Origin of the sequence: Pseudomonas sp. WS 5027, assembly GCF_012985695.1 — a bacterium.
Lineage (GTDB): Bacteria > Pseudomonadota > Gammaproteobacteria > Pseudomonadales > Pseudomonadaceae > Aquipseudomonas > Aquipseudomonas hygromyciniae.
Window position 1 is genome coordinate 54,254 of sequence record NZ_JAAQWU010000013.1, and the last position, 111,661, is coordinate 165,914.

The following is a 111,661-nucleotide window of genomic DNA, read 5'->3' on the forward strand; positions in this document are numbered from 1 at the left end:
CACCTTGGGCGGCCATAACTCCGTAGAGTTCGCGGACAATCTGCACACTCACTCTTTGCGCTTTCCACTGTTTGCATTGAACCAGAAACAACTCACTTTGCCGATTCAGGACTAGATCAATGCCACCATCCGGGCCCTTTTTTGTCTGCTTGACTGAATAGCCTTGGCGGCGAAATGCCTCACCAGTCATCCGCTCAAACTCGTGCCATGTCAGGCTACGAATCGCTGCACCTGGATCAGAAGCAAATGAGATTCGGTTGAATTTCTTGGCATTCGTCCTCCGATTTATCGTACCAAGCAGTCCGCCAAGGATGAAAATCGGAGGAAGGACAAACTGCCCGAGGTAGCCAATCGTTCTTAAAATCTGCCCGCCAGCAGCGTGCCCAAGATCGGCCAGATCATGCGGAACATTAGGTTTAGTCATCCATGGAGCTTCTGAGCCCCCGTAATAGCGAAGCGCAACAAACACGGAAACTGCTGCGAAAACATTAGCCCAGAGTGGCATTTTCATTGAAACGGCGATTAAATCGCCAAACGTTGAGCCCCGTCTACGACGTGCCATGGTGAATATCCTTAATTAACATACCCGCCGTTAACGGTAATTAATCCCTTGGCTCTGCCAATGGATCTGTTATTTTTTGGCTGCCATTCCACTGAAGAAGCTCAGGGATAACTGTCTTTCCGCTCACGCCTACTTCCCGCACAAATGCTTCGACCTCGGCGGTTCTTTGTTTCTGCATTTCATAAATCTTATTGATCATTCCTCGGGCCTTGTTGCCGTGCACGCGACTAAAAATTGCCTGGGCCTCGCGAATTTCAACATGGTCATCTAGGCCCAATACCAACATATCGGTCTCCACCATTTCTGGCCCCCAGCTCATCACAACTTGAACCTGCTGCGCCCCCGTGACACGGAAACCCAGTGCCTCGTAGTAAGGCACCTTGTCCAGGTTGCAGGTCAGGTTAATCGACTGATAGCGAGCTTTGACATTATCGAGCATGGCCCGAAGAATGCCTTGCCGACGGTGATCCTTTTGCACGGCGGCGTAGTTGATCCCGCAGTTGGTCGATTTTTTCCCACCGATGACGATGGCAAAACCAATTACTTTGGAATTAGTGTCTTTCGCGAGAACCACGCTCACTGGCAGGCCATGGCATTTTGTCAGCGCATCGTTGACGTACTCACGGACTTCGACCTCGATCAGTGCCAAGCACAGACTACTGGTCGGCCCATTTGGCTTGACGTGCTTGAAGATCAGATCGACGTAGTTGGCTCGCGCAAGCTTCAGGATCTGCGGCGCATCGGCCTTGGTTAACTCGGTGGTTATGGTGAACATTCTACCGTCCTTGAAATAGGTTCAGCCCAAGTCAACTCGGGCATCTTTGGGAATTTGGTATGACGTGTTGCACTCATCGCAATCGTAAGTTCCCCCACGCGGGTCATTCACAAAACCCATCTGAGTCGCACTGCAATGTGGGCAATCAACGCTTGTCACATAGGCCACAATTACGATCTCTTTTTCTGTATTCATTCTTGCTGCTCCGCTCAGTCTTCCGGTGTGCTGGTGTACAGCGCATCGCTATAGGCGTCGGCTCGGGCGTAGTCTTCGGCCGCTTCTCTGTTATCGCTGTGGAATGGCTGGAATACCACCCACGAGATACATGACCAGCGCGGGTCGCTGAGGAGTCGCTCAATGTCAGCGATCTGCGCACGAACATAATTCAGATCGGACCCCACGCCCTCGGCTAACTGACTTGCCTCTGGCTGATCAGCCCATACGCGCATGCGCTCCAGCATTGCTTCGCATTCTTCACGGGCAATGGAGCGGGTCTCACCCTCACCTGGCCAGTCGAAGGCTACACCGCCATGCTCCTGGAAGAGGCTAAAAGTGTTGCGTGCAGCGAGGGTGGTCACCGTCTCGCCTGCCAAGAAAACCTGCAGCTTTGGTGCCTTATCGGCTTTCCAGCCGAGCTGAGCCAGCGCCATTGCCGTAGCTTCTTCTTTGTCCGAAGCAGCTAGGTTTAGCCGAAAGTCAAAGCCCTCAAACACTGACCAGTAAATTGGTTTTAGCTCTTCATTACAGATCTCGCTCACCATAAGTCACTCTTTCGAAGCACAAGGTTTGGCCACTGCCGATTCTCGGGATTAAGGTAGCGGTGATCGGCGCCAGCTCATCGGGGCCATGTTGACTCACCCTTCCCTCGCGAATTTATTCGCGGCTCTGTTCGGCATTGTAAAGGCTAACGCACACCAGTTCATCCTTTTGCCGTAATATTGTACCTTGTGCATTCGACCGGTTATCCACAAATGCAGTGGATAACTCTGTGGGCAGAAACATACGATGCACTCTGGCTGCCCCAGTAGAGATGTGATCAAATTTTGAACAACGATCGGACACCCTTGGGAGCCACGCCGTGGACGACAAATCTGCACCCAGCGACAGCAGCACACTGCATCTGGCTATGAAAGTGGCTCGTATCTACTATCAGAATCATATAAAGGATGACGCCCCAAAATCCTACTTAGAGAGTCGCGGCCTCTCACCAACCGCCCTTTACAAATTTCAGATTGGGTATGCTCCAAAGGCTTTTCGTGGCCTTGTCGATCACTACAGCTCACCCACAGTTCTCTTCGCTGGAAAAGAGGCTGGCGTGGTCACCAACATGCAAGACACTAAGCGACTTCGGGATTTCTTCATTGATCGTCTGATGTTCCCTATCAGAACTCACGAGGGTGACCTGGTAGGTTTTGCTGGACGGTTGCTAGAACCAAAGGAAGGGTCGCCGAAGTACATCAACACCCCCGAGACAGAGCTGTTCCATAAAGGCGCTATCCTTTATGGCATGTTCGAAAACGGGGCCGCCATCAAGAATGCGATGGAAGCCATCATGGTTGAAGGCTACACCGACGTTATCACCATGGCCGACAACAACATCCCTCTTGGCGTTGCGCCAATGGGCACCGCCCTCACACCGATGCAATACTCTCTCATCATGAATACCGGCGTGCGCAAGCTCACAATGTGCCTGGACGGCGATAGTGCTGGCATGAGGGCAGCCGAGCGCAGTATCGAAACGATCATGGAGCAATATCATCCGGGGCTCGCGGTCTACATCGCCACCCTCCCCGATGGCCATGACCCCGACTCGATGATCAAGGCTCACGGCGCTGATGGCTTCCTTGCGGAAATGGACAAGGCGCTTCCACTAGATGTCTACATCCATAAAATTTGCTCTGTCGGTCACCGCGCCGAACCGAGCCTGGATGACAGAGCTGAGTACCTCACGAGATTGGGGCCATACGTTGAGCAGTCCAGCGGTACGCTCTATAACGTGCTCCTGGTAAAGGCCATCGACTACACCAAGTTGCAACGCGATCAGGTAGTAGAACTGCTCCCTGCCCGTGCAGAGCAGGACAGCCAAATTACTTGGGACAAGAACACCGCCCTCGCCGCTCGGTGGCTGGTGCATGATCAGCACCAGCAAAAGCAGATCGCTGCCAAGCTGTCGGGTATCAAGTTGCAGTCTCTGGGGCTCGATGAGCTTTCGACGCTGGCGAAACAGTACGAGGATGGGGCACAGCCTACTGGCCGTCTCCACCAGTACGCTCAGGCTCACGGTGGGCTATCTACGACGGAGATCAGTGAGTTGCGGGTGAACTGGCAAAGCTGGATGAAACGAGCAACGCTCGATGAGGGCCTGAAGAATATCGCTGAAAACCCCTTCAGCGAGTCGGCCAAGCAAACGATTCGTATGGCTCTGCGCTGATCAACTATTCGCCCAGCGCTTGGCTCACCGCATTGTCCACGTTAGCAGCAAGCGCGCAGGCGGCACGTTCCAACTTCCGCTGCAAGTCGGCATAGCCTGGCGCATCAACCTCTATTGAAAGCATGGCGTGGCTCACTCGGCGGTAGTGATTGAGCGCGGCCAACTTCAAACCGTCGAGAGTGATGGTTACTGGAGCCCTCAACTCAGTAGGCGCCTCGGTCACCAAGTTGGTACGTTTGGCCTCCGTATCAACGCTCATGGGTCGGGCTGGCATACTTAGGGGGTTCGATAAACTCTTTAGCTCAGGCACTAAATCGTGGGCATCCATATTGAATACTCGCGCAAGCTTCAGTGCTCCGCCTAGCCTGGGTATAGATCTTCCAGCCTCGTATCTAACAATTTGAGGGAGACTTATCCCACTCTTGGAGGCTAATTCTTTTTGAGTGAGTCCCGCCTCAGATCTGGCCCATAGGAGACGCTCGGAGAATGGCTTTGTATCAGACATTGATATCGTTCTCATAAAGCCAATGATCGAACGATTTAATTAGCATGGGTAACTCCGTCCTAGCTTAGCCCGCACGGCGGCGGGCTTGAGATTGCAGCGAAATTTCCTTTTTACTTTCGCCGCTAGTTTAACTGGTAACACCATTAAAAACGTCCATCGGTGCCTCAGGCCAATTCTTGCGTATTGAGGCAAAATCCCCCGCATTCCAGCAGCGCAGAAACTGAAGACCATTTTCAGTTTCGAGAGCAAACGAAATAGCTGCCCTGGCAGCTTGAGCGCCACCATCTTTGCTTTGCATGCGAACCTCGTCACTGAACGGGTTCTCAAGCACTCCTGGTGCTACACCGAGTGCACCGGCTAGCTTTCCAAGAATGGTTTTTCTGGGGCGGGCAGTTCCGGCCTCATAGCGAGAAATCTGTGATGGCGATACACCAACTACATCTCCCAGCTCCTGCTGAGTAAGGTTTCTTTCCCCCCTCAGATAGATCAGGTTGGTTGCAAATGCATTCACCATACTTTTCCCTTCAATCCAACGCGGCGCTACCTGAGGCTCTTACAGTTTGGTAGCAATAATCGTGTAGATCGTACCATCCTGCATCTTCAACGCTACAGGCTTACCGATTGGCAGCGTCTGAACACTACGCGAGGTGTGGCCGCTAAAGTCACCTGTAGTCAGCGAGCAAGCATCATTCCCACTTGCAGGGCATCGGCCACCGCCTCGGTCACTGCACCTTCCCACTCGAAATATTTCATCGCGGCGCTTTCCTTTAACAGTTTGTTCGGTATGCGTAGCCCTACCATCACTCGGGTGTCGGCCACTTGTCCCGGCATCCAGGACGCTTGCACCGCTGCCAGTCGGGCACATCCATCGCCGGCTCAGGATCACACATGACCGCAACCAGACCGCACGCGGCGATGCCATCGTCTCGCAGGACATGGGCACGCTTTGGCGTGCGAGTATCCGGGTTCGACAACCAGCTCGCGTCGCGTAAAGCGGCGAGCACGGTCGGCACTTCGGCCTGATCGGTCATTAGCGATTTCCTTGAACTCAGTGTGTTGCTATGGGAGTGGGGAGCAAGGCACAGACTTCGCGATAGCTTTTGATCGCTGCCCAAGCTGTCAGCGCGAACAACGGCGCAAAGCACAAACCAAGGTCAGGCCCTCACCGTAGATGGCCAGGGGTATTACGGCCATCACCAGAGACACCAGGGTAACGGCCGTGAAGAAGGTGTACACGACCAAACATTGCAGTGATTTCATAGACGTTTTCCGTGTTAGTTGGAGTCCGGCACAAAGCCGTCGCCGTTGCAGGTTTTGCAAGGTGGTTCATTGCGCCACGGTGCGCGACCGTCGCAATTTGGGCAGCTATGAAACGGCGAGCCATCAACCCATGCTCGCAGCACCAGTGCGAGCTTAAGCTGGTCGCTTACTTCCGCCTTCACGCATGCTTCTACCATTGCTCGGTAAACCTCGATTTCGGTGATAGGTACTGTCGTCTGCACTGCTAGAGATGGATTACTCAGTCCTAATTTTTCTGAAAAAACCTCAAGATTCCTCAATCCTAATTTTGCTGAAAAAACCTCAAGCTGAGCAAATGAAGTGAAACCTCGTGAAACGGCCATAGCCTTCTGGCAAACCATAAGCGGGTACTCGGTACCGAAAACCTGTAGCGACTTCTTTTTCAGGCGTTTGGCGTCGCGCTTGAGCATGGCCATGTTGCGAATTGCTTGCATGCTTAAAAGGCGTGTAAGGTCCTTGTGGTCGATTTCTTCGTCGGCTTCCACTGCAACTATTGTTCTGCCGCAGCAAGGACACTGGTCTCCATTACAGACGGCGGCGGCAATCACCGAACTGTCCGCGAACGCTAAACAACGATATTGGCGCACTCCGTTGGCGATGAAAAATTCACCATGGCAATGGTGGTTCATACGATTTTCCTACTGCTTGGGACCAGTTTTAGGACGCTGCCTTGCAACGTGGTAGAACGCGGTTTTGCTATGGTGCTTTCGCGAAAACTCAAGGCGCTCATCAGGGGCAAGTTCATCTACCCATTCCACCCACTGATCCACGGTCATTGAGTCGATTTTTTGGCTTACATCCCTCATTTTTACGCTCAGGCGTTCAGCCGCAGATTTGATCGCAACCTCTTCCTGCTTGAGTGCCCAATGCCGCTTCAAAGCAAGACCAACTTTGAAAAAAGCACTATCAATCGCTGCCTGGAATTCCTGGTTATCACTGACTGCTGGCTCCAACGCCTGCTCAATCTCCAGCAGTTCGGCAGTAGTGAACTCAATTAGGTTGGCCATCACTTTTCCCTAAACTGCCTACTTGGCGAACTTCGCGACTGTCTGTCACCGGGATACCGCCTCTTGTGTCCCTCGCAGCGGGCACCGGGTCGTCAGGCGAGAGCATCACGTACAGCATGAATGCAGAAACAACAACGAGGATCACTAGAAGCGCGACGTTACGAACCAACGTCGAAACAACGAGCAGTTCGTTTAGGTGTTCTTTTGTCATTTGGGTCAGTTTCCCTTAACTCAGTATGGGCAGTCATTAGCCGTGCGAAGAATCTTCGGCGTCCAATGCAGCCTCTTCGTCAGCCTCATCGAGGCGTGCGGCCAGATCCTGAGCAAACGCGGTCAGACGCTCCCCTTCAGCAGCCATCAACAACAGCGCTTCACGGATATCCGTCTGGGCCATCATGTCGCCAGAGGTGTAGCCTTCGTTTTCGAGTGATTCGCGCACGTCGGCGTAGGCATCGCGTTGCTTTCGTGTGGTAACAGGCATTCCATGGCTCCTATGGATTCATTACTCGTTCTACTGCCTCGGCCCAGCATGGCTGGGCTTGGGTGTAGCGGGGTCTTTTCCCTTAACTGAACGCTTGCCAGAACTCGTCCAATACAACGAGCTTTCGCCCTGGTTTCTTGCCTTTGAAAAAACGGCCACGGGGAAGGCGATCACCACGGTTCAGCTTTTGCCTCTACTCTTCGAAAGCCGCAGTCTTGCGACGATTTGCTTCGAAGCGTTCCATATCGGGCAGCGTCTGTGTAACCGTGACAAACTGTGTGCCGTACTTCGGCGTGACATCCGGCAGGATGCTATTGCCTTTGCCGGTACCGGCGTTTTCGGCCAAAACCACTTGGATTTCATCGCCGGTCGATCTGGTGACTTTCATCGCGTTTTCCGGTAAGTGGCGGTCATGCCGCCAGTTCAACAAAGGGGATGCCTTTATTGGTCCATGCAATCAGAGAGCGATCTGCTCTCCCAGCACGACAGTCCCTTGCAGCAAGACTTCCATAATGGGTCTGGAAGACGTTTCCTGATCCCAGTAACGTAGGACGTGAGGTAGAGCCGACCTGTAGGTCATGTCGCCTCCTATCTTGTCCAAGATCACTGTGTCCACGTCAAACGCTACCGGACACCCTGAAATGTCAATTGCACACGTCAGCTTGTCGCCCATTCGATCTGCCCAATGCTCGTCCCGGTATAGGCGAAGCGAATCTATGTCTCTGCAAGCGAAGTAGGATTTCAACCTGGATGGGCAGTCCGGTCGTTTTTCCGTGCGAATCCGTTCGTAAAGCGCTTCCCAGAACGTCGCGCCAAAATCGAACTTGACGATTGACGGGACGCTTCTTCCGAGGAATTTGAGCTTTGTGGCTTGTGCCCTCGTAATCGTGTTGGGGACCTTGAGATCGCTGGCCCGCTCCTGCTGCTTGTGGATGAAATCAATCATCAGATGGAACGTGATATTGCTCTGGCTGCACACTTCAATTGCAGCATCAGCCAAAGCCTTTGCTGGATGGCTGCGGCCGGTACGGTAGCCGTAATTGATGTGGGTCGTGTCAACCAAGCTCCCCAACTCGTAATGGCTGGCCCTCATGATCTTGTAAGCGGTCACCCTGCCTCCTTCGGTATTGCTATTGGGGTGCGGAATCTCAGTTCCAGTACTAGGACATGGAGGCGCGAAAAGCGCCCCTCTCCTACGTCCTCGGCCCCGGCTTTTGAGGGCTGGGGCTTGAAGGTGCAACTGAGCGTTTCCGTGATTAACGTGTGATTGCCCCATTCATTTCATCGGAGCGGTCGCCACGGTCTTAAAGCGCCTAGTCGCCGCTGGGCTCGATCAAAGCCGCGCTTGCGTCAAGTGCTAGCATTGCCAGCGTATGGAAGCGCTCAAAGAACAAGGGTGCAAGAGTGCCATAATCGGGGCGACCTTCAAGCGGAAACCCGATAGCCTCGTCCAGATGATCGGTCAGGGCCTGGGTAGCATCGTGCACGGCTTGATAGTCATCTTCATGGCAATCAAGACCACGACGCACCATATCTAGATCATCCACGCCACGTACAGCAGCCACGTAGAACGTGCACAGCTCGATATGCCGCTGCGCTTTCTCGTGGCCATCCATGCGGCCTGAGGCGTTACTCATCAGATAACGGTGGATGGCGAAATTCAGATGCAGACGACATGCCTGCTTAAACATTTTTGCTGCGGTCATCAGCCGCTCCCTTAGCGGATCTCAATGAAGAGATGTTACCTTTTACGGTAAATCTATCAAGACTTATTTTTACCCATTAAGGTAAGTTTTTTCTGTGATCCTCGACAAAGGGAAGCTCAGCCTAGAATTGGCGTTTGACCTGGGCGAAGGGATGGGCGCTCGGCGGGGGGGAGTTACGCATAAATCTGTCAGGCTGGCACCTGACTCATGCTCGATCTGGTGAGGGTCAAACCGGTCCTACTGATAAACGTATCAGTGGCTTAATCTGATGCCACTGATAGTTCAAGGCAATCATGGGCCATGTGTGGGGTATCGCCATGGTGCGCTATGGGTGCACACGAATTCCGGTGGCATAGTAACCCGCTCGATCTGGATCATTGGCAACGCAGTACAGAAAAATTATGTCTTCCTGCATCCGAATCTGAGGTGGCCAAAAAATGAAATAACCCGCAATGGCGGATCTTTGTCGTGGCACAGTGATGTTTACCGTGGGTCTACAACTTTCCTAATCACAAGGTGGCTCTCGTGTATCGGACCACACTTAAATCGCTCGTACTGCACCAGCTTGCGACGGCGGACATCGCTGATCTGCCGGTTCATATTTGGGAACTCAACCGCCATGTAGGCAGCTGGGAAAATGTCTGGGTCATAGGGAATCGCTTCGAGAACATCAATTCCGTTCTCAACGAAAATGCGCTTTCCAAGCTTGGTGAGTGCCAATGCCTTGATTCGACGAATGTGCGGGGAAGCTACCCTGTAGCCTTCGTGGACAATGAGGTCACGCAGATAGTGGTTGGATGCTCTGATCGCAATTTTCACCCTCACAGACTCGCGGTGAGGCCATTCTTGCCAAGGGGCATAGACATTGAAGATGCGAGATTGGAGGCAACTGATGGGGTCAATTACCGCGACATTCACCCCATCCACTTCAACAACGGCAAGGTATTTGAAGATCTCTTTTTTAGAGACCCCTCCTACTCCACCCATATCCAGAATATCAACGACAACCTCTTTTCCGTCGACCCAATCAATGCACGCAATCGCGATGTTTACTGGAACATCGTCCATCGTTGCCTTGCGAAATGGGTATCCCAGGACCTTAGAGCAGTAGTCGATTGAGTCAGCGTTCCCGATGAAATCCAAGTCATCACTGGTCACAAAAGCGACATCTTCGCCTGTCATTTCATCAATGAGGTATTGCCGAGCCCAAAGCGTAAGCGACTGGCCCCCGACGATGATCAGGCCATAATCTCGAACGGCAGATTGCAGAGATGGGCGATAAACGCGCTGGATAAGGTCGAGAAGGAATGTAAAAAGTTCGGAACGCTCAAGTACACTAAAGGGCACGTCTTGAACGGCGACTTCCGGCATCAGCAGCCCATTGCGGCAAAGCGTTGAGGACGTGCGATAGAAGCAGAATTACCGCGCCAAGCAGATTTGACACGCGCCGCAGCCCGCTCAAGGTTGTAAGAGTTAGATGCATAGACAGCATCAACTACTCGATCACGTGCGCTGCTTTTCAGGCTCATGATTTCCGAATAGTTGAGATCTTGTGGGCGCTTCTGGCCGCTGATCATGACAAATACACCATGCAAATGGGGTAGGAATGGGTTCTACGTCCAAAGACTAGCACACCATCAGCACCAATCACATCCGCCAGTTTGAGAGCGTGACATTGGCCGACGAAATGCACCTGTCGAGATGCAAAGCTAGCCAAATTCACTAGATCTAGCAAGTAAGCACCGCTTTATAGCGCTTTTCACCGCCTTGTGGTGGCCGTTAATCGACAGGGGCGTACGCTAAATTCCGGTGCCTTGGCGAGAGATGCTCTGGAAATTCCGCGCACTTTTCTAGGACGATCGGCACAGAGATGTCCAAGGTAGCCGAGTGATGATCTTGGCCCGTCGCCCCACACGGGTCCGCTTGTAGTCATCATCCATGAAGCCGACTAATGAACATCCCTGCCCTTTGTACCTGGATATGAAAATGGATCGTACGAACCATTTAGCTCGGTCGCAAAAACCGCTCGATTCTGCCTGCAGCTTTCTGCTCTATCCACGCCCGTCGGGCGACTGAAGCAGAGCTTCCCTTGATCGCGCTGCGGGGCTAACATTCAGCACTGTACATATAGACAGTATCTGAAATGCCCATACAATTGATCGGCCCACTTTCCCCCAGCACAAACCCTGTGCGCTTGCCGGTATGCGGGCAGGCCAGCTGTGGATTCCCTTCACCAGCGGCGGACTACTCCGTGCCGGATCTCTCGCTCGATGACCTGGTAGGGATAACCGCGACCTCGTCCATCTTCCTTATGCGTGCGTGGGGCGACTCAATGCGCGGATGCGGGATTTACGACACCGACGTGCTCGTCGTCGATAAGGGAAAAACTGCTCGACCTGGTGACATCATCGTTGCCGTTATCGATGCCGAGTTTGTGGTCAAACGACTGGCTGTAGACACACATGGCCAACCCCAGTTGCTGGCAGAAAACCCGGACTACCAGCCAATCAAATTTGGCGATGCCGAGACCTTTGAGGTCTGGGCAGTTTGCGTGTGGGTTCTGCATAACCTGCGTGGCATCTGAACCATGATCGGACTCGTGGACATCAATGCCTTCTACTGCTCCGCTGAAACCCTGTTCAAACCGTGGTTGCGGGATCGCCCGATTGTTGTCGCGTCGTCTAACGACGGGGCGGTCGTTTCAAGGAACGATCAGGCCAAGGAACTCGGGGTGGTCATGTCGCAACCTGTATTTGAGCTGCGGGAGATGATTGAGCGTAAAGGACTGATCGTCTTTTCTTCCAATTACGAACTTTACCAAAGTCTTAGCAACCGTTTCATGGCGATACTCACCGAACTTGCCCCGGTGGCACACGGGTACTCAATCGATGAGGCCTTCTGCATCCTGGATGGGGTGCCCGACCCTGAGGCCTGGGCGCGACACGCACAGAGTGAAATCCTACGCCGCATTGGTCTGCCTGTGGGTATTGGCATTGGTCCGACGGCAACCCTCAGCAAGCTCGCCAGCTGGGCAGCGAAAAAGTTCAAAGCTCGGACTGGCTGTGTGCTCGACCTGAGCGACCCGGCTCGACAAGAAAAACTTCTACGCTACGCAAAAGCCTCCGATGTATGGGGCATTGGGCCTCGCCTCAGCGAACGATTGAGCAGCGAACTTGGCGTACAGACTGCCTGGCAGCTCGCCTCAGCCGACCCCAAGGCTCTCCGGCGCCAGTACAACGTGAACGTTGAGCGCACAGCGCGTGAGCTACTGGGCATACGCTGCGTGGCGTTTGATGTCGATGCCGCGAAACGTCAGACCATCATCTGCTCACGATCCTTCGGCACGCGCATTACCAGCCTACCCATACTCAAGGAGGCAGTGGCTGGTTTTGTGACCAATGCTGCGCAGAAACTGCGGTCACAAGGGAGCTTTGCAAACTGCATCCAAGTGTTTGCCCGCACCAGCCCGTTCGCCTCTGGCTTGCAGTATGGAGCCTCAAGAATCATTTCCCTGCCCTTTCCAACCCATGACACGCGGGACCTTCTGCAGGTGGCGCTGGCGGGCTTGGTGGATCTCTATCGTGATGGGCCTGAGTACGCCAAAGCAGGCATAGTGCTTTCGCAGTTTGAGCAACGTGTGGGGATGACAAACGACTTGTTCGCGCCACCGCCCAGAAAAAACAGTGATGCGCTCATGGCTGTAGTGGATCTGATCAACGCGAAGCAGGGGCGCGGTACAGTGCGACTGGGACGTGACACCAACGTTGGGCAGTGGAAGATGCGCCGTGACCATCTCTCGCCCGCGTACACCACGTCCTGGCACGCTCTGCCCAATGTCCGCTGCTGATGACAGCGCGTGTTTTGTTGCCACCGCTACCGCTACGCTTGTGCAATAGGCCTATGGCTTGGTTTGTTCGTCGCAGAGAGTGCATCCTCAGGGTATATTGGCTAGTCAGGGGAATCGTCAGACAGCGGAACATCTCAGTCAGATGCTGACGTAAAATTTCAAATCCATTTGCAGATTGGGAACTCAATAGCGTATGGCTACAGTGAAAAAAATCGTCGAAGTTACCGACGGCAAGGGGCGCAAGAAGGGCCTCCAGCTTTCATTGTTCGAACTTATTGACAACTCCGAGTCCGAGTACAGCAACACCATCGAGCTTTACGATGCACTGCCAAAATACGTCTGGGATCAGTCAGACTCAGACCTGCGCGAGAACAGTGTTATCACCCGAAACTTTAAATCACGGGGCGTGGTGTATACGGTCAAAATCAAACCCGCCGTTATCGAGCGGAAGAACAAGGCCGGCGATATGGTCAGCGTGATGCTCTATCCAGGCTCACGCGAGGAAATTGTCGAGGAAGCACTCAGGAAGATTGCAATTAACGGCAACTCCTTTGAATCTGAAGCGGATAAGAACGTTGGCGTTTTTTTCACCGTGAGCCAGCTTTGTAAGGAGTTGGCTCGGACAAACCACACCTACAGCAATCAGGAAGTGGTTGAGGCGCTGGATGTCATGAGTTCATCCCTGCTTGAGTGCTCACTGGGCACCAAGGGCAAAGGACGTGACATGTACCGTGGGAACTTCCTTACCTCGCTCGCCCTTACCAGTCGAGACCAGTACCTAGAAGACGGTTCAACAAAGTGTTTCGCCACCTTCCACCCCCTGGTGACTCACGGAATCCGCACCCAAAAATTCAGGCTCTACGACTACAGTATTTCGATGGGGCTTAAATCTGACCTGGCCCGGTACATGTTCAAACGCATGTCCCACTATTGGACGCAGGCATCCCTCGACCACCCATACAACCTTAAGCTCGTGAGTTTCCTTACCGGCAGCCCCCGTGGCCTTTCACCGAGGATGAAAGACAACATGCGTGCTATGCGCTCGGCACTCAAAGCGCTGGTAGATGAAAAGGTTCTTCTCCCGGACTGGGATGAGGAAGTCATCAAGGATGCCAACGATAGGCGCATTACTCTGGACGTGGCGTTTGCCATGCTTCCGCACGAAAACTTCGTCAAGCACATGATGAGAGCAAATCGTAAACACAACGAGGTAGTGAGCCAAGTAGAGCTTGCCGACGCAAGATCAGCACTCAAAGGCGCTCCCAAGACAATACACAATGATGCTGACGAAACTGGCAGCGGTGGCTCTGAAGACGTATTCAGTTAGGCTCTAACTAGAATCGGTATGCAGGTTACGCCGCACTCGACAGGCGCGCCTCGTGTTGGTTTCCGAAATAAATACGAAATTCCGGAAATAGCTGCAACTACAAATGCAGAAAAAGCCCCAACAGGCGTGCCGGAGGTGTTCAGCGGCGTTTTTCCCGGATCATTTCTTGTAGAGGCGAACCCACTCGATGATCTCATCGAGCTGACGGTTATCCAGATGGGCGCAGTTCGCGTAGATCGCGGCAGCGACGTGCCCCTGGTTCGTTTCTGACGACGAACCGATGCCCGCCCTACCGTGCATGCCTTGCTGGCCATCATCGGCCAACACGCGCTCATTGGAGCTTGTTACAAACTGATTAGCCTGAATTGCCATGGTCTGCTTTCCTGCTGCAGATGATCGCCGAAAGTGGCCTGCTTCTACGTCCTCGGCCCCGGTTTTGAACGCCAGGGCTTGAGGGTGCTGCTGAGCATTTTCCTATCCGCGACCAATCTTGCAGTGAACAGGTATTACTTGGCGCAAAATCCGGTGGCCATCTTCGCCAATCAATGGCTCCTGTCCTTGCTCGATGGGTATATACACACCATGCCAAGGCGAGTCGATTTCAGCGGCACCCACTTCGTAGGCGACCCCATTGATGCAAATTTCGGCGCCGGTATCGGCGGTAAGCATTTCCAACTGAATTGGATGCTGCTTAATGGCCTGCTGAATCCCTACGGCGCCGATCACCATGCCGACGCACACACCCAAGGCAGCCGCCGCAATGGTGCTCCAGCGAATCGCCAGGGTTGCTGGCTGAGTTGATGTCATCACGTGATTTTCCATTTTCCTACACTGGCCGCTGGTCGTCGACCAGCTCGAAATAATTGTGTTGAACAGCGCGCACTACACCCTCGATTACCGTGCCGTCGCTAAGCTTGACCCGTACGCGGGAAAGACCAGGTGCTTTAAGTAGAGCAACTCCAACTTCTGCAGGCGTAAGGAGAAATGAATAGAAGGTATTCATGCGCTGCATCACCACTGAATATTTCTTCGGTTCTGTTGTTCGACCCAGCTCACCTGGCTTACCGTAGATTAGAGTCAACTCCACTGAACCTGCGTTCGTGCTCACAATGATCACCTCACGTTGCATGGACACGAAACCCGCGCCTCTCCTACGGACTCAGCCCCACGATGGCGGGGCTTTACGTGTACCTGGTGCGATTACCGTGATCAGTTTATGTCGATTAGAAGCCCTTCTGCCTCGGCCGCTGGCGATCAGTCAGAACAGTTTCGGAACTGCATACAAGAATGCCGCTGCTGACATGAAAAGGCCGGCAACCCTGAGCAAGGTGTTGATCTGCGCCGTCCGACTCATCTGCCTGAATTTCTGGCCATGGGTCACGTCCTTGGTCGAGTAGTACCAGGCGGAGGTCAACGGCGGATAGAGCGCGAGAGCGATGACGATGGCTTTAGCCAAGCTTGATTTGACTGCGAATCCAACAACGATGGCGACGCAAAGCATCACTATCCAGAAGTAGCCGTGCCGTACCAGTTTGCGAAAGCCTTCCAGATCATCATCTTGCTTGCTATCTGTTTTACTGGGCGGCTGGTAGAGATTAGCTAACAGCAATTTGGCTGTAAGGACAGCTTCCTCTGGCGTCAGCACCTCAGAGAAAGCCTCTACCAGCAGGGGCTCATCAATTCCGCCCTGGGCGGCATTGAAGCGGACGCCGTATGCTCCTGCGCTCAAAATCGTGTTCCGACATACCTCCAGCGCCTGGCCTGGCGTAGCAAGAAGCTCGGCGAGTGGCTCCTCGCCGACAACCACAACGCCGGCTCTTTTCATGTCCGCCACGACGTTAGCGGCAGCGATTTTCCCATTGATCTTCAAATAAGCCTCCGGACTCACTCATCATCAAACAGACAGTATTCAAGGTGGGCCAGACTCCCCCAAGCGCAGTACTTCATTCAAAATATCGTCGGCAAAATAGTTTACGAACCAGGCGATACTCTCAAACTGCGATGTCCCTCAACTTTGCGTTGGGTTGCTGACAGCCACTTTTTCGGCTGCATCACGCGCTTTACGTGTGTAGCGCAACTTAAATGCGGTGATAGCAGCAGCGAGTGCTACAAGGCCCACCACAGCACCCATGAAAGCTTCACCTCTCACAGCACAGTCAATGGCTCCGTAGGCGCCCAGTGCGGTCAACCCGATGTACACCGTTTCGAGGCAGGGCTTGCCATCGCGACCACGGACTTTGGCAATAACGAAAATCGCAGCTCCGCTCCCCCAAAGGATGACGTTAAACACATCACTGCTATTCATCTTGATATTCCTTGAACTGGGGCATTAATCAGCATCACATGTCAGGATCGTACTTCAAGTGGATCGTAAACAGCGTACCCAATTCGCTTGCATCCCATTGAATGGGCTGGCCGTCTAGACCTTCGCACTCATCGATTACCCCTCCGTTGCCGTAATCCGCGCCGGGGTGCATGTTGGTATAGCGCGGCGGCAGTGCGTAGTTATTGGCCTCCAGTCGCGACCGGGCCTGCTCCCAACTCTCACCCGGCCGCGCACCGGCCGACACTTGGGCATCGGTCAGCGGTGGCAGCTTTGCAAAGTCTGGTACCAGCATGTCAAAGCACATGGCAAAGTCCTTTCTTATGGCTCCGTTCCACCGATCCAACCTGGCTCTGTCGCAGCGGCCAGCCACTCGCGCAGCGAGCCAGAATCCTTGCCGGGTTCGTCTTCTTCAACCCAGCGCTTATCAAGCAGCTCTTCGCTGCTCAGCTCGGGCTCATAGTCTTCCGGGTCCCACATGTCATCACCGACAACTTCACGCATCAGCTCCAACGCCTGCTCCGCAGACGTGGCAGCGAACCAATCGCAATCGCCTACTTGATAGCAGCGCAGGGGTTCGGACGAAACACCCGCTGCGCGTGCGACGCCACCGATGCCGAAAGCATCGTTAATCTTTTGCTGCTTTTCGTTGAAATTGCTCACGGATCACTCCTTGAGTACTTAGGGCACCGAAGCGGTGTCCTCTACGGCCTCGGCCCAGCGTATTTGCTGGGCTTGGGCGTACCTGGGCGTTTTCCCGCTTACTTCGACGGTTTGTGTAGTGGGTCAGCGCCGATGTAAATATCCTCAGGGGCCTCGGGCCATTCGCTACGAAGTACGTCGAAATCACCTTGGTTCCAGAGTCGCAAAAACTGCATGCCTTCGTCGTCGTCCAGTGCGAACTGAATCGCGGCTACAGCGGCGTCCGAATTCAACTCATCTGCATCGACGAGCACATAAGGCTTACCCAACAACGAGAGGACATTAGCTACTGCCTCAGTAGGAGTACCGCCAAAAGCGTTCACAGCGTCTTCTTGACCCAGATCGAACACGAACGCATAGAAATCCGCGCCTTGCCCTGGTTGCTTTCCAGTAGGGCTTACGGAAATGCGCTCAACTGCAAGCACCTGATGCAACTCAAGTGGCAGGACGTAAGCATTTTGCTGTGAGTTCATCTGGTTATCCCTCGTTTGCGCGGACGCGAAATTGGCGTCCTTCTATTGCCTCGGCCCAGCATGGCTGGGCTTGAGTCTTCCGGCGTCATTTTCTATACGTGGCGAAGCCGCTTCCAATGCTTCAAGTTGCTGTGGATGTTGTGTACCAAAGGGAACATGACGACGCAGGCGATGAGTGCAAATAACTCCCTTGCCGGCATCCCAAAAAACCACCCTGCGATGGCTAGACCGAGCAGAACTACTGCCAGCACTATCCCACCTGAAGCCCAACACAAATACTCTTTCGCCAAGCTGTTCATCCTTTCGTGCTTACTTCGGCTGCTCGGCCTGGGCAGTCGGATGTGAATCCTGATTTCGTTCGGGCGGATTATCCAACCTGATCGAGTGTTTTAACTTACGCAGGGAGCGCTTCAGCACCTGCGCTGGCACGAATCGCAGTCCTCGCCTTTTCAACTCAGCTGCGCGAGCGACGTTCAGCATCCCTTCTTCCAACCTTCTTTTCATTGTTGAAATCCTTCCCATTGATTGAGCGCGAAAAGACGCGGCCTTCTACGCACCTAGCCCCACGTTTTAACGGCGGGGCTTGGGTGCACCTGGTGCGAATGCCTACTTAATGTTCTTAAACCCAGGGTGCTCAAGATCAACAGTTATACTGCTCTCCCATTGCATCTTCCCATCGTACTTCTTTGCCCATATCCTACGTTGCGCTGGCGTCTTGGAGGCGCATGCGCGTTCATGCCTCTTTCGCCACCCTTTGCATAAACCTTCCATGTCACGTTTGGAAATGGTCACTAAGCGGTACTGAGCACCACAGAAGTGGCATCGGGAATTGCCAGTGCAGCTCATCGCTGTTTTCCTCAAACAGATTGCTGGTCGGCACGTACGCCGTTCAGAGTGATCGCTAAGGCTTCACCGGCCTCAGTAAGCAGATATTCGCCAAACAGTGTCTGAAACATCAGGCCACGCTTCACAAGGGCGTTACAGGTACTTACACGGGCAGCAACAACCAGAGGCCCATGCACGCCGCGATCATTGCTGCCACTGCCGCTGGCCACAACTTTAAGTACGTCTTCCATTGACCCGCTGATCTTCGCAGTCATGCTCGTTTTCCCTCAACTTTGCGCAACAGATTTAGGGGCTTTCCAGATCAGCTTATCGCCGGTCAATCGCGCAGCGGCTTGACGTGCGCCGCGCTCGGTACGGTAGCACCGAGGTAACTCGTCAAAGTCACGGCCCCCCATTGAATGGAAATTGCAGTCCAGGCAAAACAGAACAGGAAGGCCGTATTCGTCTCGGCTGATCCAAAGTTCTTTGCCTCTGGAGTCCTTCGTTTCGATAACTACGGTTTCCATTTGCCTGCTGGGGGACTCGTGACCGGTCGCAGCAACCGGTTCCCGCCTTGGCTCACTGTAGTCATGGCCGCACTCAACCTTGGCCTTCCTCGATGCCAAAGCCCGCTGGTGGACATGGAAAATCACGTCCAACAAAGAGTCCTCGACGGCGCAACGATGGGCGGGCTCGGCGGCGGCCTCCATCTGGCTTTTGAGGATACGCAACTGATCGTAGGTTAGGTTCAACTGGTAGCGTGGCTCTTTCGATTTCGTAGCCATGACTGAATTTCCTCGATCTTGTCAGGACATACCTGGAGCAGAGTGTTCTTCAATAAACTCAGCAGTAATGCTGTCGTCATCACCCTCGCCCTGCGAATAGTCGATGAGCTGTACAAGGGCATCCGAAATATCAGTGTGTCCATATTCGGCCTCGAAGGCATCGACCCAAGCACGTTGTGCAGCGCTCGCTTTCGCTTGGGCCTTAGCTGCGGCCTTGGCTAGTCGAACCAGTCCCTTACTCGCCATCACAGTTTTCCTTGACTCATCAGGTTTACGCTGCCTGCGTGAGTTTCCCGTGCCCCGTTGGGCTCATGAGGCTGATTGCTCATCTCGTTTTCCAACCCTTGGCCGAGCAACTGGGCTCGCTCAGATTCTTCGTGCTGTGTGCCGCCGAAATTATGGCGGTTGTATGCGTCTACACAGTCCTGCTCGACCTTGTATTGCGACTCGATCCAAGGGAAGCTGATTCGCAGGAAATGGGCCTGCTCGCCATCGTTGAGTTCAGTCCAAGGGTATGCGTTACCATCCTGCCCCAGAACTGAAACCTCACCATCAAAATAGCGCTCGATAGCGCGGAGTCGCTGCTGTCCATCCAACAAAATTTGGTCAATGGTTTCATTGAAGGTGTTGCTGTTGACCATGAATGTGCCGAGCCCTACGCCCATCCAGATGCTTTCCAGAAAGCGCGAGCACTGCTCATCAGACCACTTAGCCTGCCGCTGCCAGCTCGGGAGCTTGTATCCCATCACGCGCCGCCCGTTGTAGCCTTGCTTATCCAGCGCTGCGTTACTGTGCTCTCGCTGAATAATCATCATGGCGAGAGTCGTCTGCATAGATTGGCCTACCATAACCCTGGCAGGATGACGCCGCAGAGGCTTGCTTTCAGTGTCCATGGGTTCCTACTCCAATTCACTTTTTCGCGGTGGTGAGCGAAGCGCACGCAAAACCGCCTGTTCCAGCGCCTCTTTACCGGCGTTGTCGTACTGCCGGGAGTAGGAGGCGTAGAGCTTGCGCAAAGGCAGCAACATAGCCTCAACCTCGTTGACCTTCTTGGCGTCCGCTTCCAGCTTGATACGGCGCTGATCGGCTTCAAACGCTTCATCACGGGCCCGCCAGTCGATACAGGCGAACTGATCCTTCCAGCGCTCTACGAAAGTCACCACACCCAAACCACGCGCTTGGCTGTCGGTAAACTGCGCACCGCGATACACTCCGCCGATGACTTTGCCTTTCAGCGATTTACTGGCAAACACAAAACTGTCAGCAAGCCGACCGTCTACGACGCGAAAAATCTCCGCACCTGGCTTGTCACCTTTCAAGGCGCGACGACCGGCGTAGACAAAATCGAACGGCAAAAACGCTGGTACTGCCGTTTGAGTGGTCATTGCGAATTCCCTTAACAGTTTGCAAATGGTCCGAGGCTCTGCAAGCAGGCCCCATGACCATAAACACCGCCGCCCACAGGGCTGGTGTACAACTTGCCATCAGCGCGCTTGTACTCGCGGTGCTCCTGAGCGACAAATGCTTCGCTCATAGACTTGCTGCACATCTCACAAGGGCCCAGTTGATCGCCTCCACGGCGAGCGGGCCGGAGCTTGTTGATGATTTTGCCGGTGGCAGTACCCATTAGCGCTTTCCTATCTGTGGTTCAGCCTTCGATAGGATCAATACTAGTTCCGTTAAATGGAACTGTCAAAGTCTTTTTAACGCCTTCTCGCATTAATATTTCCCCCCACGAATCGACTCGATACACAGGGCCGTCCTTCGCGATCACAGTGCCGAACTCCACGTTCAGCGCATGCACGTAGTCATCGATCTTGCCCTTACTGAGACCGGTCAACGCCGCAACGCTGGTTGCCGTTGGGCGCTCTAGCCTGTCGATAGCTGCGAGCGTTACCAACAACCGTCCTGCGTGGCCTTTGGGGTACTGAGGAACGCCGTTTTCATTCACTTCAAACGCTGACATACAGACTCCGCTAGTACCAATAAACGGAACTATAAGGCCACTTCAAAAGCCCGTCGAATGATTTCTTGATTTACGGCCAAGTACGGCTGTGGTCTTGGCGGGTAACCGACACCTCGTGTCCAAGGTTTGATGCGCCCTATCCGCAGAGCTGTCCTCTGCGATGGGGTGATGTTCAAGGTTTGGTGCGCCGGACTTTCTTCTTGAAGGGTTAATGTTCCGATTTTTAACGTTCAGATCTCAGGATTGAGCGCACCAAACCTCGTTTTACTGGCAGAACGTTTTCGGTCGGGCGCACTAAACCTTCAACCTGTATTGCTATCCTCAGATCGGGAGCACCAAACCTTGGACTTGGACCTCATCGATCCGCCGCGCTGATTAAAAGTCCGGCGCACCAAACCTTGAACCAAGCCGCAGCGAGCAGTCGAGGATGGTGGAAAGGTACGGCGCACCAAACCTTCAACAACACACATCATGCGAAAAATTGGGCGCACCAAACCTTTAATAGCTCGCCAGATACGGCGCTTCAAACCTTAGACCTTTCGAGCTTTGCGACTTAAAGCCTTGTTTTATAACGCTCCTGTGGATAACGCTGTGAATATCCCATCGGATGTACAAGGTTTGATGCGCCCAATCTGGCGCGGGTTCAAGGATCAGTGCGCCGCATCCAATTTCAGTGACTGCCGATCAAAGTCTTTCTAGTAGATTTACTGAGGAAGTCCAAGGTTTAGCGCGCCCTATCGATGTAGCGCATGAGGCAGGGGTGGTAAGTCACTGAAAATGTGCAAGGTTTGCTGCGCCCTACTTATAAAAATTGGTTTTTTCGAGCGATTTTGTTGATAAGTCAGTGGATAAGAATTGGTTCAGCGACGGTGTACAAGGTTCGATGCGCCGTAAGTACAAGGTTAAGAGCGCTATATGTCCAAGGTCTGGAGGGACTCTTTATTTTGCTGACGCCGCGATCTGTAAAGCCTGGAGACAAACGAGCGTGCACCTAACCGTTCTTAATCGCTCTTAGCCCTTTAACCAAAAAAAAGCCTTTTCGCTACGCAACCTTAAAAGAACCTGGGCAGTGGATAACCCAGAAAAAGGGTAACGAATACGAAATGAACGAGGTGTGCGACTGACGACATTGCGGTCAATCACACACGATTACATGCCGGGGCCCTTCATACCTGGTGCAGGCTTTTTGCTCTCGCCAAGGTCGATAAGCGTAGCGCGTTTCTCCGATTGCAAGCTGCGTGAGATCCCAGAATTCCACGCCTCATTCATCCTGGCTCCAACCCGCTCGAATTGCGGGTTGTCCTCAATGTACTCGACCATTTCCTTTCTAGCGTCACTCACGCCGTCGGCAATCTCCTGAAGCGCATTCTCGATGACGCGCTCGGTAAACCCGCAAGCTACGCGACCAAACTGGAGCAACCTCTTGTGTTTTGGGAAGGCTTTGCTGCCCTCCATTTCCAGCGCCATCAAGTCTCTGGGTTGGTAGGCTGTCGTTGTCACAATGTCGTACGCGGGCGACAGCCTGACCACTGCATCATCGCCAGCATGGTCGTATAGGACGCTAAAATTCTTGAGGTGGGCGTCTCCGTTCTTCACCGCCGCCGACAAAGCCACATTGCAGAAAAACTGCATCAAGGACTCTTGTAGCAATGACGGATCGACCATCTGCCTGATCTGACGCACGCACCCTTCATAGGTGCCGTCGTACTTTCGATTGCTGCTCCAACCATTGAGCACCGTAAGATCTTCCATGCCGAGGTAGCCTTGCTCGCTGACATCGAAGCGTTCAACGATCAGGAACTTGCCCCCGCTGCTCAATTGAACATTCGGCACCGCCAGCCCAGCCAACTCGGCAGCTCGCATGCAGAAGAATTCGTTGGCTGCCAGTTCGGGGTAGTCCTCGGCGCGCCACGCCTTGACGATATGAGTTGCCCCTCGGTGTGAAACGCGATCAAACTCCCCTGCCGCCTCGTCGCGAACCAGAACTTTGGGTTGAACGCCTGACACGCCAGAATACTGGGCATACTGCGCCAGCAAGTCCTCAAAAAAACCATGGGCACCATCGTGAATCAGCAGTTCATCTATCGACATGCCTGGTAGGACTTCAGATGCCTGTCCGCCTACGACAACCCGTCCGAGTTGGTGGGGGCCGACAATCTTCAAAAGGTCAAGGTCATCAAAGCCCTTGATCGCCTTCGAGAACATCTGATGCAATCGACTCTTCAATATGCCCTCTGGCAAGTGCATGTCGAAGATCGGGTGGAGCCCGGATTCCCACAGATAATCGTCACGGCGCACAGGCATAGTGAGCGACACAGCCTCTGTGCCGCCGGTCTTAGGGTGATACCTAAAGGTCGTTGCGTCCTTTGCCGAGTCCGCCCGCGCCAGCTCACCAACGGACTTACCACCAACCGCTACATTCAACGCATCATTGGCCATGGAACTCCCTCTCCTTCAAATCATCTAGCGTGGGTCGTTTGCGCAGCGGGGCGCTGGTCAGGGTCTGGCCAAGCAAATTTAGAATCGCCTCAACCTTCCGGATGCCGATCTCGGCAACCGTGTTGTTCTCGATGCTGGAGATGGTCGAGCGGCTCATGCCCAGCTTGCTTGCAAGCTCAGCCTGGCTCAGGCCCTTCTCTTTGCGAAGCTTTTTGATTGTCTTGCCGATTGCTTCCATTTTGCACCATATACAATGCATTAAGGGTTGAATATTAGCATATGTCGTGTATACAGTGCATCTATCAGAGGCAAATCGTCTTAAAAATTACTTTTCAGGAGCGTCGAATGGGACGGTGCAGCAAGATACTGGGGCGACTCGACTTCAATGAGCCTGCGCCGATTGGCGCTGAGCAGCGGAGCCGGATCGAGCAATGCGCTGTGACGCCCACGCCGAACAAAAAGACCTGGCGTGACGTGCACAGAAACAGCCAGCTCATTGGTCATGTTCGAACCGGTTTCGGGGGCCAGCAGTACCGCGCCGTCGGCGCGAACGATTGGCAACATGCCGTCAGCTACTGGCATTCGTCCGACCCGGCCCATGGTCACGCGATATTGCAGCTGATCGATGCGTGAGCATTTACGATATTAAGTCCGCACCCCCCTACGCTCGACGATAAACCTTGTTCGACTGACGGGAACTTAGGGGCGAAGAACGTCCCGAACGGAATTAGGCTTCGGCCTTCGCTTTCGCGCAAACAAACAAGGATTCCCTATATGAGTCTAACCGACTACAAATCTGCAACATGCAGCATCTCTTACGGCTCACAGCTCACAGGGAATGAAGCCGAGAAGATCGTCGGCCAGCCAGTCACTCACGTTCAAGCCTCCGAGTATGGGCTCAAACTGACCTTTGCCGATGGCTCGATACTGGATGTAAGCGGGACCACCTATGGCGACGGCCCGCTGGGGGTTGAGTTCACTAAAACACAAAGCTGACGCGTCACAGGGGTTTCGCTCAAAGCCCCTTATGGCTGTAGTGCTGTCGCGCTGGGAGCGCCACCAGATTTGAACATCGCGCCAACCCGCTCAAGCAAGTCAGTCAGTGCCTTGAGCAGGTGTTGAACAACCCCTTCAAGACGCTCGTACAGCGATCTATCGTTCACGTTTAAGGCCTTCAGGATCGACTCGTTCTCCGTCATGAAAACCTTGATAGGCTCGATGCCTTTTCGCGACACAGCGTGTCCATCAAGCCCCTTGCCCACACCCTTTCCCATAACAACTTCCGCGAGGTCGCTGAGCTTGTCGAGGTGCTTCGCAAGCTCGACGATTTGCCCCTCATGCTGAGGATCGGCTCGAAAGGCGGTGATCAAATCAGCTTTGGCGGCGTCATCAACGCTTCCGTCGGCGAGCGGTGCGAGGCCTGCCTCTTTCAGCGAGGCGATCTGATTACCAGCCGAACGGAGTGCATCCGTCAGATCCAGTTCGGCGCGTTGCTGGCTGTAGTCGGCTACCTTGGCGTTTACGCGATTGCCGCCGAAAGACAGTAGGTTCTTGAGCCCTCCCAATCCGCTTGCGCCAAGCAGGCCTCCCCCGCTGCCACCACCGATCTTCAGTCTTGACGGTGCTGACGACAGCGGGCTGCGCTGTGAGGAATTCAGCGATTGCCCTGTGCTCAGCTGAGCTGCATCGATCTTGGTAACAGCCCACACGTTACGGGGCGTAGTGATGGCTTCGGTGCCTATGACATTGCCGTGTCTGTCGAGGATGTTGGTATCGACGGTCACGTCTTTGCTTCCCTTGAAGGCAAGGTGAACAGGCTCGCCTATTTGAGTGCCGCTGGAGATCATCGCTCGCTCCAGATCCACGCCCCAAACTGTCTTGGGCCCCTTCGGCGTGTCGAGCGTCACGAAGTAGCTCATTTTGGCTTTGGGATCATGGTTGTATTTGGCCCGCCCGTGGTCTGCCAAAATGCCCTGGTACTGACGGTGCGATGCGCTTTGCTCTTGCACGCCGCGCATAAACTCATGAACCAGTTCGCGATCCTGGTGGTAGGCCTTCTGAAACTCTTCGATCACGTGATTCAGGGATGGCCCTGTCGCTGCGTCCAATCCGGTTTTGTATGCCTTCTCAAGCAAGGCAGCACGACTGACCTGAGATTCGGTTGTATGGGGCATGGCATCCTCCAAGCTGATTGATTGCACGTGCGCTTCCGCCGTGCTGGTAATGCGCGTTGCTATTCGCCTCTCTCCAGACCTGTATTTCAGTTGATCCTGAAAACACCCAGCGGTACTGGTACGCCTACACAGGGTTAAATTAATCACGTACAGTATTACGATACATTTTTTTGGTGCAGAGCGCTGCCATGAGTCAGTCCAAATATCCCACCGACACTTTTAGACGGTTTTCAATGGTTCTCGAAGCGAGAGCAGGTGAAATGGGCGCCAAGGCCTTTTCTCTGGGCGACGGAATCGTGACCGCCGACGTGGCGGTTGATGAGGCGGGCCCACTGACTTGGGCACTGGCCATTCACGCAGACTCACTTGCTCGGCTGGGAGGAATCTCTCCCCCTGGCGCCAACATGCTGCCGTTCACAATGGTTGAGGATGAAAGCGCTCCCTACGGCAACTTGTGCGTTATGCAGAGCGGTTCAATTCCGGCAAGTATCGGTTTCAACTTTCTCGATGCCGCTCTAGAGCACTGCATCTGCATCGGCATGAAGCACCTTGGGTATACACCTGAGGAATGGGCAGATCTACCAAACAACCAGCAAGTAATCCCGATTGAGCCTTACTTCGAAAACCTCAAAACCCAATGGGTTACTGAGGAGTTGGAGTCTAGTGAACGAGTGCAGCTCGTTATTAATCTGCCGAATTTGTACACCAAAGAACTGCTTCAGCAAAACATGCTTGATGAAAGGATGGAAACAGCTGAACAACCAGATAAACCACAACTAAGCCGTGCTGTAAATTTCGGCTCAATGCGATAAGGATTTGAACTCACTTATGGATCGAAAACACGAAAGCCTGTCTGATGAAGATCTGGATGCTCAACTGACCGCTTACAACGACAACATGGAAGGCGTGATGACTGGCAAGCAGACTGGTAAGACCGTCAACGGCGAATTCCGGGCTAACGTCAATGACGTGATTGCCCAAGCCTTTCAACGAATCGCAACGATTTCTGAGCGTGACGACACCGTTGATGCCGCCGTTAAAGCCGCCGCCCATGGTGTTAAGGTTCTCGCTCCAATCCTGCAAGCCACCAGCAAGCACGGGGCCACTCCCGAGCAAGCGAACGAATTGATGGGCAAGGTACTGATGCGTACCAATGCAGGCACGAACAAGGTTCTGGAAGCCTACGGCCTGCGTGAAGGTGAAGCACCAGCCTGGCTGTCAGCCACCGTTTCAGGCCAAGTGATCAAGCTAATCACCAATAGCCTGAACGAAGGCAATTTGTCCATCCTGGATAAGCCTGACGACAGCTTTATCCAACCGCTGATTGACTACGCCAAAGCAGCGACCAAGCTCGGCGCCGTCGCCTATGCATCATCGACTCCAGAGCTGGAAATCGCCAACGCGCTAATGATGGCGACCTGCAACGTCATGGCCGAGTACCAGTGCTTCAACTACTTCCATGAAGATCCGACGAAGATCTCTCAAGAAATCAGCACCTACTTCAACGAGCGCGTCGTTCGTGGCACCCTCGACGAGCTGACCGATCGATTCGCGCTGAAGCCTTTCGAACGCACCTACATGGCCAACAGCCTCCTCACCAGTGCTGGTGAGATGATGGCGCAATCGTGGAAAAGTGGGGTGCCCGATACGATTGCAAACCTGCGGAGCATGCCCAAGGAAGCGCGCCAAGCAGCTACTGCTAACGGATATCCACTCAGCGCAATCATTGAGCGCTTCGAGTCGGTGTATCAGGGTATCGAGCTTTCGTGCGAAAGCGCTATCCGTACGCTGAATCCTGGCCGCGAGCAGTCCAAAGCCGACATGGAACACAACAAAGGGCCGCGAGTTGGTTAATAAATCCCTACGCGCTTGCCTCATAGCCAGCGTAGCGGCTTTATGGGTTAGCAGCTCTTTTGCTGCCGACCGCATTCGCCCGCTGACTACACAATGCATTGAGCGGGCGTCTGCACAATACGGCATCCACACGGATGTCCTTTTCGCAATCCTATTGGTCGAAGGCGGAACTGTCGGGAAAGACAGCAAGGCCAACGACAATGGCACCTATGACATAGGGCCATTTCAAATCAATTCTATGCACCGCAAAGAACTCGCTTCGATTGGAGTTGATGAGCAACGTCTGCGTAACGATGGGTGTGTTAATGCCATGGTCGCGGCACGCCACTTGAAACGCACCATCACCCCCGAAATGCTTAAAAGTGTACGCACGCAGGAAGACTATTTGAGTGTTCTTGCGAATTATCACTCGGCCACTCCGAAGTACAACAAAATTTATGCGGATAAATTATTGAAAGCGTTCAGCAGGCTTTATTCGAGTGACCAGCAATGAATAATTATCAGGGGAATAATCCAGCCAGCGGCATGATTGAGTTTGGCGTGTTTGCCGTAATTACTATTGGGCTTACATTCGGGCTGTGGTGGGCCCTACGCCCATTCATAATGTGGTTTAGCTTTTATACGTCGTTTTTTGTTTTCAAGTACGTGTATGCGCATCTCTCATTTTTAATGACTGATGCCGAATACGCGTCCCTTATCAGATCCCTCCAGAGCATCCCAACCATCAAGCCATCCAGCTATGGCATTGAGGCGCTCTATAAATTATTCAAATTGCACGGTTATGTTCTGCGATGGCCGGTCGCGGTGATGATGGTCTACCTGGGGTGGGTTACTCGCAAAGGCGTAAAACGTTTCAAGTACCGTCGCCAGATCAATAACGTATACGACTTGATTGAGATTCAGGCTGAGCACTTCCCTGCCAGCGCCATCATCAAGGGCAAAAACCTGCTCGACATGCACCTCTATGACGGCCCGTGGCGCACATACGCGATTCCAATCGACTTTGCTCTGGATGAGCAGCTGCTGTGGACGCACGCAAAAGGCAAGACAGGCGTGTTAGACCCAAAAGCTAGCGTCGATGAAGAGAAGATGATTCCTATCCCGCCCTTCAGCAAAGATGAAAAGCTCCAAGAATTTAAGTACAAACGTTCGAAGCTCCCCCACTACCGCTACACCGCACTCAACTTGCCACGTGCCAACAAAACGTTTTCCGAGCAGTTGGGCCCGCTCTGGACTGGTTCTAAATCACTGCCTCCAATGGAGCGAGGCCTCTACGCGGCTTTCTGCGCGCAAGCGGCTGGTGATGCAGGTGAAGCTATGAAGCTGATCAACCAAATGGCTTTTTCCTTCGTTGAAGCTCAATACGACAGCGCGTGGAATCCGACGACGCCGCACCATTGCGACATCACTGGCGCCGACGACCTCATTGCCAAGTACGAGAGCCGCGCTGACATCAAGGCAGTCGCTGCAATGCATGCTCACCGCTACAACGTGATTTATGGCGTCCTCGATCTGGCACGTTCGAATGGTCGTTTGTTCCATTCCAACTTTCTGTGGTTGCGTCCTGTTAACCGAACCCTTTTCATCCTGCTGTGCTCGCACGGTGGTCAGTGCCCTTACTGGGAGGTTGCAGGCCTCTGGGCTCACTATCAGGTGGAACACCTGATGAAGAAGAAGCTTCTCAAGCCTGCGGTGGCCAGCGCCGTATACGCATTCATGGACACCATGGCTAAAGAGCACTGGATCGAGCCAGGTGACTACAGCGAAGACGCTCAGCGGCGAATGGTAGAAGACGCCAACAAAACCATCAGAGAGGCTTCTGACGCCTCTAACGGGCCTGTCAGCCAGAACGGCTTCGTTGCGCCCCAGCAGCAGCAACGCAGTCAAGGCGGACAAGCACGGAAGTCACGTGAGGACGATGAGCCATGAGTGTCAAAAGCTCAATAATTCAAAAAAGCCAAGAGATTAATCTCGAACGGATCATTGTTGACCATCGTTCTTTTTATTCGAAAATCTGGGACTCGTTTCAACAGCCGAACATACCGTTTATTTATGCGTGCGTGGTAGCACCAATACTGCTTGTGTTTCCCGCATGGTTTTTCATATTTGCCATTGTATATTTCATTTTGCAGTTGGCCGTAAACATTAAGCCGGATGTGCTACCAATACACTTGCCTCTGGGTGCAGGTAAGCCCGATAAACACGATCCTAAGCCAGGCGTAAATCGCGGTTGGTATACCTCGCGTGGTAGTTTTTATATCGGATTTTGCCGCGTTACAATGCTTGAGATTTGGGCAAACTTTAAATCCTTAACTCAGCACTTCATTTTGTTCGGCACTACAGGTGCGGGAAAAACTGAAAGCATCGTTTCTTACATAGTCAATTATCTGAGCGTCGGTTCTGGCGTAGCGTTCCAGGACGCAAAAGCAGCACCTAAAGCAATGTTTCAAGTTGCAACGTTCTGCCGGATATTTGGCCGAGACTTTGACTTCCGTGTAACCAACTACATTAAGAGTCAAAACCCAGAAGATATTGACCCTGCATCAAGAAGTTCGAACGATGCCGGTATCTTCGCAAGAGGCACACCCGACTCAAACACGCAGCTTCTGGTTTCTTTGATGCCGCCAAGTGGTGGTGATAACAAGATCTTCTCCGAGCGAGCCGTTGCGCTCGTGGCTGCGATCATGCCGGGCCTCAATGACCTGCGGAACATGGGTAAGCTTCAGATCGACCCATCTGTTATTCGTCGCTTCATGGGGTTTAAAGAGTTTGTAGGGCTCTGCCATAACAACTTCATTGGAAAAAGTTCGCGTGATGCTTTGGTCGGCTACCTCAGTTCGCTATCGGGCTACGATGAGAAAAAACCTATTGATAAGCAAAACGAGGAGGTAACTCGTCAGTTTGGTTTTGCTCAGGCGTACTTCACCCGTGCACTGGCGTCCCTCTCCGACACCTACGGTCACATCTATCTGACGGGCCAGGGCGAGATCGACTATCAGGACGCTGTCCTAAACGGTCGGATTATCATGACCCTCCTGCCGAGTATGGAAAAGTCCGGCGATGAGCTGGCAAACCTCGGCAAGATCGTTCTGACGGCAACCCGTAACGGCATGGTCGTTGGGCTCGGCACCGTGTTCGAGGGCAGTGCGGAAAAGGTCGTGCATAACCTGCCGACTAACTCCGACATTCCGTACGGCATCATGAATGACGAGAACGCGTACATGCTGGTCGAGGGGCAGGAGATGATCAACGCTCAAGCCCGTGGCCTTGGCTTTGGTGTGCTCACAGGGACGCAGGATGCGCCTGGTATGCTGCTCAACATCGAGAAAACCACCAAGCAGATTCTTGCGAACTCGGCGTTCAAACAGATCATGTATCTGGATGACGACGACACCACCAAACTGGCCTGCGAGCTATCTGGTGAAGCCACCGTTCTAGCTCGTAGTCAGTACAGCCTTGAAGGCTCTCTTGGTAACTACTATGCCACTCAGCAAGTATCCGTAGAGAAACGTTACCGACTGAACCCGACCGCCATCCGCAAACAAGGGTTGGGGCAAGCCTACATCATGTATCAGGGCGACATTCATCAGGCCCAAGTGTTTAACCACGGAATTCAGGAAAAAAGCGATGACCCCAAGATGTGCTATCTCAAGCACTGGTGGCCCGTTCGGATGGCGAAAGTCCATATCCCTTCCCAAATCGAGATAGGCAAGCTGCTGGATATCAACCCGCTTCCTGAGTGGATTGAACTCGCGGAGATGATCAATGACGAATCGCGAGCCCTGCTTCGTGAGATGACCATCTACTTCAGCTCCATGATGGCTATCAAGGACATTCAGGCGCGGGTCGCGGCCAATCCGCAACTCAAAGCGGTCAATGCTCAGATGATGGCTACTGAGATGTCGGTTCAACACCTGGATGTCCTGGGTAACCTCGATGCAGAACCCGGTTCTGAAGACGACCACGAGAAATTGAGCGGCGTATTGGGCGTTATCCATGACGCCACGGTGAATACTCCGAACGATGTATTGAATCTCTTCATCAAACTGGCTGAAGACCGTGATGCACCAGAGAATATGATCCGGATTGCAGCCAGCCAGTCGGGCATCGGTGACTTCCTCAGCACCAATGCAGGACTTGATCTGTCTCACGCCGATGATGATTCAACCGCTTCTGGTTCGGGGGGCTCGGGTGCAGGTTCGCATTCGCCGCGTGCCACGAATGAAGAGTCAATGGATCATATGCTGGACGCCTACCTCGAAGGGGTGCCGGAGGGAATGCCCGAGGCCGTTCCGCTTGAGGCATACCATCAAGAACCGGCTGCCGACTACAACATCTCGGACTTCGGTGATAACGCATTCGCTGACGACTTCGCCGATGAAGTACCGTCGGGCTTCGCCTCTCGCGAGGACAAGTCTGAGATGGCCATGGTGGTTGAGCGTAACCTAGCGCTAATGCCATGGATGTCGAATGTGGTGGATTACAGCGCCACTCGAAACGACCTGGTTGATACCGAGGCCTTCTTCAACGGGGACGATAACGAAACAGCTCAGGTAGATGTCGATAATGGTCTAGATCTGCTCGCTACCAGAATGAGCTACCCGACTACGCCAATGGACAATATGACAACGCCAAACCTCACCCTCATCAGATCGCTGCTGGAAAAGCCCAGCTGACACCTAGCGACTCCAAAGGCGAGCAGACGAGGTTCTGCCCGCCTTCCCCCCTTCCTCGCCTCCAGCGACACTCACAGCCCCCCAAACTAGGATCTTCCCATGCCAGACAAGATGTCGAACGCTGACCCCAACATCAGTCCCAGAGTGCACTGGATCGGCATTGCCGTGGGTACTCTTCCAGCCCTCCTGATCGCGCTTGTAGTTACTGTCGGCCCGGCCGTTCCATTTCTATGGTTTCTGTTTCTCCCTTGCCTACCCCCACTCGTGAATGCACTGATCACGTTCTTCTTCACGAACATCGATCTGAATCAGCATCGCCTGGTGTGTGGCAGCGGCCTATTCAGGCGCCAGACGTTTGATCTGCCACTGCCACGAATTGAATCAGTGATGATGGAGCAGTCGCTGCTGGGGCAGTTTCTGGACTTTGGGCAGGTAACGATCATCGCCATCGGGAGCAGCCCGATCAGGACGCCAGCAATCAAGCAGCCCACGAAGTTCCGCGAGGCCTTGCAGCTGGCAGTGTCACAGAATATTGGTTAAGCAAAGATCGAGGTTTGAAAAGCCTGACTGGCATCAGGCTCGTGCGCTTGGTTGGTGTTAGTCGCTCCATCCTTTCGCATACTTTATTTCGTGTTCGCCCTGATACCATAGGTATCCAGCAGTTGTTGATAGCGTCCGCGATTGTCCACGAATCCCTCACCGTCAGGAATAGGCAATTCTGCCTATGTAAGAGAATAGGCAATTCTGCCTATTGTTTCTGCTGGGGCGGCCACTGTCTGTGGCCGGGCCTTTGGTGTGCCTGAGCTACTATTTTTCGAATAGCTCGTCAGTTGTTGTCCTGGTCTACCGGTACTCCATCAACGGTCAGTGTTAGGAGTACAGGCCAGATGGAACCATTCGTGATATCCCAAACATAGAAGTGTCGTCCAGGGGCACCCATGATTTGCGAATTATCCTCGACCTGGCATCGCGCCTGCTCGTCCGGTGTGCTTACCTCGACGACATATCGCGGCAGGCCAGAATCCAGGTCGTACGGACCTGCCTGCCGACGAAACCGAGCACCAGGAGAAAGGGTGATTGTGTGCTCGTTTTTGTTCCTGCCCATGTCAACTCCTTGAACTAGCCGGTGTAAGTCCATGAGGTGGTTTTCCCACGCAAGGGAACCTCAAGATCCGTACCGACGATCTGCGCCGGGCGAACAACGTTGATCGGCGGATTCCCGATAACCTTGCCGGAAACTTGGCCCAGCAGTTCAAGCGTCCCATGGTTCAATACGTTGCGAGACACTTGGCTATGCACGATAGCCTGGCCACCTGCTTCGATAATCAGTCCTCCTGATAGCTGGCCGCGAGCAATCAGAACCCCTCCAGAGCGCACATAAGTGGTACCCGTAACTTGACCAAACGTTTCTTGGTTATCGCTGACAATCAGATCGCCTACATGCTGCATTTTCGAACCTCACTGCTTAAGAACAAAAAGACTCCCTCACGTCCACAGCCCCAGTTTTGATCAGGGCTTGGGGTGCAGCTGAACGACTTTTCGTTGAGCATGGGGCTGGTGGTGGACGGGTGACGCTTAGACCTGGAAAACAGAAGCTAGCAAGCCCATGGGCGCAATACTGCTATTTAGGCTCCAAGCCCAGTTCACTAAATGCGTTTTGCGCCCGAGCATCAATGAGACCGATCAGCTCTGAGTGCTTTGGAAAGACTGATTTCAACCAATCACTGGGCACAAAATGATGTTCCAGATGCACCGCTGTTCTCTGGCTATCGGCCATGGCGCACAGCAATACATTCATCTCGGTTTCAGAACCCGCCATATCTGCCGGTACAAATACACTCCCACTGTCACTGATGCCAAAGGAGCGTCGCCACTCCGGAATACGCTTTCCATCGCGATTGGAAACAGCGAACCATTGGATTTTATTCATTTACTCATCCTCGACACCTGGGGGGACGCAGACTTAAAACTCATAACTATGTTTCCAATACCAGATGAGCTTTGCTGAGCAGGATCGCCTTAGCGCGGTAACTCTGCACGCGGTTTGATGCCTTGCTGTGCCAGGCGCTCCAACTGGAACCGCTGCTTATTCACTGCGACTTCATCGGCTGGCTGCCCTGCCGCTGCACACTGGTTGGCAGCTTGAAGTGAAGCACGGTAGATATCAGCGCTCCACTGTTCGCGTTGGGCTTCATCCAGCAATTCACCCAGGATCAAAGCTTTGAGCAGGCCGCGACACTCGCCATAGTACTGGCCGCGAAACTCCGGGCTGACCTGACGCTCCAGGTTGCGGATGGTGTCGGCTAGCAGATCCAGAATGAATCCTTCCAAACCATCCTGCCTGCTCGCGCCTGGCTGCTGCTTTTCAAGCAATGCGTGGCGGGCCTGGGTCTCCTGGGCCATTACTCGAAACAAGGCTTGTAGCTGATTATGCTGCTGCTCACTGATTGCCCTGCCAATATGCATACCCGCGATCACACCATTTGCCTGTGCAACTTCAACAGCTAACTCCTCGGCGGTTGCAGACAAGCGTAGGTTGTTGCACAGCAACGTAGAGTGTAAGAGAACTTCTGGCGGAAGCTCCATGCGCTTGAGCTGGTCGCTCGATGTCATTGGAATAATTTCGCTGGTCATGTGTAGATCCTGATTAGACGGATTTTGCGACGATTCTACTGACTCAGTCCCAGTTCTTGGATGTGGTTTGAGTATACCTGGTGCCTTTTCCTAGGAGCCCGACTGATCAGATTGGAGGCGATTCACCACGTCACGCTCTACGAAATATTCAGCACTGTCGCGATGAGTAAAGGTCGCGACCTCAACACCTTCCTAACTAACAGCGATGGCCCTGGGGAACCTTCAGATTACTTCTGTTCAATTGAATACGTCATTGGCTTTTTTCCATTGTGTCTGTGACTGTCGGCAACCGACTCCCAGAAACGGCTCCCGACAGGCTCGGCATACTGAACTTGCCTTGAATCACTTACGAAGCGATTGCTGCTGGAATTGGGCGTTCTGCCGCAGGACATTGCTCTTCGTTGTCTTGTCGTCTATTTATAGTGCCGTCACATTAATTTAGGAAGCCAATAACGCGGGCCTTGAATGTGGGCTTGAATGCGAAGGTTGTTAGGTAGCTTTCACGGCGAGGGTGTGCTTCAAATGCCACTCGAAGCTCTCTCGCTTCTTTTGCAGCTCTTGGGCGCACAAAGTGTTGGGCGCCTGGATCTTGATGAGGTGTGAGATGGCTTGATTGAGCTGACTCCAAGCGTCGATCAAGGTTTGTCTCGACGGATTGGTCATCAGCATCAAGCGGCCAACGATCTCTTGGTTGAAACTACGTTCAACGTCAGCGGCCTGTGCAGCAGTTGTCAGATCATCGTGCAACTCATAGGGGATTCGAATGCCAAAAGAGGTGTCTGCCTGCTGAAGCACAACTGGTAAGCAATCAAGCACCGGATACCGTTTGAGACTGTTGCTCAGCAGCATTGATATGTGGGCGTTAATGCTGCGACTCTCCTCCTCCGCACCGGCTTTGATGGCCTCGTGGAGTTCCGAGGTATACCTTGCAAGGTATGCGTACTTGCTGGGTTGCTTCATACCCGTCCTGATATGCGCTGGCGATGAATGGTCTTTTTATATAACGCTGAAAACTGCCCTTTTGAGCAGTTCTCAGCGGTGTTTCAGATGGGTTTGCCCCAGCTTTTAACAACGTCTTTGCCGTATTTTTCGTTCCAGACCTTCAGCGTTTTATGGTTCCCGCCTTTGCTTTCGACGACTTCACCATTTTCTGGGTTTGTATATCGTGTCACTTGTCGAGCCCGTCTGGTTTTCGGCGCCGCAGTTCTGAACGACGCAGGACGACTGGATTCCGGATCGAGGATTTTGATGATGTCGCGCAACGAACGGTGGTATTCGCCCAGCAGTGCACGCAGCTTCGTCTCGAATTCCTTGTCGCTTGCGAACTCTGGATCGGTCTCGATTGCCGTCATCCGCTCCTTCGCAGCGGCAATAGTTTGTTCCAGTTCTCGGTATTCGTGTATCAGGTTCATAGTGGATATACCTATGCGATTTTCGCAACTCTATAGTTGAAATTAAGCTCTTCGAGGTATTTGTTCAGCAATTCTGGGGAAGCGGCTTTAAGCGATTCCCTGCCTTTACCGCCAGCCAAAATATATGGAAGGGCCTGTGATAAGAACAAATTGCTTTCGTACAGGAATTGACTTGCCATCCCCGCATTTTTAGCAAACGGTATTACATCATCACAATTACCACCCTTACAAGCTAGTAGCCAAGGATCAAGCTTTGGATCTCGGGGGGCGATGAAGTATAGCGCTCGAATTGCTCGGGTCATCGCAACGTAGAATAAACGCCGTTCATCTTGGAGATGGTTTTCGATTTTGGCCTTGTCAATGGATCGCGGAATGATCGGAAATGATCCTTGCCAAAGGCTTGGCATAATCACGCAAGGCCACTCCATCCCTTTAGATCTATGGCAACTGGTGATCAGTAGCGCCGTCGTGGCTTCCTTGGCCTTGTCCGAAGTGTCCAGCAGATCCTGGATATGATTCATGAACTCAGGCAAGGTTTTACCCTTTGAGTTCACTTTCACATACTCAATGAACGCCTCAACAAGGCTGATGATTTCATCAGCATCTTCCTGCTTGCCAGCTTCTTGGACAATGGCCTTTTCAATATCCAAGAAATACAGCAGTTCCTTAAGCAGGATCGCTGCTTTTGGAAAGTTTCGACTTTTACCAATGGCGCGCAGTTTGCGCCAAAGCTTGCCGCGATAAATAACTCGCTCTGCCTGACTCTGATTCCGGGATGCAATGTGGGTGGAAACGAATTTGCTGAAGCCGACACCGTCATCAGGGTCTTGCAAAGCCATTTTGGCGAGAATGCCGCTCTTCTCCCAACCCAAGCCCAATGAGGGCACGTCGATAAATTTTCGGGCCTCAATGATCGAACCGAGGTCTGGGTCACCTGCATATGGATTGATCGCTGCCTGGCCTGCGGCCAGCTTCATCCAGCCGATAAGGGATGACACCCACTTGTTTTCCAGTACCGATGCTTCATCCCCCCCCTCAATCCTGAATGGAATGCCGTGTTGCAGCAGAGCAAACTGACTGCCTGCCGACTTTGAGTACGAGCGAACTAGCACAACCATCTCAGTCAGGTTGCCGCCCGCACCAAGCCACTTCTCAACGATTTTGACGATTTTCGGCTTGCCGCCTGCAGGCATGTCGTATTCGAGGAATAGCTCTGTGTTGGGCGCATTCTCACCTGAGATGCACAACTTGTCGGCGCGGTCTGAGTTGCCGTGGATAACGTAATTGGAAGCACAAGACAGCGCATGACCATAGCGCCACGTGCGGTTGAGCGTGTAGGTGGTAGCACCTGGGAAGTCGTCGTGGAATTCGCGAAGGATGTACTCTGCTCTAGCGCCACGCCAACCATAAATGGTCTGGTCATCGTCACCTACAGCCATGACCTTGGCGTGTTTACCCGCAACAAATCGAACCAATACATGCTGGCTCCGGCATATGTCCTGGTACTCATCGATGATGATGTGATCGAACGCCCCCACGACATAGGCGGCTGCCTTCGGGTTTTCGGTCATGATCATCACGGGATCGAAAATTAGGTCGGAGAAAAAACGAACCTTTTTGGCGTGGCGCTCTTTCTCGAACTGCCGATACCACGAGACGAACCAATCATAGCGCGCAGGCCAGTCACCATTTTCAAACACCTGGGCCGGAGGCAACAGCTCACTCTTTACCCGATCAACAAAATTCAGGAAGTCTCGCGCAACGATGCGCGGGTATTTGTGACCGTGCTGCTTGCACGCACTTTCGATCACCTCGACCGTGAATTTGATCGCTTTCGACGGATCACCATGGAAAGTCCATGGCTCGGCAAAGCCGCCCAACATCAAAGCACGTAGTGTCAGGGTGCCCATACGGTGAAATGTGACTGACTGGGGAGTATTACGCTTTCCAAGGCGCCTGCCGAGGCTCGCCAGCAGGTTCTTCGCGGCGGCGTCGTTGAACATCACCGCAATAACACGGGTGGGGTCGAATTTCCCCGCCTCGATTAGGTTTGCAATTCGCTCCACCATGGTCGTGGACTTCCCAGATCCAGCTACCGCTAGAACCAAAGCATGTTCGTCGAATGGATGCTGAACAATAACTTGTTGCTGAGGGGAAAGTGCCAAGACAAATCGTTCCTAACTAATCGTGGATATTGCGGATGTCAGTCTTTCGGGCAAATCTCAAGAAATTTTGGCCGCTTCTTTGGTTTGATGTCGTAGTAAACCTTCAGTGGGTTTACGCACTCATGCAACATTTTTCCGCCAGCCAGGCAAATAACCGCTTCGCACGATTCTGTTTCTTTTTGGGATAATTCTTTTGGAACTTTAAACGGTTCGGGAATAGGTAAGGGACTACTCGAATCTTCCGCATTAACTGCTGTCGATGTAGCGAGCGCTAACGCCAAAGAAAAACCAATGAGTTTGATCATGTTGTCACCGATAAGCGGCACTGAACGGTTTACCGCCCTGTGCGTCTTTGTATGCAATGATAATTTGGCGAAGCTTGGAGTTGATGCGAACGTCTGCGCTTGAGCCCACTTGGTATCCAGCATCGGCAACCCACAATACTGGCGGGCGCCGTTGTTCTGTGAAAGCAACCATCAATGGCACCGCTGGGCGAGAACCCATGATGAGGGGGTCTGGCCATCCTACGGCGCTTGTGATGCTCTTCAGGAAGGTTTCGAGTTCACCGTTGAACCCCCGTTCCAATAACAGCGGGGCCCGCATTTCTGCTGGCACTTTGCTCAGATCAACCTTCAGCTCTTGCGTCACGCGATTACGTTGGCTCCGAACTGATTGAGCCAGCGCTGCCTGCTCGGCTGCTCGTGCCACGCGCTGGGCTGCATCATTCAGCTGTTGAACTGCCGAATCGCTTTCGGTCATCAGTGGTCGCGTTTCCTGGAGTTGGCAACTCGCCAACGTCAGTGCGGACAAAAGCACGCACAGCTTTACGTTGAAATTCAAAGGCACTTGGATACTCCGTTTACTAGATTTAGTGATATTGCACGTGACAAGATCAGACGATACCGAAATTTGATCTGATTGTCATGGACACAAAAAAGCCCACCTTGCGGCGGGCTCTTTTCGGTTTGATCTCAACCAAATCGCATGCTGGTTCGGCTTACCTCCTCCTGGGTTTCGAAGTGAACATGCTCCGCCTCTAAATGCCCCCCATAAGCCTCAGTTGCATCTACAAGCGCCTGATCGCCATTCGCTGCAATCTCGCGCTCCAATTCGGATAACTGAAGCTTCCGATCATGCTCTGCCTTCAAGATGGACATCCGAGCTGCAAATGGGTCGCTGGAGTCAGTATTGTTGAAGTCCTGAGCGGCGAACCAACGATTCAGTTCGCGCTGACGCTCCTTCAGCCCTACAAACTCAGCCTCCTGCGGCCACTCTGCATCGAGCTTAAAATCCTTCACCAGGCTATAGCTGTTTTCGAGTTTCTTCAGCTCATGCTGTAGATTTTTCGAACGGAAATCAGTGTCGTAGATCTCCCGAATAATTTGCCCCATAGCCTGCGGATTTTTCGAGATACCGAAACGCCCTGGCAGCATATGGTCATCGACCATGCCCCGAATGAAGCTCTGCTTGGTATCGATCTCGTTCTGCACGACGTACTCGATCTTCCCGATGGAGATGCCCAGCTTCTCGTATTCCTTATTGAACTTCATCAGCCTGGCTTCGGCCACTGGCACGCGTTGCAGAATCGCTTCGCCCGCCTCAGTCGCCCTGAACACCGTTGCCGAACCGTCTTGCTCAATCTTGCTGACTGCTCCGCTGACAACGACGACCTTCCTCCCTCCAGTGTCCTTCGGCAATGAGTCTGCAATCAGTTGCTCAGCATTGATGCGTCGAGTGCACTGACTGATCGCTTCCCGGAGGCGGCGCGCCTCACTCGACTTGGTATACAAATCGCTCTGCCATGCGCGGCGCTTTCGATCCATCTTGTTGACCTGGTCATCCAGCTCCACCTTTTCGCGGATTTTGGGGTTGCCCGTGGTCACCGCCATTACTTCGGCATAGCCAAGATCAACGTCCTCGCTGATTTCACGGCCTGCTTTAGTAGGATCGCCCAGCGCCTGTGCGATGAAATTGGCCTTACGCTGATTGCCGCCCCACATGAATAGGTCGAACGAGTCTTTGGTGGTGTAGCGATAGTTGCGCACGTTCTCGAAGTACTTATTGCCTTGGCGCTCGATTCGACCTCGTCGCTGTGCAATATCCGATGGGCGCCAAGGGCAGTCCACGTCGTGCAGTGCGCACAAGCGCTCTTGAACGTTCGTTCCTACTCCCATTTTCTCAGTTGATCCAATGATTACGCGGATCTCGCCTTTTCGGACCTTCTCGAACAGTGCTTCTTTCTCAGCATCGTTTTTTGCCTGGTGGACAAATGCGATGTCCTTGTCGGGAATACCCCGCTCCACCAGCAGGTCGCGCAGCTTCTGGTAAGTCGTGAAAGAGCCGTCGGTTTTGGGGGTGCCCTGATCCATGAACACGATCTGTGCAGCGTTCACATCACTGTGAGTCTCCCATTCAAAGTGAACGTTTTTGGCTACCTCATTTAGTTTGACGCTGGCATCGTCAGGAATGAGGGGACTCACGAGCCTCATATCCAACGCAGCCTTCCGACCGGCTGTAGCAATGGCCAGCATGTTGTCTTCGTGTGGCTTCACCTTGCCAGTGCGGACATTCGTTGCGCGGATCGCGAGGTGCTTCATGAAGTCCTTCTGGAAATCGCTTTGATCGACAGAAATGACTTTCAGCTCAACATCAGGGACAGGCAGATTCAGGTCGCTTGGGTTTTTGACATCCGCAAACGAACGGAACAGTTTGATCATTTCTGGCAGGTTAACGAACCGTGCGAAGCGTTCATTCACTCGGAAACCGCCACCTTCAGGCAACGGCTCAAGTGCTGTTACTACATCGCCAAATCGTTTGGCCCACTCATCGAAGTCATGGATGCCCGAGCCCGCGAACAACTCTGGGCGCAGTATGGAACCGTGCACGTATAGTTCGCAGATGGTGTTGGAGACCGGTGTGCCCGTAAATGCGTTGATGCCAAAGCTGCGACCGTGCAAGTCGCGCATGTACTCGGCCAGCATCTTGAGGTTTTCGGCGCGCTGGGAGCCGCCACGTGTGACCCCTAGCACGTCCATGTTGGAGTTGATCGCGAGGTTTTTGTACAGGTGCGTCTCATCGACGTTGATCAGGTCGATACCCAGCTTGTCGATGGTGAGAACGCCAGACTTGCGCTGCTCGTCATCGAATACCCTTTTCAGGCTGTCGAGTTTCGAAACCTGAGTTTTCAGATGCGCTTCTAGCTGGCGTTTAACCCGCCCTTCGGTGTCCTGGATCTTTGCATCGAGCTTGTCGATGTTCTTGGAAAGTTCACGGGTTTGGATTTCGAGCGGTGCTTGTAGGCGGTTCATCATGCCGTGGGTGAACACTACCAGATCCCAGTCGTTGTTCCGCGTGCGAGCGAGGAAACGCTGACGTGCAGCACCCTTGAGGTCATCGGCGGTGACCTGAAGAATCCGGGCAGAAGGGAACATCTGCTTGGCTTCGCGAGTGATCTGGCCGAGCATGTGGTTCGGTACAGCAATCGCTGGTTTGTTACACATGCCCACTTGCTTGAGCTTTATCGCGATGGCAACCATCTCGAAAGTCTTACCCGCTCCCACGCAGTGCGCTGCCATGCAGTTGTAACCCATTAGGGCCATTGCTGCGGCATCGTTCTGGTGCGGGCGCGGTTTCCATGTGGACGCTAGACCTGGGAAGGTCAGACGTGAACCATCGATTATGGGCAGCGCAATCGTGTTGCAATTGAGGTTGTACATCTCAGTGTAGCGATGGATGCGGTCAACGTCTCGACCCACCCAAGTTCTGAATGCCGACTCCAAATCTTCCTGCTTGGTGCGGGAAGCCATGGTGCGCTCATCGCTAACAACCGACTTACCGTTCAGATCCTTGTCGTAGTGGGTTGGCTTTTGCGCGTTGAGCTGCATTTCCAGCAGTCGCTCGAACGAGCAGTCTTTTGTCCCGTGCAGGGTAGAGCGTCGTGTTTCATGGTTGGTCTTGAATGAGCTTGAAACTTCAACAGACCAAGATCCCAGCTCTGGGGTGTATCGGACACTGAAGTCGCGGGGCGAAAGCTCCTGCCCAAACAGCTCACCCACAAACGCTTCGATGTCTCGCTCTGGAATCCAACCCACGCCCAGCCGAAGCGAGATGTCCTCGAATGGAATCGGCGACGGTTGTGCTTCACGGAGTTTTTCAACGTTGACCTGCAGCTCTGGCATTGTGGCCAGCGCTTGCTCAGCCTCGGCCAACTTACGAACCACGTTGCCGCTCAAGTACTGATGCTGTGCTTCGTACTCGTGCGTCAGCGGATTCAGGAAGACCAGATCACCCAACAGCTTTTGCTTTATCTGATCCTCTTCCTGGCCGAGCACTTCAGCCATGAACGGGAAGTCGATACGTCCTTTGATGTCCAGAGAATGGTAATAGGCGTCCTCGGCAGTCTCAATGTTTGCAACCAGCTCGGCACCGATAACGCGCTTTTCGAAGGTGTCAGCAAGCGCCAACACTTCCTCTTCCTCGTCATCCCAGATCTCAAGCGCACACACTTCCGCAGAACCCGCGTCATCGCCATAGATGCGCACGTTCTTCGTGGCGTTAACGGCGCCATGCTTTTGGGTGAACTCGTCATACAGGTGCTTGGCTTTTTCTTGAGCAGCACCGAGAACCACATCACTGCCATTGAGCTGTGCGGCGATCAACTCTCGGCTGGCATCGCGCAAGGCAATGTATGCGCCCATGGTGGTGGCACGCTTGCCCTGAAAAGTGGTCTCCGCGACTATGTGCTCGTACCCGAGATGAACGCCTTCATCATCGAACTTGTGGGCGATGTCTACGATTTCGAGAATGCGACCATCTTCGGCAATGATGTTGTCACCAACGTAGTTACCTATACGCTGATCAACGCGCTCGAAAGTGCTCCAGTCTTCCTGCTCAAAGTCATTTTGTTTGGTTGAGTTGTTCTTCTCGGCTGGCTCCCATTTGGTTTTGTTGGCAATGCCTTCCGGCATGAAAGACTCGACACGCGCATCAATCAGAGCTTGCATTGAATCGAAGCGCTCAGTGATGGTCTGTGCCTGGAGCGCTTTGTTGTAGAGACCGGGTCTTGGCCCGAACGCAGTTCCGACCATTTCGTACTTGCCGAGTACGTTTTCTGGGTTGTCGAGGAAGTACCGGTTGATGGACTCACTTCCCTGCTCGTCCTCGTACATGAGGCCAGTAGCTTCATCGAGCGACACCCGCACCGACTCGGTGAAATCAAAGGCAGGCTTTGTACCGTCGGGCCTGCGCTGAAGAAACAGGATGTCGGTCGCTACGAGCGCATTGAGGTGCATGAACGCCTCTCGCGGCAAGCGGACGGCGCCGATCAGGTCGGCACGCTCAAGCATTTCCTTGCGCACGGTTGGATCAAGTTTGTCCAGCGAGCCAGCGGATGTGATGACCGCAGAGATACCGCCTGGCTTCAGCTGATCAAGGCTGCGCAGATTAAAATAGTCATGGATGTGGTGAGCATCTGGGTAGTTCGAATCGTGAATTTTCGACGACCCGAATGGGACGTTGCCGATTACAGCATCGAAGTCACGCGCAAGTACGGCTTGCTCGTATTTCGTGTTGATAATCCGGGCATCAGGAGCCACAGCCGCAGCGAGACGTGCCGTTATGGGGTCACATTCGACGCCAATCAACGTAGCGTGACATTGCACCTTGTCAGGTGCTGCCGCAAAAAAAGCTGCGGAGCCGCAACCAGCATCGAGGTACTTGCCGCCAGCGCTCACGCCAGCCCGTACAACGCCATTCCAAATAGCCGCGCACAATTGCGGTGGGGTGTAGTAGGACTCTAGGCGGTTGTCCAAATACGACCGCTGGAAATCACCTGGTGTCAGGCCCAAGGCTTTGGCAATTTGGTTACCCGAGTAGTTCTCGTGGCTCTTGCTGCTGTCTACGCGAAGCTTTTCACCTTCAACGCCCCAGCCCCTGAACGCTGCCAAAATGCGCTTGTTCATGTCGCCAACAGGTTCGCCCGATTCGAATGCCTTGAGCGCATCAAAAATCGCCTGCACACCTGGCGTACGGCCTTGCGTATCGAGCATGTGATTGAGGGTCGAGCCGCGCCACACACGATCAATTGCGAAAGCCGGAACGTCTGTATCGTCTTCAGTTGCCGAGTACGTCGTAGGATCTGAAGGCTCACTTTTCGTTTGTACCGCAGGTGAATCGCCGCTTTCGACCGCGACAGGGATGTCAGGAGCCGCCTCAGGGCGCTTGGGGGCTGCGAACTCAGCTTCTGCCTGCTGAATATTTTGCTCTGCTCTCACGCGCTGCAGGAGCCTGCTCATCTCCACAAAAGGAGTGTGCTGCATGCGTGCGATCATTGGAGTGATCAAAAGCTTGCGTTCGATGGCATTGAGTTCGGTTTCGTACTCATTCCGATAACGACTTTCGAAGATTGCCATTTGGGCCTGTTCTTCTTCACTTGCCGTCACGACGACCGATGCGCTCAGCTTCCGGTTCTCCTCCAGATAGGCATCGGCCATGCTGTCATCCGGATCGATGGCAACGTAGAACACACCATCGAGAAACTTGCCTTCCTGGGAGGCATGACCGAGCAGCGGTCGTGCCGCATTCATCACGATCCAACCTTCAGGGAAGGTTGGTTGTGATTCTGCTGTAGCGACTACGGATTTCATGGCGCCGAGCTTTTCGTCCAGCGCTTCGTTAGCCGCCGACTCAGCGGAGGCTTGCGCTTCAACTGCCTCGACTGGTGCAAGCTCCTCAGCCTGTGCCGCAGGATCTGGTTGAACAATAGCCTCAGCCTTGGCCACGTTCTCCACGACTAAGTGAGGCCAGCGGCTCGCGACCTCGTTGAGAATACGCCCGCCGACATCTGCAACCGGCGTGTCGAGGGTGTCTCGCACCTCAAACGCGGGCAGCACCTGCCCATTATCGTGGCCAGTCACGTGCAAGGCGTCTTTGCCCACGCCGATGGCGATGGATTCGCCGAACGGGGATCTGAAGAGGTATTCGGGTGCGCCTGGGCTCGACTCATCGTCAAGGACGATTTCAAACCCAATGTTGCTAAGTTGACCGCCGAGCCCGTTCGCTCCAGACATGCGCTGTGTGATTGCTGCTGCCACCAAGGCATCGTGTTGAGTGGCAAAATCAAAGGCGTAACTGAGGTTGCCGTCTTCACCCGCGTAGTGAGTCGCGAAGTGCTCAACGACGTTGTCCCGCATACCCATGCGATGCAGTTCACGGCGCTGATCTTGGCTCAAGTACATCCTTGCTGCACGGCCACCAGACATAGCTGCAAGCGCGTCTTCGAAAGCGTCCCGATCCAAGCCATTGCCACTCATACCCTTCTGGTACAGGACGTACGCGGCGTCGTAATCTCGGCGGTCGAACGCTTCTTTGGTGTCCGCGAAATGGTCGGAGTCTTGATCCTCCATCAGTTGCACTGAGACGGACGCTGCAGGCCCCTGTTCGTCAACTGCAATCGCTGTGTCGAACGGGTTATCACCACCAGTGGCAGAATTAATCCCTGAGCCGTAGTTCAGGCGCGCAGCGTCGTATTCCTGCTGATTAAAGTCTTCGCTGGTTATGGATTCGGGAGCAGGTTCCGGATCAGATGCAGGCGCTATGATGGGGTGCGGCAAGACGGCAGTTTGTTGGGCTGGGTCTTGCGGTTGAATCAGTGTTTCGCTGTTCCCTGCGGTTCCTCGCGCAGCGATTGCATCTGCTGGTTCAAGCTGTTCAGCAGTGATTCCGCTGCGAATGACTTCGCCTGGTTGTACCACTGCGCTCGCGTCAGGTGTGCTACCGGCTGTTGCAGTGGGTTCTTGATTCGATACTCCTTCTCCAGCTGTCGCGCCTGGCCGATCAGCAATTCCTCCTGCTCGTTCAGGTAGCTGCTCAACGTCCCTGCCTCGTGCAGAGTCAGCATCATCTGAGGGTTGTTCTCGTACATCAGGTTGTGAAGGGTTCTGGCCCAATATCCCATTGGTTCGAGCACTGCCATCATTGAGGCTTCGAGCGGCATTGCCAGTTGGAATTCCTGTAGGGCGGCTTCGTTGCTCAGTTCTTGGTTCATTATTGACTCCTGCGCCTTGGCGCTGCTTGAGATCAAACTTTGCCGCTGGTGAGATTTCCTCAACTGGAAGATCAACAACGGTGGCATTGGGGAAGCGCGCTCTTAGGTCTGTCAAACGTAAACCGACATAGCTGCGTGTCCAGTACTGCTTATTTGGGAACCGAACGTCACGAGAGAATCCCAGCTCGGTAAGAACCCTCAGGGTTTCGGGATTTGCGAGGCCTGGGCCCGCAAACAGCGCCGTGTGATTCTTCTTGGGCGTACGATCTCGACCAATTACAAGCTTCATGCTGTAACTGTTAAAGTCTAGCCACTTCATCGTTTGGCTCATAAACACTGTCCTGCACAGGACTGGCCGAGTGACAACGCCGCTCGGCGAGTGAACAATTGAGGTGAAGGGCTTAGCCCATGCGTGGAGCGTTTCGCTGAGCAGAAATCGCATCTGCTTCTTGTAGCAAGCTTTCAACTTCGTTGAAGTCGACGCCGAGATCGTTGTTCATCGCCTCGATGATCGCCATGTCCTCGTCCAATCCTTCCAAATCGTAGTCGGCTGGGTCGAACTGCGTGCTTTGATCAGTCTGATGCTCCATATGGGTGCCGCTGGTAACTTCTCGAATCTGTTGGCTCACTGGAGTCTGAAGGTCAACCTTTTCATCCGGGAAGTCGTTCACGTTCAAGGCCTGCTCACGCGTCATGCTCGCCGACTGCTGGACAGGCTGACTGCCCTGAGTAGGCGTTGAGTTTTGTTGCCCGCTTGATAGATTCTTGCGGGATTCGATGCGCTCTATCTCGTTGGCAAACAGCGGCACTTTTGGCGTAGCTTTTCCGCCTGGCGCTGGCGCGGTATCCACGACTGCGAGTTTGTTGGTACGGGTCATCTTCACGTGAATAAAAGTTTCTCGATGCCCCGCATACGAGCCGCCGCCTTCCTTAGCAATCTGGTAGGCCTCAGGGACGGAGTAATATTCTCTCCCTGAACGCTCGTTCATCGTGATTTGGTCACGACCAACGTTGATTACCAGCCCAGGCACGACGGAAATATCCACTTTCTGCAGTTCTGCCAGCGATGCGCCCTGATCAATCAAACTTTTGACCACGTTCGTTAATTGGACGACACCTTTCGTTTTTGCGATGCGCTCTCGCAGCTCTTGGTCGGTTGGAAACCGCAGACCCTTGGTTTTGTCGTTGGCATCGACTTGCATGGCACCGGCACCGAAGACCTTAAAGCTCTGATCAGCAAAACGCACAGTTACCATTGGAGTCAGGCCGCGTGTAGCTCCAGATCCCCATAGAGGCTTCCCAGCTACGTCATGGGTAATACCTGAGGGGGCTTTCGCATCCCATTGTTTTAAGTGCGTAAGAATTACATCAGTAAGGTGCTCACGAATTCCGGCCCCGCTGATAATTGAACCAGAGCTTTTCGGGTCGTAAGCAATTACCTGTGCGCCTACCATGCCGTTGCCTTCGTTTTTTCGTACTGGCAGAGGCTGCATCACCGCATTCAGGCAAAAACCGTTCTGCTCGTAGGTGTGGAAGTATTTGGCCTTGAATATCGGTTGATTTGGGTGAGCTGGATCACGCACGACCTTGTCGGCGCGCATGATGTCACCTGCCTTTGGTACGGCTTGGCCAGCAGCAGATTTGACCGAAACAACGACCACGCGCTCGTCGGTATCCATGCGGCGCCCGATGACCTTGAACACATCAGCGTTAGAAGGTGAATGGACTGGGTCTTTTTCAACTTGGATCAAAAAGGCCTTCGGAGTCGAATTGGTTTGCTCCTTTTTGAGTTGTTCTTTGAAAAGTGCATTGATGTCTATCATGACAACTCCTAACGCAAGCCGGGTGCGGCTTTCATGGGGTATTGGGATTGTTGCTCGTCGCTTGATACGGACACTTTAAAGGCGTCCGCTAGTGCCTCACTGAGATGCCCCGTCTCAATCTCAATTGGCAAAAGGGTTTCAGCGGAAGGATCGCGATCTGTGAAATCAGACTCCTCCCCCTGATTTGAAATCAGGCTCTCCTCCAGCCACGCACCAAATCGATCTGCTGCGCGCTCTTCGTAGTGCTGTGAGACAACCTTGTCTTCTTTTTTGGTGGACATGCGAATGGCGAGACCTGGCTTGCGAAGATTGCCTAGGTCTACGCCAAGATCTTTGAGATAGGCCTCTGCTTTTGCAGAATCGAGGCTTGACTCAAACAGGTGATCGCTCTCAACCTTTCCGCCAAGCCGCTGCACTTCTTCGAGAAGTGCGCCAACCGAGTAGGTTCGATCTTTAGCTTGAAGCTCATCTTCGGTTGCCCCGCGTAGCAATGCTTCGTTGAGCACCAGCGTTGAGTCCAAGCTATTTGGTTTTACGCCGACAACAGATAGAGGCAGGGCCTTACCCTCAAAGTCGACGTTCTGTAGGAGCATTTCCATGCCTGAGCTAGCCTGCTTGGCAACATCAGTGAGGTAGGAAATTCCGGACTTCGCCATGACGTACTGCTGCTGGTAGCGAGCAAGGTTCAGCTCGATCTCACCCTTCAGCTCAAGCTTGCCGTATTGCCCTGGTGTTGGAACAACGCTCTTCAGTACAAAGTCATTCCAGCAGTCTTTGCCAGCGGCCAGCAACTCAGCTTGGAGTGCAGTTTTCAGCTCAATGGGTATCGAAACTATGCGGCAACCTGGCAGATCAACTCGAACAATGGAATCGACCAATTCAGCAACGCGCTGAGGCTCCATGGACGCCAGATTATTGGTGAGGTACTCAGACAGCTGCGGAGGCATGTCAAGTTTTGCCAGAATCAGGCCGTCGATCCGGATACCAGCAAATTTTGCGAGTGTCGCGTAGTGGTGCACCTGGACTTCGTAATCGAACTCTATGGCTTCGGAAAACGTGTTTGGAACCTTGTAGTCAACAACATAGCGTTTGCCGTTGATGATGACGATGTCATCGGGGTTACCCACCATGAACTCGTAACCTTTAAGCCGATTGGCTGTGGCCAGTGCATTCATTGCGGCAAGGTCTATCGAACCAAACGACTTCTTCAGGAAGACCTGGCGCGCAAGATCTTCGAGGGCATTGCCACGTCGCATGTGGGAAGTTTCGAACTTAGGGAGACGCTTCATCAGCTTCCCTTCCACCACCTCTGTGATCGTACTGAACCCAGTCGAGGTTTCACCTCGATAAAAGCTAACTAACGCCCCCATCTCTGATCCGCCAATGCCATGCAGGCGCTTCGCGTGCCATGTGGCGCGGGATTTGTGAAAGCGGATGATGCCCTCAACCCAACGATTGGCATCCGATTGCTCGATGACGGGCAGCTGTGGCAAAGATTCGAGGGTGTGTTGCATATAGTGATATTAAACCTTGTGATCCCCGCAAAAAAAAAGGGCTGTTGCGCCCTCACCTTTCTTGCGTGATGTTAGGCGCAAGGCAGCCCTGCGTCAATTTTCGTGGATCAGTCAGTCGTTCGACTGACGGTTCTCGCCATACTGGTCGTAAGCCCGTTGCAGAGACCAAGGGTAACAAAGGGGAAATCGCGGGAACTAAACACGTCTAATTACTTTTTTATTGCTTCGCAAGTTATATCAACACCACTAAGAAGTTGGCCGTGAGTAACGCTTTCGATTGCACTTAAATTGAATAAGGTCGCAACCTGAAATTCGCCAGCTTCTTTAGTATTGATTGTGTAAGCAATAACGTTTAAATGCTTAAATTTATCCATTAGGATCACCTCGTCCATGAAGTTAGCAAATCGTGTACCGTTTCTCTTAAAATCCTCATGACCTGGAGGAAGGTTGCGCACCCAGACCGAATCTACAGCATCTGTGATCTCCTTCTTGGCGCGAGACATTGCCAAGAATCCGGTATGTTCTATGCCTCTCTCAGGGTCATCAGGGGCAAACCCTGCTTTGTTCCTAAGCCAGTTTCCTATATCCACTGGCACCTGAACTATGGCAGGCATTAAGTCGTGTTTCGGAGCCTCTTTAAGGAGGTAGGCCTCGCCAGGATTTCTATGGCCGTATAAAAAAGTGATTCCATTCGTGGGGAATTTGACGCTGGGAAATCGACTCTCTACTCCTTCTAAGGCAAGGGTTGGCATAATAGGCCTACGATCCTTACCTGGCTGATACCACAGAACCGTGGTCAGATTGATTTTTGACATACCTACTCCACTAGACACACAGCAAAACCGGGCTTACTAATAGCAATGTACAGCTATACTATACCTATTTCCACCGATTCAGGAATTGCACGTGCCCAAGAAAACCCTCCGCTCCAGTGTCTCTGAGGAGAACGAAAACCTTTCACAGCCCATGGTCCTGCGAGGGAGTAATCTCGACCAATTCGCAAGCACTCAGAATCTCGGCCTAATCGAGCGCGCTACGGCTTTTGGCATGAATACCGCAGCAATGTACGGCCTGAAGAACGCCGATCTTGAGCTGAAGGCTCCGCTAGCGATCCTTCTTCGTCTCTACGGTGCCTTCCCTGAGACCTTGCCTCGGATGTGGACGCCATCTTTCACCGAGTTCATCTTGCTTGTCCAAAAAGCGGAGCCTGGCTTTAAAGAGTACTCAGCTGGGCCACTGCTCGGGATTGATAAAAACTCAATTTATCGGATTCGCAATGAAGGTTTCGATGTGTGCAAGGAGTCGACAAAGATTCTTGTTACTACTATCTACAAACTTCTAAAAGAAGATCTATCGAATTGGTCTGTGATTAAAGATGCTGTTCAAGTCGAGGCAAGTTCTCGCGGCTTAGACCCTGAGCAAATCTGGAAAAAAGGAAAATGGAAAAACCCTACTACTGAAGCTCAAAAAGGTGATGGATCTGAAGAAACTAAAAAGCCAACTAGTACGCGTAAGATTAGAAAGGTAGCTGTAACAAATTCGGATGGAGGACACTCCATCACCAAGCCAATCGTATGGAAAAACTAGGATATCGCACAATGATTGAAGATGCGGGGTATTTGAAAGTTGCTGACTCTATATCTGCTCTAGTTGAATCGCTCAACCGTTGCAAAAGTGCTGCGTTACAACCTGGTTCGATTGGGCGGAGCGCCTTTTTCTGCCCGTCCGGTAACAAGGTGGATGGCGATTCAGTTGAGCTATTCATCAAAGCTATATCTGATTGGGATGTGATGCATGATGCCGATAACGGCAGCGTACCCCGCTATCCAGCTCTGGTTGAGGCGAGTGCGGAGCTGATCGGTGCGGTTGAGGACTTCAACGCCTGCAAGGTCGCTTTTAAATCAGCCGTATCAGGCATGTTGGTTGCTAACGATAAAGAGCGGCAGAGCAAGCTACGAGGCCTGCTCCACCGTCAAGGGCTGTCTCGGGCCCATCCACTACAATGCTGGCGTGAGGTGAACGTCTTTCGTAGTTCGACCGTCAAAACGGTGGGATTCTCGACATCAAAGAAATCGTTCAGCAGCAAGCTGCTTACTCGGCTTCAGGCCATCGGTGAGCTTGAGAAAAGAGACGCGCAGGATGTCATTGGAGATATTGAAGACAAGGAGCGAGAGTCGCGGAAAAGCTTTCAGACTGCTCGCTGGGTTAACCCGGTGTCGCCGTTCATCAGAGTAAATATTTCGTTCCGAAAAGCAGATGGCGCCTTAGACAACGCAACCTTCCACGCCAGCCTGCCGATAATCATAGAAATGGGCGCTTGGCCAGCCAAATTGAAATTCAATCAGCCAAAAGAAAACGTTCAGGAGCGCAGAGGCCTTGACGAAGGCGGCATTTCGATCATCCCACTACCATTTCGCAGGGACGCATATCTGGTGCTTAGCTGAGCGCTTAGCCCATGCGCAGCGAGAACGCCTTCTCTTCTTTGTACTCTGCCAGCGACCGAAGTACATCACGTGTGCGGGGCATAAGATCTTGAAGATTTGAAGCGCGGCAATCAGTTACAGGTCGTCCCTTGGTAATGAGCGACCAGTCAGAGTTGCTGGCAAGAACCTCTATAGGATGATCTTGGCCATTCAAACGGACAGCCGAAGCTTGACTAGGCCCGCATAGCTGAAACGATACGAACGAGTCGATCAGCTCTTTTACGGATTCTCGGGATCTTTCATGTTGCATAATTTACCACGCCATTATCTAGTTCAACCCCACGAACAGGGTTAGCGACCCCTAGTTCCCGTACGCCATCGATCACACCTATGACCGTGCCAGCTTCCAGCAGTTCCGTTACATTTTTCGGTAGCGCGACCAAGCTAACCCATTCACATGGCGTACCGTCCTCGTCCACCAGTTCAATGATGAGGTCTACTCTGCCCATCCTGGTGATCAAGTCGCAGCGCCCGAGAACGAGATCATCGCCGATGTAGCCAGCCTGCCCATTCAAAATAATGGTTGGTACATTGTTGCCCCCAACGCCTACAAGGTATTCACACAAAATCAAAGCACCGTCTCCTGTCTATTCTTGAAGCTACTACGTTACTGCTGTCGAAGCAGATCTACCGCAATTAGCTCTGTTGCTTCCTGCCGACTGAGATTTTTGCCAGCAGCACTATCCATCTTCGCCTTGATTGCAGCCTCGCTGTCTGGCACAAACTTAGCAAGAGTCGCACGTGCCCATGACGCAGATGTTCCGTCTCGGTAAAGGATACCACGAAGCGCACGCTCATCTGGCTCAGTTGCGTACGCCCATCGCTTAATACCGCCCATTTGGAAGTGCAACAACAGGTTCTGTACACCGTCTGTCGTTTTAAATTGTGCGAAAACCATTGCGCCTTTGGTGGCTGAGGGTTTCGTGATGCTGTAGATCGCATTCCGCTCGTCGTCATTCAGGTTAAGAAGAGATTGAACCTGGATGGCCGTGTCCATGTCTTGACTTACACCAAAAACGAAAATGGTCGATGCCAGCTTCAACAGTTCTCTCGGCAGATGCTCAGGAACTTGCGTTCCAAGCAAGATGCCTACTTGGTACTTCCGACCCTCAAAGCCCATCGAGTCAATAATGCTCAGCGCGCCCTGCACCTTGCCGAGGCGGTGCACTTCGTCAGCCCAAAACAACTTGTCTACCTGGTCTTGTGACTCAAGGTACGCAAGGTGGTACTTAACCATTAGTGGCGTCAGGCCGAGTTCTTTCTGTTTAGCCTTTATCTCAGGGCCTGTGTGTTTGAGGTTAACAAACAAGTCTTCTGTAAGCAGTCGCATAGCTACAGAAAAGTAGATTGTGCGTTCCCAGTCATTGTAAGTGGTAATGCCGCGTCCGAATACGGTTGTCATGTCAAATACACAGACCCTCGACTCTGTGATGTCAATATTGGTTATTCCGCGTAAGCAGGGGAATAAACTATTTGCAGATGACAAGCAGCTTGCAATGGCAGAGGTTAATTGCTGACCCTTATATTTAAGGTCTGAGAATCGATCTGCTAGTCGATCCACAACCAGCACCAAGTCCCCAAACTGGGGAACTGCATGACGTTGTGCAACACGGGCGGCGAAAATTATTGATTCATCTTTGTTCTTAACGCCGTATTGCGCCAATGCATCCACAACACTCCAATAAGCAGTTTGGGGGCTGACAACGAGTTCGATCTTCTCAATGGCCTTAAGTACCCGTGGGTCAGCACTGAGTGGCTCAAAAAATGTAGGTGTTGATTGTCGCTCATTGGGGTCTCTTGAGCGGTACGCCTGCTCAACAGTGGTCTTGAGCACGTTCATAACGTTTGCAATGCCTGCATCTTCGAGCAACTCATCGCAAATGGTGCTCAGAAAGCTCAGCAAGTGTTGCATATGGTCTGCAAGCGGGGCGCGCAAGCACAGTCGGGTATCAAGCTGGTTTTTTACGATTGAGCCGTCGTTTGTGAACTCTTGGAACAGTGCCTCATGCTTGCGATCTGCTGGCAACGAGTCCCTGATCATGTCGATTACACCAGACGACGACGACCCAAAGTCGATGCCGCGAATGTAAGACATATCACTCGCAAGAGGGTGATTGGCGAAATAGAAAATATGCTCAGAAATGCAGTTAGACTTACCGTATCCCATACCACCCGTAATGAGCGAAATCATTGCGTTTTGCTTTTTGCTCATGGGCTGATAAGGCATCAACACCCCATCGGAAGTCCTGAACCACATGCTCGTCTGCGGATTCCAAAGACTTGCAGGCCGCATGATTGGGAGTTGAGTGACAATATCTAGTTCAGTTTGTGGTGCCTTTGGGCAAATCGGGGGCACAGCGTAACCAGCAGTGGCAGACATAGTCGCTTCGATAGAGCAGCCGTACATGGTGTCTACCTGCTGGCCGCCCCACTGCTGTAGAAGGGTCTCAACGTCACGTGCACGTCTCTGAAGTTCTTCAACGTCATACCTCGGCACGCCATCTTGTCCGTACGTTACCTTCGTCTTAGACCATGTGGTAGCAGCTAGTCCATAACCTAGAACCGATCCGCCAGCCTCCGAGTACTCCGAAAGCGCTTGGTCAGCTTTGGATATTTGCCGATTACTTTGAGACGCAAATGAAAATACTGACGCGAACAGGCGATTCCAATAGTTTGCCTGGCTGGAGTTAGTCATCAGGCTGTATGCCAAGCGGACTGGAAGTCGTCGCGTGTAACACGTTGCCAAAAAGCTTTCCAAGTGCTCCGGATTGGTCGCCAACTCTGAAACGTACATAGGAGCGTAGATTCGGTCTCCCATTACCGCATACTTGCCCAAATCAATTGCATCTTCGAGCATCTGATTAGCAAGCTTTGGAGGTAGTTTGAAAGTCCAATCGTTCGGCTTTCCAGTCGAGCCTTGCGCATCTTTAAAGGACTGCCTGACTTCTTCGGTTGCTCTGGAGCGTACATCCTTTGGCTTAAGCAAAGCTTTCCAGCCTGGACCAGTTCCATCAGGTAGAAGAGAAAAGCGCATTTCCTTCAGTGCGGCATAGCTATCTAGCCGTTCAAACGAGTAACGGCTGTTTTCGCTGCTCATGAACATCTTAATCTTGTTCACTTGTTGCTCATGCAAAGCTTCGAGGGCGCGAACGCCTGCCTTCAAAGTCATGCCATTACGACCTTTCGCACAGCTTTTGATGTCGCGCAAACGCTCTGCTAAGGCGCCAGCCTGGTCTGCTTTTGGCAGTGAGTCGAGGTGGGTTACTACCAGAAGATACTGACGTTCCCTGGCACATATCCCCCCGTAAACCCGAGCTTCCTCCAGCAAAACGTCTTCAGAATCCAATCCCCGCCGCTTGCCTGCATCGATCATGAGCTTTCGGCTCTGCATGATCTCGTCTTTCATTCCGTCCGGATCAAACTCAAGAAACCAGAACAAATCGCTACCGCTGGAGTTCTTCGCTGCAGTGGAGTTGCGAATGAATTTAATCCACTCAGACCTAAGGGCTTTAAATTGCTGAGGGAAATACTGCCCCATGAAACCATTGATGCGGATAACGCTCATCAGCGAGCCGTTATATAGCGCTAAGACTTGATCATCATGTGGGCATGCAATCGGAAAGTATTGGGTATGGTCAGCCTTAGACCAGCCACGCAGGCCGTCGTATAGGTCTTCAATGCCATCAAAAAAACGGTCAACAAAACTAGTCAATTACTAATACCCATAGCTTTAGTGAATGCATTCCGAACATCATTGTAAGACCCGTGCGAAAAGTCTTGAGCGCTATCGTTCGAAAGATCTAAATCATTAGTGCAAGAATAACCCATTTCATCCAGAAAACGAGACGGTTCATATATTTTATCGTCGTCACTACCTGGGAACGCATAACGGGCAGAATGGAAAAACTCGCACTGAACCTTTGCACGGGTAATTCCTACATATCCTAGTCTTCTTTCTTCTTCCATCTGTGAGTATCCAGCGTCTTCATCGCTGATATCACTTCTAGCATCCAACGGCATTAAACCTTCACTCATGCCGACAAGCAGAATGTAAGGCCACTCCAAACCTTTGGAACGATGAATTGTGCTCAAAGTAATTTGGTCTGAGCCACCCTCAGTTTGACCTGCATCCCGAAGTGCAATCTCCACGGCAATATCGCGCCATGTCAGCGACTCGCCGGACTCAAGCCGATCTCGAAGTTCATCTTCGATATTGTGCGCGAGCATTTGGATGTACTGGGCTTTCTTGTCTCGTATCTGCTCGTCTTTTTCCCTCTCCAAAATCGCCATAGGCCCATTGATCGCCCAATTGACGAACTCCTTGGCTGTATGGCTGAGCAGGGCTTCTGATTGCAGATCGTCCATGAATGCCTTCAATGACGCCAACCCCCTTTTAGGGACGTTATCAATGGCTTCAGGTAGTTCGTATAGACTGGCACCTGGGGTATCAACTAACCAATCGCAAACCGTATAGCAAGAGGTGTCGCCGAAGTTGTCGATGTACTGCTGAAGCGATTTCAGTGCATGGGTGTCTTGTGGGTTGCGGGCAAGTCTCACAGCATTCGTGATTGCGCCAACTTCGGCCCGGTCAAACAGGCTCATCCCGCCCACAACATGATATGAGATCCGCTCTCTTCGCAATGCTGGCTCAATCAATCCAGCCATACGATTTGTACGGTAGAGAATGGCTATGTCTTTGGCGGGTACGCCAGAACTAATCAGCCTAGAAATGCCTTCAGCGATTTCGCGTACCATCTGCCAATGATCAGGATAAGCATTTAGGGTTAGCTCTTTTCCTTCCTCTCCAAGGGAGAACGGTGTTTTATCAAGGCGCCCTTCATTGTGTTTTATAAGGTCATGGGCTGTGTTCACGATTGCCTGTGTTGAACGGTAATTCTGTTCAAGGCGAAGCGTTGTTGCGTTGAAGTCATTTTGGAAGCGCGTGAGGTTCTTTATCTCCGCACCACGCCACCCGTAGATACTCTGGTCGTCGTCGCCGACAGCGGTGACTGAGCAATAACCCTTCGCAATTTTCGCAATGAGCCCGTACTGGACCCTGTTAGTGTCTTGATATTCGTCACAAAAAAGAGCACCTAACTCGCTACGAACTTTTTCGAGAAAATCCACCTCGCGTGTGACTCTAAGAAGTGGTAAGAAAATAAGGTCGTCGAAGTCTAGGCAGTTCGTCTTCTGCTTCTGATCTTCATATCCGGTCAGTGTTTTCCATGCTAAGTCAGTTTCCTGGTCGGTCAACTTGTGGTTGGCCTGTAGCGACTCACAAAGCAATGCTTTATTCTTCGCCTGATTCCGAACGTCATAGCCACTTTGACGTTTCAAGCTCCAAGTATTTAGCCAATTGATCGGGTTTAGTCGCTTCTTGTCAGCTGGATCGACAATTTTCTTTGGCAGACCAAATTCATGAGCCAACGCCCGCAACATTCTTTTTACATCGGTCTCGTTCAGCAAGCTGAATTCCGGCGCAAGTCCAAAACCCTCTGGGTCTGACTTGATCAGCTTCATACCGTAACTGTGGAAAGTGTCCATCACAACGTTATGCGGAATTATTCCGTTTACACGCTGTACGCGAGCCTTCATTTCTTTGGCCGCTTTATTGCTGAATGTGAGCATTTGCAAATTGCGACCGCTCGGTAACAACTTGGCGATTTTAATCGCTTTGTGCGCGATTACCGCAGTCTTCCCAGATCCGGCGCCAGCAATGACAAGGCAGGACTCGGCCTCGGGGAAGTTCACGATTTCACTTTGCTGAGGATTTAGCTGCATTGTGCGCAACCTCCATTTCTTTGAGGCACGCCTGATCTAGCTGAATGTTTCGCACAAAATCTCGGGATGAAATCAGTCGTTGCTGTACTGACAGCGCCGACATGTTGTTCATCGGGTAAGGGGTCAGCCCTTCCAAGCTTGCGGGGTACAGCAGTCCGCTTTCGAGAGCTGCCTGTGGTATGAGGTTGCGCACTGACTGAGGACACACTACGCCAATTCGACCATTTCCGTAGGTGGTGATCTCCATGCCAGCCTTTTGGAGGTTTAGCGCTGTTTTGAGGCACCGCATACGGTCTTCTGCTTGAAGCCAAGCGGTTGACAATGTTTTTGAAATAGTAAAATTGCCGCAGTTTTTCCTTTGCGTTCCTACCCATAGGTTTTCCGCCGCGAGGCCGTAGGCGTAGGAGATTGCTGATCGCTTGGTAAGAAATGGACGCAACCCGGTGTTTTGCCAAGCACTGGCTGTTGCCACCTGGAGAACCTCAACTTCGCCGAAGCTACTGAGGAACGCCAACTCAGGCAGGGCGCACCACTCCCTGAAATTGCGAGCATCATACGCTTGCCCCTTCTCGGTCACCTTGCTAACGCCAAGGGCGCCAGCGCCGTAGTTCATCAGCTTACCAACCCGCTCCTCAATGCCATGAATTCGGATCTTGGCAAAGAGTGGCACCTTGCTTTCAAACGCCCAGGACACGAGTGATTTTGGATTCTGGCCGAGGTCAGGAAGGTTGTGGTTAGCAATTTGCCCAAGTCCACCCTGCGGCAGTGGTAGTTCCAGCATTTCGCTTGACCACTGCACGCGTGGAAACCAAAAGCTGAAAACATCTGCTTTTTCATAACGCCGATTGCGCTCGCACGCCGTGAAGCGTTGACAGGATTGCTCTGCAACGTGAAGCAGAATACTGTTCTTAGGCCCCTCCACGCTGCCGTAGAGTTGGCCTACTGCTTGTGCCATCCCGTAGGCGGGATGCTGGGTCAAGCCAAGTTGCTTTTTCAGCAATTCAGCTGCGCACCCAAGAATTTCAGCTAAAACTACCACCTGCTGATCAAGGGGAATGGTCAGAAGGCCGAGTTCCTGAACCATTTGACTTAACCTGGTGCGAAAGTAGCTATCGCTGGCAATGTGCGGACTTCTGTTGAGACCTGCTTCGTAAAGCAAGTCAGAACTGGCGTTGGTTATCCAAAGTGTTTGGGAAGGCAAGTCAGTTGTGGCAGAAAAAAAGAATGGTTTCCCACGATGCTCACAGGCAATGTTTCCTTCACGACTGAAGGGCGTTGCATTGCGGAAAAGAACAATTCCAATTTTCAGAGCCATCCCTACACCTCGTCAAAATATGTATTTGCTTTTTCAAGTGGGCGATAAGTCGCCTGAATCCAGTATTTTGCTTGTTTATTCCAAAAGCTTGAGTTTGGCCAGAAACGTACACCACTCATAATTTCATTCCGTGAGGAATGGAACTCGTTGGGCAATAGTGCGAGAGCGCGGGCAAAGTCAGAGTCGCTATCTTCCTTGTACAAGGGAATATTGCTTGCAAGATGCCCCTTACGTCCCCTGAATGATATGTCAGCGTGGCTTAACGTATCGGCAAGTGGATGGGTTACATCTAAGCAATTTGTGCTTACGGCGATGTAAGTCGAAATGATCGACAATTTGCTTTGCTTGATTTCAGGTAGCCAGATTAAGCTTCCTGCTACCGGTAAAACTTCGCCATGAGGCGCCGGATGCTCTACAACAGCCCAATTAATTGCAAGTGCTGAAGCGCAGAGAGGGCAAAGGCAAATCCCCCCCTTTGTCGTAAGCGCTGCCAAGCCTGGGTGCGATACGTCAACCGGACACATATAACCATGCGGGATCATTTTGCTGGAACGGCTGACAAACCCACAAAAAAGACATTTAAAGCCAGCGCTTTCCAGTATTTTCATACCAACTTTAGCTAACTTTTCGTTGGTACTCCAGAAGCCTTGGATTACCTTTCCTGCTAAATCAGGATTATCAACCGTTCCAATCATCGTAAACCTACCTTAATACTCAACGCCGAGTTCATCAAACTGGCTTGATGCATTACCTTGACCGGAGGTAAGCGATCCAGATGCTGCCAGGATGATCACAGGGATAACGACAGCCGCCGCGCCACCTGCTATCGCCCAGAGTTGCCAAGTGAGTGGTTGTTGCTGTTTTTTGGTCGTGATTGAGGAGATAACTCCCCACGCAGCCAAAATGATCCCGGCAGCAGCGAACAGTAGCAAGACGATGGGCAAAATCACTTTTGCTTCGTCCTTCCAGCCTGTTGCAAAATCAGACACCATCACGTTGCCTGCGGCTGATGCTACAGCCGAAATACTTAGTAGGGCCACGGTAGCCAGCGCCATTGATGCACGAGGTACAATCTGTCTTTTCTGTTTCAACTGGTATTACTCCTACGTTAATTAACTAAAAAACCCGAAACCTGTAGAGGCATTAATTGCCATTGCGATATGCACGGTACAGACCAAAGCAGAACCCGCAATAATGCGTGCAAAGATACTGCCCATTAAGTCGCCACGCGATTCGATGGAAACAGTCCCAAGTTTTGATGCCATCAGATACGCTCTGCCAAGCGTTACATAACCTGTTAGCACCAATATCCCAATTGCAGCCATAATTGCTGGCTCGAACACACTACTGCTTCCACTGTATTCGGAAATCCCCATCGGATCAGAGTTGGCCCACAACGTGCCACTCCAAGCTTTGGTCCAAAGCGACAAGTCCACCATTGATGATCCGCCGATAAGTTTCCATGCAATGTGTGAACCTGGAGTCGCTAGGCCGCTGTCCCGCTTCCCCATCTTTACGATTGCAATAACCCCACCGGCTGACACCCATATTCCGATTGCCGCAAATACCCAGAGAATAGTGTCCAGAAATACTGGATACTCGCTGCTGAGATTTGTGAATATCGACTTAAAGTCCACGGTGAATTCCCTAGGCTATCGAGCAATCAAGCCGCTTGTTGTACAAACTGTGCGAGAGTCCGGATCAAAGCTTTTAACTCGACCAAAACCTGGTACTTCCATGTCAGCACGCAACATCAATGCCGATCCATCATCGCGACGAACATATGCACCACTGTAGGTTAAACCCTTAACCTTCCATACTTGAGAAATTGTTTTGGCTCCGCATTTAACTGCTTGGTTGCCACCTTCTGGCTGTGATACAGGTTTTGCAGCTTGAGATGTCGTAACGGCTGGAGTCTGTGCTGCTACCAATATTGGCTTAGGAGATGCTTTTTTATCTTGTTGCTTTGTTTTGGCAGAGGTGTAATCCGACTGCATCGGGCCACCTACTAATACCAATTTCGTGTTTTTACCAGACTTATTCGAAGATTCGTTTTTTACCGCTTTAATCGCAGCCGCAACAGCCGCCTTGGAAATGTCATTAATACGCGATTCAGTACTTTTAGAGAAGTTATTAAGACTCAAAGTCAGCTGATTGAGTTTGCCTTCAAACGCATTGTTTTTTGTTGAGGTCGCTTCTACTTGTTCCTTGATCATTGCAATTTCAGCATTAACGGATTTAACAGCATCTAGCAACTTCGTCACTTCTTTGCTTTGGTTTGCAATTGCAACGGCAATCGCAGCGAATTTGTCGGCCGTGTCGGGGGCAATCTGCGTCGGAGTGTCCGCTTGTTCTACTGCTGTTACATCTACAACCGTAGGCGCTGGCAAATTTTGCTCAGCCGCCGAGACCAGCGTGTCGTAGAACTCTTCATCCTGCTCTTGCTCGGTTCGTGGTGTGATTGGCAAAACCGAACCTGGTACGTCCTCAGTAGAGGAGGCATCAGCAGTTTCTTGGTGGCGTTGATCTCTTGTATTCAAATGACTACTAGCTTCGCCGCCGAACTGAATAGGCTCCGCCGCACCAGTATTACTAGACGATTGGGTAATTGCAGGTTGTGAACCAAACTGGTCGGGTACACTGGAATGCGGTGCGAGCACTGGCGCAGGGCTCAGTACTATCGCAGCAATCCAACCCAGTGCGCCGAACAGGCTGAGGACAACAACGCCGACACCTATGTATAGTCCGTACTTCTCGAAGAAAGCCTTTTTCACTGCTTGCACCGTCAGAGGGGGTTCATTATCCGCAACCGTCTGATGTGAATCATCTTCGATATGACGCTGTGCATCCTGGCCGTCGATGCGTTCGTTGGCAAGTGCTCTTAGGCCTGGATCGTTATCGTTTCGAAAGGCTTGTTCTGAAAATCCAAAATCGTCATCTGGAACTTGCGTGTTTGCGTTTGTCATTTTATTTATTCCTGTCATTTGTCGCCGCAAACATCATCCATAAAGACGACGCCGACCAATTGGTTTACATCCACAGAGACTGTCAGAGGACGATTGATTCGATTTTTCATAACATCACCGAGTGACTGGCCCAAATCACCTATAGCCATCTTGATTTCACGACTTGTATCAGACTGACTATCTTGGACAACGTTGTCGCCCACGAATATAGTTTTCGTGTCGGAATTTCGTTCTGCTGCTTTACCAATCGCACTCAATACAGTTCCGAAGCCCCACCATCCATAACGATAGAATGTGTGGTAGTCAACATCACCACCCACAGCGTTAAGCACGGTTTCCATGTCGAGTCCGATAGCATTGATTCTTACCGGATCTTTCAGTCCAACGAGACTATTAAATTCCATGCGTAACCATTCTTCTTTGCGCTCGAACTTTCCGATCATTCGATGTTTTCTAAGTGGCCCATTCACTAGTTCAAGTATTACAGGGCCACCAACGTCGCTGTTTGCTGCCATGGTTGACCTGGCAACGTACTGATGCCCAGCGCGGAGGACTGGGTTCTTACACTTCTCAGGAAGCTCACCTGCAAGAGTCCCCGTATCTTCGTCGCTGTCGTATTCGTACGCACCTGCACCTTTAGCGGTTTTGGTTTTAGCTGGTGTTTGTTGGGTAGTTTGCTGATAGTCCCAAGAAATAGACTGTAATTGGGGTGTTGCAGACCCCTCCGCGATCATCAATTTATTGATAAAATCTGCCTGCTCGCGTGAAACCTGCTTTGTTTGTCTACTTTGCTGGCCGTTGCCTGCACTCTGCCCTTGCCCGGACTGCTGGTTCGCACTGCGCTCCGGCGCTGTGTCCCCAACATTTGAAATTCGTTCTGGACGATTAAAGTCACGCACCTTACCAAATTCGCCATTGTCTGCTGTTACTACTACAGGATGCGCTGTTGGTTCGTCTTTCTGGATGTTAGGCAATTCTTGCTCGTTGTATCGCTCACTTTCTTCATATTGCATTTTTGTTGGCTGGGTGTTTTTTTGGGTGCGAGCATTTCCGTTCGTGGATGCACCGCCATTGCCCATAACCTCAGGTGTTTTTACAGATGCATAGCTCCAGATCAATAGGCCAGTTACGAGCAAGCCCGCTACGGCATATGCAGCCAGACGCCCTCTATTTGCTGGGTTGAAAATGCTTTTAACGGCACCCATTCCGCCAACTTTTGGAAGCTCAACGTGATTTCGGCCTGAAATTCTGTCTTTGGGGTCCGCATCGATTGACCCCAAGTCCATTTCGTTAATTTCACCGCTCATCGCTGTGCACTACCATTAGTGGCTTCATTCATTATTTCCGCTTGCGAGATACGCTTGATCTTCAGTGTCACAGTTTTTCCCTCATCATTACTGGCCATGACAACTGTGCTCGCGGGTAGTTTATATGCTCGGTAACGCCCATTTGCATGGCTGGCGCCTTCAACCTTTGGCGAGAACACTGACAGTGGCGTTTGCATATACATAGCGGTGCCCTTAACCCACACTCGCCCTTCTCCGCCCTCGACTACCATTGCTGTGCTGCCAATGGGGCCGACCCCATATAGAGCGTTGTTCAAGTCAGCATCGGCCTTGGTGCCAACAACAACTTCGTCAGATCGATTAATTTGTCCCAGGTCAGTTTGAGGCCCAACTTCTGAAATCTTGATCGTCGCTTCTTTATGGAATACGCCTGATTTACCTTCGAGCATTATCGTTATTGGTTTCGATCGATTTACTAGGTAGACAGTAAGATTACCTGTCGCACCATGCTTGTCGGCTGTTAGGGTGAATGACCCAGCCTGTGGGTCGTGTGGGTCTATTCCGCCACCACCCTTGCCACCTTCACTTTCGGATTGTTTAGGCTCGGCTGCTCGAACAACCTGTATTAACCCTTCCATGAAATTCGATACCTTTCTGATTGGCCATGGGTTTCCATAAGCATCGACAAAGGTAACGCTCGTACTCATGTAGCGTGCGATATTGAGAATTGGAGATTTTGAAGACGGATCACTTGTAATTTCAAATGTCTCATCGATATCTAGTAATGGCTCAGCTATATCATCAAAGGTTTCAATGACAGGCACTCGCATCGCACCGCTGTTACGGATAATACTTTTTCTTGCTTCTATGATTGATGCTGGGTCAGTAATTAGAAGGTCATCTGTGGTTGCTGTAAATCCGGAATCTTGCGACGGCTGCTCCTGTTGCTGAGAGTCATTGCCATAACTATCAACATTGTTTTCGGCATTGGCCGCAGCATTAAACATGGCTGCAACAATTGCAGTAGCCAGCACTAGTCTTTTCATTATCAACGCCCTTGTGCTGATCGAGGAACAATTCGATATGAATCGACCCATAGTCCATCTTCTCGCAGCACAAGGGATGTCCTCCGAACCTTCATGGTCATGACTACATCTACAGTGCCACGTTCGCGACCGTCGATATTTACGGTGTAAGGGACATCTACGATCCACTCCCAATAACCTTTTGCGTTTAACTGATAGCTTCGCATTATCGGACTTCGGGTCGTGGCGTATAGGTTGCCCTGTAGTTCTTTAGTTAGGTACTTCAGCACACCAATTTTTTTAAGGCTGTCTGAAAAATTACTTCTTTTTGCATCGGACAAACAAAACGTGTTGTTGCTGAGTGAAGTTTCCCAGTCAACCCACGAAAGACGATAAACACTTTCCACACACTTTTGCGACCACGCCAAAATTTCTTTCTGCGAATACATAGGGTCATTGAGCAAAGGGAGTGGACGAATCCGGCCATCCGTTGTTTCTGAAAGTAACTTTGGCTCCGGCTGATATTTGTACTGAATCATATTTCCTGACATAGACAGAGCAAGAAGCCCCAATAACCCGGCGATAATTCGATTCTTGATCGTTTTATCTTCACGAGCATCGAGGCCTGCCTGGATCATTTCGACCAAGCCGTTGGCGTCGTTAATTTCTTGTGCCGCGTCCAGCGTCATTTTAGATTTCTGCATCGCAGACGACTGACCTTTGGCGCTTTCAGATGCGGTGGTGGATTTCGTTGACACGTCCGGCTCCATCGATGCCTGGCGCCCTCTCGACGCCAGCTTTTGCGTATCCTAGCAGGAAACGAATACTCCGTGTAGTATCACTATACGATGTCAAATCACGGCGTGAGCTTTTAAAGCTTGCGATCCAATCGTCCTATTTTTCGGTATTTTTTCGTAGCTGGAGCAATGAATGACCTTGATCAATGATGGTAAAGGCCAAGCTGGGAAGCGGCCAAAGCTTAAAATGACAATACTCGCCATAGCATTGTTTGTTGGCATAGGCGGTGGGGCTTACTTTTGGGAAAAATCGACCTCTGCTCGTGCTATCCCAGCTCAGGATGAAGTAATAGCTCCTGATATGGCACCTAGTCTGCCCGCTCCTTCCGATTCAATCGTTTCTGCAGATGCAACTGCTTCTGCCGAGAATGCTCTCGTCGCCGCGGTTCATGGCCCTGATACGTCACTCATACAGCGACTGATGCCCGCGTCTGAAATACGCAGCGTTGACAAATTGGATTTCGGGTTAGGGACTTATGTATGGGAGATTGACATGCTGGCTAACAAAGCCAACCCACAGTCCTCCGGTTTTGTGTATCTCTCTGCTGACGGCACCAAGTTGCTCAATGGTCCCTTGATGGACAAACGCAGTCGCGTCATGCCACTGCCGTACGTCGGTGAGGGCACCGGGCCTTCATCTACTCCGCTGCCTGATTCGTCACATCAGGCCTCGGAACAAATTACGCCGGTAAGCTCGGCTGATGCCAACCAAGAGAATGCATTTAACCCGCAACCCGCAATAGACGCGCAGGCTAAAAAGGCGACTTACCAGCGTGATCAATTCTATGCTGGGATTTCACATCTGAACTACATCAGCACTACGCAAGGGTCGAATGTCGTCTATGTCCTGTTCGATCCGCTTTGCGCACACTGCGGCAGGCTCTATAAACAATCGACTGCCATCGCGTCGGCATATGATGTCGAGTTCCGATGGATTCCAATTTTCATCACTGAGAAGAGCTATCCAATTGCTGCGCTGATCCAAAAGATCCATAGCGAAAATCAAAGTATGGGCCTTGAAATCCTGGATCAGGTTCTTACCAAGCAGTGGAAAGCTGAAGACCACATCATGGAAATTGCTGGCCTGACAGAGGCTGATTATGAGCAGGTCAAACCTGCTGGCGCCGTGTTCTATTCGATCACGCGTGAAGTACCTGGTATCGGTACGCCATTTGTGATGTTCAAGAACGCGGACAACAAGGTAGAAGCGTTTGGTGGTGTGCCGTTGGCCACCGATTGGGCAAGCCTGAAAAAGAAGTGATATGAACAATGAAAAAGCCCGCTTTGCATAATGCTAAAGCGGGCTTTTTTGTTGGGCTTTACCCCATTCTCATCTGGGGGCTTCTTTGTTCTGGTTCTTCTGGCGTGTCCAAGGCGCTCCGTGGCGGGTGCAGATGAAGCTTGATCCCCTTTCCCTCCGTCAAGCCCGATTCAACCCCCTTCCTGTTTGCTAGTTCTCCGCTCATGAAAGCTGAAAATATAGACTCCGCTTTTTCCCCTCCAAGTAGCGCAGCTACACCTGTTACACCATCAACAAATCCACGGACTTTGTAAAACTCGCTAAGGCGCTGCTCGCTCAGGTCCAACTTACCAACCGACCATAACTGGAAGGCATAGGCCTGCATCTCTGACGGGCTCTCCAGTGCTGCGTTGATGGCCACTTCAGCAATGCCTTGCCCCCGCATGTTTTCAGTTACATACGCTGCAACCGGCCCCTCATTTGAAAAGATCGTCTGTAGCGACAGGCGTTCTTCTGCGTTCAGCAGCTTAGCTTCACATGCGTGCCATGCCTCGTGATAGAAGGTCTCGCGGTCGGTGTATTGCTCATTCAAGCCAAGCACGTCGAGCGCCGTATGATAGAACCCAGCCTTACCGCCCTCCTCGTTGAATAGCATGAATTTCGGTGCCGACTGCTCGAACAGGCGATGCAGCTCATGTACACCCAGATCGACAATGTCTTGTGGTGACAATGGGTATGAGCTTCTGTCCTCGCTATTGAGCACAGGCATCTCAATGTCGCCGAGGATTGGGTGGGACACCTGACGGACTTCCATATCGATTGCCTCAAGCAGTGGCAAAACCCACTGGTTGATTCGTTCCAGGTGCTCCTTGTCAGGATACAACTCGCCACCTCTGCCAGCGGGCACAAGGTAGTCGTTTCGTTTGCCCTGGAACCTAAGCTGATCTGCGAACCAGATTTCCATTGCCCGAGCGAACATCTCTGCCGGTTCTGCCCAATAGTCGCCTTCCTTTTTTGACGCGACCATCATCTCCGAGAGTTCCGTGTAACTTTCGATCTTGTCCTGGGCAGTGCCTGGTGCAGGCTTGCGCATGATCGCCACCTGAAGATCTCTGAACGCTTGTCGTACCGGTTCACGCACTTTTGAATCATTTATCGTCGGCAAAGCACCTGGCTTCTGCAACACGTAGGCGAACGTGTTAAGCAAATCTTGAGGCTTGCCCGTATGGATATGTCCAAAGTGAAGCGCAACGCCATGAAAATATTCGTGGGCCAGCAAGCCGTCGCCAGACATGCGAGTGAGGTTGATGGCGTAGTTTGCAGGCTCAAGATGTGCCGCAGCTGGTCGGCTGCCACCCTCCCCCCGTGATCCAATACACAGCCCAAGCCGACCGCCCAAACTTAGCGCCAGTGGCTCCCATCCCATTACCTTCGCAAAATCCATCATGGAGTCATACGAAAGGTTTAGGTGTTTTTCGCGTTCTTTCTGGTTCGTCCAGTTTCCGTACTCTACGCCACTGAATCCGAAGGTTTTCAGGAAGTCCTCTGAGATGACAGAGATTCCATTGCGGTAGTCCTCGCCAACTCGGACAACCTCATCACGCATAACGCGTGAACCGGTTGTTGGCCTGGCCACCTTCTTGGACTTCAAGTAATCAGCCCAAGTTGCGCGATCAAGAACCTCCCTCATTGCGGCTGAGTTTGTGAAGGGGGAGTAGTCCCGCACGGAAAGGTTCGGTATGCCGCGTACCTTGAGATCTTTTGACTGATAGACGCCCCTGACTGATTCGCTATAGCAAATTGCGTGCGTATAGCTCCTGAACTCAATATCGAGCATGGCCCCGTTCATGTGTCTTGTGTCGTGTGGTGCTGTGTCGCGCAGCTCGCCAGTTTTGACTTTCTCAATGAGAGCTGTGGTCCCGTCACGCATCGCCGCCACAAGATCAGCAAACGCTTTCACGTGCTCCATCGCCAAAGACTTTGGTGTCTTGGGTAGGCTTTTCCAAAGCATGTCGATAGCGATTGCTGTGTACAAGTGCAGTCCGGCTTCTTTCATCTCCTCGTAGCTCGTGCGCGGCCAGATCATCTCACGCTTCAGGTAGATTGCTTTTTGCTCTGGAGTCATTCGTGACGTGTGCATCATCAAGTCATCACGGCTGAATCCGCGAATATCCTTGCGCGCATAGCCAGCCACTACGCCAGTATCCTGGTAGTCACCCGCTGTGCTATCAGTTGCTTTTTCCACACCTGCGCGTTCACCAGCCAGTAATGAGCAAAGCTCTGGGTCTGAAAATGAAATAGCATCGAAAACGGCAAATTTTGCCTTGTACTTGTACACCTCTTTCGTCTGAACCATTGCCTTGCCCAGAACAGCATCACGGCTTTCGCTCACAGCATCGTTAGACCCCGGAACCGAATGTATGTAAAACCGTTTTTTTGCTGATATCGCGACAACCACACCTTGGTTGCCCCGCAAATGCCTCATAGCACCGTGGATTAGCCGCTGCATTCCAGCTTCAGAAAACTCTGTAACGCGTCCTTGGAATGAGCGCATTAACTCGTTTTTGACCCATTCGCTGAGCTTGCTGTCTTGTGCGTTTTTTGTCGCTTCAATGGCCTTGTTGAATCGAGTAATGAGGGGGAAAGCTGACAAGAGCCGCTTCGCTTTCGATAACTCGTCAAAGCGTTCGCCCACCAAGTTGTGTTCCGCAAGATTTTCAAGCGCCTGAGCCATTGCAGCGGCGGCATCTTGATATGCCGCATGCGGCTGAATGCTAGTGCGTGATGAGCATGCGCTGGAGAGGCCTGGAGTTATCTCTACAAGCTTGGCCACGCCGCTGCTTTCATAGGTCATCGACAATTCGGCAAACGATAGATCGGCATCAACCGTATTCACTCCGCTTGGAGATGGGTTTTGAGTCTCGCGCAGTATTTCTTTCAAGGTGACCAGTGAGACGTTGTTCCTGGTCATGCTTAGGTTGAGCTGCCCATAGTTCATTCCGGATGCATCAGTTGGGACCGAGTAATTAAAGAGAGTAAGGCTAACCCCGTCGCTCTTCTCCACCCCGTGCAGCGCTTCCTTCGCAACACCGTATTTATCACCAGCGACGGCGATCATCACCATTAGCTGGTTCGCGGTGATTTCACCCCCCAACTGGGAATGCTCCATGTCGGCAAGGGCATTCGTAACACGGTGCCCCCTGTAGAATTCGAGAGGAATTGCGCTATCGACGCCAGCAGCATCGCCAAGGGCTTTGGCGCCTATCTCAAACTCTGACACGCGAACACGCACCAGGTTATCGAGGTTGCTCGCGATATCTCCATATGCAATCACGCCGTCGTCGAGGACAGGTATCGCGGCGACACCATCAGTAACCGAGTAGAAGCCGACTTGATTGTAGGTGCCGACACGCATGCCGATGCCCGAACTCGACGCCTCTAACGATCGGTTGCGGGCCAAACAGAAGCCAACACCAGTGGAGCCATAATAGTGTTTGGAAACGGCGAGCAGGTTCGACTCGATAGACTCAAGTACATCCTCAACCTCATTCCGAATATCGGTGAGTAAATTATCTTCCTGTGCTCGGATTGCGAAATCTACCCGCCAACGATCTTCAGGGAAGTAGATACAAGCCTTCAGGAACGAAACGACGGCCTGGCCGACTTCAGCGCGTAGTGATCCAAGGTTGAGATGTGCATCTGATTGATATGCATCTTGTGATGCTTTAGCCACTTCTGTGTGGCTGAGCAAACTGCTAGACCATTCCTGGCCAGCGTCCAAGAATTGAACCTGCTGACGATTTACCTGGCCGAGGGTTGAAGCTGAGATGCCGCCTACGAATCGAGGGCCACCCTCGTAAACCCAAGCCTTGTCATCTCCTACGCGCAACGGCATCGCAAGACGACCTTTATGGATGATGCCATCAGAGTCAGCCCAGTGAATGGAGTCGCCGCCATTCAAAATGGTTTTGCCTCTTTGCACGGCCTGTTGAAGGTCTACGCCTTCCCACCCCTTCAGTAACGCGAAATCAAGCGCGTCACCTATAAGGCGGGCCTCATGCCGCATCCTGGCAAAAACCAACTCGGTTACAGCATCAGCCTCTGGTGTTGAGTCCCCTGCCATCGCGGACTCGACGTGACTCCAAGCCACCGCCTTCGATGAAACATCATGAAAGCTTAACTCGAACAGGACTGCGTCCAAGTTGTTTTGCCAGAGTCTGGCGATCTCGTCCTGAACAGAAATCGGGACTGGGTTTTCTTGAACCTCGTCCTGCGCATTGATCAGGTCTTCAGGACGAAACCCTTTCAGTACAATTGCTGATGAAATGTACTGGAATTCTGATTGGGTAACTGGCCCAAGGCGCAGCCATGCGCGACTCCCCTTCTTGAACCCTAAGTCGTCCAGGCGTGCGCTCCAGTCAACTGGTGCGCGCTCGACGGTGGTTACGAGCTTGTTTTTCACCATGACTGGTTTGAACAAGGCCTCGCTATGCTCCCCCCAAATCGCTGGTAGCGAAGAATCGCGAATGACCGTTCCCATTGCTACATCATCCCTGGCCGTTCTGTGCGCTGGTTGTACCCAAAGGCCTCAGCAACCTTCGTGAATACTGACTTGAGGAAGTCAGCAATGCCATCCATCAACTCGCTGAGACGTTCACTCAGCTTGGTGCCGTTGTGATCGTGCAGGGAGTCGAGCATTTCCTTGTGCTTTTCACTGACGTTTTTGATTTTGCGACTGATCTCAACGTCGAGCTGATCACCAGACAAACCGGATGCTGCGCCTGCAATAGCTGCTTGGCTCGCCTTGGTGGACAAGGTGCCTACGGCCTGCACCAGATCATCTAACATCTGCTTGTTTGCAGGGTTGGCCATGAACTCCTTTACGAACTCAGCTTTGTTCTCGCCCTTTAAGCCCTTCAATCCCGCCGAGAAGCCATTGGCGCCGAACTTACTCAGGATGCCGTCCATGTTTTGGGTAAGCGAATCAACTTCACCCGACAGTTTCCCGTACTTGCGGCTACTGATTGTGTTGTTTATTTGAGCCCCGCCAGCGCGAAGCATTTTGGTCAGGCCAACCAAGCCTGCTCCGCCAAGCATGCTCATTCCTTGAATGATGCCGACTTCGTGACGCTGTGATTGAAGATCACCAGCTGCCCCTGGCGCGTTAGCCCGAGCAATACTTTCCATTGTGTCAGCGGCTTGCTGGCGCTGAGCTGCGTCGAGGGATGCATTTACCCCCTCGTTGAAGTTCAGGCCCACTGGCGGCATCTGACCATCAGCACCTGGGGAGGCTGTACTGGAGTTGGCTAAAGATTCACCAAGCGTATCGGTCAGGCTTTCTTGCGGTGCTTCAGTCGCAGAGGCTGAAGAGGCTTCAGTTTCTGGCGCGGGCACGTTATCTGTTGTCGATTCATCATCGAACAGCGCAGCGTCCAGCAACTCATCCTCCGAAGTGTTCAATCCCTCTACAGCCTGGACATCTTCTTCGGACGCCGCCGCAAAGGCATTGCTCAAGAGGGAGTCGATTTCGTCAAGGTCGAGAGTGGGCTCAATGCGCGTATCGGTATCTTCTCGTGCACGAGCAACTTGCTCTCGAACTACATCTAGCTCTTCATCAGCAGAGAGCGCCGTGTCAAAGCTCCCCGTGATCTTGACGCCTGGTTCATTATCATTTGCCAACATTCAATTCTCCTTAACGCGTCTGCAAGCCATCTTTTGAAATTTCACGTATTTCTTTCATGGCAGCGAGGATACTTTGTTCGCGCATGTACTTATTTGCCAACCCTTGTTGATAAAGTTGCTCGGCTTGACCGAGAACAAGCTCTTTGAGCAGCGCCATTTCACTAGCGCTTGCACTTTGCTGCTTGAGCCAAGTTGGCGAGAGTGCTCTATAGTTGGCTCCCAGCTCTTCAATCTGATACCCGGATAGTCTGCCCGTATCCCAAAGAGCCTTCGTATCCTTGTCCATACCTTCCACGTAATAGGAAAGCTGATCCTTAAAGGTATCTGAGTTAACAAATTGAATTCTCTTACTTTCATCCTGATCAAGAATGTATTGAGCAGCTTCCTGGCGCTTCGCCAAGACCTTCATTTGCGACAAGCCTTCTCGCTCACCTTGAGAGCCATTTTTCTCAATGCGTTTAATTTCTTCTTCAGAAGGCAACTCTACTGGATAAGGGTTTACAGTTGCGTCCCTGATTTTACGGTGTTTAGCAATCGACGTTGAATCGTTGGCTATTGGATCATCAGCAATGATGATTGTTGAATCAGCGTCTTCATCTTCTGCAAAGGTCTCTAAAACATTTGTTATCGAATATTCTTTCCGGCTCTCTCCTGGCGGTAAATTCGCACCGCGTGAGTTGTAGCTAGACGTTTTCTGCGAAAGAACTTTTCGAGCCGACGACGTGGCCCCTTTGGCCCCTGAGCGAACACCGGATGTAGCTACTTGGGAGCAAGCAAGACGTGGCTTCGCAATAGAAGGGTCCATGGTGTAGGCATTTCTTATACGCTGCTGTGTCACACCCTCAGATGTGGCAATAGCTGTTTGAATGCCTAAAGACGTTCTCATTTCGTAGTCTTTGGCATTCAACAGCGCTTCCGTCTGCATCCGTATCGAATCTATGATGGAGTGAGCGGCGTTGTAAGTGGCATCTTGGCAGTTGTAGCAATAAACGGGTATGCCGGCAGCAAGCACACCTTTAGACGTAGTAAGAAATGCAATAGTTACAGCCGCCTTGAGGATGGTTTTAGAGTCCATTTATTCCATCCTTCACAATATTGCCAATGGTGGTTTCTACTCGCGGCGTACGATTGCTTGCTCCGTTCGGAAGCTTATTTGTTAGTTCTTTAGTTTTCTCACGTAAAATTTCTTTGGCTTTTGCGGATGCTGCTTGAGCGACTTGGTCTTGCACGATTTTACCAAAGTCGTATGTCTCTTTTTGGACACCGCCTTCTCCTGTTGTCGCACCAATACCTATGGACGCAATACCATACGGGTCAGAAATGTTGTACTGAAGCTTTCCTACAATACTTGCAAGAAAGTCGTTAGCGAATTTACATGCCATATCTCGGATCTTTGCCATGATCCCGCTGAGCAGGCCGCCTGTAGATGGAATACGCAGTCGAAGCAACGAATCCAGTGTGTCAAGAATAGGTAGACAACTAGCGTCCTTCACAGTCGGGGCTGTTTCAATCTGTTTAGCGATGGGTTCTTCAAGGTTGCGCTTGTAAATACCTACCGCCATTTCATCCATTTTTTTCACGTTTGCGGTCATCATGTCGTCGATGTCGCAAGCCGTATCTGTGGGCATGTTGCTCGCAGCTTGGGAGGAATGGACAGGCAGTACAAAGCAAGCGCACAGCAGGATTGCTGTTGGCTTCAACTTATTCATGTCGAGTTTCTCTTATGGTTCTGATGGCCTCAGCGATTGCATTGGTTCGGGTATCACCGAATACGCGCCCCAAAAGCTCACCTCGGTGGACGACCATGACTCGCTCGAAGAACAAATCGGCGAATCGACCTGCGTCCCCGCCAATGCGGCCAAGGGCTAAAGCAAAACGGTTTACGAAATTCGGCGAATTGCGATCCATTACCTCCAGCATCCGGAAGAAGCGAGAGGAGGCCACCCAGGCAAGCAATTCAGCAAGAGCTGCAGCCATGTAAGGCTTGTGCATATCCCTGACCCATGACTCACGCTCGCTCAACTCAATGAGTTGATGCAACAAGCCGTTCAGTTCAGCGTCGCCGCCTTTGCTGAGCCAAACCTCTTGGCTGTCCATCCAAGTCATCAGGCGAGCAAGGGAATCACCCGATTCTTTCCAGCGTTGAGCGACAACGGCAGCATCGAGCAACCCACCGTCTGGACTGGCACCGATGGAGCTGAGTGATTGATTCAAATCGTCCACCCTAAACCTTTTTAACAATGTATCGTATTTTTATACCATACTTATTGTCGCTTGCCTAAACGGCATTCAGCAGCCTCTAGCGAGAGAATTCATGGAAAAAACGATCCCCGCCGCCCCGCAACCTTCGGCTGCTGGCGAACCATCTGCGCAGGCGGTACCGCCAAAGAAGAGCAGCCTGATTGGTGGCTCTATCAAGTTCCTGCTCGCCACAAAAACTTGGTCGAAGCAGGCAGCAATCCTTAGGAAGCGCGGGTCATTCCCGCTACTGAGGGAGGTGCTGAAAAATCATGTCACGTCGAATCGCGTCGTCATTCCCACTAACATCATTAGCGATCACCTGATTGCTAAATCGATCATCGGCCATCGGGTCATCCTCGTCGCGGCTGCACTTACATTTGTGTACGCACTCATGCTTTTTTCACGCGGCCTTGCCGTCGGCGTGAAGATGGATGCCTGGCTTAACGGATCTCTTGTGTTATCGCTTCCCCTTATCGTCTATTCCGGCACGAAAATTCTTATGAGCTGGAAGGTGCTAAGGGTTTTTCACGCGGAGTTGGACGATAGAAGAAATGCGAAAGCAGAAGCGACCGCCTTGGGTGCGAACAATGCAAACTCGTAACTGGTTGACCTCAAAGTCATGTCTTTTTTTCGTCGCGCTTGCAGCGTTAATGGTCGCGAGATTGGCTGATGCTGCTGATGGCGGGTTCACGGTCGAATCGCTCGATTCGGTATCTAACGCTGGCTATGATTTTGGGCAGAAGATCATCAACTGGATAACCTATGGCTCAGACACGGGGTCACACGGCGAAAAATCACTGCTCTCAGTACTCTCACTAACACTGAACACCATCGGGATGTTCATGATGGCAGTGTTGCTGGTTTTTGGTGGTGGTAACTACATCATCCAGACTGCCAACAAGGGTGTCCCTGGTGGTCAAGTTATTTCGTCATTCTGGATGCCCTTGCGCATGGTCGTTGCCAGCATTTTGATGATGCCCATGACGTCAGGCTTTTCTGGAATGCAGTACGGCGTCACTTCAGTAGCTGAGATGGGCAATACGCATGCAAATATTCTCGAAGAAAAAGGTCTTACATACATATACAATTACGGTGTTTATCGGCCGATAGCGCTCATTAATGGTGAAGATATTATTTTTGGCTGGATCGGATCTGAAGTATGCAGGCAGTACATTAATGCATACACCAACACGGAAACGATTGGCTACGTCGTTAGCAACACTGGAACCGTACAAACTGGATTTACCAACAAAATCCAATATCCATATAACGAGCCGGTAAGCTCATACAGAGCAACTAACCCTCGATCAGAATACTGCGGATCAATTACAATTTCAGCACCGGCAAAAGGAGATATTCCAGATAGCACCGGGGTGTTTGATTTTGCAAAAAATGATGACATTTCGACTTCTGTAACATCAGAAGCACAAGCAAAACTGGTTTCCTTGCTAGCTAGTCTTCGGCCTCAAATCTCCTCGATCGCTTCTAAAATCTTGTCAGATCAAAGCGCACTTCAATCCATGCAAAATAATGGATCAGGTGCCCAATCTACTTTTGAAAACGCATTACAGGAAGCCCGAGGCAAGGCTTCAGGGCTCTCCGGGGAAATCGAATCCGTACTTCAAAAATACAATGAAGGCCGTCAATCTATTGTTGCTCAAGCCGTTAACACCGCGAACTCTGCCGCTAAAGACGGCAAGGACTGGAAGTCACAGACCATCGATATGGGGTGGCCGTTGTTGGGTACTGTCTTCTGGCAAATCAATACAAATCAGTCCCAGATAAATAGCCTTGCGCAGCTTATGCAAGCGACCGCTACTGACCCTGCTATCGATGGCGAATGGTCTCAAGATCAACGATTCCAAGAAATTGCACAGCGTATCCAAATGGTTAAAAAGTCGTACGCTAATTCAGCAGGCGGAGCGCTAACTAAGGACTCTGGGCAAATTATCCCTTCTCTCTCTGCTATATCCATGGCAGGCGCTGAAGGATCTAATATGTATGACGCTGTTAAAATGTCTATGTATAACGTCCTCAGTAGTATTACCAAAAGCGCTTTGGCAATGAACTCTCCTGATGATTTAATCATAAATATTCAATACATCGGTTCTGCTATTGGTGCAGCAGCAGAATTAATGTATCTGACAAAGGCGGGCGTATTTTCGGGGATGACCTTTGTTGCAAAAACCGCTGAGGCAACTGGTGAGGCGGTTAGTTCTAACGTTGTTTCCTGGCTTACTGGTATAGGAGTTGGCGCAAAAACAATTGGTGGTATTGGCTCCGTAACTATTGCGGTTATAGATGCGCTAAACAAATTTCTTTTTCCTTTGATTGATCAAATTCTGGCAGTCCTAATTGCTGTCGGATTTGTAGCTGGCGTCGTCTTACCGACTATCCCTCTAAGCATTTGGTTCATGGGTGTAATCTCGTGGATGTTGTTTTACATTGAGTGCCTACTGGTTTCCCCATTCTGGCTCGCTGCGCACGGCACCGCAGAGAAAGAGGGGTGGGGCACGGAGCATACGCGGCAAGGTTATATGCTTATGATCGGGCTCTATTTGAACCCAATCTTGCGTGTTGCGGGTTTTTTCGCCATTTTCATCGCACTGAAGCCTATTGGATACCTCGTTGCCTGGTTCTTCGACTACGTTGCGGGCGTGCTTCAATCTGGGTTCGTCAACCTGTTCTCTTCGGTCGGCGGAGTGGTAGTGGGCGTGATGTTCGCCTACACAGCCATCGTCCGGGTGTTCTCACTGCCATCTGAACTGTTTGAAAAAGGACTGCGCTGGGTAAATGGCGGCCATGAGGTAACAGGCGATGGTCACAGCGAGGAAAAAGCGCGGAGTAATTTCATGGCCTTCGTAAGTAAAGGAGAGAATGCTGCTACACGACCGATGCAGTTCACATCGAAAAAGCCAATTCCTGGCAGTGACAGTCCCAACAAGTCGTAAGGCCCTCAAAAAAAAACCAGCGTGATCGCTGGTTTTTTTTGGCCTGTTGCTAGAGGGTGAGCGGCTACATCAGCATCGGCACAGCCATGCCGCCAACCGCCATAATGATGAACGCAAACATGAACAGCCCTGCGTAAGGATTCGATCCGGTGACCATCAGCTTATGAAACCAAGTGCCCGCCTCTGGTTGTGCGAAGATGAATCCTTCGCGATTTGCGCACTCCAGCCATCCGCGCATCATGCCTACCGCAGCCACTTGATAAACAAGCACCGAGCCAACAGCAAACATGCCTGTGGTGAACGCTGCGTTCGCCAGGTGACGCATGAAGCCACCAAGCCCATTAGGCATCAGAAGTAGGCCCGCTACACCACTCACGCCGTCGACCGCCTTGCCAGCGTTCCATGGGAGAACATAAGCCCACTCCAGCATCACAATCCCGAGGACAGCACCCGCCACCAGCATCGGGAAGGTTTCCCGCGCATAGTTGTAGCCTGAAAGCTTGCCAGCGACAGCGGAGTTACGCAGCGCTGCAACTGCTCGCGGGCCGAATGCCAGAAGCATTAATACACCCACGACAAGACAGCCTGCCCCGGTTTTATACTGGTAAAACCCCATCGCGAAGAACAACAACGCAACAAACCAGACCGACACTTTCCACATAGGCCAGACTTCGGTAAACCAGTTACCAGTCGATTCGCGGCTGTAGTAGAACTTGAATTTCCGCTGCGCACCTTCGCCCTTCGCGGCTACGCCAACCGCGCCATAACGGTTCGCCAGGCTCACCAGTATTTTTGATTCAACCCCGAGCGACCCTGCCGACCACGGTAGCGACACTGAGCCCTGCGGATTCACTCGCACAGACTTAGCTGCCGCCTCAAGAATTTCATTGCATGGCTTGTAGCCTGCAACCCCAGCGTTCGAGTACGTCGTTTTTGTGTTCATGGAACCCCCCAAGCAAGTTTGAAATTGGCCTGATCTTATACTGAGCCTAAACACACCCCCTGTCAATATATAAATATTAAAAACACAAACTATTACGCGCTTATTCCTTTGCTGTTAGAATGCCCCCTCATGACCACTTAACGCTTCCCCAGGTAATCACATGGCAAGACCCCGACTCGAAGGCAATCACATCACGGGCACGACGTTTAAGCTTCGCCCTGAGCTATTAGCCATCGTCACGGCGGGCGCTACCGCCCTTTCCCACCAGATTGCACGCACTCATCCCAGAAAGCGCATGCCATCACCAAGCAATGCCCTGTGGCTCCGCTCACTTGTTGAGTACACCTACGAACATATTTCCGAGGCCACGCCTGAAGTTCAGATCGCAGCTATGTATGCGGTGGTTGAACACGTCAAGAATCCAATCCCAGTCAGCATGAAGATCCCAGAGGAGCAGCGTGTGAAGTTGCGCAAGCTTGAGTGCTTCGTACAGGCCCTGGACTGGACTATCGACTTCAATCGAAACGCTGCATTGAATTTTATGGTTCTGGTTTACGGAGAAAGGTTCAACCGGACGCTTGAGCCGCTGCTTTCCTCGCCATAACCGAGCAAAGCTCGCCGTTACTGACACCATAAAAAACGGGGCTTACGAAGCCCCGTTGTAGTGTTCATTGTGTTTATCCCATTGCCTCCAGCAGACTGCCAAGAGGCTTGCGGCGCACCGTTGGAGGTGGCGTTGTAATTCCTGCCTCGTTGCCCGTTGCTGTCGATTCAATCTCGCGCACAACACTTTCAATGATAGCGCTCGAAGACTCGAAAGCCCGCCTGCTTCCTGCTTCAAGTTCCGCAGATGGAACTTCTGCTGGGGCCGGAGCAAGATGCGGATCTTGTCCGTGCGACAGAGGTAGGCTTTCCACGTTATGGTCCACGGCTACTTGCTCTGAAGCTTTCGCGTATGACGGAGATTGTGCAACTGGAGCAGACTGTTGCTGGCAATTAATTTGCGATTCTGTAGGCCGTTCAGTGACGGCTGTTTGCCCGCCATCTAACATCCTGTAGACAGCGGCGCTTTGTCCTTCGTCTTGGCGCAGTTTTGACCTTAGACAGTCCAGCAGGAACTCTTGCAGCACCCCCGCTTCCCTCATGGACTCAGTCATGCTAATCAACCGGTTTTTTTCGCTGTTTAGAGAAACGTCTTTGTCAGTGGCACGCATGATTATCTGCACACGTGCCTTCAACTGGCGCGCCGATACGATAGGTTTACGTCCAGCCATTTCATGTCTACCTGGTGGTGGTCAGATTCAGGCGCTTGTCTGCTGCGCTTTCATGTACTTCAGCACGCCGCGTGCATTCGCAAATTCATCGCCAATGCTGCCGACTGGTACAGCGTTCTTTAGTGACTCACCGAAGAGTACAGCGCCGCCGCCCACAAAGTGGATCACCTCAAAATCGTTGATACGACCCGCCTTCGACTGCATGTACGAGACCACCCGCTGAGTAATGGCGCGAAAGATCGCATCAAGATCTGCTTTTAAGTCATGCGTTTGGCCACCAGCTTTGTGAATGCCGTTTTGCATAATGCGTTCTACAGCCCGAGCCGAAAGCGCGGATTCAAAGCCACCTGTGCTGTATTTCTTTTGGTAGGCGTTGTTGATCTCTTCCCGAACATCGAGCACGCCGATTTTGGTAGTGCCGGAGTGTGCATGGTCGATCTTGATATCGCCATCAACCATACGAATGCAGACGATGTCCGTCGTGGAGCCGCCAATATCGACGATCAATGCACTGCCGTCGTTGTCGGTCAGTTCTTCGAAGGCATCGGTCATGTTGCAGTTTTCATCGAGAGCCCAGTCGTAAAAGGCACTCATGCCCTCAGGGAACACCCTGGCGCCAACGACCTTAACGGTTTTATCGCCTTGCTCAGCAATCACATTGTTGTGAATGAAGTTATTCTGAGAGCGCTCCTGGATGTCCGTATTCTTCTGACCGCCGACCATAAAATAGTCGGCAAATGGGAGAGTTACGCCAACCTGTACCTGCTTACCTTCCATACCGGAGCGAATCAGCGCGTGGTGCATCAGAACTCGGTTAGCCTCCACGAACGGGTAGTTCGAGTTTCGCAGGTCAAGCGGCTGAGTGATTGCCGAGCTGCATGTATAGGTGTTGGTGACGTTGCCTTCTTCGTCTACGACGCGGTAGGTGTCCTCTTTTGCTCCATCAACGCTAGTCAACGATGACCCACCAATCTGAATGCTGGTATCGACTTTCGTGCATACGATTTTGCCCGCATCATCGAACTGCGCAACCTTGTGGGATGCGTAGCCATTGTCATCTGCAACCAAGTGAATAGTTTGTTGTGGTTTCTTAGTCATTTTCAGCGCCTTGTAGATTTTAGTATTTGGCCATTCTGGCCATTTTGCGATTTGTGGATTTTGTTCTGAACGGGCCAGCGAAGGAGCGCCTGATCCGTTTGAGTGTGTACATCACCGTCCATCCCTTTCGCTCAAGCACAATCAGCAGCATCACAACGCAGAAGCAAATCTTCAGCGTGATCAGAAACGGCAGCACTGGAAGGATAAGGAGGGGCACCAATACGCTTGTATGGGCCTCAATGATCTTGAAGCTGATCTTCGATTGCTTGCTGACGAAAGCGGTATTGATCGGTTCGCCTTTTGCGGTTTCCAGAATCATCCGAGAAACTCCGACTTAAGCTCACGCTCAACGGCATACAGCGTCGACTCGTCGATGTTGCCGAGCTTGAACTGGGCTTCAGCTGATTTGAGCAAGCTCAAACCTTGTTGCTCGGTAGCTTCTTTTATAAGCAATGGCACTTTGTCGATACTGCTGCGAAGTAGCTCATGCCTGATGTCCTGGTTGAACGCGAGCGCTGAGCGAATCGCTACCAAACCATGACCATCCTTGTTCCTCAGCAATCGCTGATGGACGATGAGTCGGCAGTTGTCGATCAGCGCGTTCGTGATCCGAATCCGCTCGTTGGCGGGAAACGCATCAACCATTCTCGGAATCGTCATGTGAACGCTGCTGGTGTGCGAAGTTGTGTAGGTCGTGTGAGCTGACATCGAGGCCATAACAGCGCCATCAATCGTTTCTCGGTCTCGCGCTTCACCGAACACGACTTGGTCAGGATGCCGACGCAGCATGTTTCGAACGGCCAAGTACCACTCTTTAATGTGCGCACCATGCCCAGCCCGCCCAATGTCTGACTGGATAACTTGCCCAGTGATACCTGGGATGTCGTTCAAGTCATTCTCAATTGGCGCGTAGTACGTGATGATTCTCTTGGCTGGATACCCTGTAAGGTTTCGGCGAAGAAGGGAATCGAGCAGTGTTGTCTTACCGGAACCAGTAGGCCCCGTGACAATCACGATTCCCGAATCTGGCTGAGAGTTTTCTACGATGTACTGTTCAATGCCCAACTGCTCGTGCGTTGGTATATCTTTTCCCGTTGGGCGAAAGATAATCTCGATCCCATCGCCGCCGCCTGGTGCCAAGCAACCAGTAGCACAGCATCGAAACCGCACCGGCTTTTTTAGGCCGCGACTTACGATGTAGTTGAAATCCCTGGGCTCGGCGCGAGCGATCTCCATGGCAGCGTTTGGGTCATTGACCAGTGCGCCAAGAAGATCCTGTATCTCGCTTAAATAGAATTTCCGGTCGCCAAATCTGTAGAGGTTTCCCCCCGCCACTATGATGATCTTGTCTCCGTTTTGCAGGCTAAGGTCGGTAACCTTGTTCTCAATGCAGTAGGCCAGTAGTTGATCTAGGTAATCGAGATCAAGCTTCAGCGGCACCGGTATCAGCGGTTCTTCGAGCTTTTTGTTCATTACCAGAGAAGCCACTACCCCTGGCCGATGCTGAGATACTGCCGAGTCACGCTCCATCAGCGCGTCCATATTGGTGCCCACGTCTGACTGTTGGTGAAGTTGCCCAGTTGGCCGATGCCGATAATTTGCTCACCCACGTTCATGGTTCGACCTTGGAACGTGACCTGCGAATTGACCACCTTCAGATCTGCGGGAGTGAACATATCTCGTGCTTCGAGGGTCACGTACTGATGGCGCCCCTCTACAGCCTTGGCCAACTGATTGACCCGATCCTTGAACATCTCGTCTGCCTGGTAGACGCCCGCATTCCAACCCTCAAGCAGTGACCGCTTCCACTCGCTGGTCTCAAAGTCTTCTCTCGGGTAGAGAGCTTCGTGCGGTAGCTCGGGCTTATCAAAGCGCTGGTACACGTAATCCCGCCAAGTGGGGATCGAAGAAACCACCGTCGCCTCCTCTTGAACGGTGTAGGCGACTTTTACCTTGTGAACGTCACCTCCCTCTTTCGTGAACTGATCGCGCACCTCGGTGATCGCCGGAATGAGCAGATGTCCATCCCTTACGAACTGAGCAAGGTTGAAGGCAACATTGAGCTTTGGCTCAACGGCATCGAGATAATCCATGATCATCCCGTACCGGTACGCCAATCCTGTTTGTGCACCCACCCGCAACCCTTCCTGGCGCAGGGCATCGGTACGCAGCTTCCCGCCCTCGTCTTTTGAAAGCTCTTTCGTGTCTCGGCCCTTCAACTCGCCAATCGACCTAAGCTCAGCTGGTGCCTCGATCTGTGATGAGGGCATTTCTGCTACCGGAAAATCCACCATCATTTACCCCGTATAAGAATATTAAACCTTGTTACTCGGGACATTATCACACCTCCCTGATTCGACTACAAAGAAGGAGTGCGTGGTACTGTACCACAGCAGTCTAATTGTTGTGCCACCGAAATAGCAATCGTCGAATTTCAAAACCTACTGAGCTGAGCCGCATGAGCCCTCTAAATGGCGCTTTTCCGGACGTCTTGTCGGTGCAGGCTACCTTTCATGCGGCTTTTAAATGGCAATTCAATGCCATTCCTAAGCCATTCTTAAGCCATTTTAGCGCCACAAAAATATCGCCAGATAGCTCAGCCCCTTGCCATACTTTTTCCCGTGGTTTTTTATGGCATTCAAATGGCATTGTTGTGCCACAGAAATGCAAACCGCCTATTTCGGTGGCATTTAAATACAATCTTGTGGCACAGAAATGCTGTTTGGTGCCACGCAGCGCCGTTTCACCCTTACCCCTTCTCAAGCCGTTCTCGACCTAGGCCTACCAGGCGCATCCAATTCATGACGCTTTCCGTACTCTGGCCCGACCGATAATCAGTCGACTCACTTTCAGAAATCCACGCACATCTCTTGCGTTTCAACCTGACCGAAAATGCCAGCGCCAGAGTCCCACTCGGATGGCGGAGCCATCGCCATTGGCCTTCGCGCCCTTACCCTTTCATACGTCGATCTCGGCGCTAAATCTACTTTGTACCTAGCATCGAATCTTATCTGTACCAAGGCTAGAACGTTTTGTGTACCTGGGTTAGAATTTAGGTGTGTACCGGGGTCCGAACGCTTCCTAAAAACGTATCGAATCTATTACGTTTTGGTGTTTTTTGGTGGTACACCGAAAAATGGCGAAACGACCGGCCAACGCTACATATGCCAGCAAGAAGTGAATCCTTCGTCATCGAAATGAGTAGGATCGTTAACACCCATTTGGGCGCGAACCATGACTATCAGCAGTGAAATCCAGTTACGTGCTATTGGCATCCTCAACGCTTTCAAGAGCGACAACCTTGAAGGCTCGGTATCATCGCAAAGCAATAGCGTGGACGTAGAGACATCCTCAGCGCCAACCCTGATGCCCTCTCCCACCGATCACCCTGATGCGAGCGTTGACGTAGCAAAGTTCACGCGCTGGCTCGATCACCGCGTTACCGATAAAGGCCTGGGTGAGCAAACGGCATTGTGTTATCGCAAATGGGTTGCGAGTCACCTCGAAGCGGTGGGTCATGCGTCAACGTCTGAGCTTCGCTCCTGGATACCGCCAAGCAGGCGTGAACGACTCAAGGAAGCAGCGTCATTGAGTCCCGAGAACGTACTGCTCAATGGCGTGGACGATACAAAGCTGTTCGTAGCGACGACGAAGAAGAATCAGCGTTACCTTTCGTACTTGAGCGAGAGCGTATTGGATCTGCTGCAATTGGATCTGATGCCTCCGCCGCGTACGAAAGAGGAAGATGAAAAGCCATCGCGCAATCGCATCGCTGGCATGGAAACCTTTATGTGGTTTATGTGCACGCTATGGACTGGCCTGCGTCCGCACGAATGGCCGTCGGCGCGTTACCTTGAAGAGCATTACGACCCAGACACGCAGCTGACCATTCGGCGCGTACTGGAAGTGACAACGCTCAAGCAGTCAGGGCGGCGCGAAGATAACCCGCTCAAGGACAAGCGATACCTGGTTCTCGAAGACTGGCCCGACAACCAGATTCATGCGCTGAAGCTTTTTCTCGACATCGTGTATCGCCACGAAGATGCAAAGGTGTTCGGTGATTTTTACAACCGCCGACGCATGCTTCTTAATCGATCATGGGCCCGGATCGTAAAGTTCCACGGTGGTACTATCGAGCATCTCGGTGTCGAATTTTCCCCGCCCAAAAAGTCCAAGTTAAAATCGCTCGCCGCCTCGACCAGTAGTCCTGCTGTGTTTGAAGGCCAGTCGATCTGTTTCTACACGGCGCGTCATGCATTTGCAGAGGAAGCTCGGCGCAGTGGCACGTTCAGCCGCTACGATATGGCGGCAGTACTTGGACATTCGATGATCACGAACCAAAGCTACTACGGCCCTCGCAAGGAACAGTTCGAGAGGGAGCACCGCTACACACTTCCGAAGCCTTGGCCTGGCGAGTCTGATGCCATTGCGATGTGGGATCACACCGCCAACCCTCTGCGGGGCAAGTTCACCAACCGTGACGACCTCGCACAGTCGCTTCTGGACACTGAGAGCAAGAATCGGAACCGTGAGGACGTGGACGGCATCTCAAGCTTCTGGCTGGGCCTGTAGAGGCCTTAGGCCGCAGTTGCACCGTTATGCTGGAATACTGAGGGCGCAATGCGCCCTCTTCCATTTCAGTTTGCCTTACCGCATAATCGACCACGCACCGTAGCCGCTCGGCAAATTCTTTGGTGCATCTGCACCACCTCTTAAAATGGATCGTACGATCCAGTCTGCAACAAGCCCAACTCAAGCAACCCCGCATTCGTAGTTCGTACCCTGCCCTGCTTTTGCCTTGTTCGATGCGCATGCTAACCGCTGCTTGCGTGTGAGATTCGTCTTGCCCTGCGCATTTGCCGCGTCAACGCTCAAGCCGCTCAAGGCGTTACCGTGAAAGAAGGTTTTCAGCGTTCCCGCGATCAGGGCTCTACAGCGTTCCCGCATACAGCTTTGTTGCGCGTCACCGCTAAAAGCTGTCGTACGTTAACGGCGAAGCAGTCACGCCCTGGTGCAAGCCTTTGGGTGTCGCGGCGTGAGACTCAGTTCCACGGTGGAACATTTCGTCTTTGTTTTAGGTCGTGGAATCCAAGTTTGTTGCTTGGTGCTTGTGGGCTTGTCTGAATCAGAAAAAAAAGCACGTTCACGGCGGGCTCTGTGCTGTGCTTTACGGCATGTCGATTTACGCGCACTGGGATACTTGCCTGTGGAAGCACTCTGGGACTTTGATGGTAACGAGCCCGTCCCAGTTCGTATAAAGCTGGGGGAGGACGCCGTTCAACGCGTGTGCCCTGGATCTACCTTATTTGTGGTCTTCACATACGCGCACGATTCGCGGCTTCATGCTGTCATTGGGTGGTGCAGCAACAGCCAATGCATCGCGGTAGTTGTGTGAGGCTATGGCCTTGGATAAAGCCGTCGATGTCATACATCTCCACGCACCACTCACATATCGTCATCAGGGTTCTCATGTCTTGCATCCCTCCGGCGTATTGCCAGAAAACGTAGTTCAGTCGCATCCGGTTCCGCTGCTCGCAGTGGGTTTGTAATGATCAGTCCCGTGGCGCACTGGGCAATCGTGAGTGTGTCTTGATGTTCCACGCTGGAACTTCCGTTTCATCCTCTTTCGGATGTTGTGTGATTGTTGCGGCGTCCTCGGACATTCGCCCTGGTGGTGAAGGTGCGGTTCGGTTGGTGTTGTAGGGCTCATGCTCTGGCGCGGATGCTGCCTCTGCGGCGGGTGCTGATGTGCCAGATTCGGTTGAAAGTTCCACGCTGGAATTTTCATTGCTGTTGAGTGCGGGTATGTCGGGCGAGTCGGGGCCTTGCTTCATCCCGTAGCCCCTGCTGCTTTAGACTCGGTATGTGGGTTACCTGTGCGTCTCTGTAGCCAGCCACCACGCAACGTATGCCCTGCCTGATACACGGTTGATGGAGAGCCCGTGTAACCTCCTGGGCGAGCCGTGCATCGATCATATCGAGGAATCCTTGCCGGTGTGTCGCGTGGGGCTGGAGCCGCCCTACACGCCTTTGCTGCAATCGAGTTGTGCCTCAAGCGATGCAGTCAGCGCAGTTAACTCAGCGTAAACTTGTTGAAGCTCTATGCGGCCACGCTGTCCTGCGGTTCGTGTGTCAACGCTGCGTGTGTCATCGCCACTGGGTGAAAACGCATTGTGCTGAGCGTCGGCGCCGGTCATTAGGCTAGCGCTGTGGTTAACGCAATAGGCTTGTGAGGCGGCCCAATGGAAGTAATGCGCTTACCCTTCAATGCGTTGAGCCATTGTTTTTAGTCCCCCGCTGCCAATTCCGCCCTCCCCGCTTCTGTAGTCAATCAGCGCCAACCTTCTTTTGTGCGCCAGCGATCAACTGCGTTAACTCATACGGCTTTTCAGCGACCACGCTTAACAGCTTATTCGCGCCAACCCAAAGGCAGTGCCGCCCGCCTGTGGTTAATACAGATGCTCACTGCTGCAGTCGCCGGACATGCGATTCACCGTCAGTTACGAACTGGCTCAGCTAACCCAGTCGCGGGACATGTACCTGCCTGGTTGTTCTATTGGCGTGTCTCGCAATCCCCAGTCGTGTTTGGGCTTGTCAGGTGCCTGGAGATGGTTTCAGGCTTCTGATATGTAAGGTTATAGCGTTACTATTATGGTACGAACCAAATAACTTGTACTTGTCGTGTTCCACGGTGGAAGTATGAGGCCAGTGCCGAAGGCTATGTTGTACTCGTAAAGGATTGGCGTGGTTCCATCGTGGAACTCTCTGCCCAATACAGCTATCTGACGTTGGTAGTCTTTGCTGTTGTTCCACCGTGGAAGTCTGCAAGGTGCGGGATTATCGGCATGTTGTCGGCAACTGTTCCACCATGGAACTCAGTGTTCATTACAACGAGTGCTGCTATCGATCAGCGGCGAGGTACCACCGTGTATCTACATTGCGACATCTTGCCAGTCCTGCTCGATGGCAACGTGTTGCCGAGGTTCCATGGTGGAACATTCATCGGTGCTTGCGTGGGTCACGCTGAGCCAGTGCTGGTTCGTCGCGTGATCATATGCCTGCGGTGAGAGAACTACTGTGGAACTAAGATGGCGAACGTGTGCCATCGATCCTCGATGCGCAGCGTGCGGGTGTGGTGCCATGGTGGAGTTTTCTCGGCCTGTTGAGTAGGCCCCTGCTGTCAGCGCCTGGTGGGCGGCGCCAGTTTATGTATGCGCTGAGTGGTTCCATTGTGGAACTCCGCTATCAGCGCAGTAGTCATTCCCCGGTCTGCACGCATGCACGTTCCATGGTGGAACTATTCGTCAGCCCTGCCCGATCAGCGCCAGCAGTCCAACAAACAGTTCCACAGTGGAATCGCACTGCGAATCGCCCGACAGCAAGCCAGCAAGATGGCGATTGGAGTCAGTGGTTGCACTCCTAGTGCCGGGCCGATCACGCACACGACTGAGGTTAGTGCTCCATTTTGGAACTCAGGTTTCAGCGCCAGCCGACATGCCCTGGTCAAAATGCTTGCACGTTCCACAGTGGAACTATTCATCATTCCTTCCCGTCAGCGCCATCCTTGCGCTGGTTCCATCGTGGAGCTATTGGCCGATCCAGGATCAATCGATAAATGTCTACGCGTTGGGACCGTAGGCTTCGACGTGTACAGCAACTGGGCATGGGTTGCTGTCTTTGCGTGATTCGTAGCTACAGACGACAAAGCAAAGTTCCAGCGTGGAATTCGCTTCAGCTCGCATTGCGCTCTACGGCCTGAAATGCGCTACAACTAAGTGTCGCTCATAGCGTCAGCAGTCAGCAGTCAGCAGTCAGCGACAGCATTACTGAAAGTTCCACTCTGGGATTGTTCGGCAATCCTCCGGATGCCATGGAGCGGCGACTCTAGTTGGTTGGGCATGCGCTCAGTTACAGGTGCCGTCGAATTACCTGTATGACTCCGGAAACGACTGAATCGAGTGCTCGCGCATTTATTACGGAAATGCAGTGTAAGAGTTCCACCATGGATCAAAAGTATCAGCGCATTCAACCGCGTTGTGCAGTGATGCTTTGGCAGCTGCTACGCAGATGGTGGCGACAGTTCCAGCGTGGAACTCATGACCTGCGTAGAGGGTGAGCGTGCTTTCGTGATCCGAATCAGCCAGAGCCCCAACTGACTTTCCGCTGAGGGTGGCGCTATGGTTACGATTCCACAGTGGAACTTTTCAGGACAGCAACTGCTGAGTTGCCGACGTATCTACGCAAGCGACTTAGCTGTGCTTGTCTCGTGTCGAGGTTGGATCTGTGGTGCATTACTTATGTTCCAGCGTGGAATTTATCAATCACCAAACCCAAAGCATGGAAATTTCGACGACTCATTGAGGGTAGGGCGAGCGTCATTGTCTGGGGCGATTACCAAGACCGCAGCCATGATGGCCGCGTTTTCATTTCGTGTTCACCTGGTACAGGTTGGATTCGTGAATGCAATAATTCCACGATGGAACTCTTAATGACCAAGACTCAGTTATAGAGGTCCCAAATTCACGTTTTACGTCGAGCTGCTGTGTGAAATCTGCAAGGGTAGGCTGAAGCCAGATTCTCAAATTTCACGTAGCGCACGGATGTATTTTTGGCTGAAAACCAGTATCAGGGGCAAAAATTATGAAGGGTTCCTTGCTGGAACTTCTTCGCTTGAAAATCAGAGAGCCCAAAAACTCAGCCACTGATGCAGTGATCGACGATTGTAAAATTCCACCATGGAACATTTTCACTCGCTGGGCGTGTGCTGCGGGTGAGACCAGTAGCGGTCAGGTCGAACAAGTGACTAGGTATAGTGATTAGATACGATGCTTTTAATTCTTCGCTAACGCCCTATATCGCTCCAGCGTTGACGCTTAAATGCCTTTCAAATCGTTGACGAAAAAGCTCATTCACGTCCACGCGATTAACAGCGGCCAGATCAACTATTCGTACAGGATCGTTGGTGTCATTTTTCAAGCGCCAGAATTACAGGTCACATCCTGGACGGAATGGGCCTGAGGCTTTGTGCATCCTGATCGGCCAGTCGCACCTGGTATAGGCTGATCGAGACCATCCATCCAGTGCCTTCATGTGAAGCCCCTATTGCTTTGAAGCTACGCTTTTATAGAGTGCCTGTTATACCCATAGGCAGGTGCCTGATTTAATGAAGCGAGCAGCAGAAAAGCCTGGGGTTGATGCGCGAATAGGCTGATGGGGTAGGGTGGATACAGACCAAACCAACTGGAATAGGTGCCGTGGCGGTTTTGTGCAGGGCGATATGCAGGTAAAGATGGTTGGTGCCTGTGAATTGGCTTGGTTTTGCTGATTGACGGGCGAGGGGAGTCCGGGCCTATAGACCGTAGCTCAATTGGAGCGGGATGCTTTGAGGTTTCTGAGAGCTTCGAGACCGACCGTGCTGCGTAAGCCTGGTGGTGAAGGTTCTGCAGGTACTGGCGGTGGTCCGGTTTGCGGCGGCGGGCCTTGGTCTGGCTGATTGTTCCATTGTGGAACTTTTGTTTCAGGGGCGTCGGCTTTTAAAGAAGTGGATACGGCCAGTGCAGCGCTGGCCAGCAGTTTACGCAGGGATGGCCTTGCGGCTGATCTGACGGTGAATCGATGGAAAGATTTGTGAACGGCTATCTGTTCCGGGTTGATCTTTACGCCACGATAGCCGCTGGTTTGAATCAGCGCCCGCAGAGAAGAGACCATGGCCCGAGCTGCTGAGTAGACGCCCAGTGCTTTATAGAACGCTGGCGTGATGGCAATTAGTGCTACACCGCGATTGATCAAGCGGTGGCGAGAAAGGTTTGCTAGCGCACGTTGCACAGTCCGTTTGCCCAGGCCACAGCCATTAGCGATCTCGCGTATATAGATCTCACGGTAGCGATTCTTCTTAACAGCAACGCAAACACCGCTGACCAGATCCAGCTTGTCGATCAGGAATGATAGGACGGCTGTGATACTCCGCCGCAGTTGGGCATGCATCCGATGATTGCGATGGGTCTGTCGCTCGATCTTGATGCGGGCAGTGAGCGGGTAGCTGCTGGTATCGGGTGAAGAGTTCCATCGTGGAACTGGCTTTCCTGCTTCCTTGGCGGCGCGGATCTCTCGATATTCAGTGGCGTGTTTACGGTTACCGTAGTAGTCGAGGTCAGCCTCCCATTTCGGGCGACGAACAGAACGTAGGTATGCCAACTCACTCAGGACAGAAGGGTCTGTTGCAAACTGACTGACGCGATCCTTCAGCATTTGCTTAAAGGTAAGCACGCTTTGCTGAGGTTGATTTCGGGATGGGGTAGTCATGATTCACGGGGCTTTATGCGCCAGGCATCACAACCAGTGACTCAGATCGGTAGGAGATAGAAAAAAATGGATGGAAATGACAATTTTCGTGGAACTTGGTCTTGACCAAAGTTCCACGATAGCGGATTATGCGTGACACAGGGTTTCGCTAAAAACCCTGTGAAAATACATAATCCGGCTTTGCATCTCGACCACTTAAACCCGCCTGCAAGCGTCTTTGAGGTCATGAATGTAATGCCGGGTTTTTTTTTGCCCCTAAATCCCCCTTGTAGCCGAATCCGACGGCTCATCCATTTCATGCGACCTCATGGTCTGCATGTTGAGAGTTCCATCATGGAACTCATAGCGCTCCGCTAAAAGCGCGTTTTGATTCTGTTTAGTCGGGGCTCATGCCCTCTACTGTGATGTCCACCTGTGGTACGTTCTAGCGTCCTCAGTGGTACAAGACCGCAGGAGAATAACCCAGCAAATCAAAAACTCCGAACTGTTTATTTATACAGTCACGACGATGTATCGTATTACTGTACGATATAAAATCTCACTCAGCAGCCATCTGCTGGCCTGGGTCAGTACCGCTCGAACAAGATCGAGCCCTCACAACCGGTGCATGGCGAATGAATCAAACAGAAGACCTGGACGTATTGCAGCATGGCACCCACGCCACTCGGCGCGGCATACGGTTTCCGTTGTTCGCAGTGGAATGGCTGAAGCTGACAATGATCGAGGAGGAGGGCGCTGAGCCTGTGCTGTGCACACCTGGTTGGAATGGGCTCACCGTTCGCGTGTTCGGGCAGACGGCATTACGGCGATGGACGCGAGGCAGCATCACAGAAACGACTACCCGCGCTGTCGAGGTCACTCGAAGCGCCGACTTCACACACTTTCTTCTACAAAGCAAAAGCGCCAGTTTCCTTCAGATCCGGTTCGGAGCACGAGTCAGCCGCTCCAAGATGGTAGAGATGTGTGGCGATCAAGTGTCGGCCCAGTGCATTGAGTGTGTGATTCAAAAGCGCGGGCGTGACTACCCGCAGGTGGTGGTTTCAGATGGTACGCCGGACGAAGCTGTTCCCGACGCTGAGAGTAAGGTTTGAGTAACCGAGCCAGCCGGACGCTGGGAATGTACGAGGAAACAAGTTGTCTGAAGCTTTGAATGATTGGCCTCACACAGCAGATATATTAATCAACCCAGCCAAAAAGAAGTCCATCGCCGTCTTCACTGTTCTGATTGTCGCCACGGTTTGCTTGCTGGCCAAGGGTGACGACATTGCAAAGTACTTTGTGAAGAAGCACGAGCATGCCGTGCTTCTGCCAAAAATGTCAGCGCTTGCAGATCAGGGTAAAGCAGATGCGGTTGCCTGGATGGTAAGGAATGGCGGCTATGATCTTTCCGATCCTGTAATCGCAAAGGTTCTGGCAGCAGCTGAAGCGGGCCACGCAGAGAGCATGTATGTCTACAGCGTGATTCTCGCATTCAAGAAAGATGACGTAGGGGCAAAGCTTTGGCTTGATCGGTCTGCAGATGAGGGTTATCCAGATGCGGTTCAAAATGTGAGCGAGTGAAGCGCGTACGGTTTCTATCTGTCATCAAAAAGCCCGCATCGAGCGGGCTTTCTTTTGCCTGGTAAGCGGTGCTGGCTTCAGGTTGGCTAACTGATCTGGCCTAGTGCTCCAAGGTTGGCGGCTTTCATCTTGCGCCCCCCCCTCGGTTGAGTGGCTTCAGATGGTGCTACAGGTGCTGGCGCTTGCACCTCGGCGGCAACCTTCGTCTGCTTGGTGATAGCGGCTAGGATTGCGGCATCCCCCGACTCGTCTGCATCATCACCAACGCCAGACTTTGCACCACTCTTTGATGCGGTGGGCTTGCGCAGCTTACCTGTCCATACTGGCGGGGCCATATGCGTGGGCTGGGAGCCGGTCATGACCATCTTCATGAACAGCTTCACGTCAGGCTCATGTTTGTAGACAGTGAACCCGCAGTCGCCGAACATCCGCTGGCGCAGCAAATGAAACGCGGTCGAGGCGTTCTCGATCAGCAACCGAGTCTGAACCAGCTTGTCATCGAGGTAGCAGCTTAGGCCAACGAACTGTTCGCCATTGGCAATGCCGTGCTCGCGGTGCAGCGAGAGAAACCGGTCAGCCACGGCGATCAAGTTTGCGGGTGACGTTGCCTTCTCAAGAATGACGCGCTGCTGGGTCTCTCCGTCTGCCTTTGTAATGCACACCACTTTGATTGGCATTGTGTCGTGTCCAATGTAGCTGTAATTACAGCGATTTTAGCCATTGCTGCGAATCATAACAAGGACTAAAGCCTTGCAAATATCGTTTATTGCGCAGTGCAGTTGCTGGCGCGTATCCTGTGCACCACAACTTCCAAACTACTTGGCGGCATAGAGGTGCCAATGACTAAATTCGACTACGCCTCCGGCTTCCTGGTGCCCATTAACGTCATGCCCGTAGCGCGTAATCCCAGCGACATCGGCAAGGCGCCAGCAATACATGCCCGAGTGATGGAAGACTTCACGCTTGGCAAGTTCAGTGCCCTGGCTGGGCAGTTGCTGTGCAGATCGACTGAGGAAATCGAATGCTTCCCCGTGTCGAAGCCACTCAGCAGTGTTAGCTGCGCACGATGCCGTGAGTTGTTGGATCGCTGGGCGCGTGATGCGCTGCAGGCGCGTTGCAAAGGCTTTGCCTTGAGCCGTGATGGAAGCACCCGAGCGGTCGCAGCCAAGTCCACCTCGATAGCCAGTCAGATCCTAGGTGTCGGCAATGGCGTGCTTGTGCGGTGCGGGATAAACAAGATTGTTTTGGGGGCGCCGCTCAAGGATGGGCATGATCACATTCGCAAAGCGCTACAGGCGCACGAATACGGCTCAGTGGTCCGTCTGGTGGACGGTGAGACCAAGTGGGAGCTTGAACGATCGCCAGCACGCGCTGAGGAGCTTCTGCGCCAGCACTTGCTCAGCTACTCAGAGCGCGGCAATACCCGTGTCGAACTGAGCGCGTTGCAACGCAACCGAAGCATTCGCCTAACTCCGTCCGAGGCTGATGCGTTGAACACCCTCGGCGGAGCCGCGTGGGTGCGCCAGCGGATCGACCTGGCCAAAAAGAGTTACATCGTGGACAACCTGGAAGCGCCAACAGTAAGCAGGACGATCCGCACCACAGATGCGCAGTGGGACAAGGTACGGGAGATGGGTGGGTACACCTGGATTCGGTCAATGATCCATCGCGCACTGAAGGCGCAAGAGCAGGACTGATACCAACGCGAAGTTCGCACCCCCTCACACGGATTCAGCCCCACGGCGGGGCTGAGTAAGTACCTGGTGCGATTTTCCTCAACAGTTCACGGGATGAATGACCTGATGCTTTTCAGCATCCCGATAGCCATCAGTCCAAGCAGTGATGTAGCTACGTGACCAAGATAGCCGACCGTCATCCTTGCGCTTGTCCTCATAGGGGCAATCCGTGATTTTCCTGCCTTCGAGGCGTGCAACAGCGCCCTTGCGATAGGCACCTTGTAGCGAGCGGTTCCAGCTACGGAAGCTGCTCGGCTCTGGGATGGGGAGTGTTACGGCCATGTGACTTTCTACCTTCCGCTAGGCGCAGGCTACAAGTTGGGAACGTAGGTATTTGTCACGTTCAGCGGCAGAGTAAATCTCAGCCAGCTCCGCTTCATTCCACGGGCGACTTTCAGATATCTTGTCCAGTTCGAGCCCGCGAGCTGTGAGAGATGTAAGTTCTGCGCTGATCTGTGCTCTGGTCATCGACGATTTCCTTATATTTGCGGCCTGAGGATGGGTTTACCGACTTCGCGAAGCTGGCTGCGCCTTGAAGTAATATATTTACCGTATAGGGTAAATAATGGCAATGGGTGATTAAGGGTTATTCGCTAATTTCTTGCTGCGCCATGTCCGATCCCGACCTTTCAATAAGGACAGGCACTGGCAGGCAATCGCATTAATGGTGAGAGCAAATTACTGAGACGGGAGAGATTCGCGAGACGGGTACGGGCGAACGCCAGTTGGACCCCCGCGTGAGGCGCTCTGGCATTACAACTGCTGCGCAGGTACTGACAGGCGATACGTTGTCGGCATGATTGCCGCGATGCACAGCGCGACGACGCCCAGCAGCATCGTGCAGGCAACGCTGGTGCCGGAGCCACCAATCAAACCCATGCTCATCGGTGCCGCGTATGCGCCTGCAAGCGCCAGCACCAACGCAAAGCACAGGTCAGCAAATGAGGCGCGGGCCGTGGTCGCTTCGTTATTGCCCAATTGAAGCTGCCGAGCGCTGGCGATGCCAGCCATCATTTTTGCGACCACGCCAGAAAAGTAAGCGGTAACGGCCAGGCACATTGTAGCGATAGCGCTATGGTAGTCGTCATGCTTGTCGCTCAACAGCGCCAGCACCATGCAGATGGCAACCCAGATGAACATGGCGACGGCGCCAGCATTTGCGAGGAAAGCCCACCTGGTGCACAGGGTCTCGGCCAGCCGCCAAGCCACCAACCGTGTGAATCGTTCGGACGTTGTTCGCATTTCGAATTCCTTGATGGCGAAATAAGGTTGTAAATAAAATCATATTTGCATGGTACAGAAATATTAAACATTGCAAAATCTACCCACTTAGCTGTGGGTGATGGAACGAACGCGCTCCGCGCAGCCCACGGCACTATGCATCGCCGACGCACCTGGGGCGATTACACATGGATTGGGGGCGACTTGAAACCTACACTCGATACCTACGACGAACTTCAGCGCGCATTCGACTTCTTCAACACAGAGTTGTTTGAGGGGCGCTTACCGCAATGCCTGATCACGCTGTCTCGCCAGCACGACACCTACGGCTACTTCTCTGCCAACCAGTTTGTGAACTTGGGAGAGGAAGGGAAGGGTGAGTACTGCCACGAAATCACCCTGAACCCAAGCTACTTTGCGGTTCGCTCCATTCCGGAAAGCCTGAGCGTTATGGCGCGTGAGATGGTCAGCCTGGATCAGCTGCTGAACACGGAAGGGAAGCCACCGCGCCGCCGTTACCGCAACCGTGAGTGGGCCGATATGTGTGAAGCCATCGGCCTGATGCCCAGCGACACAGGAAAGCCTGGCGGCAAACGTGTTGGCGATAGCGTGGACACGTACATCATCGACGGCGGCCTGTTTGACGCGGCCAGCGCCAAACTTGTGGACAGCGAGTTCAAGTTGTCATGGGTAGACCGATATCCTCCGGAACAGTCAATCGAGGAGTCAGAGGCGCCAGCAATGACCGGCCTGGGCGAGCTTGGCGGTGGTCGTGCGCCAGCCCACGCACATGCGGAGGAAGGCGCCTCACACGCCAACCCCCTCGATCAACTGGATGCAATGGATCGAGACGCAGATGAAAGCGGCATGCTCCTGGATGTCGAAGGTGGGGGTGACCTGGCAAGTGCGCCACCAGTCAACGCTTTCAAGAATGTTCCTGGCCCTGATCCGGAAGGCCTTGATGATGCGCCGCGCATGAAGGTGTTCGCCCACGCGCAAACTGCAGAGCTGGCGCAACTTGGCATTGAGCCCAAGAAGCAGACAAAGAACCCGAGTAAAAATAAGTACAGCTGCTCCGTCAAAACCTGCAAAGGCAACGTATGGGGCAAGCCGGGTATGCGTGTATCTTGCGAGGGCACAGAGAAGAAACCGCACGCCCCTGCGCTGATGGTATTCGACGGCGCCGCCAGCCAAGAGGAGCCAGCCGAGACTGTAGAGACATTCTGAGGCGGTTTAGCTGGGGAGGCCAGGAGCTAAAACAATTTGCCGGTAAAGGTAAATTAAATGTGGTCCGTACTTACCAAATAAGGTAAATTAATCCCAAGCAAAACAACTTTGAGGTCTGACATGAACACCTTCGACTCTACTGGCGATGCATACGACGCAACTCAGTGCGATGACTCGATCCAAAAGGGTGGCGCGCTGGTAATTCAGAGCGAAGGCGTTGTGGGTCTGGCTTGGGCTTGGCCAGTCGCGGTGACAGTGCAGGCCGGTGAACTCCATGCAGTTAGCGGTAGCGCTGCCAGTGTCATAGCTGATGCGGGCTGGTCTACTGAGCAGATCCGCGCTGCGGTCGAGCTGGCGGACAGTTTCCAATTCCCTGTTGCTGACTGGGCTCGCGCCTACGCCTGCTAACTCCGCACCTGATCAGGGTATCGCCCCAATGTTCAGTATCACCACCATCCTCAGCATCATCGCGATACTGACCGGTTGCGCTCTCAACGCGCCAGCAAGCTCCAATGCTGGCGCTGTGGTAACGAGCACCCCCGCTCAGGCATTACCTGGATACCTATTGCTTTCGCCGACACTGGGTGACGGGGCTTGTGTGGGTGTCACCTGCGAACAAATGTGTTTCGGCTCAGTAAAGGAAGGACTTGTCCATGGCTCTGCTACAAGTAATCAGGCGTGAAAAAATGCAGGCTCTCAGCAAGCCTGCTGTTTTGTTCCTCGCGGCTCTGATGGGGCTTTGGGTAGCCACCGTGATCGTTGTTACTGGTGTTGTGTTCTTCAAGGCTGATTTCCCATGGGCGTACCTGATTGTGTGCCCATACCTCGCTGACGGCCTTAAGCGGTCTTGGGTTGAGAATGTGCGCTACTGCCGTCCGGAGTGGTTTAAACCCAAGGGGCAGTGGTAGCAACCGTCATTGCGGCAACAAAACATGCCTCGCTAAGTGAGGCAAACTAAGATGGTGCGCGGCACGCACGCCCAACAAAATGACAGGTAGTTATTCATGGAATTATTGGATCAATTCGAACAAAGCGGGCTGCGTGTTGTTGATGGTAAGCGCCGCCTCCAAGCGGCGTTGGAAGATGGCCGCACCGTCACCGCGAGCGGTGGCGATGGGAAGGTTTACAGCATTTCTATGCAGCAGGGCACCGTAAACGTTTTGAGCTTTCTGGTGCTCAGGTTATCGATACCGGGTTCAGTTTTGACGCCATATTCATTCCCGTTGCCTCCCTTACTTCCGGCTCTGCCAACGTGCGGGCGAGCGATCCAAAGGCGTCGTAAGAGCTCTCATTGCTGATCAAGCCTCGCTCTTTAGCGGGGCTGCGTCAGTAGAACGGCACCATATCGGAGCCGCACACGGAGGTTAAGTAATGCGTACTACCACGAACACTCTGATTTTGGCGGCTCTGCTGGGCCTCTCTAGCGCAGCAAGTGCTGAGTCAGGTCGTATTACCGAGCGTGACCACTGTTTTTCCAATCTGCGCGGCCTGGCTGAAATGAATGGCGCGAAACAGGGCTTCATCGTCAAGAAGCTTGATCAGGGCGAGTACTCCATTGAGGAAGATGGCAGCGCTAAGTGCTCCGCACAATTTCTGATCGAGAAAGACGGTCAAGACGCATTCAGTCAGGTATTCAGCGGGCAGGTAGCTAAACGTCAGGAATGATCAGCCATGCTGATGCATAGGGAAGTGTGGACGCCGGAGAGAATCGCTGAGCGTGATGCCCGTCACGATAAGATCGACAAATGCATCGAAGCTGGACTCTGCTACATCTGTGACCAAGCAGTTGCCGATGGTGCGGCGCTCCACGGCCCTACTGGTGCTCATTGGGAGTGCCACCGCGCACCCTTTGAAGGGGTGGGCAACTTGTCCACTGCGATCAAAGAGATTGATCGTCTGCTCGGCGTGCCAACTTCAATCAGTCCTTTCAAGGCCAGCCAATGCTTACAATCCTTTGCAACAAAATGCCGCCGTCTGACCGCGTGGCTCATCAAGTCCTCGAAATGGTGGCGGACAACCTGACCGATCTCAGCATGCTGGGGGTGCCGCCAAGCAACCCTCTGTACGGCGTTTACAGTTGGGCGTTGCCCTACGAAATCAGCATGTATATCCAGAGGATCGGCAAGATCCCCACGGCACCTGTTGAGCTGATCGTGGCTTACGATGATGGCAACGACACCGACGTGGTTGGGTTCCTGCTGTACTTGCCTGTTCCCACCCACCCTGACGCCTGCGGCGTCACCTATATGGCCGTAAAACAGTCGCACCGACGGCGCGGGATCGGCTCTGCAATGATGCGCGAGTGCATCGCTCGGTACCCGCATGTGGAACTGACGTGTTTCGTCAAGAAAGTGCCCTTCTACGAAAACTTGGGCTTTCAAGTGCTCGACACGCAGAACACTCAGGTGGTGATGAACACACGTTCGGCAAGCACAACAGGCATGATGGCCATCGTTGATACGGCGCCGATTCTCAATTCGCCCCAGGTAAAGCAGATTCACGCGCACCTGGTGCAGCGGTGGGGGATCAGGGAGATGGCCAAGGCTGAGAAACAGCTTGAGCGACATATCGAACAATTAAAGCGCCAGGCTGCAGCGTATGTCCGTGAGCGCCTCGCACTGGCATAGGTACAAAGGACATCAATCGAAGCCTGCGGATGCGGGCTTTTTTGTGGGCGCTAAGGAGGGCGCGCCAGCGAGGGAGCGCAATAACGCGGGCGTTTGCTGTCGAATTCCTAGAAGAAACCGCTTACGCGGTGAGGTGTAACGTCAAGCCGTGGCAGCAGCGACTTCTTGCTGCGCCAGTAGTCAGCTGTCATGCCAGACAGCTTCACCCGTCCCTCTTCAACCTCCAGCACCTTCGCAACACGGTAGTGCTCCCCATGAACCCAGCAGAGGTCGTTGCCGACCTGAAATGGGTTGTTGGGGTCGTAGGGCTGATCCGTTGTCATTTTGACGATTCCTTGGCTTTAGTGACGGATTCCGAAATAAATGCGAAATTCTGGAAATGGCTGCGACTACAAGACAGAAAAAGCCCGCATTAGCGGGCAGGGCGGTGTATAGCGATTTTCCCGTTGTTCGTGAAACTGGTGGTGGACGGGGTGACTTGTCGCCCTGGACTAAAGCAGCCAGCAGGCCCATGGGCGCGGTAGCCGCTTTTCCTCGATCTACGCACCAGTTGAGCGGAGGCGTGTCATTGCATCCTGCTCGATGCGCACCAGATAGCCATCTGTCTTCATCCTTTTTAGCGGACGCCCAAAAAGCGGCATCCCTCTACTGACGCGGCCCCGGTTTCTTAGGCCAGGGCTTGGTGAACTTGGTGGGTTTTCCTTGAAGGCCCAGGGAACCGGGAGTGGGCTAATTACCACTCATACACTCGCAGTCCATCAACGGTATCTGCATCCCAATCCAGCCGAACCCAACGACTGTTATCTAGCTTGCCTTCCTTCTCAAGCTGCATGCGCCAATCACGAATGTCTAGCAAGCACTGCGGCACGGACTCTGCCTCGGGAGCTGAAGGTTCATCCAGATAAAGGAAGTATCCGCAACCCTGATAGCCAGCACCTCCGCACCAAGTTGCAGCGTCCTGATCAAGACGTGCTGCGACATCCTTGGTGAGATGGGAAGTGCTAATTACAGGAATGTTGTGAACTTCGAGCGTTGCCATTTCAGCTTCCTCAGTGACTCGTTTCAATGAGGTCATTGTATTACGCTAGAATAATACACGCAAAGACTTTTTAACTGTCTCCCGCAAAGACTTCGCGCATCAGTTCATAAGCATCCGTGTAACGTTTCACCGTCAAATGCACGGTGCTGCGGCTCGCTCCCGTCTCGCGCATTGCCTCTGCCTGCTGCTTCCCGTCCACCAGCACGCTACGGGCAGCGCGATTGCCAGCGCTTCCAGCATCACCACGCATGAGTTTAACCAAGGCGTCGTATTGGTCGCCTGTAGACCGCGAGCGTGCGCCGCCCTGACTGCGCACTGGCTCCCTCGATCCCGGCAAGGCCAAACAGGCGCGTGTATTCCGATAATCGGGAGCCGCCGATTACGGCCTTGGCCAGTCAGATGTCGCATATATTTCAGAAACCGAAATTTAGTCTTCTACGCACCTGGCTGCACGATTTAACGGCAGGGCTTGGCTGCACCTGGTGCGTTTTCTTATGCTTGGAAGTGGTAACTACCAATCTCTTTTCTTGGCGGCTCTCAGCTCACGCACCCCGATCAACGTTGCGGCCAACCCGAAGCCCCCAACCGGCACCAGAAGTGCGCAAAACTCGCTGCGCAGATCAGGCCCCATGAAAGGATAAACCCATATCGCTAGCGCGCCCGCCAAGGCGATGAGCAGGTTTGCAAGCCCACCCCAAACCCATATCAAGTTTGAGCGCCGAGCAACTCTCTGAAGTTCGGTCATAGCTTTCCTAGCTGTTCTCAGTTGGTGGAGGTAGCCACTTTTCGTCGTGTCGCGGTGAGCATTTCACCTGCACTTCCGCCGCTCCAGCCTGGAGCTGGCTTGGGCATTTTCAATGCCCTGATTTCGTCGGCCTGGTCGTTGCATATTTTCGCTAAACGGGCCTGCTCTCGCTGGGCTGCATTAATTGCGTTCTTCACCTTATCTGGATTGTCGATCCTGGCCATGACCCGGACAAGCAACCACGTTTCCCGCTCCGCATTACGGCTGTGCTGCCAAAGTGCCGCAACAGATTCAAACGTCCCGCAGTTACTCGATAGCGCAACAGGGCCAAGCATTGGCGTTACCTTGCCGCGAGCCGAGACCCACAAGAGCCCCCAGCGTCCGGGAACCTCATGAGGTTGAATCAACCCCTCGGGGCACATGAAGTAACGGTACAGGCCCATTCCTTCACCATCAGCACGGTGCGGCTTCTTGGCATCAGCCAGGAAGTCAGCGCGGGAGCATTTCACCTCGACGACTACCGTTTCTGTTAAACGACTGGCGGCGCGAAAGCCGATAGCGTCAGGCATTTCACCACCCCAGCCGGATCTGCATTCCGACAAAGCAACGTGGCATCCATGCCCGCGCTGACTGTTCGGGCGAACCAGCCATTTTTTGGCGACTTCACAAAGCTCTGCGTGGGTCATGGTGCTCAATTTCCTTCAGCTCACGGCTTGGGTGTGCCTTCAGACTCAAGTGCTCGGCGCAATAGCTTGACCTCAAGAATCTTGATCCCGAAACCAACCAAAACGAGCACATAAAAAATCGTCTGCACAATTTCAGAGCTGACCTTGAATCCCAGCACGGCCAGAGCAGCACCGACCATTGAGAGAAAGAGCCAATAACTAAGATCTGCTACTCGGTCAGCTTTTTTTACCAATTCGACTCTTGATTCCTGTGTGGCCATATATGCTGATCCTTAGTTTTGACGGGTGCAGAAATAGCCGCCCCTCTACGGCTGCTGCCCAACGGTTTAACGGCTGGGCTTGTTGTGTACCTTAGGGCCGGGGCTTGGGTACAGCGGGCGTTATTCCCGTGAAGTTGATAGGTTCAGTCGAACTTGCCAATCTGGAAGAACAACCCAGCCTCGCCATGCTTGCTCGCGGCCACTACTTAGTCTTCAATCAGGGTGAAACCACCACCCATGGATGGCGTCCACTTTGCAGCTCCTGCGAGCCGACGGCCATCAGTCAGGCTCAAAACGGCGCGGGTCAGACCGTCGAGTGGAACCAAGTCGTTTGGGTCGTGGAATAACACAGTCCACTGACGCTGCGGCTCGGTGAAAAATAACTGCACCGTAATACCACTGCAGGCAGCAGACTTTTCGCCGCTGTGCGATTTGAACATGAGAGTCAGATCGGCGAGGCCAATGTAATCCATGGTGCGTGTCCTTTTTTGAGTGTCAGGAGTGCCGGTATTCGACTTTGGGTCCGGGCCTGCAGTATACGTTGTCAACCTATCCTACTTATCGCGACCAGGAGCGATATTAGGCGCCGTTTCCTGCCTGATCCTGGGAGCCGAAAGCGTCCCTCACTTACGAGCTTTTCCCGTACGGGGTGGGGTTGTGAGGTGTAGCGACCTTTCCCTTAAACCGATACCTGCCCGAGTAAGGTAATGGCTTGGTGCTTTGTCAGGCCTGCGCCGAGGTCTTCGGTACAGGTGTAAATCACTCGATTCCCAGCATCATCAGTAATGACGCTGTGCTGGCCGTATAGGCCGACTTGGCCCGCGTCCAGCACGGCTACCCGGCGAACCGTCCATGTGCGCTTGTAGCGAACAGGAACGGTGTTCACGCGCTCTCGGTGCTGTTCTGCCAGCAGGCCGTTGCGGTAGACCATGTTCGGGCGGTCAATCTGCATGGAGGATTTTCCCTCGGCTTGGCATTGTGAGGAGCCTTCGCGTGCTGCTGTCTTGGGCAGGCCTTCAAACGCTGTTGCTGCTTTCATTTCCAGCATTGATGAATGGGGCTCTCTAGTTGAGGGACAATTTAATCTCGACAGGAGACAAGGATTGGGTCGTCCGGATCGACACCGTTGGCGATGGCCATCTCGCGGTAGTTGTCGAATAGCTCATTCCCATCCGTGTCGAAGTCCTCGGTCAGTCGGCCAGTGATGTAGGCCATCCGAACCGACAAGTTATGGTCGGCACCGCGCAATAGGAATCCTGCGCAGGTGGCTGGTCGCGTCGATCCAGATGAGTGGCAAGCGAACGTTTCCAGAGACATGTCGTACGCCGTTTTTGCAGAGATACGGAAGGCCTCAGGGGGGAACTCTCCGACGGCATCTTTGCGCCATGGGCAGTCCTTGCACGGCTTTTTGCGGTGCGCCAGCGTCTCAGCGCCACGGGTAACGACGGTAACAACCTGGTGGTTGTCGTCAGCCGGTATCGCTTTGATGATCTCGGAGGTTCGTTTACTCATGTCCTGCTGGCCATGCATGCACCCCAGCGTGCGACTAAGTCAGGATCATTGCTGTAGTCAGCCATCACCAGCGCTGGCGGCAGACTCGGCTTCAGGCCAAGCTCAGGGGCCCCCGGCTCATTGAAGTACACGGCATTGTTGACGAATGCGTGATGAACATCGGCCTTAGCAGCTTCGGCTGTTGACTCGTCCGAAAAACCTGACGCGCCGTTGTAACTGACGTTCCACTTGCGTCCGTGGTTCTCCAACGCTTCAACCTGAGCGATTGCGGCGAACTGGGCCTGTGTGAGTTGGTGCGGAGCCATGTTTCCACCTATGTACGTGGGTGAGGGCGGGATGGTCGTGCCCATTGTATTGATAAGGGGTCTCGCGTTGCGGGCTGTTAGCGCTTATTTCGCGCCAGCCGCTGGGCGACTTCATCCAGGGTCAAGTCTTCCAGCGCCACCATGCGGGTGGCGCCACGGCATACCAGAATCGTGCGAGTGCCATCTGGAAGCACACCTTTGTAGTCGGCGTGGGTGCTCTTGTAGATCTGATCGAGTTGAATGGGCGTCGGCTTGATCATGGCAAGTACTTCTCGCTTACGTTGTAGCAGCCCAGCGAACCGGGCCAATGGCTTATGTCGGCGGGAGTGTCAGGACTTATTAATTGCGACGTAGCGCGGGTTAGCGATAGCGTTGCTGGTTTGCATGCCCGAAATATCGCCATCCCAGCAATCACACTCGTCATCCCATGCACTAATGTCAAAGTCGAACCCACCCTCCGAGCTGACCTCACCGTTCTGGTCTTGGTGTACGCCGTACAGGTGATCATCAACCAAGACAGCAAAGCAGCCATCACCGATTTCCAGCGCTTCGCCTGGATGATCGGCGAGCAGCTTTCTGTAGCTGGCAATTGTCTCGTTGTAGCTCATTTCTAAATCCTCAAGGTTTCCTACTGACTTGCCCCCAGTGAAGGGGGCGTGTAGATCAGGACAGGGTGATGGTGGTTTGGGCAAACCCGTAGGTTGCGATCTGGCTTTTGGCGCCAGCCTGAAGCGCGGCTAGCATCTCTTTCGCTCGATCATCGGAGATGAAAATCGAACCCCTTGCTTCCCTGACTGCTGCCTCTGGCGTTGAGGCCACACCAACTAAGCCGCTGGAATGATGAATCTTGTACATCTGCACTAACCCTCAGTAAGTGAACAGGTGGCCGCTGCCATTGCCTTTGTTGAACTGCGTCCCGCGAGGCACCTCAACCCAGCTACTGCCGTTCCAGACGTTCAAGGCGCCAGCTTTCACGGCAGCCTTGAAGAACCGCGCACTGATGCCTGGGCCAGCGGCATAAATCCCATTACCCTGATCCAGATGCGTGGCGATTTTGTTGCGGGCCTGAGTCGGAGTTACCTGGTTGGACATTTTGCTTATATCCCTGTTGGTTGCGAGTGATACCAATGTACGCCGCTAGAGACGTATACGCAAGCTAATTTTAGCTGATGAAAAAATGTATTTGGCTCTCGTATTTCTGTCTTGCGTGTACGTTTCTAGAGGGGTACAGTTTGCGACGTTGAAGACGGAATTCACGGAGCATTCAATGGCCTTTATCAGTAGTAACGATTCACCCGAACTGATCAGGACAGCTGCAAAGCTTCATCACCTGGATGATGCCTGCCGTTTGATTCAAGGCAGTTTGGGAATTGAGTCTGGTGAAATTGCTGGCGAGTTCTTCAGCGGCACCACGGCGCAAGATTGGCAGTCCCTGAATGAAGTGAGCAGGCGCAGGCTGCTCGTGGATTACGTTTCAACTGAGCAGCGCGCAGTACAGGCCTGGTAGCGAAAACGATCACCGTACAATGGCTCCCTTGGAGCCTCTGAGCAAAGGCAAGCGCACATGAGCAAGAAGCAGCAAGAGACCGGTATGTATTCAGGCGCCGACTACACCAAAAACTCAGCAGGCTTGGGGGGGCTTGCGACAAAAATCCAAACAGGTTTGTTTGAGCGTTTTGGAGTTGTCTCTATTCCTGAGCGTGCGCCCCACGGCGTGTTCGGCTATGTGGTGATTGATGCCAGCGGCAACACACTCGCGGCAGACTCGCCAGTGTTCGGTCAGGTGGTGCCTATCTGCTTCACGAGACGCCAGGACGCCGAACTCCTTGCGGCCCTACACAGCGGACGCGCTACTTACAGCGCCACCTTAGGCGTTGACTCGGGGCGTTACAGCGGAATAGCTCGTTTCGGCAATCGCGGTCCAGCTGCTTATCGGTTCCCGCTCTACATCGTTCAAGATGAGCTGGCTGTGAGCACTGGTGCGGACGCATGAGCATTCACACGGCCAAGTGGCAGATGTACGCCTCAAACGCACGGGAAAAGGCCACGGAAGTTGCTCACGCTCTGCACGCTGAGTTTGAGGCGCATGGCTTTTACGGCCTGACCGACTATAGGCAGGTTCGCTTTGAACCGATTGACGGCGCAGCGCTGGATGCCGTGCTGGATTGGGAGCACCACCGGTTCCCGTGGGAAGACACGGCGCGGTCGAAAAAGATGAACCCCAAAGCATTCGATCTCGCGCTGTGGTTTGCTGATCGTTTATGCGGGCTGTGCTTTGCGCAACCGAACGGCTCCAAGACCCTGATTCGGATTATGCTGCTAGAGTCTGACCCTGATCCGCTGCACCCCCTGAAAGGCGCTGTAACCACGCTGATCTTGATTGCGATCAACCAGTACGCCAAGCAGTGCCGATCAACGGCTATTGAGGTTGTAGAGCCCCTGGCGGAGGTAATACCTCACTACCTGGCGCTCGGCTTTGAGTATCAGAGCGGTAAACTTGTTCTCACTGTGGATTGGTCATAGGATGAACGGACAAAGGAGACACCCGATGAACAAGGCCAAAGCAAGCCAACGCCGCAAGCTGGAGCAACGAGGTTCCAGCAAAGACCTGGACGCGATTCAGGCCGAAGCTCTGCGCGCCATCAATGTTCCCAATCAACTTGACGCCAGATTGCTGAACTCGCTCCTGCGTCGGGAAGAGAGCCTTGAGCCTGCGGGCCCGCTCGCTGGCAAGTAAAGGATAGGGGGCTGGCGGCTAGTCGGCGCCCTCGATCATCATCCGCGTATCACTCCCAAGCCTGGCGCGCCCCTCGCGCTTTTCGGCTGTTGCTTATCCCGCCCCAACTCTCGCCCATGGCGACCTCTACAAACCAACCTCTATGGCTTTGTGACAGTCGCGCAATCGGCCGTGCTGATATTTACCATAAAAGGCCAAAATACCCCTGGTCTTAATTTACCATATACGGTAAATTCGTCGAATTGAACAGGGAGACCTATACGATGAAAGCAATGACTACCGCCGAGCTTGAACGCTTCCGCAACAACAGCGTGCTGGCCGATACCGCCGCCGCCCAGTTCACCCTCGCCAGCGGTAAAAAGGCTCTGAATGTCGGCGGAGGCACCGTCGAGATTGAATTCCCGCGTAAGACCATGCTCAAGCACGGCACCAACCTGAACACCTTGCGTGTCCACGCGCAGTACCTGCTGAACAACATGAGCCGCTTCGCAGCAGGCGAATACCCCTAATCCGCAGTCGTCCGGTACGCCGGACTGTCGAGAGCCGATTCTTTGAGTCGGCTGCCTACAGTCCTACCTAAGCAGCTGGAGCATGCACATGGAACTGAATCGCGAGTTGACCCGGTACAGCTCTCACGATAGTGAGCAGAAAGCCTTCACGGCAATGCAGCTCAAAGGCTTTGAAGTCGCCGACCTTCTAATGCAAGAAGCCAATGTGACCGCCAGCATTCAGGGGCATCACATTTTTGTCGCGCCATTCAAGGGCCAGCTCGAAGTCGTAGCGACCTGCGATTACAGTGGCAAACCAATGGGCGACTCGGTCAACCTCTTCTTCTTGAGTGAAATCGAAGGACAAAGCGCAGACATGCTCGATGATATCCGTGAAGGCTATGAGCAATGGCTTGCCTCGCCAAGCTTCGTCCGTGGTGATTCATGGCAGCACTGCGCAGACGCGCTGCATGAGCTTGAACTCTGGCTCATTAAGAATGAAGCCAGCCGCTCTGTATAACGAGGCGGGGCGTGAACCGCCCCTTTAACCATCCGTAGGAATTAAGCTGATGCAACAGTCCCGCAGTAAGTACGCCGAGCTGGAATCAATTTCCCTGACCGAGTTGTTCAAACTTGAGCCTGGTGCGGTCGGGCTCTACTTCCCTGCAAAGGATGAGGATGGCAAGGTGCGTCAAAGCCTCGTCAGACTTGCATCACAGGCCAAGTCCCTTGCGACTACTTCAAAAAAGCGGTGCTTACTTCAGACCCTTATGGTCATCGAGTGCAGCACCGAGGGCGATATACCCCCGCCCGTTCGCATGCTGAAGGTGACTGTCAAAGCAGCGGATGAGATCAGCCCAAGCGGCGAGCGATACATGGCAGCTCAAAAGCGTAAACAGGCCGCCGAGGCGTAACAAAAAGCATTGACGTGCTCTGGGGCTACTCGCTACGAGCAGCAAGAAAAACGTGGAGCGCGTCCGCATCATTGGCTGCGTCAACACAATCGCGAGCGAGAGCGGACTCCAGCGATTGTTTGAGCCATTCAGAGTTGCCGGAACCGGGCCGCTGTCATGGACACCATCGCCCACAACTCTTTCGCGAAGCCGTGTGTACTGGTGCAATCTGGTGTGGTTGGGTTTGTAAAGCCCTGCGATTCGAGTCTTCGGATCAGGTGATTGACCAGCGTGCAGCCAATAGCGATTCCCACAAAGTCGCAAAGCACCTGGGCAAATTGCACGTAGCCTCGCGGCGGCTTTTGATACACGTGCTCGAAGGGTTGCGTGTAGACCTCCCAGCCAATGGAAACGAACGCCAAGAATATCGCGGTTATGATCAACATGCGCCTTGGCTGAAATAGCCAGCGGCTTTGCTTCCTGATCGCGCACCCCGCGCCGCAGCCCAAGAGGTAGTAGTAGAGGACATATAGAAAGGCCTCAGCTACCTTGGGATTGATCAAATCTTTGATTTCTCTTGGGGCAAGGCTGGCGTACACAACCAACCCAATGCCGATGGCTCCCATCACTAGGCTAACGATCAGCGTTGGCCAGGTGTTGAACGAGTTACCGCAAAACCACGCGGCCAGAACACAACCCATAAACCCGAATAGGTGTGCGACCTCACGCGGGCCAAACGCCCACGCATCGCCAGCGAGAGCGATTGGCTCAAAGGCGACGTAGCTCGAAAACCATGTAGCAAAAATTATCAGCGCTGCGCCCAGTGCGAGCATCGCCAACTTACTTGGGAACTCACGCACCTGTGTGGTGGGCCGGTGTGGCTCGTGGCTCATGAACGGTAGTATTCCTTGGTGTAACTCGCGCGGTCAGCGTCCTCGTCTCAGGCCGCCACCGGCTTGTCACATGTCGCAAAATAGGCGCGCTTGCTCACTTTTGTGTCTATGCAGTCGTACATGTGAGAGTTGTCCGTGATGTGGCCGTCAAAGCCCCGCCTGTAGACTCCGCGCCCGCTGTAGGTATGCTTGACGTAAAGCTCGTAGTCGTTGCCGCAGTGCGGGAAAGCTCTGACCTCTTGAATCGAAGGTAGCTGGGTCACGGCCTTGTGCGCCTCTGACATTACCGTCTACTCTGCATTTGCTTCGGCAAGGGCTTCAGCTCGTCTCTGCACGGCGAGCTGCATGTAGTGGATAGCCTTTTCGAGGTTTTTTACAGCCCAGTCAGGACATGGGCTCGAACTCTTTTTTGTGGGGTCGTTCACCCAAGAGCGAACGGTGCGCGTAGAGCAGGATCGCCCCGTGACAGCGGCAATTAACTCGGCGCTTCTGGCCTGGGTAATAGCGTAAGTATCAAGCAGCTGAAGAAAGCGTGTGCGATTGTCCAAGCGTCCCTCCTTAATCATCGATAGGCAATTCTGCCTAAAGCCAGTAAATAGGCAATTCTGCCTATTCTACATATAGGCAGAATTGCCTAGTCAAGTACTTAGGCAAAATTGCCTATAGACCCTTTCAGTGACGCTGAATTGGCGTCCCTCTACGGGCTCAGCCCCGGTTTAGGGCCGGGGCTTTGCTGTCCTGGTGCGCGTCAGTATCCGCGCATTCCGTACCGCTGCATCAGTACCGATGTGGCGCTACGCTGAGGCTCTATCATGTAGTCGAGCAAGTGCTCAGCCTCCCCATCAGTAACCTCCTCATACATGACTTCGGGTGTTTTCCCGTAATGCACGGCGATGGATTCAAGAATCGCAGCCTTGGTTTTGCTGTCGATTGCTGAAAGGAACTCTTCGGTACGATGGATCATTGGATCATTTCCTTGAAGGCCCGGCGAACCAGGCTGTGCTGGTTTCAGTCAGTGAGGCGAGCGCGAAAGGTAGCCTTCGGCCCGTATGCGCCCACGTTCTCGCGCCACGATTCACGCCCTTGACGGATCGCATCATCGCGGTCGTTAGCGCTGACTAAAATGTCGTAGCTGTCGATCACGCAATTGCCTGAGTAGATTTTTTCTGCAACCGCGATGCTGACGGTGTAATCGCGCAGTGGGCGGGGCAATTTGGCCTGCGCTTTTGGCGCTGGAGACGGCGCAAGGGCAAGGGGAACAATCTCAGCCTTCGGCTTCGATGTTTCTAGCGCATTCTTGTAGTCCGCAATCGAGTGCGAGTTGTCGGTTGGGATTGGATCATCCACCCCGCCACGGGCGTCGATGGCGTTCAGGCACTCTTCATACGTGCCATACATAGGCTCACGATGCAGGCCGTAGCCGTCGAGGAAGACGTAGCATTTGCCACCGTTGAGCTGACCAATATCAGGGTGCATGAGCATGGCTATTCCCTCAGACCGGATTCTTGATCTGGTAGACCGCAACAACCATGTCGCTCGCACTGGCTGTAGCAGGAAGCTCAAGCAGGTTGCGCAGCTCGCTCAATGCTTGGTGCGCCTCTTTGGCGGCATCACGGGTCGGCTGATCCAGCACACCGCAATCGCCTAACTGCATGAGCTTCCAGAGCGTGTCTTTGAGATTCATAAAAGCGCTTCCAAAGTGATTTATGGCTATCCACTAAATATACGTCCCTAGAGGCGTACTATCAAGAACAAAATATACCAAAAAGGGTAAAATATGTGTTTATTAATTTACCGTAAATGGTAAACTGATCCCATCAAAACAAACATTGAATGGATCGGCAAATGAGCATCGAAACCGCACTGAAGCAGCTTGAAGCACCAGCTACTTGGGCTGAAAAAATCCTGGCGATCAAACTGGCTGCTGAAAAGACTGGGAAGCACGACCTTCACCTGGTGAAGCGCTGCCTGGCTGTGGGCGAGGAGCACATGACCTACAAGGATCACACGGAGTTTGGCTGCAGCTGTGAGCTGCAGTACATCTTCGGTGAAGCCTCACATCTCATTGAGGAGCGGGATCTACCTTTCGATGAAGCGTTAGCCGAGGTGAAGGTCGATCAATGCCTCGCCACGCTCGGGTGGTCGGGGAACGGCGGCACCATGTTCTGCAATGCAGATCCCCAGCTTGGTGGAATCCTCGACCAGAACCGTCAACTGAGTACGTGGTTTGTCGTGTTCAACGATCCTGACCTCAATCTCAAAGAGGACTACAAGACCCGTGAGGAGGCGTTTCGTGCGCTCCTCGAAGTGGTGGATGCGAAATACCAGACGGCATAAGACGACACGCCCCGGATGTCCGGGGCGGTCAACCCTTTGGGAGTGGTGATGAGCGGATTCAAGCTTGCAGTTTGTCGTGCTGGTGGCAGTGCCAGTATCGTCGAGTCAACCCATGAAACGGTTGATCAGGCGGTTGACCAGTTGGTTCAGGTGGTCGCCATGCGAGTTTCGAAGCGTTACCGCGCTAAAATCGTGGACGACGTGCGACTCTATAACGTCTGCGACTGGAAACACCGCGACTTCACCATGTCCGTTGAACTTA

At 52.7% G+C, this 111,661-nt stretch carries 127 protein-coding genes (2 of these 127 cut by a window edge); 36 read left to right on the forward strand and 91 right to left on the reverse strand.

All coding sequences use genetic code 11. The features are described from left to right. The 3 genes from HBO09_RS16915 to HBO09_RS16925 form a co-directional block, all read right to left on the reverse strand. Nucleotides 1-562: the 5' portion of a restriction endonuclease gene (locus HBO09_RS16915; protein ID WP_170060926.1), read on the reverse strand. The gene continues 134 nt to the left of window position 1, outside the view; the window shows 562 of its 696 coding nt (coding positions 1-562); it begins with the start codon at nt 560-562; the stop codon falls past the left edge of the window. A gap of 40 nt (nt 563-602) precedes the next feature. Further along, nucleotides 603-1,337 (reverse strand): GNAT family N-acetyltransferase, encoded by a 735-nt coding sequence (locus HBO09_RS16920; protein ID WP_169996011.1) that lies wholly within the window; start codon nt 1,335-1,337, stop codon nt 603-605. A 209-nt stretch (nt 1,338-1,546) separates the two neighbouring features. Beyond that, nucleotides 1,547-2,098, reverse strand: a complete 552-nt coding sequence (locus tag HBO09_RS16925; protein ID WP_169996009.1) for a hypothetical protein — start codon at nt 2,096-2,098, stop codon at nt 1,547-1,549. Nucleotides 2,099-2,415: 317 nt separating this feature from the next. Here HBO09_RS16925 and HBO09_RS16930 point away from each other — a divergent pair, with 317 nt between their 5' ends. Next, nucleotides 2,416-3,768, forward strand: a complete 1,353-nt coding sequence (locus HBO09_RS16930) for a toprim domain-containing protein (RefSeq protein WP_169996007.1) — start codon at nt 2,416-2,418, stop codon at nt 3,766-3,768. 4 nt (nt 3,769-3,772) lie between these two features. Here HBO09_RS16930 and HBO09_RS28960 read toward each other — a convergent pair whose 3' ends face one another. The 13 genes from HBO09_RS28960 to HBO09_RS16995 all read right to left on the reverse strand — a co-directional run bounded on the left by HBO09_RS28960 (nt 3,773) and on the right by HBO09_RS16995 (nt 10,343). Next, complete coding sequence (locus HBO09_RS28960; protein ID WP_262381259.1) at nt 3,773-4,027, reverse strand: hypothetical protein; 255 nt, start codon at nt 4,025-4,027, stop codon at nt 3,773-3,775. A gap of 373 nt (nt 4,028-4,400) precedes the next feature. Beyond that, entirely contained in the window at nt 4,401-4,784 is a 384-nt protein-coding gene (locus tag HBO09_RS16940) for a helix-turn-helix transcriptional regulator (RefSeq protein WP_169996003.1), read from the reverse strand. 289 nt (nt 4,785-5,073) lie between these two features. After that, a complete protein-coding gene (locus HBO09_RS16945; protein WP_169996001.1) occupies nt 5,074-5,304 on the reverse strand; it encodes a hypothetical protein in 231 nt (76 codons plus the stop codon). A gap of 88 nt (nt 5,305-5,392) precedes the next feature. After that, a complete protein-coding gene (locus HBO09_RS16950; RefSeq protein WP_169995999.1) occupies nt 5,393-5,533 on the reverse strand; it encodes a hypothetical protein in 141 nt (46 codons plus the stop codon). Between the two features lie 14 nt (nt 5,534-5,547). Then, complete coding sequence (locus HBO09_RS16955; RefSeq protein WP_169995611.1) at nt 5,548-6,201, reverse strand: hypothetical protein; 654 nt, start codon at nt 6,199-6,201, stop codon at nt 5,548-5,550. Between the two features lie 9 nt (nt 6,202-6,210). Further along, nucleotides 6,211-6,579, reverse strand: a complete 369-nt coding sequence (locus tag HBO09_RS16960; RefSeq protein WP_169995997.1) for a hypothetical protein — start codon at nt 6,577-6,579, stop codon at nt 6,211-6,213. After that, nucleotides 6,563-6,790: a hypothetical protein gene (locus tag HBO09_RS16965; protein ID WP_169995995.1), complete on the reverse strand. Its 228-nt coding sequence runs from the start codon at nt 6,788-6,790 to the stop codon at nt 6,563-6,565. Before HBO09_RS16965 ends, HBO09_RS16960 begins: the two co-directional genes overlap by 17 nt. Nucleotides 6,791-6,826: 36 nt before the next feature. Next, on the reverse strand, nt 6,827-7,060 hold the full coding sequence (locus tag HBO09_RS16970) for a hypothetical protein (protein ID WP_169995993.1): 234 nt from the start codon (nt 7,058-7,060) through the stop codon (nt 6,827-6,829). A 193-nt stretch (nt 7,061-7,253) separates the two neighbouring features. Then, entirely contained in the window at nt 7,254-7,448 is a 195-nt protein-coding gene (locus tag HBO09_RS16975; RefSeq protein ID WP_169995609.1) for a hypothetical protein, read from the reverse strand. A gap of 69 nt (nt 7,449-7,517) precedes the next feature. Next, a complete protein-coding gene (locus HBO09_RS16980) occupies nt 7,518-8,171 on the reverse strand; it encodes a hypothetical protein (protein WP_169995991.1) in 654 nt (217 codons plus the stop codon). A 202-nt stretch (nt 8,172-8,373) separates the two neighbouring features. After that, a complete protein-coding gene (locus tag HBO09_RS16985) occupies nt 8,374-8,766 on the reverse strand; it encodes a hypothetical protein (RefSeq protein WP_169995989.1) in 393 nt (130 codons plus the stop codon). Between the two features lie 483 nt (nt 8,767-9,249). After that, a complete protein-coding gene (locus HBO09_RS16990; RefSeq protein ID WP_169995987.1) occupies nt 9,250-10,137 on the reverse strand; it encodes a hypothetical protein in 888 nt (295 codons plus the stop codon). Next, nucleotides 10,137-10,343 (reverse strand): hypothetical protein, encoded by a 207-nt coding sequence (locus tag HBO09_RS16995; protein ID WP_169995985.1) that lies wholly within the window; start codon nt 10,341-10,343, stop codon nt 10,137-10,139. Before HBO09_RS16995 ends, HBO09_RS16990 begins: the two co-directional genes overlap by 1 nt. Nucleotides 10,344-10,909: 566 nt before the next feature. On the opposite strand from HBO09_RS16995, the gene umuD reads away from it, so the two are divergent. The 3 genes from umuD (at nt 10,910) to HBO09_RS17010 (ending at nt 13,940) form a co-directional block, all read left to right on the forward strand. Beyond that, entirely contained in the window at nt 10,910-11,350 is a 441-nt protein-coding gene (umuD, locus tag HBO09_RS17000; RefSeq protein WP_262381261.1) for a translesion error-prone DNA polymerase V autoproteolytic subunit, read from the forward strand. Between the two features lie 3 nt (nt 11,351-11,353). Then, the gene (locus HBO09_RS17005; protein ID WP_170060927.1) at nt 11,354-12,613 is read left to right on the forward strand and encodes a DUF4113 domain-containing protein; all 1,260 of its coding nucleotides are present in this window, start codon (nt 11,354-11,356) and stop codon (nt 12,611-12,613) included. Between the two features lie 193 nt (nt 12,614-12,806). After that, nucleotides 12,807-13,940 (forward strand): replication protein, encoded by a 1,134-nt coding sequence (locus HBO09_RS17010; protein WP_262381262.1) that lies wholly within the window; start codon nt 12,807-12,809, stop codon nt 13,938-13,940. A 159-nt stretch (nt 13,941-14,099) separates the two neighbouring features. Here HBO09_RS17010 and HBO09_RS17015 read toward each other — a convergent pair whose 3' ends face one another. The 17 genes from HBO09_RS17015 to HBO09_RS17095 form a co-directional block, all read right to left on the reverse strand. Continuing rightward, on the reverse strand, nt 14,100-14,312 hold the full coding sequence (locus HBO09_RS17015) for a hypothetical protein (protein WP_169995979.1): 213 nt from the start codon (nt 14,310-14,312) through the stop codon (nt 14,100-14,102). 102 nt (nt 14,313-14,414) lie between these two features. Further along, complete coding sequence (locus HBO09_RS17020; RefSeq protein WP_169995977.1) at nt 14,415-14,762, reverse strand: hypothetical protein; 348 nt, start codon at nt 14,760-14,762, stop codon at nt 14,415-14,417. 4 nt (nt 14,763-14,766) lie between these two features. Then, nucleotides 14,767-15,075, reverse strand: a complete 309-nt coding sequence (locus HBO09_RS17025; RefSeq protein WP_170060928.1) for a hypothetical protein — start codon at nt 15,073-15,075, stop codon at nt 14,767-14,769. Between the two features lie 123 nt (nt 15,076-15,198). After that, the gene (locus HBO09_RS17030; RefSeq protein ID WP_169995973.1) at nt 15,199-15,810 is read right to left on the reverse strand and encodes a hypothetical protein; all 612 of its coding nucleotides are present in this window, start codon (nt 15,808-15,810) and stop codon (nt 15,199-15,201) included. 138 nt (nt 15,811-15,948) lie between these two features. After that, complete coding sequence (locus HBO09_RS17035) at nt 15,949-16,245, reverse strand: hypothetical protein (RefSeq protein WP_169995971.1); 297 nt, start codon at nt 16,243-16,245, stop codon at nt 15,949-15,951. A gap of 34 nt (nt 16,246-16,279) precedes the next feature. Beyond that, complete coding sequence (locus HBO09_RS17040) at nt 16,280-16,558, reverse strand: hypothetical protein (RefSeq protein ID WP_169995607.1); 279 nt, start codon at nt 16,556-16,558, stop codon at nt 16,280-16,282. A 26-nt stretch (nt 16,559-16,584) separates the two neighbouring features. Continuing rightward, entirely contained in the window at nt 16,585-16,926 is a 342-nt protein-coding gene (locus tag HBO09_RS17045) for a hypothetical protein (protein ID WP_170060929.1), read from the reverse strand. A gap of 98 nt (nt 16,927-17,024) precedes the next feature. After that, the gene (locus HBO09_RS17050) at nt 17,025-17,438 is read right to left on the reverse strand and encodes a hypothetical protein (RefSeq protein ID WP_169995967.1); all 414 of its coding nucleotides are present in this window, start codon (nt 17,436-17,438) and stop codon (nt 17,025-17,027) included. 857 nt (nt 17,439-18,295) lie between these two features. Then, a complete protein-coding gene (locus tag HBO09_RS17055; protein WP_170060930.1) occupies nt 18,296-18,538 on the reverse strand; it encodes a hypothetical protein in 243 nt (80 codons plus the stop codon). Between the two features lie 12 nt (nt 18,539-18,550). Beyond that, nucleotides 18,551-19,048: a hypothetical protein gene (locus tag HBO09_RS17060; protein ID WP_169995963.1), complete on the reverse strand. Its 498-nt coding sequence runs from the start codon at nt 19,046-19,048 to the stop codon at nt 18,551-18,553. Nucleotides 19,049-19,069: 21 nt separating this feature from the next. Continuing rightward, nucleotides 19,070-19,294: a hypothetical protein gene (locus HBO09_RS17065; RefSeq protein WP_169995961.1), complete on the reverse strand. Its 225-nt coding sequence runs from the start codon at nt 19,292-19,294 to the stop codon at nt 19,070-19,072. Beyond that, nucleotides 19,294-19,941, reverse strand: a complete 648-nt coding sequence (locus HBO09_RS17070) for a DUF262 domain-containing protein (RefSeq protein WP_169995959.1) — start codon at nt 19,939-19,941, stop codon at nt 19,294-19,296. The genes HBO09_RS17065 and HBO09_RS17070 overlap by 1 nt, the downstream gene beginning before the upstream one ends. Before the next feature lie 6 nt (nt 19,942-19,947). Next, the gene (locus tag HBO09_RS17075) at nt 19,948-20,433 is read right to left on the reverse strand and encodes a hypothetical protein (RefSeq protein ID WP_169995957.1); all 486 of its coding nucleotides are present in this window, start codon (nt 20,431-20,433) and stop codon (nt 19,948-19,950) included. Between the two features lie 263 nt (nt 20,434-20,696). Next, a complete protein-coding gene (locus tag HBO09_RS17080) occupies nt 20,697-21,014 on the reverse strand; it encodes a hypothetical protein (protein WP_169995955.1) in 318 nt (105 codons plus the stop codon). A gap of 1,149 nt (nt 21,015-22,163) precedes the next feature. Further along, nucleotides 22,164-23,453 carry a type II toxin-antitoxin system HipA family toxin gene (locus HBO09_RS17085; protein ID WP_170060931.1) on the reverse strand — a complete coding sequence of 430 codons (1,290 nt, stop codon included), beginning with the start codon at nt 23,451-23,453 and terminating at the stop codon, nt 22,164-22,166. Continuing rightward, the gene (locus HBO09_RS17090) at nt 23,443-23,691 is read right to left on the reverse strand and encodes a helix-turn-helix transcriptional regulator (protein ID WP_169995950.1); all 249 of its coding nucleotides are present in this window, start codon (nt 23,689-23,691) and stop codon (nt 23,443-23,445) included. The genes HBO09_RS17085 and HBO09_RS17090 overlap by 11 nt, the downstream gene beginning before the upstream one ends. Before the next feature lie 80 nt (nt 23,692-23,771). Continuing rightward, on the reverse strand, nt 23,772-24,017 hold the full coding sequence (locus tag HBO09_RS17095; RefSeq protein WP_169995947.1) for a hypothetical protein: 246 nt from the start codon (nt 24,015-24,017) through the stop codon (nt 23,772-23,774). A gap of 210 nt (nt 24,018-24,227) precedes the next feature. Here HBO09_RS17095 and HBO09_RS17100 point away from each other — a divergent pair, with 210 nt between their 5' ends. Next, nucleotides 24,228-24,449, forward strand: a complete 222-nt coding sequence (locus HBO09_RS17100; RefSeq protein ID WP_169995945.1) for a hypothetical protein — start codon at nt 24,228-24,230, stop codon at nt 24,447-24,449. Nucleotides 24,450-24,478: 29 nt separating this feature from the next. On the opposite strand, the gene HBO09_RS17105 is transcribed toward HBO09_RS17100, so the two are convergent. Further along, nucleotides 24,479-25,627 carry a hypothetical protein gene (locus HBO09_RS17105; RefSeq protein WP_169995942.1) on the reverse strand — a complete coding sequence of 383 codons (1,149 nt, stop codon included), beginning with the start codon at nt 25,625-25,627 and terminating at the stop codon, nt 24,479-24,481. A 188-nt stretch (nt 25,628-25,815) separates the two neighbouring features. Here HBO09_RS17105 and HBO09_RS17110 point away from each other — a divergent pair, with 188 nt between their 5' ends. The 6 genes from HBO09_RS17110 to HBO09_RS17135 all read left to right on the forward strand — a co-directional run bounded on the left by HBO09_RS17110 (nt 25,816) and on the right by HBO09_RS17135 (nt 32,697). Next, nucleotides 25,816-26,439, forward strand: coding sequence for a hypothetical protein (locus HBO09_RS17110; RefSeq protein WP_169995940.1), 624 nt, complete (start codon nt 25,816-25,818; stop codon nt 26,437-26,439). Between the two features lie 16 nt (nt 26,440-26,455). Beyond that, nucleotides 26,456-27,481: a hypothetical protein gene (locus tag HBO09_RS17115; RefSeq protein WP_169995937.1), complete on the forward strand. Its 1,026-nt coding sequence runs from the start codon at nt 26,456-26,458 to the stop codon at nt 27,479-27,481. Beyond that, on the forward strand, nt 27,474-27,974 hold the full coding sequence (locus HBO09_RS17120) for a lytic transglycosylase domain-containing protein (RefSeq protein WP_169995935.1): 501 nt from the start codon (nt 27,474-27,476) through the stop codon (nt 27,972-27,974). Before HBO09_RS17115 ends, HBO09_RS17120 begins: the two co-directional genes overlap by 8 nt. Then, nucleotides 27,971-29,410 carry a hypothetical protein gene (locus tag HBO09_RS17125; RefSeq protein ID WP_169995933.1) on the forward strand — a complete coding sequence of 480 codons (1,440 nt, stop codon included), beginning with the start codon at nt 27,971-27,973 and terminating at the stop codon, nt 29,408-29,410. Before HBO09_RS17120 ends, HBO09_RS17125 begins: the two co-directional genes overlap by 4 nt. Continuing rightward, complete coding sequence (locus HBO09_RS17130) at nt 29,407-32,157, forward strand: type IV secretory system conjugative DNA transfer family protein (RefSeq protein ID WP_170060932.1); 2,751 nt, start codon at nt 29,407-29,409, stop codon at nt 32,155-32,157. The genes HBO09_RS17125 and HBO09_RS17130 overlap by 4 nt, the downstream gene beginning before the upstream one ends. 99 nt (nt 32,158-32,256) lie before the next feature. Further along, on the forward strand, nt 32,257-32,697 hold the full coding sequence (locus HBO09_RS17135; RefSeq protein WP_169995928.1) for a PH domain-containing protein: 441 nt from the start codon (nt 32,257-32,259) through the stop codon (nt 32,695-32,697). A 579-nt stretch (nt 32,698-33,276) separates the two neighbouring features. Here the strand turns inward: HBO09_RS17135 and HBO09_RS17140 are convergent. The 13 genes from HBO09_RS17140 to HBO09_RS17200 form a co-directional block, all read right to left on the reverse strand. Further along, nucleotides 33,277-33,606 carry a hypothetical protein gene (locus HBO09_RS17140; protein WP_169995925.1) on the reverse strand — a complete coding sequence of 110 codons (330 nt, stop codon included), beginning with the start codon at nt 33,604-33,606 and terminating at the stop codon, nt 33,277-33,279. 172 nt (nt 33,607-33,778) lie between these two features. Continuing rightward, nucleotides 33,779-34,087, reverse strand: a complete 309-nt coding sequence (locus tag HBO09_RS17145; protein ID WP_170060933.1) for a hypothetical protein — start codon at nt 34,085-34,087, stop codon at nt 33,779-33,781. Between the two features lie 89 nt (nt 34,088-34,176). Further along, nucleotides 34,177-34,791 (reverse strand): hypothetical protein, encoded by a 615-nt coding sequence (locus HBO09_RS17150; protein WP_169995919.1) that lies wholly within the window; start codon nt 34,789-34,791, stop codon nt 34,177-34,179. Between the two features lie 489 nt (nt 34,792-35,280). Continuing rightward, a complete protein-coding gene (locus tag HBO09_RS28635) occupies nt 35,281-35,751 on the reverse strand; it encodes a hypothetical protein (protein WP_178120339.1) in 471 nt (156 codons plus the stop codon). Between the two features lie 83 nt (nt 35,752-35,834). Further along, the gene (locus HBO09_RS17160) at nt 35,835-36,203 is read right to left on the reverse strand and encodes a histone-like nucleoid-structuring protein, MvaT/MvaU family (RefSeq protein ID WP_169995917.1); all 369 of its coding nucleotides are present in this window, start codon (nt 36,201-36,203) and stop codon (nt 35,835-35,837) included. A gap of 11 nt (nt 36,204-36,214) precedes the next feature. Then, nucleotides 36,215-38,368, reverse strand: coding sequence for an ATP-dependent helicase (locus HBO09_RS17165; protein WP_170060934.1), 2,154 nt, complete (start codon nt 38,366-38,368; stop codon nt 36,215-36,217). 38 nt (nt 38,369-38,406) lie between these two features. After that, entirely contained in the window at nt 38,407-38,673 is a 267-nt protein-coding gene (locus HBO09_RS17170) for a TrbM/KikA/MpfK family conjugal transfer protein (protein ID WP_169995913.1), read from the reverse strand. A 4-nt stretch (nt 38,674-38,677) separates the two neighbouring features. After that, on the reverse strand, nt 38,678-39,127 hold the full coding sequence (locus HBO09_RS17175; RefSeq protein ID WP_169995911.1) for a DotD/TraH family lipoprotein: 450 nt from the start codon (nt 39,125-39,127) through the stop codon (nt 38,678-38,680). Nucleotides 39,128-39,339: 212 nt separating this feature from the next. Further along, nucleotides 39,340-45,978 (reverse strand): helicase-related protein, encoded by a 6,639-nt coding sequence (locus HBO09_RS17180; RefSeq protein ID WP_169995909.1) that lies wholly within the window; start codon nt 45,976-45,978, stop codon nt 39,340-39,342. 35 nt (nt 45,979-46,013) lie between these two features. Then, nucleotides 46,014-46,412: a hypothetical protein gene (locus HBO09_RS17185; RefSeq protein ID WP_169995907.1), complete on the reverse strand. Its 399-nt coding sequence runs from the start codon at nt 46,410-46,412 to the stop codon at nt 46,014-46,016. A gap of 401 nt (nt 46,413-46,813) precedes the next feature. Next, the gene (locus HBO09_RS17190; protein WP_169995905.1) at nt 46,814-48,235 is read right to left on the reverse strand and encodes a hypothetical protein; all 1,422 of its coding nucleotides are present in this window, start codon (nt 48,233-48,235) and stop codon (nt 46,814-46,816) included. An 8-nt stretch (nt 48,236-48,243) separates the two neighbouring features. Then, the gene (locus tag HBO09_RS17195; protein ID WP_170060935.1) at nt 48,244-49,749 is read right to left on the reverse strand and encodes a YqaJ viral recombinase family protein; all 1,506 of its coding nucleotides are present in this window, start codon (nt 49,747-49,749) and stop codon (nt 48,244-48,246) included. 209 nt (nt 49,750-49,958) lie between these two features. Next, entirely contained in the window at nt 49,959-50,564 is a 606-nt protein-coding gene (locus tag HBO09_RS17200; protein ID WP_169995901.1) for a hypothetical protein, read from the reverse strand. A 91-nt stretch (nt 50,565-50,655) separates the two neighbouring features. On the opposite strand from HBO09_RS17200, the gene HBO09_RS17205 reads away from it, so the two are divergent. Together HBO09_RS17205 and HBO09_RS17210 are read left to right on the forward strand one after the other, a co-directional pair. After that, nucleotides 50,656-51,336, forward strand: a complete 681-nt coding sequence (locus HBO09_RS17205) for a hypothetical protein (RefSeq protein ID WP_170060936.1) — start codon at nt 50,656-50,658, stop codon at nt 51,334-51,336. 11 nt (nt 51,337-51,347) lie between these two features. Further along, nucleotides 51,348-52,193: a hypothetical protein gene (locus HBO09_RS17210; RefSeq protein ID WP_169995897.1), complete on the forward strand. Its 846-nt coding sequence runs from the start codon at nt 51,348-51,350 to the stop codon at nt 52,191-52,193. A 278-nt stretch (nt 52,194-52,471) separates the two neighbouring features. Here HBO09_RS17210 and HBO09_RS17215 read toward each other — a convergent pair whose 3' ends face one another. From HBO09_RS17215 to HBO09_RS17265, 11 genes are read right to left on the reverse strand one after another with little or no spacing between them, the layout of a single operon-like run. Continuing rightward, nucleotides 52,472-52,804, reverse strand: coding sequence for a hypothetical protein (locus HBO09_RS17215; protein WP_169995895.1), 333 nt, complete (start codon nt 52,802-52,804; stop codon nt 52,472-52,474). Nucleotides 52,805-52,839: 35 nt separating this feature from the next. After that, nucleotides 52,840-55,944 (reverse strand): hypothetical protein, encoded by a 3,105-nt coding sequence (locus tag HBO09_RS17220; RefSeq protein WP_169995893.1) that lies wholly within the window; start codon nt 55,942-55,944, stop codon nt 52,840-52,842. Then, nucleotides 55,941-58,013 carry an ATP-dependent helicase gene (locus tag HBO09_RS17225; protein ID WP_170060937.1) on the reverse strand — a complete coding sequence of 691 codons (2,073 nt, stop codon included), beginning with the start codon at nt 58,011-58,013 and terminating at the stop codon, nt 55,941-55,943. Before HBO09_RS17225 ends, HBO09_RS17220 begins: the two co-directional genes overlap by 4 nt. Beyond that, complete coding sequence (locus tag HBO09_RS17230; protein ID WP_169995889.1) at nt 57,988-59,328, reverse strand: hypothetical protein; 1,341 nt, start codon at nt 59,326-59,328, stop codon at nt 57,988-57,990. The genes HBO09_RS17225 and HBO09_RS17230 overlap by 26 nt, the downstream gene beginning before the upstream one ends. A gap of 2 nt (nt 59,329-59,330) precedes the next feature. Then, nucleotides 59,331-60,023, reverse strand: a complete 693-nt coding sequence (locus HBO09_RS17235; RefSeq protein ID WP_170060938.1) for a hypothetical protein — start codon at nt 60,021-60,023, stop codon at nt 59,331-59,333. Nucleotides 60,024-60,035: 12 nt separating this feature from the next. Next, complete coding sequence (locus HBO09_RS17240) at nt 60,036-60,419, reverse strand: hypothetical protein (protein ID WP_169995885.1); 384 nt, start codon at nt 60,417-60,419, stop codon at nt 60,036-60,038. A 21-nt stretch (nt 60,420-60,440) separates the two neighbouring features. Next, complete coding sequence (locus HBO09_RS17245) at nt 60,441-60,965, reverse strand: hypothetical protein (RefSeq protein ID WP_169995883.1); 525 nt, start codon at nt 60,963-60,965, stop codon at nt 60,441-60,443. 15 nt (nt 60,966-60,980) lie between these two features. Next, a complete protein-coding gene (locus tag HBO09_RS17250) occupies nt 60,981-62,294 on the reverse strand; it encodes a hypothetical protein (protein WP_169995881.1) in 1,314 nt (437 codons plus the stop codon). A 14-nt stretch (nt 62,295-62,308) separates the two neighbouring features. After that, nucleotides 62,309-63,601, reverse strand: a complete 1,293-nt coding sequence (locus HBO09_RS17255) for a DotG/IcmE/VirB10 family protein (protein WP_169995879.1) — start codon at nt 63,599-63,601, stop codon at nt 62,309-62,311. Further along, nucleotides 63,598-64,626 carry a DotH/IcmK family type IV secretion protein gene (locus HBO09_RS17260; protein ID WP_169995877.1) on the reverse strand — a complete coding sequence of 343 codons (1,029 nt, stop codon included), beginning with the start codon at nt 64,624-64,626 and terminating at the stop codon, nt 63,598-63,600. Before HBO09_RS17260 ends, HBO09_RS17255 begins: the two co-directional genes overlap by 4 nt. Before the next feature lie 2 nt (nt 64,627-64,628). Beyond that, on the reverse strand, nt 64,629-65,363 hold the full coding sequence (locus HBO09_RS17265) for a DotI/IcmL family type IV secretion protein (protein WP_169995875.1): 735 nt from the start codon (nt 65,361-65,363) through the stop codon (nt 64,629-64,631). Nucleotides 65,364-65,535: 172 nt separating this feature from the next. Here HBO09_RS17265 and HBO09_RS17270 point away from each other — a divergent pair, with 172 nt between their 5' ends. Continuing rightward, nucleotides 65,536-66,663, forward strand: coding sequence for a hypothetical protein (locus tag HBO09_RS17270; RefSeq protein ID WP_170060939.1), 1,128 nt, complete (start codon nt 65,536-65,538; stop codon nt 66,661-66,663). Between the two features lie 58 nt (nt 66,664-66,721). Here the strand turns inward: HBO09_RS17270 and HBO09_RS17275 are convergent, their stop codons facing one another. The 5 genes from HBO09_RS17275 to HBO09_RS17295 are packed head-to-tail and all read right to left on the reverse strand — an operon-like array spanning nt 66,722 to nt 74,547. Beyond that, nucleotides 66,722-71,182, reverse strand: a complete 4,461-nt coding sequence (locus HBO09_RS17275; protein ID WP_169995871.1) for an LPD1 domain-containing protein — start codon at nt 71,180-71,182, stop codon at nt 66,722-66,724. A gap of 2 nt (nt 71,183-71,184) precedes the next feature. Then, on the reverse strand, nt 71,185-72,324 hold the full coding sequence (locus HBO09_RS17280; protein WP_169995869.1) for a hypothetical protein: 1,140 nt from the start codon (nt 72,322-72,324) through the stop codon (nt 71,185-71,187). A gap of 10 nt (nt 72,325-72,334) precedes the next feature. Continuing rightward, nucleotides 72,335-73,399: a hypothetical protein gene (locus HBO09_RS17285; RefSeq protein WP_169995867.1), complete on the reverse strand. Its 1,065-nt coding sequence runs from the start codon at nt 73,397-73,399 to the stop codon at nt 72,335-72,337. After that, complete coding sequence (locus HBO09_RS17290) at nt 73,389-74,033, reverse strand: hypothetical protein (RefSeq protein WP_169995866.1); 645 nt, start codon at nt 74,031-74,033, stop codon at nt 73,389-73,391. The genes HBO09_RS17285 and HBO09_RS17290 overlap by 11 nt, the downstream gene beginning before the upstream one ends. Beyond that, nucleotides 74,026-74,547: a hypothetical protein gene (locus HBO09_RS17295; protein ID WP_169995864.1), complete on the reverse strand. Its 522-nt coding sequence runs from the start codon at nt 74,545-74,547 to the stop codon at nt 74,026-74,028. Before HBO09_RS17295 ends, HBO09_RS17290 begins: the two co-directional genes overlap by 8 nt. Before the next feature lie 91 nt (nt 74,548-74,638). Between HBO09_RS17295 and HBO09_RS17300 the strand changes: the two genes are divergently transcribed. Beyond that, nucleotides 74,639-75,166, forward strand: a complete 528-nt coding sequence (locus HBO09_RS17300) for a hypothetical protein (protein ID WP_169995863.1) — start codon at nt 74,639-74,641, stop codon at nt 75,164-75,166. After that, nucleotides 75,153-77,516, forward strand: coding sequence for a DotA/TraY family protein (locus HBO09_RS17305; protein WP_169995861.1), 2,364 nt, complete (start codon nt 75,153-75,155; stop codon nt 77,514-77,516). The genes HBO09_RS17300 and HBO09_RS17305 overlap by 14 nt, the downstream gene beginning before the upstream one ends. 64 nt (nt 77,517-77,580) lie before the next feature. Here HBO09_RS17305 and HBO09_RS17310 read toward each other — a convergent pair whose 3' ends face one another. Next, nucleotides 77,581-78,459: a hypothetical protein gene (locus HBO09_RS17310; protein ID WP_169995859.1), complete on the reverse strand. Its 879-nt coding sequence runs from the start codon at nt 78,457-78,459 to the stop codon at nt 77,581-77,583. Between the two features lie 160 nt (nt 78,460-78,619). Here HBO09_RS17310 and HBO09_RS17315 point away from each other — a divergent pair, with 160 nt between their 5' ends. Continuing rightward, on the forward strand, nt 78,620-79,063 hold the full coding sequence (locus tag HBO09_RS17315) for a hypothetical protein (protein WP_170060940.1): 444 nt from the start codon (nt 78,620-78,622) through the stop codon (nt 79,061-79,063). Nucleotides 79,064-79,136: 73 nt separating this feature from the next. On the opposite strand, the gene HBO09_RS17320 is transcribed toward HBO09_RS17315, so the two are convergent. The 6 genes from HBO09_RS17320 to HBO09_RS17345 all read right to left on the reverse strand — a co-directional run bounded on the left by HBO09_RS17320 (nt 79,137) and on the right by HBO09_RS17345 (nt 83,594). Continuing rightward, the gene (locus HBO09_RS17320) at nt 79,137-79,733 is read right to left on the reverse strand and encodes a hypothetical protein (RefSeq protein ID WP_169995855.1); all 597 of its coding nucleotides are present in this window, start codon (nt 79,731-79,733) and stop codon (nt 79,137-79,139) included. Between the two features lie 27 nt (nt 79,734-79,760). Further along, nucleotides 79,761-80,831 carry a ParM/StbA family protein gene (locus HBO09_RS17325; RefSeq protein WP_169995854.1) on the reverse strand — a complete coding sequence of 357 codons (1,071 nt, stop codon included), beginning with the start codon at nt 80,829-80,831 and terminating at the stop codon, nt 79,761-79,763. 19 nt (nt 80,832-80,850) lie between these two features. Next, complete coding sequence (locus HBO09_RS17330; RefSeq protein WP_169995852.1) at nt 80,851-81,150, reverse strand: hypothetical protein; 300 nt, start codon at nt 81,148-81,150, stop codon at nt 80,851-80,853. Next, nucleotides 81,147-82,361 carry an ATPase, T2SS/T4P/T4SS family gene (locus tag HBO09_RS17335; protein WP_169995850.1) on the reverse strand — a complete coding sequence of 405 codons (1,215 nt, stop codon included), beginning with the start codon at nt 82,359-82,361 and terminating at the stop codon, nt 81,147-81,149. Before HBO09_RS17335 ends, HBO09_RS17330 begins: the two co-directional genes overlap by 4 nt. Continuing rightward, nucleotides 82,361-83,128, reverse strand: coding sequence for a type IV secretory system conjugative DNA transfer family protein (locus HBO09_RS17340; protein ID WP_169995848.1), 768 nt, complete (start codon nt 83,126-83,128; stop codon nt 82,361-82,363). The genes HBO09_RS17335 and HBO09_RS17340 overlap by 1 nt, the downstream gene beginning before the upstream one ends. Nucleotides 83,129-83,342: 214 nt before the next feature. Then, on the reverse strand, nt 83,343-83,594 hold the full coding sequence (locus tag HBO09_RS17345; protein WP_169995846.1) for a hypothetical protein: 252 nt from the start codon (nt 83,592-83,594) through the stop codon (nt 83,343-83,345). A gap of 471 nt (nt 83,595-84,065) precedes the next feature. On the opposite strand from HBO09_RS17345, the gene HBO09_RS17350 reads away from it, so the two are divergent. Next, the gene (locus HBO09_RS17350; RefSeq protein ID WP_169995844.1) at nt 84,066-85,403 is read left to right on the forward strand and encodes a hypothetical protein; all 1,338 of its coding nucleotides are present in this window, start codon (nt 84,066-84,068) and stop codon (nt 85,401-85,403) included. Between the two features lie 4,791 nt (nt 85,404-90,194). Here HBO09_RS17350 and HBO09_RS17355 read toward each other — a convergent pair. Further along, nucleotides 90,195-91,133 (reverse strand): hypothetical protein, encoded by a 939-nt coding sequence (locus HBO09_RS17355; protein ID WP_169995842.1) that lies wholly within the window; start codon nt 91,131-91,133, stop codon nt 90,195-90,197. A 614-nt stretch (nt 91,134-91,747) separates the two neighbouring features. On the opposite strand from HBO09_RS17355, the gene HBO09_RS17360 reads away from it, so the two are divergent. Beyond that, a complete protein-coding gene (locus HBO09_RS17360) occupies nt 91,748-92,224 on the forward strand; it encodes a hypothetical protein (RefSeq protein WP_169995840.1) in 477 nt (158 codons plus the stop codon). A 43-nt stretch (nt 92,225-92,267) separates the two neighbouring features. Further along, complete coding sequence (locus HBO09_RS17365; RefSeq protein WP_169995838.1) at nt 92,268-92,693, forward strand: hypothetical protein; 426 nt, start codon at nt 92,268-92,270, stop codon at nt 92,691-92,693. 86 nt (nt 92,694-92,779) lie between these two features. Here the strand turns inward: HBO09_RS17365 and HBO09_RS17370 are convergent, their stop codons facing one another. Further along, on the reverse strand, nt 92,780-93,370 hold the full coding sequence (locus HBO09_RS17370; protein WP_169995836.1) for a hypothetical protein: 591 nt from the start codon (nt 93,368-93,370) through the stop codon (nt 92,780-92,782). A gap of 162 nt (nt 93,371-93,532) precedes the next feature. Here HBO09_RS17370 and HBO09_RS17375 point away from each other — a divergent pair, with 162 nt between their 5' ends. Then, nucleotides 93,533-94,390 carry a hypothetical protein gene (locus tag HBO09_RS17375; protein ID WP_169995834.1) on the forward strand — a complete coding sequence of 286 codons (858 nt, stop codon included), beginning with the start codon at nt 93,533-93,535 and terminating at the stop codon, nt 94,388-94,390. Between the two features lie 78 nt (nt 94,391-94,468). On the opposite strand, the gene HBO09_RS17380 is transcribed toward HBO09_RS17375, so the two are convergent. Both HBO09_RS17380 and HBO09_RS17385 read right to left on the reverse strand, forming a co-directional pair. Continuing rightward, nucleotides 94,469-94,711, reverse strand: a complete 243-nt coding sequence (locus HBO09_RS17380; protein WP_170060941.1) for a hypothetical protein — start codon at nt 94,709-94,711, stop codon at nt 94,469-94,471. A 471-nt stretch (nt 94,712-95,182) separates the two neighbouring features. Further along, nucleotides 95,183-95,569, reverse strand: a complete 387-nt coding sequence (locus HBO09_RS17385) for a hypothetical protein (RefSeq protein WP_170060942.1) — start codon at nt 95,567-95,569, stop codon at nt 95,183-95,185. Nucleotides 95,570-95,854: 285 nt separating this feature from the next. On the opposite strand from HBO09_RS17385, the gene HBO09_RS17390 reads away from it, so the two are divergent. The 6 genes from HBO09_RS17390 (at nt 95,855) to HBO09_RS17415 (ending at nt 99,504) form a co-directional block, all read left to right on the forward strand. Beyond that, the gene (locus HBO09_RS17390; protein ID WP_169995829.1) at nt 95,855-96,877 is read left to right on the forward strand and encodes a sprT domain-containing protein; all 1,023 of its coding nucleotides are present in this window, start codon (nt 95,855-95,857) and stop codon (nt 96,875-96,877) included. 120 nt (nt 96,878-96,997) lie between these two features. Beyond that, complete coding sequence (locus HBO09_RS17395; protein WP_169995827.1) at nt 96,998-97,285, forward strand: hypothetical protein; 288 nt, start codon at nt 96,998-97,000, stop codon at nt 97,283-97,285. 245 nt (nt 97,286-97,530) lie between these two features. Then, nucleotides 97,531-97,785 carry a hypothetical protein gene (locus tag HBO09_RS17400; protein ID WP_169995825.1) on the forward strand — a complete coding sequence of 85 codons (255 nt, stop codon included), beginning with the start codon at nt 97,531-97,533 and terminating at the stop codon, nt 97,783-97,785. A 96-nt stretch (nt 97,786-97,881) separates the two neighbouring features. Beyond that, nucleotides 97,882-98,175, forward strand: a complete 294-nt coding sequence (locus HBO09_RS17405) for a hypothetical protein (protein ID WP_170060943.1) — start codon at nt 97,882-97,884, stop codon at nt 98,173-98,175. A 73-nt stretch (nt 98,176-98,248) separates the two neighbouring features. Beyond that, nucleotides 98,249-98,542 carry a hypothetical protein gene (locus HBO09_RS17410; protein ID WP_169995821.1) on the forward strand — a complete coding sequence of 98 codons (294 nt, stop codon included), beginning with the start codon at nt 98,249-98,251 and terminating at the stop codon, nt 98,540-98,542. A 275-nt stretch (nt 98,543-98,817) separates the two neighbouring features. Continuing rightward, complete coding sequence (locus HBO09_RS17415; RefSeq protein WP_169995819.1) at nt 98,818-99,504, forward strand: GNAT family N-acetyltransferase; 687 nt, start codon at nt 98,818-98,820, stop codon at nt 99,502-99,504. A 107-nt stretch (nt 99,505-99,611) separates the two neighbouring features. Here the strand turns inward: HBO09_RS17415 and HBO09_RS17420 are convergent, their stop codons facing one another. From HBO09_RS17420 to HBO09_RS17480, 13 genes are all read right to left on the reverse strand, one after another. Beyond that, nucleotides 99,612-99,827 (reverse strand): hypothetical protein, encoded by a 216-nt coding sequence (locus HBO09_RS17420; RefSeq protein WP_169995817.1) that lies wholly within the window; start codon nt 99,825-99,827, stop codon nt 99,612-99,614. 410 nt (nt 99,828-100,237) lie between these two features. Next, nucleotides 100,238-100,543, reverse strand: coding sequence for a hypothetical protein (locus HBO09_RS17425; RefSeq protein ID WP_169995815.1), 306 nt, complete (start codon nt 100,541-100,543; stop codon nt 100,238-100,240). A gap of 70 nt (nt 100,544-100,613) precedes the next feature. After that, nucleotides 100,614-100,859, reverse strand: a complete 246-nt coding sequence (locus tag HBO09_RS17430; protein WP_346266436.1) for a TrfB-related DNA-binding protein — start codon at nt 100,857-100,859, stop codon at nt 100,614-100,616. Between the two features lie 446 nt (nt 100,860-101,305). After that, nucleotides 101,306-101,974: an adenylosuccinate synthase gene (locus tag HBO09_RS17435; RefSeq protein WP_169995811.1), complete on the reverse strand. Its 669-nt coding sequence runs from the start codon at nt 101,972-101,974 to the stop codon at nt 101,306-101,308. Nucleotides 101,975-101,994: 20 nt separating this feature from the next. Then, complete coding sequence (locus HBO09_RS17440; RefSeq protein ID WP_169995809.1) at nt 101,995-102,234, reverse strand: hypothetical protein; 240 nt, start codon at nt 102,232-102,234, stop codon at nt 101,995-101,997. A gap of 206 nt (nt 102,235-102,440) precedes the next feature. Next, complete coding sequence (locus HBO09_RS17445; protein ID WP_169995807.1) at nt 102,441-102,707, reverse strand: hypothetical protein; 267 nt, start codon at nt 102,705-102,707, stop codon at nt 102,441-102,443. Between the two features lie 206 nt (nt 102,708-102,913). Beyond that, nucleotides 102,914-103,282, reverse strand: coding sequence for a hypothetical protein (locus HBO09_RS17450; protein ID WP_169995806.1), 369 nt, complete (start codon nt 103,280-103,282; stop codon nt 102,914-102,916). 32 nt (nt 103,283-103,314) lie between these two features. After that, nucleotides 103,315-103,746, reverse strand: coding sequence for a DUF6283 family protein (locus tag HBO09_RS17455; protein ID WP_169995804.1), 432 nt, complete (start codon nt 103,744-103,746; stop codon nt 103,315-103,317). Beyond that, nucleotides 103,743-104,051 (reverse strand): hypothetical protein, encoded by a 309-nt coding sequence (locus tag HBO09_RS17460; RefSeq protein ID WP_169995803.1) that lies wholly within the window; start codon nt 104,049-104,051, stop codon nt 103,743-103,745. The genes HBO09_RS17455 and HBO09_RS17460 overlap by 4 nt, the downstream gene beginning before the upstream one ends. Nucleotides 104,052-104,128: 77 nt before the next feature. Beyond that, on the reverse strand, nt 104,129-104,311 hold the full coding sequence (locus tag HBO09_RS17465) for a hypothetical protein (RefSeq protein WP_170060945.1): 183 nt from the start codon (nt 104,309-104,311) through the stop codon (nt 104,129-104,131). 69 nt (nt 104,312-104,380) lie between these two features. Next, nucleotides 104,381-104,659, reverse strand: coding sequence for a hypothetical protein (locus tag HBO09_RS17470; RefSeq protein ID WP_169995801.1), 279 nt, complete (start codon nt 104,657-104,659; stop codon nt 104,381-104,383). Between the two features lie 55 nt (nt 104,660-104,714). Next, on the reverse strand, nt 104,715-104,906 hold the full coding sequence (locus tag HBO09_RS17475; protein WP_169995799.1) for a hypothetical protein: 192 nt from the start codon (nt 104,904-104,906) through the stop codon (nt 104,715-104,717). Nucleotides 104,907-104,918: 12 nt separating this feature from the next. Further along, complete coding sequence (locus HBO09_RS17480; protein ID WP_169995797.1) at nt 104,919-105,143, reverse strand: hypothetical protein; 225 nt, start codon at nt 105,141-105,143, stop codon at nt 104,919-104,921. Nucleotides 105,144-105,318: 175 nt separating this feature from the next. Between HBO09_RS17480 and HBO09_RS17485 the strand changes: the two genes are divergently transcribed. The 7 genes from HBO09_RS17485 (at nt 105,319) to HBO09_RS17515 (ending at nt 108,190) form a co-directional block, all read left to right on the forward strand. Continuing rightward, the gene (locus HBO09_RS17485) at nt 105,319-105,558 is read left to right on the forward strand and encodes a hypothetical protein (protein WP_169995795.1); all 240 of its coding nucleotides are present in this window, start codon (nt 105,319-105,321) and stop codon (nt 105,556-105,558) included. A gap of 57 nt (nt 105,559-105,615) precedes the next feature. After that, nucleotides 105,616-106,044, forward strand: coding sequence for a hypothetical protein (locus HBO09_RS17490; RefSeq protein WP_169995793.1), 429 nt, complete (start codon nt 105,616-105,618; stop codon nt 106,042-106,044). After that, nucleotides 106,041-106,574 carry a hypothetical protein gene (locus HBO09_RS17495; protein ID WP_169995791.1) on the forward strand — a complete coding sequence of 178 codons (534 nt, stop codon included), beginning with the start codon at nt 106,041-106,043 and terminating at the stop codon, nt 106,572-106,574. Before HBO09_RS17490 ends, HBO09_RS17495 begins: the two co-directional genes overlap by 4 nt. Nucleotides 106,575-106,599: 25 nt before the next feature. Continuing rightward, entirely contained in the window at nt 106,600-106,788 is a 189-nt protein-coding gene (locus HBO09_RS17500; protein ID WP_169995789.1) for a hypothetical protein, read from the forward strand. Nucleotides 106,789-107,051: 263 nt separating this feature from the next. After that, nucleotides 107,052-107,297, forward strand: a complete 246-nt coding sequence (locus HBO09_RS17505) for a hypothetical protein (RefSeq protein WP_169995787.1) — start codon at nt 107,052-107,054, stop codon at nt 107,295-107,297. 88 nt (nt 107,298-107,385) lie between these two features. Beyond that, nucleotides 107,386-107,796, forward strand: coding sequence for a hypothetical protein (locus tag HBO09_RS17510; RefSeq protein ID WP_169995785.1), 411 nt, complete (start codon nt 107,386-107,388; stop codon nt 107,794-107,796). A 49-nt stretch (nt 107,797-107,845) separates the two neighbouring features. Beyond that, a complete protein-coding gene (locus HBO09_RS17515; protein WP_169995783.1) occupies nt 107,846-108,190 on the forward strand; it encodes a hypothetical protein in 345 nt (114 codons plus the stop codon). A gap of 128 nt (nt 108,191-108,318) precedes the next feature. On the opposite strand, the gene HBO09_RS17520 is transcribed toward HBO09_RS17515, so the two are convergent. From HBO09_RS17520 to HBO09_RS17535, 4 genes are all read right to left on the reverse strand, one after another. Then, nucleotides 108,319-109,062: a hypothetical protein gene (locus HBO09_RS17520; protein WP_169995780.1), complete on the reverse strand. Its 744-nt coding sequence runs from the start codon at nt 109,060-109,062 to the stop codon at nt 108,319-108,321. 748 nt (nt 109,063-109,810) lie between these two features. Next, the gene (locus HBO09_RS17525) at nt 109,811-110,026 is read right to left on the reverse strand and encodes a hypothetical protein (RefSeq protein WP_169995778.1); all 216 of its coding nucleotides are present in this window, start codon (nt 110,024-110,026) and stop codon (nt 109,811-109,813) included. A gap of 44 nt (nt 110,027-110,070) precedes the next feature. After that, nucleotides 110,071-110,544 (reverse strand): hypothetical protein, encoded by a 474-nt coding sequence (locus tag HBO09_RS17530; RefSeq protein WP_169995776.1) that lies wholly within the window; start codon nt 110,542-110,544, stop codon nt 110,071-110,073. 10 nt (nt 110,545-110,554) lie between these two features. Then, nucleotides 110,555-110,746, reverse strand: coding sequence for a hypothetical protein (locus HBO09_RS17535; protein ID WP_169995774.1), 192 nt, complete (start codon nt 110,744-110,746; stop codon nt 110,555-110,557). Between the two features lie 161 nt (nt 110,747-110,907). Here HBO09_RS17535 and HBO09_RS17540 point away from each other — a divergent pair, with 161 nt between their 5' ends. Next, nucleotides 110,908-111,399 carry a hypothetical protein gene (locus HBO09_RS17540; RefSeq protein WP_170060946.1) on the forward strand — a complete coding sequence of 164 codons (492 nt, stop codon included), beginning with the start codon at nt 110,908-110,910 and terminating at the stop codon, nt 111,397-111,399. Nucleotides 111,400-111,447: 48 nt separating this feature from the next. Then, a protein-coding gene (locus HBO09_RS17545; RefSeq protein WP_169995770.1) for a hypothetical protein crosses the window boundary here: on the forward strand, nt 111,448-111,661 show its 5' portion. 11 nt of this gene lie beyond the right edge of the window; the window shows 214 of its 225 coding nt (coding positions 1-214); it begins with the start codon at nt 111,448-111,450; its stop codon lies off the right edge, out of view.

Excerpts from the sequence above, each read along its gene's own strand:
- HBO09_RS16920 (WP_169996011.1), bottom strand. The coding sequence starts at position 1,337 with ATGTTCACCATAACCACCGAGTTAACCAAGGCCGATGCGCCGCAGATC.
- HBO09_RS16925 (WP_169996009.1), bottom strand. The coding sequence starts at position 2,098 with ATGGTGAGCGAGATCTGTAATGAAGAGCTAAAACCAATTTACTGGTCA.
- HBO09_RS28960 (WP_262381259.1), bottom strand. The coding sequence starts at position 4,027 with ATGAGCGTTGATACGGAGGCCAAACGTACCAACTTGGTGACCGAGGCG.
- HBO09_RS16945 (WP_169996001.1), bottom strand. The coding sequence starts at position 5,304 with ATGACCGATCAGGCCGAAGTGCCGACCGTGCTCGCCGCTTTACGCGAC.
- HBO09_RS16950 (WP_169995999.1), bottom strand. The coding sequence starts at position 5,533 with ATGAAATCACTGCAATGTTTGGTCGTGTACACCTTCTTCACGGCCGTT.
- HBO09_RS16955 (WP_169995611.1), bottom strand. The coding sequence starts at position 6,201 with ATGAACCACCATTGCCATGGTGAATTTTTCATCGCCAACGGAGTGCGC.
- HBO09_RS16960 (WP_169995997.1), bottom strand. The coding sequence starts at position 6,579 with ATGGCCAACCTAATTGAGTTCACTACTGCCGAACTGCTGGAGATTGAG.
- HBO09_RS16965 (WP_169995995.1), bottom strand. The coding sequence starts at position 6,790 with ATGACAAAAGAACACCTAAACGAACTGCTCGTTGTTTCGACGTTGGTT.
- HBO09_RS16970 (WP_169995993.1), bottom strand. The coding sequence starts at position 7,060 with ATGCCTGTTACCACACGAAAGCAACGCGATGCCTACGCCGACGTGCGC.
- HBO09_RS16975 (WP_169995609.1), bottom strand. The coding sequence starts at position 7,448 with ATGAAAGTCACCAGATCGACCGGCGATGAAATCCAAGTGGTTTTGGCC.
- HBO09_RS16985 (WP_169995989.1), bottom strand. The coding sequence starts at position 8,766 with ATGACCGCAGCAAAAATGTTTAAGCAGGCATGTCGTCTGCATCTGAAT.
- HBO09_RS16990 (WP_169995987.1), bottom strand. The coding sequence starts at position 10,137 with ATGCCGGAAGTCGCCGTTCAAGACGTGCCCTTTAGTGTACTTGAGCGT.
- HBO09_RS16995 (WP_169995985.1), bottom strand. The coding sequence starts at position 10,343 with ATGATCAGCGGCCAGAAGCGCCCACAAGATCTCAACTATTCGGAAATC.
- umuD (WP_262381261.1), top strand. The coding sequence starts at position 10,910 with ATGCCCATACAATTGATCGGCCCACTTTCCCCCAGCACAAACCCTGTG.
- HBO09_RS17005 (WP_170060927.1), top strand. The coding sequence starts at position 11,354 with ATGATCGGACTCGTGGACATCAATGCCTTCTACTGCTCCGCTGAAACC.
- HBO09_RS17010 (WP_262381262.1), top strand. The coding sequence starts at position 12,807 with ATGGCTACAGTGAAAAAAATCGTCGAAGTTACCGACGGCAAGGGGCGC.
- HBO09_RS17015 (WP_169995979.1), bottom strand. The coding sequence starts at position 14,312 with ATGGCAATTCAGGCTAATCAGTTTGTAACAAGCTCCAATGAGCGCGTG.
- HBO09_RS17020 (WP_169995977.1), bottom strand. The coding sequence starts at position 14,762 with ATGGAAAATCACGTGATGACATCAACTCAGCCAGCAACCCTGGCGATT.
- HBO09_RS17035 (WP_169995971.1), bottom strand. The coding sequence starts at position 16,245 with ATGAATAGCAGTGATGTGTTTAACGTCATCCTTTGGGGGAGCGGAGCT.
- HBO09_RS17040 (WP_169995607.1), bottom strand. The coding sequence starts at position 16,558 with ATGCTGGTACCAGACTTTGCAAAGCTGCCACCGCTGACCGATGCCCAA.
- HBO09_RS17050 (WP_169995967.1), bottom strand. The coding sequence starts at position 17,438 with ATGAACTCACAGCAAAATGCTTACGTCCTGCCACTTGAGTTGCATCAG.
- HBO09_RS17055 (WP_170060930.1), bottom strand. The coding sequence starts at position 18,538 with ATGACTGCGAAGATCAGCGGGTCAATGGAAGACGTACTTAAAGTTGTG.
- HBO09_RS17060 (WP_169995963.1), bottom strand. The coding sequence starts at position 19,048 with ATGGCTACGAAATCGAAAGAGCCACGCTACCAGTTGAACCTAACCTAC.
- HBO09_RS17065 (WP_169995961.1), bottom strand. The coding sequence starts at position 19,294 with ATGGCGAGTAAGGGACTGGTTCGACTAGCCAAGGCCGCAGCTAAGGCC.
- HBO09_RS17070 (WP_169995959.1), bottom strand. The coding sequence starts at position 19,941 with ATGGACACTGAAAGCAAGCCTCTGCGGCGTCATCCTGCCAGGGTTATG.
- HBO09_RS17075 (WP_169995957.1), bottom strand. The coding sequence starts at position 20,433 with ATGACCACTCAAACGGCAGTACCAGCGTTTTTGCCGTTCGATTTTGTC.
- HBO09_RS17080 (WP_169995955.1), bottom strand. The coding sequence starts at position 21,014 with ATGTCAGCGTTTGAAGTGAATGAAAACGGCGTTCCTCAGTACCCCAAA.
- HBO09_RS17085 (WP_170060931.1), bottom strand. The coding sequence starts at position 23,453 with ATGGCCAATGATGCGTTGAATGTAGCGGTTGGTGGTAAGTCCGTTGGT.
- HBO09_RS17090 (WP_169995950.1), bottom strand. The coding sequence starts at position 23,691 with ATGGAAGCAATCGGCAAGACAATCAAAAAGCTTCGCAAAGAGAAGGGC.
- HBO09_RS17095 (WP_169995947.1), bottom strand. The coding sequence starts at position 24,017 with ATGTTGCCAATCGTTCGCGCCGACGGCGCGGTACTGCTGGCCCCCGAA.
- HBO09_RS17100 (WP_169995945.1), top strand. The coding sequence starts at position 24,228 with ATGAGTCTAACCGACTACAAATCTGCAACATGCAGCATCTCTTACGGC.
- HBO09_RS17105 (WP_169995942.1), bottom strand. The coding sequence starts at position 25,627 with ATGCCCCATACAACCGAATCTCAGGTCAGTCGTGCTGCCTTGCTTGAG.
- HBO09_RS17110 (WP_169995940.1), top strand. The coding sequence starts at position 25,816 with ATGAGTCAGTCCAAATATCCCACCGACACTTTTAGACGGTTTTCAATG.
- HBO09_RS17115 (WP_169995937.1), top strand. The coding sequence starts at position 26,456 with ATGGATCGAAAACACGAAAGCCTGTCTGATGAAGATCTGGATGCTCAA.
- HBO09_RS17125 (WP_169995933.1), top strand. The coding sequence starts at position 27,971 with ATGAATAATTATCAGGGGAATAATCCAGCCAGCGGCATGATTGAGTTT.
- HBO09_RS17130 (WP_170060932.1), top strand. The coding sequence starts at position 29,407 with ATGAGTGTCAAAAGCTCAATAATTCAAAAAAGCCAAGAGATTAATCTC.
- HBO09_RS17135 (WP_169995928.1), top strand. The coding sequence starts at position 32,257 with ATGCCAGACAAGATGTCGAACGCTGACCCCAACATCAGTCCCAGAGTG.
- HBO09_RS17140 (WP_169995925.1), bottom strand. The coding sequence starts at position 33,606 with ATGCAGCATGTAGGCGATCTGATTGTCAGCGATAACCAAGAAACGTTT.
- HBO09_RS17145 (WP_170060933.1), bottom strand. The coding sequence starts at position 34,087 with ATGAATAAAATCCAATGGTTCGCTGTTTCCAATCGCGATGGAAAGCGT.
- HBO09_RS17150 (WP_169995919.1), bottom strand. The coding sequence starts at position 34,791 with ATGACCAGCGAAATTATTCCAATGACATCGAGCGACCAGCTCAAGCGC.
- HBO09_RS28635 (WP_178120339.1), bottom strand. The coding sequence starts at position 35,751 with ATGAAGCAACCCAGCAAGTACGCATACCTTGCAAGGTATACCTCGGAA.
- HBO09_RS17160 (WP_169995917.1), bottom strand. The coding sequence starts at position 36,203 with ATGAACCTGATACACGAATACCGAGAACTGGAACAAACTATTGCCGCT.
- HBO09_RS17170 (WP_169995913.1), bottom strand. The coding sequence starts at position 38,673 with ATGATCAAACTCATTGGTTTTTCTTTGGCGTTAGCGCTCGCTACATCG.
- HBO09_RS17175 (WP_169995911.1), bottom strand. The coding sequence starts at position 39,127 with ATGACCGAAAGCGATTCGGCAGTTCAACAGCTGAATGATGCAGCCCAG.
- HBO09_RS17185 (WP_169995907.1), bottom strand. The coding sequence starts at position 46,412 with ATGAACCAAGAACTGAGCAACGAAGCCGCCCTACAGGAATTCCAACTG.
- HBO09_RS17190 (WP_169995905.1), bottom strand. The coding sequence starts at position 48,235 with ATGATAGACATCAATGCACTTTTCAAAGAACAACTCAAAAAGGAGCAA.
- HBO09_RS17195 (WP_170060935.1), bottom strand. The coding sequence starts at position 49,749 with ATGCAACACACCCTCGAATCTTTGCCACAGCTGCCCGTCATCGAGCAA.
- HBO09_RS17200 (WP_169995901.1), bottom strand. The coding sequence starts at position 50,564 with ATGTCAAAAATCAATCTGACCACGGTTCTGTGGTATCAGCCAGGTAAG.
- HBO09_RS17210 (WP_169995897.1), top strand. The coding sequence starts at position 51,348 with ATGATTGAAGATGCGGGGTATTTGAAAGTTGCTGACTCTATATCTGCT.
- HBO09_RS17225 (WP_170060937.1), bottom strand. The coding sequence starts at position 58,013 with ATGCAGCTAAATCCTCAGCAAAGTGAAATCGTGAACTTCCCCGAGGCC.
- HBO09_RS17230 (WP_169995889.1), bottom strand. The coding sequence starts at position 59,328 with ATGGCTCTGAAAATTGGAATTGTTCTTTTCCGCAATGCAACGCCCTTC.
- HBO09_RS17235 (WP_170060938.1), bottom strand. The coding sequence starts at position 60,023 with ATGATTGGAACGGTTGATAATCCTGATTTAGCAGGAAAGGTAATCCAA.
- HBO09_RS17250 (WP_169995881.1), bottom strand. The coding sequence starts at position 62,294 with ATGACAAACGCAAACACGCAAGTTCCAGATGACGATTTTGGATTTTCA.
- HBO09_RS17255 (WP_169995879.1), bottom strand. The coding sequence starts at position 63,601 with ATGAGCGGTGAAATTAACGAAATGGACTTGGGGTCAATCGATGCGGAC.
- HBO09_RS17260 (WP_169995877.1), bottom strand. The coding sequence starts at position 64,626 with ATGAAAAGACTAGTGCTGGCTACTGCAATTGTTGCAGCCATGTTTAAT.
- HBO09_RS17270 (WP_170060939.1), top strand. The coding sequence starts at position 65,536 with ATGACCTTGATCAATGATGGTAAAGGCCAAGCTGGGAAGCGGCCAAAG.
- HBO09_RS17275 (WP_169995871.1), bottom strand. The coding sequence starts at position 71,182 with ATGGGAACGGTCATTCGCGATTCTTCGCTACCAGCGATTTGGGGGGAG.
- HBO09_RS17280 (WP_169995869.1), bottom strand. The coding sequence starts at position 72,324 with ATGTTGGCAAATGATAATGAACCAGGCGTCAAGATCACGGGGAGCTTT.
- HBO09_RS17285 (WP_169995867.1), bottom strand. The coding sequence starts at position 73,399 with ATGGACTCTAAAACCATCCTCAAGGCGGCTGTAACTATTGCATTTCTT.
- HBO09_RS17290 (WP_169995866.1), bottom strand. The coding sequence starts at position 74,033 with ATGAATAAGTTGAAGCCAACAGCAATCCTGCTGTGCGCTTGCTTTGTA.
- HBO09_RS17300 (WP_169995863.1), top strand. The coding sequence starts at position 74,639 with ATGGAAAAAACGATCCCCGCCGCCCCGCAACCTTCGGCTGCTGGCGAA.
- HBO09_RS17305 (WP_169995861.1), top strand. The coding sequence starts at position 75,153 with ATGCAAACTCGTAACTGGTTGACCTCAAAGTCATGTCTTTTTTTCGTC.
- HBO09_RS17310 (WP_169995859.1), bottom strand. The coding sequence starts at position 78,459 with ATGAACACAAAAACGACGTACTCGAACGCTGGGGTTGCAGGCTACAAG.
- HBO09_RS17315 (WP_170060940.1), top strand. The coding sequence starts at position 78,620 with ATGGCAAGACCCCGACTCGAAGGCAATCACATCACGGGCACGACGTTT.
- HBO09_RS17320 (WP_169995855.1), bottom strand. The coding sequence starts at position 79,733 with ATGGCTGGACGTAAACCTATCGTATCGGCGCGCCAGTTGAAGGCACGT.
- HBO09_RS17325 (WP_169995854.1), bottom strand. The coding sequence starts at position 80,831 with ATGACTAAGAAACCACAACAAACTATTCACTTGGTTGCAGATGACAAT.
- HBO09_RS17330 (WP_169995852.1), bottom strand. The coding sequence starts at position 81,150 with ATGATTCTGGAAACCGCAAAAGGCGAACCGATCAATACCGCTTTCGTC.
- HBO09_RS17335 (WP_169995850.1), bottom strand. The coding sequence starts at position 82,361 with ATGGAGCGTGACTCGGCAGTATCTCAGCATCGGCCAGGGGTAGTGGCT.
- HBO09_RS17340 (WP_169995848.1), bottom strand. The coding sequence starts at position 83,128 with ATGATGGTGGATTTTCCGGTAGCAGAAATGCCCTCATCACAGATCGAG.
- HBO09_RS17350 (WP_169995844.1), top strand. The coding sequence starts at position 84,066 with ATGACTATCAGCAGTGAAATCCAGTTACGTGCTATTGGCATCCTCAAC.
- HBO09_RS17355 (WP_169995842.1), bottom strand. The coding sequence starts at position 91,133 with ATGACTACCCCATCCCGAAATCAACCTCAGCAAAGCGTGCTTACCTTT.
- HBO09_RS17360 (WP_169995840.1), top strand. The coding sequence starts at position 91,748 with ATGAATCAAACAGAAGACCTGGACGTATTGCAGCATGGCACCCACGCC.
- HBO09_RS17370 (WP_169995836.1), bottom strand. The coding sequence starts at position 93,370 with ATGCCAATCAAAGTGGTGTGCATTACAAAGGCAGACGGAGAGACCCAG.
- HBO09_RS17375 (WP_169995834.1), top strand. The coding sequence starts at position 93,533 with ATGACTAAATTCGACTACGCCTCCGGCTTCCTGGTGCCCATTAACGTC.
- HBO09_RS17380 (WP_170060941.1), bottom strand. The coding sequence starts at position 94,711 with ATGGCCGTAACACTCCCCATCCCAGAGCCGAGCAGCTTCCGTAGCTGG.
- HBO09_RS17385 (WP_170060942.1), bottom strand. The coding sequence starts at position 95,569 with ATGTTCATCTGGGTTGCCATCTGCATGGTGCTGGCGCTGTTGAGCGAC.
- HBO09_RS17395 (WP_169995827.1), top strand. The coding sequence starts at position 96,998 with ATGAACACCTTCGACTCTACTGGCGATGCATACGACGCAACTCAGTGC.
- HBO09_RS17400 (WP_169995825.1), top strand. The coding sequence starts at position 97,531 with ATGGCTCTGCTACAAGTAATCAGGCGTGAAAAAATGCAGGCTCTCAGC.
- HBO09_RS17405 (WP_170060943.1), top strand. The coding sequence starts at position 97,882 with ATGGAATTATTGGATCAATTCGAACAAAGCGGGCTGCGTGTTGTTGAT.
- HBO09_RS17410 (WP_169995821.1), top strand. The coding sequence starts at position 98,249 with ATGCGTACTACCACGAACACTCTGATTTTGGCGGCTCTGCTGGGCCTC.
- HBO09_RS17415 (WP_169995819.1), top strand. The coding sequence starts at position 98,818 with ATGCTTACAATCCTTTGCAACAAAATGCCGCCGTCTGACCGCGTGGCT.
- HBO09_RS17420 (WP_169995817.1), bottom strand. The coding sequence starts at position 99,827 with ATGACAACGGATCAGCCCTACGACCCCAACAACCCATTTCAGGTCGGC.
- HBO09_RS17425 (WP_169995815.1), bottom strand. The coding sequence starts at position 100,543 with ATGGCAACGCTCGAAGTTCACAACATTCCTGTAATTAGCACTTCCCAT.
- HBO09_RS17435 (WP_169995811.1), bottom strand. The coding sequence starts at position 101,974 with ATGACCCACGCAGAGCTTTGTGAAGTCGCCAAAAAATGGCTGGTTCGC.
- HBO09_RS17440 (WP_169995809.1), bottom strand. The coding sequence starts at position 102,234 with ATGGCCACACAGGAATCAAGAGTCGAATTGGTAAAAAAAGCTGACCGA.
- HBO09_RS17445 (WP_169995807.1), bottom strand. The coding sequence starts at position 102,707 with ATGGATTACATTGGCCTCGCCGATCTGACTCTCATGTTCAAATCGCAC.
- HBO09_RS17450 (WP_169995806.1), bottom strand. The coding sequence starts at position 103,282 with ATGCTGGAAATGAAAGCAGCAACAGCGTTTGAAGGCCTGCCCAAGACA.
- HBO09_RS17455 (WP_169995804.1), bottom strand. The coding sequence starts at position 103,746 with ATGAGTAAACGAACCTCCGAGATCATCAAAGCGATACCGGCTGACGAC.
- HBO09_RS17460 (WP_169995803.1), bottom strand. The coding sequence starts at position 104,051 with ATGGCTCCGCACCAACTCACACAGGCCCAGTTCGCCGCAATCGCTCAG.
- HBO09_RS17465 (WP_170060945.1), bottom strand. The coding sequence starts at position 104,311 with ATGATCAAGCCGACGCCCATTCAACTCGATCAGATCTACAAGAGCACC.
- HBO09_RS17470 (WP_169995801.1), bottom strand. The coding sequence starts at position 104,659 with ATGAGCTACAACGAGACAATTGCCAGCTACAGAAAGCTGCTCGCCGAT.
- HBO09_RS17475 (WP_169995799.1), bottom strand. The coding sequence starts at position 104,906 with ATGTACAAGATTCATCATTCCAGCGGCTTAGTTGGTGTGGCCTCAACG.
- HBO09_RS17480 (WP_169995797.1), bottom strand. The coding sequence starts at position 105,143 with ATGTCCAACCAGGTAACTCCGACTCAGGCCCGCAACAAAATCGCCACG.
- HBO09_RS17485 (WP_169995795.1), top strand. The coding sequence starts at position 105,319 with ATGGCCTTTATCAGTAGTAACGATTCACCCGAACTGATCAGGACAGCT.
- HBO09_RS17490 (WP_169995793.1), top strand. The coding sequence starts at position 105,616 with ATGAGCAAGAAGCAGCAAGAGACCGGTATGTATTCAGGCGCCGACTAC.
- HBO09_RS17495 (WP_169995791.1), top strand. The coding sequence starts at position 106,041 with ATGAGCATTCACACGGCCAAGTGGCAGATGTACGCCTCAAACGCACGG.
- HBO09_RS17500 (WP_169995789.1), top strand. The coding sequence starts at position 106,600 with ATGAACAAGGCCAAAGCAAGCCAACGCCGCAAGCTGGAGCAACGAGGT.
- HBO09_RS17505 (WP_169995787.1), top strand. The coding sequence starts at position 107,052 with ATGAAAGCAATGACTACCGCCGAGCTTGAACGCTTCCGCAACAACAGC.
- HBO09_RS17510 (WP_169995785.1), top strand. The coding sequence starts at position 107,386 with ATGGAACTGAATCGCGAGTTGACCCGGTACAGCTCTCACGATAGTGAG.
- HBO09_RS17515 (WP_169995783.1), top strand. The coding sequence starts at position 107,846 with ATGCAACAGTCCCGCAGTAAGTACGCCGAGCTGGAATCAATTTCCCTG.
- HBO09_RS17520 (WP_169995780.1), bottom strand. The coding sequence starts at position 109,062 with ATGAGCCACGAGCCACACCGGCCCACCACACAGGTGCGTGAGTTCCCA.
- HBO09_RS17525 (WP_169995778.1), bottom strand. The coding sequence starts at position 110,026 with ATGATCCATCGTACCGAAGAGTTCCTTTCAGCAATCGACAGCAAAACC.
- HBO09_RS17530 (WP_169995776.1), bottom strand. The coding sequence starts at position 110,544 with ATGCTCATGCACCCTGATATTGGTCAGCTCAACGGTGGCAAATGCTAC.
- HBO09_RS17535 (WP_169995774.1), bottom strand. The coding sequence starts at position 110,746 with ATGAATCTCAAAGACACGCTCTGGAAGCTCATGCAGTTAGGCGATTGC.
- HBO09_RS17540 (WP_170060946.1), top strand. The coding sequence starts at position 110,908 with ATGAGCATCGAAACCGCACTGAAGCAGCTTGAAGCACCAGCTACTTGG.